We start from the raw sequence: 115343 nt of genomic DNA on the forward strand, positions 1-115343 counted from the left end.
TCGCGGATGCGATCACCTTCCAGGAGAACCTGGGTCTGGATGTGCTGGTGCATGGAGAATTCGAACGGACCGATATGGTGGAATTTTTCGGGGAAAAGCTGGACGGATACCTGTTTACCCGCAACGGCTGGGTTCAGTCGTATGGCTCCCGTTGTGTTAAGCCGCCTGTGATCTATGCCGATGTTGCCTTTATCGAACCAATGACCGTTAAGGAGAGCGTATATGCGCAGTCGCTGACGAAGCTCCCGGTAAAAGGGATGTTGACCGGACCGGTTACCATTCTGAACTGGTCCTTCGTGCGTGATGATCTGAGCCGTGAGGAGGTGGCAAACCAGATTGCGCTGGCCTTGCGCCATGAGGTGCAGGCACTGGAAAGCGCCGGTATAGAGATGATCCAGGTGGATGAGCCGGCGATACGCGAAGGGCTTCCGCTTAAAGCCGGGGATCATGAGCATTATCTGAATTGGGCAGTGAAGTCTTTCCGTATTGCCACCAACCTTGTAAAAGACACCACGCAGGTTCATACGCATATGTGCTATAGCGAATTTAATGATATGATTGCTTCTATTTCGGCAATGGATGCGGATGTTATATCGATTGAGACCTCACGCAGTCACGGGGAATTGATCGTGAGTTTCGAGGAGCGTGAATACGATAAAGGCATCGGTCTTGGCGTTTATGATATTCACAGTCCCCGCATTCCGGCGGTAGAGGAAATGTCAGCAAGTATTGACCGGGCGCTGCGTGCACTGAAGCCGGAGCAATTCTGGATTAACCCGGATTGCGGTCTTAAGACGCGAGGATGGGAGGAGACGGAGGGTGCACTGCGAAATATGGTGGAGGCTGCATCCATAGTCAGAGAGAAGACCAGGGCTGTCAAAATTTAAAAATCAGAGGTTGACCCGGATAATGTAATAAAATGATCTGTTCAGCAAGGTGGCGCTTGTCTGGACAGAGCCTTGCCCTCATTCATACTGAATGGAGGGTATTTGGCATGTTCTTTTATCAATGTTAAAAAAGCACTCCATTTGGCTTATTTCTAGTGCAACCTTCCAGCTTCTGGGAACGTTAATAAGAGAAGCCCGGAATAGCTCTACACAAACAAATAACAGGACATTCGGGAGCTGAGATTCATTACTAAAGAAGCGGAATTTATCACTACATTTATTGGAGGAATGAGCATGCGAAAATGGGGTCTGCATTACTTATGTTTACTGATTCTTGCGGTTATTTTGGCGGGGTGTGGCTCGGGGGACAGTAATTCGGCAGCGAACAATGCTAAAAGTTCAAGTATGGAACAGGCTCCGGCAGCCCAGACTGCATCGACTACGGATTCAACAGCTAATATGGCATCCACAGAGGAACTTGCGAAAGCTGGGGGTGGAGACGGGGATCCAGCAATTAAGAACTCGACGGTAGAAAATACATCGGATGGAACAAGCGGATTCACCGGCAGCGATGTTGTAGCAGGGCTGAACAAGAAACTGATCTACCACGCTAATCTGAACATGGAAGTGGAGGATTATGCCAAAGCGCAAACTGAAGTGCGTAATATGATTACCTTGGCAAATGGATATATTATTGAATTCACGGAAAATATGTCCGAATATGAACAGGGTGGAACGTTTATTTTGAAGGTGCCTGCTTCCGGATTCTCTTCTTTCCTGGGCAATCTGGAGAAGGTTAAGCATGAAACGCTCCAGCGCAGCATTCAAGGTCAAGATGTCTCGGAGGAGTACGTCGATCTTGAATCCCGGCTGAAAGCGAAGCAGCTTATGGAAAGCCAATATATCGAATTTATGAAAAAAGCGACAAAATCAAATGACCTGGTCGCTTTCGCCAACCAGCTTGGTGCCATCCAGGAGGAAATTGAGCAAATTAAAGGCAGAATGCGTTATATAGATCAGAATGTATCTTTCTCTACCGTGGAGCTTCGCTTGTATCAAACCGATGAGAGTTTTGCGTTGAAGAACAAGACTGAACAAGGCCCGCTGGGTGAACGGGCCTCAGCGGCTCTGCAAGGCAGCTTGAATGCCCTCTCCGTTATGTTCCAATGGATGGTTGTCATCTTGGCTGGAGCACTCCCGTTATTAATAGGTGGAGGCATTATTCTGGTCATCGTGCTGTGGTTCCGCAAAAAATGGGGGACGCCAAAAAGAAATCCGCGTCTGAATCCGAATCTGAATTCGAATCTGAATTTGAATCTGCCAAGCGATGTTGATAAGGATAGAGATGACGTTGAATCGGACGAAGAGAAGTAGTGAGAAAGCGTCGTCAAATCAGTTGATGGCGGTATTGACGACACGAACGAGGTCATAGGTACGATGTACAAAAGAAATCGCTCCTTTTAAAATGGTGGCTTCGACATTTCTATTTTACCAAAGGGCGATTTCTATTTGTGATTTTAAAGAAGATTTGGGAGGTAGGGTTTCCGCTGAAAGCAGCGGAGAGGACGGAACGATTGCGGAAAAGCGGTAGCGGTCGCCTTTGTCTCCGGATTTTTACCCCTTAGGTAAATTAATAAAATCTGGAGACAACAGCGATTGTAGCAACGGTCCGTTCGCGGAGCGTCCGCCCAGAACATCTACCTACATCCTACTCCAAAACAAAAGGTATCCCAGCAGCAAACTACATGACTTTTGGGACACCCCCTTTGTTGTACCTCTATAGCTCCTGCTGCAGATTAATGCTCAAGCATGCAGAAAAAGCACACGATACTCTCCGTAGCCTTCCTTTTCCAGATCCTCTTTCGGTACAAACCGCAGTGCTGCCGAATTAATGCAGTAGCGCAGGCCGTTTTCTCCGGGACCATCATTAAATACGTGCCCCAGATGCGAATCGGCACCTTTGCTGCGTACCTCGGTGCGGACCATCAAATGGCTGAGATCCGTCTTTTCCTTAAGGGAGTAATCCCGGATCGGACGGGTAAAGCTTGGCCAACCGCAATCGGAATCGAATTTGTCCCGGGAGCTGAATAACGGCTCACCGGAGACAATATCCACATAAATGCCTTCTCCATGGTGATCCCAGAAATCGTTGCGGAAAGGGGACTCCGTTGCGTTATTCTGCGTCACTTCAAATTGCAATGGAGTTAAGCGCTCCTTCAAGCTTGCGGGGTCCTCTTTGTGCGTCCAGTGGTTCTCAATAAAAGCATCCCGGCCTGAGCCCTTCCGGTAACGCTTGTAGTGTCCCGGGTTTTTATGATGGTAATCCTGATGATACTCCTCGGCAGGGTAGAACGTTGTTGCCGGAAGAATTGGGGTTACAACCGGCTTGGAGAAACGGCCGCTCTCCTGCAAGTTTGCTTTGGAGGCCTCCGCCTGCTGCCGCTGCTCCTCAGAATGGGTAAAGATCGCCGTTCCGTAAGAAGTGCCGCGGTCATAGAATTGCCCGCCTTCATCGGTTGGATCAATCTGCTGCCAGAACAGCTCCAGCAGCTTGCTGTAAGGAAATATCCCGGGATTGAAGGTGATCTGCACAGCTTCCACATGTCCCGTTGTCTCAGAGCAAACCTCTTCATAGGTTGGATTCTCCGTATGGCCGCCGGTGTACCCGGAGATTACCTCTATAATACCCGGCAATTCCTCGAACGGGGATACCATGCACCAGAAGCATCCGCCCGCAAATGTGGCTTTTTCCGTTTTGAATCCTATATTGTTCGTATGATTATTACTCATTAATATCCCTCCATCACATAATGCAATTAAATATATCACAATTAATTATAATTTAATTACAGTCTGCCTGCCAGCGCCAACAGGAAGGGGATAAACGTCCTTACTCCGGTGATCGGGAACGAAAGGCAAGTCCGGCGAGAGCCAGCACACCCACATAGACTAAAATAGCCGCGACAGCAGTCCCCGGCCGCTGGAAAATATTGCCGCCAAGGAAAGCAAACAGGGCAATTCCGGGTATTTTACCGATGCCCGACGCCGCGAGGTAGCTCCAGAAAGGCAGACCGGCTGCTCCGGCATAGGCGTTAACAGCAGTCTGTGGAATAAACGGAGCCAGCCTGGCCAGGATCACGGATGCGAAAGGCCGCTGTTCCACAGCAACCGCGAATTTATCCAATGCCGGCACGGAGGCCAAATAGGCTCTAGCTTTACCTTGAAATAAATATTTAACGCCGCCGAACATAATTGCAGCAGCAAGTGTGGTAGCCACCCAGCAAATAGCAGCACCGGCCAGACTTCCATAGGCATATCCGAACAAGCCGATGACGGCCTTGTAAGGCACGACCGGAAACAGAGCCAGCAAAGTTGCGGTGCCTATTAATAAAAAGAGATTATGATCATGCCTTATCCAGTCGAGAATGTCATATCTGTAGATAAAAGCGGCAATTATACTCGAAACATATAGAATTGCCAATAGCCATTTTCTCATCATTAATATGCCCTTTCCTTCACTCTTTCATTGACCTCATCATACTGAAAAAAAAGTAATAAATGAAGCAAAGATCATTTGTTGTTATAAGCTGTCAAGGTATAATAGCTACAAGAGACAAAAGAGGATGTACAGTTCTTCTATAGAGGGGGTTGCACCAATGAATGTTCCTGAGCGAAAAAGAGTAGCCATGGTCGGAATAGGCGATATTGCCCGGAAAGTATATCTGCCCCTGCTCTCCCGTCATGATCGTGCGGAGGTGGCCGGTGTACTAAGCCATTCACCAGCGACGGTAGAGGGTGCGGTGAACTCGTACCGTTTTCCCAAAGGGACAACTAATCTGGATGAACTTTTGTCCTGGGATATCGATGCCGTGTTTGTGCATAGTCCCACGCCAACTCATTATGATATCGTAACCAAATGCCTCAAGCATGGGGTATCGGTATATGTGGACAAGCCTCTCTCCTATGATTTGGAGGAATCCCGTCGGCTGGCGGAGCTTGCAAAGGACAGGGGTCTCCTGCTGGCCGTGGGCTTTAACCGTCGTTATGCACCCATGTATACAGCCGCTAAGGCTTGGCTGGAGAAGGCTGGCGGTATCCGTCAATGCAGCGCGGTTAAGCACCGGACGAAGCTGCAGTCAGGGAGCAGCCGTGAAACCATTCATGATGATCTGATCCATATGCTCGATCTGCTGCTCTGGCTTTGCGGTGGCGACTACGAATTGCTTCGCAGTAATCTTCAATCGGGTGAAGATGGACGCCTGCTGCAATCTTCCGGTATGCTGGGCTGGGATAATGGTGGCATTGGCATGTACAGCATGGTACGGGATGCCGGTGCCGATCTGGAGAAGCTGGAGCTGCATGGGAATGGCCGATCAGTAGAAGTAGCGGATATGGAAAAGGCAGTTCTCTATGAGAAGGGCGTTTTGCCGCGAAGCCAGAGCTTCGGAAGCTGGGATTCTGTGCTGGAGAGAAGAGGATTCAGCGGAGTTGTAAATCATTTTTTAAGCAATATAGACACACCTGAGCAATGCGGAGTTTCCGCTTCAGCAGTACTGCCCAGCCACGTTCTGGCCGCGCAGCTTACCGATTGACGGATGGCAGAAAGGAGAAGAACATGGAGGATTACCCTAAATCGAGGGAAGAGCAGATCATTGAAAGCTATAAGCGCGATGAAGATATGATGATTCTTGTCTTTGCCCAGTGGTGTGTGAATAACGGTCTTGACCCGCACGCCCTGTATTTGCTGGCTTACCCGGACCAGGAAGGAAATGAATCGCTCCGCAGGGCGCTTGCCCTGACGGTATCCGAGGAGGAAGCGGGATTCATTTCGGATGAGACCGTTCTGGGAGTGCTCTCACTTTTCGGCAATGATGACCTGGCTTTTGTAGTAACCGGGGCCATTGCGCAAAGAGAGCCGTCAGAGGGCATGGGGGATTGACACCAGGGATATAATAGTTATGGCAGATGAACTTTTTTTGGTAAACGATGTTCATCAGGGTTAAAATGTGGTAAAATTATATATACTAACTAATAGTAAGTTTCGCAAGTGAGAGGTGAGAACAATGGAAGAACATCAACTAACGATGTGTCCCAGATTCGAAACTGCCTTCTCTTTCTTAGGCAAACGATGGAATGGACTTATTATTCAGACATTGATGAGCGGACCGAAGCGGTTTAAGGATATTTCCGGTCTAATTCCTTCAATGAGCGATAAGATGCTGTCCGAGCGAATGAAGGACCTGGAAGGTGAAGGAATTCTGGTACGCCATGTGTACCCGGAGACTCCGGTACGTATTGAATATGAATTGACAGACAAAGGCCGTGCGCTGCAGCCTGTCATGCAGCAAATTCAGTCCTGGGCTGAGAGCTGGGTAAAGTAACCCCGTATCGAATGACCTGTTGATAGCCCTTTTTTCCCTGTGCAAGGGACAAAGGGCTTTTTCAAATTTTAAATAAATAGTTGCACGCAGTCATTGTTTATGTAATATAATAAAAAAACATTGATCAGATCACAATGGAAGCGCTTACGTATAGAATTTTGCTCAATTGCTCGTTGTAGAGTATAGGCTTAGCAAAACTATTAGGAGGCGAGGGAGATGAAGACCCCCCTGTTTTCCCGGGAAATCACGTACGGAAAAAAGGATGTTGCTGAGCTGGAGTCTGCTTCGATTAAGGTGCAGCTTATATATGATAAAGCTTTGTTCATGCTTCACAGCCATTTGCCTGATTCCTTATGGGATGCGTGGATCGGAGTGCCTTACAGTATCATTTCATCCCTTTATAAAGGGAACAGCGACAGCGGAACCCTTTTTCAAAAATGGATTCAAGGCCCTTCCGGCTGGAAATGCATCGGCTGTGAGCGGCATTGTCTGGAATCAACCGGGCTCACGCCGCAGAATAATCGGTCAGGTTCCGGTGGAACACGAGGCTTCCTTTCTCACAATGGAATCAGACAAAGCATGGTGCTTCAGGCAGTGATATGGTCAATGTACGAAAATACGGTACTTCTTCATCCTTTTCTGGGGGATGAGTCATTTTTTGATGGAGACGACCTGGATACAATTTCTGCCTATTTCGTGCCAACTTACCTGAGCGATGTCCGGTTATTGGAGCTCTCCAAGCCATGTAAAGAGTACAAAGATCATAACCTAACCATTTATCAGGAATGGATATCTGCACCTGACTAGTGCTTCAGCTTTGTTCAATAAAGAGATTTATTTTCAGTGATTATAATCACAAGTTAGGGTTCTATTTGGGGGTAAGGTGAAAAGGTAGAAGAAAACCTGAACCAACACCCCAAGGAGGAACCATGATGGCGACCAAACAACCTTTTTTTAATAGTGAAGCAATGGTAAGAGATATTGTACTGCAATTCCCTAAATCCGCTGATTATTTCAAAGCGAACAAAATTGATTTCTGCTGCGGCGGTGCCAAACCGCTGGGCGAAGCCGTTCAGGAGCGCGGTCTGAATAAAGAGGCTGTAATTAGTGATTTGTATAAGCTGCTGGAGGAATACCCGGTTCTTGAGGAAGACACGGTCTGGAACCATGCGCCGTCCGCGGAACTGATCGACCATATTGTAAATAAACATCACCGTTATCTCCGCGAAGAGCTGCCTCTGATCGGGCAAAATGTGACCAAAGTATTCCGGGTACATGGCGAGGACTCCCCTCATTTGGCAGAATTGTATACCCTGTTTAACACCCTCAAAGGAGAATTGCTTGAACATACGGCCAAGGAAGAAGTAAGTGAATTTCCCAAGATTCTTAGCTATGTTGAAAACCCAAGTGAATCCTCTTTGACAGAGCTTCGTGAAGCTCTTCATGAGCTTGAAGGAGAGCATGATGCGGCTGGCGATATTCTGAAGGAAATTCGCCGGGTTACTAATGATTTCACGCCTCCGGGACATGCCTGCACAACCTACCGTCTGACCTACGCCCGGCTTGAAGAGCTGGAAGGGATGACCTTTGAGCATGTGCATCTGGAGAATAACATCTTGTTCCCGAGATATCAGCAATAGACGGTGTTTAGTAAAAGTCCCTTCGGGGACTTTTTCCCTAAGGGACTTTTTTAATTACAATTTCATAAAAGCTGCATCTCTTCCGGCCTGATATATATTGAGAACGAGGCTTGTTTGCGTTATCCTGAAATGGACAAATGCAAAAGAAGGCGGTGCCGGGGATGCCCACAAAACTTCTGTGGCGTGTATTGCTAGGGTTGATCATAATTATGACAGCAGGCGGATGCTCCTCCATCTTCGGTGCCGATAACGGGGAAGATCATGAAGCATCCGGATTAAATGGTCCTGTGCTCTCGCTGCTCGTTGACGGCAGTGAGCGAACCGATAGCAGGGACAAGCAGCTAAGCGGTACTTACCGGAAGGGGATGACGGTTAAGGAATTGCTCAAAGCCAGTGGCGTTGTCGTGTTTGCCGAAGACGGCAAAAGTATTCTATCGGTAAGCGATGTGTCACTCGATCCCGGCATCGACTGGGAGCTCCGAGTGAACGGTAAAACGATTACCGGCACGGACTGGGACAACTCCTTGGATAAGGATTCACATCTAGTGATTACACCGAAGCTGAGATCCGGCGAAGCGTCACTTCAGTCCGTGATTTTGGTTGTGAACGGTGGAAGCGAACGGGCGGAATTGTCCCACTCCTATATCATTCCTTTTGCGGAGGATCTGACTGTAAGAAGTGTGCTAAAGAGCTGCGGAATGGTCCGGTTGTCCGAGGACAACAAGGCGGTGCTGTCCGTCAAGGACTATATCCCCCTTACCAGCGAATTGTGGATGCTGAAGGTAAATGAAAAGCAGCTGCTGGACAGCGGAATGGATATGAAGCTTCGGCCGCAGGATGAAGTGGAGCTTTCGCTCGTTTTACGTTAATAAAAGGATATATATACCAGATCACCGGAGGTTCTAGACGAAGGGGATCTGGCTATTTTTGTGCCTTGTTAATCTCTGAAACACGCCCAAATATTTATGTGAAATTCTTCACATTTGATGTGATTCTAATCACAATCTCTATTTAAATTTTAAACGTATAATTCCAATATAAAGAAGTGAGAGAGCAGAATTCAGACGCTTTAAGGAGGCACCTAACAATGATAACGAAGAGAGAAAAGTTAGTATTAGTCGGCAATGGTATGGCAGGCGTAGGTACGCTCGAGCAGATTTTGAAGCTGGGCGGTGCTTATGATATTACCGTTTTCGGAAGTGAGCCGCATCCCAACTACAACCGGATTATGTTGTCTTATGTCCTTGAGGGCAGCAAAACAGTGGATGATATTATACTGAATAGCCTTGATTGGTATAAGGAAAACAACATTACTTTGCACACAGGCACTACAGTAACACAAATAGATGAAGCAAAACAGCAGATCCTTACAGATAACGGTTTGGCTGTTTCTTACGATAAGGTGATTATTGCGACAGGCTCCAATTCTTTTATTCTGCCTGTCCCGGGCAGCGATAAGGAAGGCGTAGTAGGCTTCCGAGATATCGCCGATTGCGACGCCATGCTGGAAGCGGCCAAGCAATACAAGAAGGCTGCGGTCATTGGCGGCGGCTTGCTGGGTCTTGAAGCGGCAAAAGGTCTCGTCAATCTGGGTATGGATGTTACCGTTGTGCATTTAATGGAAGATTTGATGGAGCGCCAGCTTGACCGCAATGCCTCCTCCATGCTGCAGGCCGAACTGGAGCGTCAAGGCGTGAAATTCGCTATGGGCAAGCAAACGGTAGAATTGACAGGTTCTGAGCGGGTAAGCGGGCTGCGCTTTAGTGACGGAAGTGAGCTTGAGGCAGAGTTCGTGGTTATGGCTGTCGGAATTAAGCCGAATGTAGCCTTGGCTAAAGATAGCGGAATAACAGTAAATCGCGGAATCGTTGTTAACGATTATCTGCAAACCTCAATGAACAACGTGTACTCCGTTGGGGAGTGTTCCGAGCACCGGGGAGTGTGCTACGGGCTCGTTGCTCCGCTTTTTGAACAGGGAATGGTACTGGCTAAGCATCTGTGCGGCGTTGCAACGAAGCCATATGAAGGTTCAGTAGTCTCTACCAAGCTGAAAATTTCCGGTGTGGATGTATTCTCGGCCGGTGAATTTTTGGAAACCTCTGAACATACAGTAATCTCGGCCAAGGATGAGTGGAAGAAAACCTATAAGAAGATTTTGCTTAAAAATAACATTATTGTCGGTGCGGTCTTGTTCGGAGATGTTACGGAATCAGCCAATCTGCAGAAGCTTGTAAAGCAAGGCTCGGAAATGACGGATGAAATTTATGCAGAGGTCATGGGCACCAGCTGCTGCGGCGGCGGTGAAGCCAAGAAAGGGATGTCTGTTGAAGCCATGGCGGATGAGGAAATCGTCTGCGGCTGCAATGGCGTAACCAAGAAAGCGATTGTAGATGCCGTTACCGAGAATGGCTTTACAACGGTTGACGAGATTAAAGCTTGTACCGGGGCTACCCGTTCTTGCGGCGGATGTAAGCCGGTTGTAGAACAAATCCTGCAATTTGTACTGGGTGACAGCTTCCAGCAAAGCGCCAAGCAGGGCATTTGCAGCTGTACAACATTAAGCCGCGATGAGATTGTGGCTGAGATTACAGCGAAGGGTTTGAGAACTACCAAAGAGGTTATGAACGTGCTTGGCTGGAAACAAGAGGAAGGCTGCTCTAAATGCCGTCCGGCGGTGAACTATTATCTCGGCATGATTTATCCGGACACCCATGAGGATGAGAAGGAATCCCGTTTTGTAAACGAACGAATGAGCGCCAATATTCAAAAAGACGGCACATTCACAGTCGTTCCAAGGATGTATGGCGGGGTTACTACACCTGAAGATTTGATGAAAATCGCTGAGGTTTCCTTGAAATATGATGTTAAGGTTGTAAAAGTAACCGGAGGTCAACGTCTGGATCTGATCGGCGTGAAGAAAGAGGATGTGCCGAAAGTATGGGAAGAGCTGGACATGCCATCAGGTTATGCTTATGCCAAATCTCTTCGTACCGTTAAGACTTGTGTAGGCTCGCAGTTCTGCCGCTTCGGTACCCAGGATTCCATGGGTATGGGCGCTCTGATGGAACGCAAATACGAGCGGCTTGACTTCCCTGCCAAGTTCAAAATGGCTGTCAACGGCTGCCCGCGCAATTGTGCGGAATCCTGCACGAAGGATATCGGAATTGTCGGCAACGACGGAGGCTGGGAAGTGTTCATCGGCGGCAACGGCGGAATTAAGCCGCGTATCGCAGACTCTTTCTGCAAGGTGAAAACGGATGATGAGCTGATCGAAGTCTGCTCCGCAGTGATGCAATACTATCGTGAGACCGGCAACTATCTGGAAAGAACCTCGGAGTGGGTCGAACGTATGGGGCTTGAAAGCATTCAAAAAGCCATTTTGGATAATGAAGAGAACCGCAAAGAGCTGGCCGCCCGGATTGATTTTGCCCTGGCCCAGGTTACTGATCCTTGGAAAAAGATGCTGAACGATGACAGCACCCGCACTGCCCTGTTCGAGGATGCGCGGATTTAACTACCATGCTAACCCAAAAGGAGAGAGAACCATGCAATTAACAAAACAAGATTATGTTGTAGGTGCGATCCAGGATTTCCTGTTGCAGATCGGCCGTGTAGTTATTGCCGGAAATGTGGAGCTGGCGATATTCCGTACCTCAGACGATGCCATTTATGCTGTAGAAAACCGCAATCCTCATCCAAAGGGCGGTCCGCTTGCTGAAGGCATCGTATCCGGGCATTACCTTTACGATCCGCTTTATGATTGGAAAATCGACCTTCGCACCGGCGAGGTACAGGCGCCAGATCATGGAAAAGTGGCAACTTACCCGGTCACATTTGATGGACAAACGGTGAAAGTCAGCTTGTAATAGCAGATAGCTTGCCGCTAATATAAATAAGCAATTAATATAGAGAAACGACGGGGTGGAGTAAATGTTTACTCAGAGTGTAGAGAACATCGTAGAAGTAGCGGTAAGCAAACGCGACAAAATGAACGAAAGCATGCCAAGGTACTTTCTTGCAGCACTGCTGGCAGGGGCTTACGTAGGAATCGGAATTATTCTTATCTTTACACTGGGTGCACCGCTGGCCGCAGCCAAATCTCCTTTTCAGCCGCTTGTTATGGGGACATCCTTCGGGATCGCTCTGACACTTGTAGTGTTCGCCGGCTCGGAACTGTTTACCGGGAATAATATGTTTTTTACCGTAAGTACACTTGCGGGCAGAACCAGTGTATGGGATACACTTAAAAACTGGATTCTTGTGTTTATTGGAAATGTTGCTGGAGCTGTTATTCTGGCTCTACTAATCCGTGGAGCCGGATTGTTCAGTGCTGCTCCTCCTGAGCACTTGATCTTTGCCGCAGCAGCCAAAAAAATGAGTCTCCCGTTCTGGGAGCTGTTCTTCCGCGGCATCCTCTGTAACTGGCTGGTCTGCCTGGCCCTGTGGATGTCCGGACGGGCCAAAAGTGAAACGGCCAAGCTTGTTCTGATCTGGTGGTGTTTGTTCGCCTTTATCGCCAGCGGCTATGAGCACAGTGTGGCTAACATGACGCTGCTGAGCGTAGCTTTAATCCTTCCGAATCATCCAGAAACCATTACCTTGGCGGGCTGGATTCATAACATGATCCCGGTCACTTTAGGTAATATAATCGGCGGCGCAGTTTTTGTCGGTATGGCCTACTGGCTGATCTCCCCAGTACGTGGTATTCACAAGAACCGCATCTAGCTGCATACAAAAAAGCTTGGACAATGGATCCAAGCTTTTTTGTATTAATATTACTTCTCGTGGTTGAGGGACGCGATTGTAGTAAACATTCTTAAATAGACATCCTTAATATTAGGTTCGTTTACTTTAGTTCTTCTTCTATAAAAGGAATATATGATTTCTTGGATTCCATGAAGAAAAAGGGTACACCAGCAGTTTTATATGTATTGGCATATTTCTTATTGGCCGCTTCTGATAAATGATCCTTCATAATAATAATGGCATCAAATTCTGCTGAAAGCTTATTGCCCCCATCTAGCTTATCCAAGGTTATTGATGTGAATTTCACATGATCCTCTCTGATGACCGGAGCCTCACCGATAACACCAATTATCAAGCTTTTACCGGTGTATAGGGGTGTGTGTCAACCGTATCGGGAACGGAATTACAACCAGTTAAAATCACTATAACCAATAGTAAATAGGAAATTAATTTGTTCATAGTTACTCTTCCTCCAAGGGAAATTGAACGGGCCGGATGCCTATCCTTATAGGTCAAATGGTTGCCGCACTTCTATTTTACTAAATATAGGTGTCGGTGTGATGATTACGAGGTAATATTTTCCTGAATCCCTTAAAAAAAGACGCCCTCCAGGGCGCCTTTGACCACTCTATTTTTAATTGGAATAATAACTGGGCCATATATGTTTCGATTGAGGAGAATAGAGGGTAATGTGAAAAGGGAATTAAATGCGGCAGATTTCGTTCGGACACAATTCGCAATGGCAGATATCCTGCAGCATGCCCAGATCCTTGATGACAATCATACCGTTCTCATACTCAACAGCGTCCTTCTTGCGAAGATCGCTCAGCATCCGGTTCACACTTTCACGGGTTGCCCCAATCATGTTGGAAAGATCCGTATGCGTAATTTTTTTGTTGATCAGGATACTATCGTTGGTCTTCTCGCCGTAAGTGTTGCCTAACCGGATCAATGTAGAGCAGAGAGCGCCTGGTTTTCCGTACATCATCAAATCACGGAATTTAGTTTGTGTCAGACGGTGGTGAATGCCCATCCACTTCATGAAATCAATGGCAAAATCACAATGCTGGCAGATCAGAATCTCAAGATCCTTTTGCTCGATAACGCCAACTTCGCTTTCTTCGATCACTTCCGCAGTGAAGCTGTGTTTCGTGCTGAAGAATGGATCAGCTTGGCCTACCATGTCGCCGGCCTGATACATATAAAGAATGAGTTCCTTGCCTTCGTCTGTAGATTTGGTTAATTTCACACGTCCACGTTTGATATAAAACAATTTATCCGAATAGTCGCCTTCCCAGAACAGGTGTGATCCTTCCGGAACCATACGCTCTTTCATTGTGACCAGTAGTCTGTTAAAGTTCTGTTCGGAGAAACAGTTTGTATTTCCGTGGGCTTCGATAACATTGTAATGTTCCTTCATAATCGACATCCCCTTTATTCCCTCAGTTTTTCAATAAATTTTAAATTAATTATACCTTGGAATTCCTCTTTATGGGTAAAAAATTTGCGTAAAAAGTGTCGAATTTTTAACATTGTGATAATTTTCACTTCAAAAGTGTGAGATTTAATATGATTTTTCGGAAATCCGGTGTATATAGGGCTTAATATTGACGGTTCTACTGAGGCTATCCCCATTGCAATTAATTATGTGACATTTGTCACAATTACTTGATTTTTGATGTGACTGAGATCACCAGAAGGCAAAAACCGCTTCTTTTATACTTAAAGACAGGTTAAGGATAATTGAAGTGGAGGGATTCGTATGCTAAGCGAAAAAACTATCAACACGATCAAGTCTACTGTGCCTGTTTTAGAGGTGCATGGAACAGCAATTACCACGCAGTTTTATCAGATGCTATTCGCTAATCATCCGGAGCTTTTGAATATTTTCAACCACGCGAACCAAAAGCAGGGAAGACAGCAGGCGGCACTAGCAAACACGGTTTATGCCGCAGCAAAATATATTGACCGGTTAGAGGAAATTCTGCCAGTAGTAAAGCAGATTGCTCACAAGCACCGCAGTCTTGGCATCCAGGCCGAGCATTATCCGATTGTCGGGAAGTATCTCTTAGCAGCGATTAAAGAGGTACTTGGCGATGCAGCTACCGATGAGATTCTTGCGGCATGGGCTGAAGCTTATGGTATGATCGCGAATGCATTCATTAGTGTGGAAGAACAAATGTATGAACAAGCGGAAAAGCAAAGCGGCGGCTGGGCTAATTTCAGACCTTTCCGGGTGGAACGTAAGGTTCAGGAAAGTGATGTAATTACATCCTTTTATCTGGTTCCAGCGGATGGGCAAGCGATTTCTGCGTTTGAACCGGGGCAGTATATAAGTGTAAAGTTGAATATCCCTGGAGAAAGCTTTACGCATATCCGTCAATATAGTCTTTCTGATGCACCAGGTAAGCCATACTATCGTATTTCCGTGAAGCGGGAGGACGCCGTTGATGGGCGCCCGGCAGGAAAGGTATCTAATTATTTGCATGAGCAAGTGAAGGAAGACAGCACATTGTGGTTATCGGCACCTGCAGGAGAATTTGTGTTGGACAGACAGGATAAGCGACCAGCCATACTAATAAGTGGCGGAGTAGGACTAACGCCCATGGTTAGTATGCTGAACACACTGGCAGAGTCAGAGCCGGACCGACAGGTCATTCATGCCGCCCGGAATGGCCTGGCTCATGCACTGCGGAAAGAGGTTGAACTGGTTGCCCGTAAGAACCCGCAAGTCTCAGTCTTATGGTGCTACGAAGCACCAACGGCGGCAGACCAAGAGGCAAATATCTATCATAAAGAGGGCTTCATAGACTTGCCATGGCTGGCAAGCAAGTTGCCTTCAAAGGAGGCGGCATTTTACTTCTGCGGGCCTGTACCATTTATGAACGCAGTGAACAGCGCTTTGAGTAACTGGGACATCCCAGGAAGTGATATTCATTATGAATTCTTTGGCCCTGCTGCTGCTTTAGAGGGCTCGGCTTAAGCCAAAACGCATTACGTAGATCTTCATGAGAAGATAGAACAACAGGCCAAATACCCATGCTTTAGTTTATGTGAGAGAACCTAAATAAAGGTGCTCTCTTTTTTTGTCTTTGTGTGTATTAATGAAGCCTGATTACTTCAACAAGAATTTGAACCGCTGCTCCCTCGCGCCAATCCTTTTTCTGGTTGAATAGTGTATTAACGGCTCTGAACTGAGCCCGACAAGAACCGAGTTTGATAAAGGGCTGTTTTTTTGCCTATGTCTTTTTGCAGGAATGTAACAGTCTTCGTCTCATCATTGGAACGGTGAGTTCAGATACCCGAGTATAACTATTTATTTACTTGAATTATGTTTCTTACATAAAAAGGTTCCTGGTGAGAGCACTAGAAGGGAAAAACCACCATTTTTCATTATAATAAAAGGAAAATAGCCCATATTATGATTTAATGAAAGCGCTATGAAAATAAATCAAAAAAAATTTATAGTTTGTGAAAGATTTCACTATGCATATTGAAAAGGATGTGTTAAGATAAATCCGTAGAGAAAAACAACCTAAAAATTGATAGGAGGACGAGGGAGATGGCAGTTAAGAACGAAGTCGCCGCCCAAGTTACACAACCTACCGCTGAAGAATATATTCAAACGGTAGTTGACAAAGCTAAGAAAGCATTAGAAGAATTCATGTTGCTCGACCAGGAACAAGTGAACAAGATCGTCCAAGCCATGGCATTGGCCGGACTCGATAAACACATGTATCTAGCAAAGTTAGCTATTGAAGAAACAGGCCGTGGAGTATACGAAGACAAGATCATCAAGAACATCTTCGCTACTGAGTATATCTATAACAACATCAAAAATGACAAAACAGTAGGCATTATTGAAGACAATAAATATGACAACTTCCAAAAGATCGCAGAACCTGTCGGAATCGTTATGGGGATTACTCCAGTAACTAACCCTACATCAACTACAATGTTCAAAGCGTTGATTTCCATTAAGACACGAAATCCTATTATATTCGGTTTCCACCCTTCAGCGCAAGAATGCAGCCGTGAAGCTGCGAAAATTCTTGCTGAAGCTGCTGTGAAAGCGGGCGCTCCAGAGAACTGTATCCAGTGGATCGAAGCTCCAACTATGGACAAAACCAATGCTTTGATGAACAACCCTGATGTTGCGCTGATTTTGGCAACAGGTGGTTCTGCAATGGTAAAAGCGGCTTATAGCTGTGGTAAACCAGCACTTGGCGTTGGACCTGGTAACGTTCCTTGCTTCATTGAGAAGAGTGCTGATCTGGATCAAGCGGTAACTGACCTTATTCTTTCCAAATCCTTTGATAACGGTATGATTTGTGCATCGGAACAAGCAGTTATTATTGAAGAGCCAATCTTCGACCAAGTGAAGAAGAAAATGATCGCTAACGGTTGTTACTTCGTAAACAAAGAAGAAGCTGCCAAACTGACTTCCGGCGTAATGAATGTTGATAAATGCGCAGTAAACCCTGCCATTGTTGGACAATCGGCTACAAAAATCGCTGAAATGTGCGGTATTCAAGTTCCGGCTGGAACGAAAATTCTCGTCGCTGAAATCGAAGGCGTAGGCACCAAGTACCCGTTATCCGCAGAGAAGCTGAGCCCGGTACTTGCTTGCTACAAAGTGAAAAATGCTGATCAAGGGATTGCACGTGCAGCTGAAATCGTTGAATTCGGCGGCATGGGACACAGTTCCGCGATTCATTCCTATAATGAAGAAGTTATCCTTAAATTCTCGAACCGTCTACAAACTGGACGTATCATCGTGAACTCACCTTCTACACATGGTGCAATTGGCGATCTTTACAACACCAACATCCCTTCATTAACTCTGGGCTGTGGATCTTACGGACGCAACTCGGTTTCGCAAAACGTTACTGCCATTAACTTGATCAACGTGAAGAGGGTGAATCGTCGTACCGTGAACATGCAATGGTTTAAAGTACCTAACAAGATATACTTTGAAAAAGGATGTACTCAATACCTGGCTAAAATGCCTGATATTACTCGTGTAGCTATTATCACTGACCCTATGATGGTGAAACTGGGCTATGTTGAAAGAGTAGAGCACTATCTCCGTCAACGCCAATTGCCAGTAGCTATCGAAGTGTTCTCGGAAGTTGAACCAGATCCGTCGACAACTACAGTTGACAAAGGTACAGCAATGATGCAAAGATTCCAACCAGACTGCATTATCGCACTGGGCGGCGGTTCCCCAATGGATGCTGCCAAAGCTATGTGGTTGTTCTATGAATACCCAGACACTGACTTCAACAACTTGAAGCAAAAGTTCATGGATATCCGTAAACGGATTTACAAATACCCACGTTTGGGTCAAAAAGCTAAATTTGTAGCGATCCCTACAACTTCGGGTACAGGTTCAGAAGTAACTTCCTTTGCGGTTATCACTGACAAAACAACGGATGTTCACACAAAATATCCGCTGGCTGATTATGAATTAACTCCAGACGTAGCAATTGTGGATCCAGAGTTTGTATATTCCCTGCCTAAGGCTGCTGTAGCAGATACTGGTATGGACGTACTGACACATGCTATTGAAGCTTATGTTTCCGTAATGGCTAGTGATTATTCGGATGGTCTTGCCATTAAAGCAATCCAACTGGTAGTTCAATACCTTGAAAAATCGGCACTTGAAGCAGATCCGCTTGCCCGTGAGAAAATGCATAATGCATCCACACTTGCTGGTATGGCCTTTGCTAATGCATTCCTGGGTATTAACCACAGCTTGGCGCACAAATGGGGCGGTCAATATCACACGGCTCACGGTCGCACAAACGCGATTCTTATGCCGCACGTTATCCGCTACAATGCTAAGAAACCTACGAAGTTCGCTTCGTTCCCTAAATACTCGCACTTCGTTGCTGACGAGCGTTATGCTGAAATCGCGCGTATTCTGGGATTGCCTGCCCGCACAACTGAAGAAGGCGTAAACAGCCTGATCAACAAGATTCGCGAGATGAACAAGAACCTTGGCATTCCAGTGTCTTTCCAAGAACTGGGCTTTGATGCTAAAGATTTCGAATCCCGTGTAGATTACCTGGCTGACCGTGCATTTGAAGATCAATGTACAACTGCCAATCCGAAATTGCCTCTGGTTACTGAGCTTGCTGATGTTTACCGGAACGCGTTCTACGGAAAATTCGAAAACTAATATACGCATATTAAGTAAAATATTAAAGGTGAGAATGGACTGGATGAAAGTGACAAATATCACCGAAATGGTGATATTTGTCACAGTCTATTTTCAGAAAATAAACTAAAATGTTTATATAAACAACGGTCCCATTAATGAATAATTGATTGTGAAATTTATAACAATTATATTTTCGGGATCACGAGACACGGGATCAACCTTCAAGCCCGCGATCTCTACAAATACTATAAATATATAAATGGAGGGATTTAGCATGTCGGTGATTGAAAAAGATGTACAAGAGGTTAAGTCTGGATGGCGTTCTTTTGCAAAAGGCAAATGGTCCAAAAAAGTAAATGTTAATGATTTCATTGAGAAAAACATCAAGCCTTACCTTGGAAAAGAAGATTTCCTTGTTGGAGCTACCCACAACACAAATGAACTATGGAAACTCGTTTCCGAGATGACCAAACAAGAAATTGCCAATGGCGGCGTACTTGATGTGGATGTTAATACTGTATCCACAATTGTATCGCACAATCCTGGTTATATTGACAAAGACAAGGAACAAGTTGTCGGCGTTCAAACCGATGCGCCTTTCAAACGTTCCATTCAGCCTTTTGGCGGAATTAAAATGATGATTGATGCCTGCAACGCTTATGGATTTGAACTTCCGCAAGGCATTGTTGACATGTTCACGAACATTCGCAAAACGCATAACCAAGGCGTTTTTGATGCATATACAAACGAAATGAGAGCAGCCCGTAAATCCGGCGTTATTACCGGTCTTCCAGATGCTTACGGCCGTGGCCGTATTATCGGCGACTACCGTCGTGTCGCTCTTTACGGCGTAGACTTTCTCATTAAAGAAAAGAAACAAGATCTGTTGAATCTCGAAGTGGATTCCATGAGCGATCATGTAATTCGTCTTCGTGAAGAAATTTCCGAACAAATTCGCGCTTTGGGCGAACTGAAAAAAATGGCGCAAATGCATGGCTTTGATATCTCCAAGCCAGCCAACACTGCCAAAGAAGCTTTCCAATGGGTATATTTCGGTTACCTGGCAGCGATCAAAGAGCAAAACGGTGCGGCTATGTCCCTTGGACGCGTATCTTCATTCCTTGATATTTATGTACAACGTGACCTGGAAGAAGGCACGCTGAACGAAGAACAAGCGCAAGAGCTGGTTGACCATTTTGTCATGAAGCTGCGTATTGTTAAGTTCCTGCGTACTCCTGATTATAATGAATTGTTCAGTGGCGACCCTACCTGGGTTACAGAGTCCATTGGCGGTATGTCCGTAGACGGAACTACACGCGTTACTAAGAGCAGCTTCCGTTTCCTGCACACCCTTTACAACCTGGGTCCTGCACCGGAACCTAACCTGACTGTACTTTGGTCCGAGCAATTGCCGGAAGGCTTCAAGAAATATTGTGCCAAGGTTTCTATTGAAACCAGCTCCATTCAATACGAAAATGATGACTTGATGCGTCCGATCTACGGCGACGACTATGGTATTGCTTGCTGCGTATCCGCGATGCGTATTGGTAAGCAAATGCAATTCTTCGGAGCTCGTGCTAACCTGGCTAAAGCTTTGCTGTATGCTATCAACGGTGGTGTGGATGAAAAATCCGGTGCACAAGTTGGACCTGAAACGCCGCGCATCACTTCTGAAGTTCTGGAATACGACGAAGTAATGAAACGCTTCAAACCGATGATGGAATGGCTTGCGAAGCTGTACATGAACACTTTGAACGTTATCCACTACATGCATGATAAATATTCCTACGAGCGTATCGAAATGGCTCTGCATGATCGCGATATTCTTCGCACCATGGCTTGTGGTATTGCCGGTCTGTCTGTTGCAACAGACTCCCTGAGCGCCATTAAATATGCCAAAGTTAAACCAATCCGCAACGAGCAAGGCATTGCTATTGATTTCGAAATCGAAGGCGAATTCCCTTGCTACGGTAACAATGACGATGCTGTTGACAACATCGCTGTTGATCTGGTTGAATCGTTCATGACTATGATCCGTAAACACCACGCTTACCGTGACGCTTTGCCGACACAATCGGTATTGACAATTACTTCTAACGTGGTATACGGTAAGAAAACAGGTACTACTCCTGACGGACGTAAAAAAGGTGAACCGTTCGCACCGGGCGCTAACCCTATGCACGGCCGTGACAAGAAAGGTGCTTTGGCTTCCCTTAGCTCCGTAGCCAAATTGCCATATGAAGATAGCTTGGATGGGATCTCCAACACCTTCTCCATCGTACCTAAAGCACTGGGTAAAGAAGAAGAAGGACGTAAATCCAACCTTGTATCCATGCTTGACGGATACTTTAACAGCAAAGGTCACCATTTGAATGTTAACGTATTTGCCCGTGAACAATTGATGGATGCTATGGAACACCCAGAGAACTACCCACAATTGACAATCCGCGTATCCGGCTATGCTGTTAACTTCATCAAGCTGACCCGCGAACAACAATTGGATGTTATTAACCGTACTTTCCACGGTGCGATGTAATTAAAGAAGTCAAAGTTAATACTTTATATCTACATCTATATCTCAAACGGATACCGTCCTTGAAAAAGGGCGGTTCAATCCGTTTTTTAAGAGTATAAAGTGTGGAGGAAGGATGGCATCATATGGCTAATGGACACATACACTCCTTAGAAACCTTTGGGACCGTGGACGGACCTGGCATTCGTTTTGTTGTGTTCATGCAGGGCTGCCTGCTGAAATGCCAATACTGTCATAATCCGGACACTTGGGCATTAAATGAAGGCAAGCAAATGAGCTTGGAAGAAGTATTGGCCGAGATCGAGCCTTACTTGAACTACTACCGCACATCGGGTGGCGGTTTAACCGTTTCAGGTGGAGAACCCACACTGCAGGCACATTTTGTGAAACAGCTCTTCACTGAAGTGAAGAAGCGCTGGAATCTGCATACGACACTGGACACCAATGGGTATAACGAAGGCGACAAAATCAATGATTTATTGGATGTAACGGATCTAGTGATGCTGGATCTGAAACATATTGATGATGAAGCTCATATTAAGTTGACCGGCAAATCCAATGATCGTACCCTGAAGCTGGCCCGCTGGCTGTCAGACCACAATCGAAAGATGTGGATTCGTCACGTCTATGTTCCCGGTATTCATGACCGTGAAGAGGACTTGCTTAACCTTGGCCGTTTTATAGGGACATTAAATGGTGTAGAGAAAATTGAAATTTTACCTTATCATCAAATGGGGATTTATAAATGGGAAATGCTCGGCAAGCCTTATGAATTGGAGGGTGTTCCGTCTCCTCGTGAAGAGGAAGTAGATCGGGCATACCGTCTTATAGAAGAAGGACGTAAGCAGACAGCATTGGTATTATAAATCGCTTATCATATAAGGAGCCGTTCCTAAGGTAGTTTTCTACTGAGGAACGGCTTTTTGCTTATTTAAGAATCTGCTTGTGTTGAAGATGATCTCGCATACATAAGAGTATTTTATCCCTTTTGAAGATGAATCTTGACCTTACGATAACATAGGACGTTTTTTATAATGAGAAGTGTAAAGGAAATCAATATATAGGGAGGGTCACAAAAATGAAAAAAAGTTTGACTTTGCTTTTGTCCCTGATTTTCGTCACCACGGCTTTACTGACTGGTTGTGGAGGCAACAACAATAATACGCCCAATAACACCGCGGAAGGAACTGACACTCCGGCTGCAACAAATGCTGCTGTCACAGAAGAACCCGTGAGCAGCGAACCGTTCGAGATGACTATCCGCCATACTCAAGTAGGCGCGGATAAACAGAAACGTCTGGCCATTCTTGAGGATGTTGTAGGAAAAGTTCAAGCAGATGTACCGGGTTTGACGTTCAAGCTGGACGGAGTAGATTCCGATGTGAACCGTAAAGAAAAGCTGCGCGGTGAAATGGCGGCTGGAAATCCCCCTGAAATATTTGATCTTTTTGGTAGTCCAGACTCCAAGATATATGCTAAAGAGAGCAAATTGCTCGATTTGACTCCGATCCTTGAAGAACTGGGTATTAAAGATAAGTTTTCTAACCTTGATCCTTTTACGTATGAGGGCAAAATTTACGGATTGCCGATCGGCGGTTCCGGTGAAGGCTTTTTCTATAACAAAGAGTATTATACAAGCAAAGGCTGGAAAGCACCCACTACATTTGCTGAGTTAGAAAAACAACTAGCAGATATCAAAGCGGATGGAAAAGTGCCGTTGGCTGGAGCCTCGAAAGCTGGCTGGGTACCTCTGATGCTCGCTAATCACCTGTGGTCCCGTTATGCAGGTCCGGATGTAACTGCCAAGTTCTCAACGGGTGAAGCCAAATGGAGCGATGCTAATGTAGTTAAGGGCTTCTCGAAATATAAAGAATGGATAGATAAAGGATATTTCAAAAAAGGCGAGCTTGGCTTTGAGTATGCAGAATATACAACGCAGTTCACAAGCGCTGAAGCCATCCTAATGTATGACGGAACTTGGAAATCCTCAGTATTCAAAGCCGGTCAATCCGGCGAAGGCATGATTGGTAAAGTCGGATTCTTCAATATTCCTGCAGTTGAAGGTGGAGTGGGTGACCAAACGGCTCTGATGCGGGATGTAAACAATGGCTATGGCTTCTCTGCTTCTGTAGCAGATGATGAACGCCAGCTGGCGGCTGTTAAATCGTTTATCAAGAACCTATTCAATGAAGAAATGCAACTGCGCGGATTAGTAGAAGACGGTGTTCTACCCGCTATGAAGATTGACCAAAATGTGCTCAACGAAAATATTACAGATGACCTGATGAGTGAAATTGTAGCGGTACTTAATAATTCTAAGTCCTCATTCCCGGCTTTTGATTCACTTGTTCAGGCGGATGTTACAACTGAAATCAGTAACATTCAAATTCAAAGTCTGATCGGTGGCCAGACTACACCTGAGAAAATGGGCGCAGCCCTGCAAAAGGTACAGGAAGAAGCAAACGTAGCAGTGGAGTAAGGAGCGGTAAACTGAATGTACCCTGGCGATTGGTCCAGGGTGCATTTTTTAAAATATAAGACGCCCGTGCCGCTGCGCGGCACCACTGAGGAATGAAATATCGCGTTCGCGTTATTACAGGGCAGAAATGATTATATTCTTCCGCTGATGTCAGAGTAATTGGAGGCAGTCATGAATAAAGCACTTAGAAATCCTTTAGTTTTTACCCTTTTTGTTTTACCGGCACTATTTCTGTTTCTAATGTTTTTTATTTATCCCATATTTAGTTCCATATACTACAGCTTAACGAACTGGAATGGTGTTTCGGACACGGTTAAGTTTACAGGCCTGACTAATTTCAAAAAAGCGCTTGGAGATGAGCGGTTCTGGATTTCGGCAAAAAATAACGGCTGGTTCATCTTATTCTCCGTTTTTATACAGGTACCCTTAATTGTATTATTCTCCCTTTTGATTGCCAATGTGAAAAAGCTGAAGGGCTTGTATAAGACCGCGGTTTTTATGCCTGCAATTATGTCTACAGCAGTCATTGGTATTCTCTGGGGCTTTATTTATGAGCCAAACATCGGCCTAATCAATAAAGTAATCGGACTGATTGGTATAGAGCCTATCTACTGGCTGTCGGATGAGAGATTTGCTATGTTATCCATCCTGATCACGAATGCTTGGCAGTGGACCGGATTTTATATTGTAATGGTGTTAGCTGCAATTCTTTCGATTCCTGGGGAACTGGATGAAGCAGCGAAGATTGACGGCGCTACCGGGGTTCAGCGCGCCTTACGTATTACACTTCCACTCATCATGCCGATCATATCCGTGGTTGTTATGCTCTCTATTGCAGGGGCTATGAAAGCAGCAGATATTGTTATCGTCATGACGAAGGGCGGACCAGCGGGCTCTACCGAGGTTATGGCGACCTATATGATTAAATATGCGATCACCAACTTTAAATATGGCTACGGCAATGCGATCGCCGTTCTGATCTTTATGTTCACGCTGGTGGTTACGGCTTTTTATCAGCTGCTGGTTGCCCGGCGTAACGAAAGGATTGAGTACTGATGCTCCGTTCCCTGAAAAAGAGTATCCCACACGTTGTTCTATTATCGTACTTGCTCGTTATACTGTTTCCTTTCCTATTCGTGTTGTTCTCGTCAGTGAAGAAGGATAATAATGAAATTGCCTTAAATCCTTTTGGGATCCCCAAAGAATTCGTCTTTAATAATTATGTTGAGGCCTGGGTAAATGCCAAAATTAGCACTTATTTCTTCAACAGCTTGTATATCTCCATCTTCGCTTCTGTAGTAACCATCCTGCTGGGTGCTATGTTTGCGTTTGCGATCACCCGGATGCGGCAGGGCAAATGGAATGGCATACTCTTTTCCCTAGTGCTGGTAGGGATGCTTATTCCTAATAATGCGCTTATGCTGCCGATTTATACTATAGTTCGCAAGCTTGGGATCCTTAATACACACTGGGCTCTGATCATTCCCTATATTGCGAACGCGATTCCATTTACAATTATTATTTTGGCGGCATTTATGCGCTCTCTACCACGGGAAATAGAAGAAGCGGCGGTCATGGATGGCTTGAAGGCTCAAGGTATCTTTGCTAGAATTATTGTACCTCTAACGGTACCCGCAATGGTCACGGTGTTTATTGTTAATTTCCTGGGAAATTGGAATGAGTTTTTGCTGGCTAACTATTTTCTCTCCAACGATGAACTGCGCACACTTCCGGTGGGAATGGTCCAGTTCCGTGATCAGTATCAGATGAATTATGCGCAGATGTCTGCTGGTATCGTCTACAGTGTGGTACCCGTCATTATTATTTACGCGATTCTGCAGGAAAAGATTATCGAAGGCGTAACAGCTGGGAGCGTAAAAGGATAAGTTTCTTCACAGTCAGGAGAATTAGCCCATGAATTTGCGTTATAAACTGTTTACGGCATTTTTGGGCCTGATTATTATCCCGTTGTTTATTCTTGGCATGATTATGTTTTTTGTTACTTATAATTCAATTGAAAAGAAATACAGCCAGCAGTCGGAGTATTCACTTAAGGCGATTAGCTACAGTATTTCAAGCGTGTTTAAAGATATGAACAACGTGACAGACAACGGGATTGCTACTTCGGTATTTCATATGGCGCTTAGTGCAGAGGATCCTTCCAAGCAGGATTTGACCGATGCCGAGCAACTGAGCCTGAATGCCAGTCAACGCAATTTCCGCAGCCTACTCTACAATCACCCTTCGATCAGCTACGCTTTTCTGTACAATTTCAATGGAAAAGGAAGCTCGGAAATTGTATCGCTTTTTAATAAGGAAAATTTCCGTACCCTCCCCTATGATAAGTTCAAAGAAAGCGATCTGTATCATGAGGTAATGTCTCTGAACGGTGTGCCTAAATGGGTGGCTCCTCACGAAAATCCGGAACTGACCGGAACGGAGACTGTTTTTACGCAAATCCGACTTGTTAAGGAGCTCAGCTTCTTTCAGAACATTGGGATTCTGGTTGTACAGATAAAGAACTGGGAGTTCGAATCGATATTTCGCAACTTGAAAATTGGCGACAGTACTCAAAAGGTCTCTTTTATGCTTGTTAATGACAAGGGTATGATTTTATTCGATCCGGACAGAGAGCTGGACGGCCAAATGCTCCAATCATTCACGACGAAAGAAATCACCTATAAAAAGGGCTTTCAGAGCTTCAAAACGCAATTTGAAGGAGAACGAAGTATTGTCTCCATGTACCACCTGATGGATTATCCATGGAGCCTGGTATCTGTAACGTCATGGGATTCGTTGTCCCGGGAGGTTACGATTTTTGCCAGATGGTTTGTTTTTGTTATTTTTATCTGCTTTTTGGCAGCACTAATCTTTAATTTGTTCTTTATGAACCGGATTACCGGAGGAATTGCGGTTATTGTGCGTTTTATGCGCCGTGTGGAGGACGGGGATTTAATCAGTCGGGTAGAGGAAAAGGGAAATGATGAGCTAACCCTGCTGGCTAAAGGGTTTAATGACCTTATGGATAAGATTAATAACTTGTTTAATCGGATTCAATTGGAGCAGCGGCGTAAAAATCAAGCGGAAATGCGTGTGCTTCAAGCGCAGATCAAACCGCACTTTTTGTTCAATACTCTTGAATCAATCAATGTGTTGGCTGTACAAAACGAGGGGCGCAAGGTAAGTGAAATGGTATACAGACTCGCAAGTATTTTGCGGATCAGCATTCAGGACAGGGACGAAATCACGCTGGAGGAAGAAATAAAACATCTTCGCAATTATCTCGATATTCAGAAGTTCCGTTTTGAGGATTTGTTTGATTACGAAATTGAAATTCCAGAGGAACTAAATGGCTGCGGTATATTAAAGCTCACCCTTCAGCCGTTAGTGGAGAATAGTATTCAGCATGGCTTTGAGGGCATTGGTTACAAAGGCAAGCTGCTGATCAGAGGTTGGGAGGAGCAGGGTAACCTGATTCTGAGAATTGAGGATAACGGCATCGGGATGACTTCGTCACAGCTGTCCATATTTCAGTATATGGTAAGTGAAAATGCCCACAACACAGAACAGATTAAAGAGATCGAAGATCCTCACGGAAGCCGTGATCATCTGGAACGCAGGGGGCTGGGTGTCCGAAGTGTAGCTGATCGTATCCGTATTGAGTACGGCTTCAGATATGGAATATTCATATGCTCCAGCCAGGATAGTGGGACAATTATTCAGTGCGTCATACCTAAATACGGGCAGGGGGAAGATCACAATGCTAAAAGTATTATTGGTTGACGATGAGGCGCCTATACTCAATAACTTGAACAGAGTGCTGCCGTGGCAGGAAATGGGCATGACGGTTGCCGGAATGGCGCGCAGCGGCATGGAGGCTCTACGTATTGCTGATGAGGAGCGCCCTGATCTCGTGCTCTGCGATATTCGTATGCCTGTGATGGACGGATTAACGTTTGTCGGAAAGCTGCGTGAACTAGGCCTGAATAGCGAGGTACTGCTGCTCACAGGTTACCAGGAGTTTGATTACGCACGTGAGGCTATACGACTCGGTGTGAAGGAGTACATTTGCAAGCCGATTCATTACGAGGAGCTGGGGAACAAGATCAGGGAGATCGGAATCCAGATACGCAGCAGACAGTTCAAGGATAAATTGTATAACAGTATTCCGCTGTTTCAAGAGGTCTCCGCGGCTGAGTGTGATAACACCAAGAAATCAACGGAGCAACTAATGAATTCGGCTGTTCAATATATAACCGAGCATCTGAACTCGGATATAAGCATTGATGAAGTGGCCCATAAGCTGGGCATCAGCGGCAGCTATTTTTGTTTGCTGTTCAAGAATCGTTTTGCCATGACTTTTGTGGAATATGTGACGCTTCAACGAATGGAAGCAGCCAAATTCATGCTGGTCAATAGTGATAAAAGCATTACAACAATCGGCTCCGGTGTAGGCTACCAGGAACGGCGCTATTTCACAAAGGTGTTCCAAAAGCAAACCGGCATGTCGCCTAAGGAATACCGAGATTGTAAACGTGCAGAAGTACGCTGAGTAAAGCATACGGGAGAGACGATTATCCTGACGTTAGGATATCGCCTCTTTTTTTGTGCTCAGCTAGTAATTTTGTAAGCATTAATAATGATGAATACCCACTGTTTCAAAAATAACTCCAGAGTATTTTCCTGGTTTTGTTAGTAATTTTACATAAAATGAAACTTTATGGGGTTTATCGCGTCTAATACTGTGTTTGTTAAAAAGAGAAATGGCAAAATGACCTCCGCCTTTGAAGAGCGGCCGCGTTTTGCCGGGAATATAAGAGATGTAACGCCAGGAACCTTGCATTTTCTTATATTTACAATGGGAGCAGAAGGAGTCTTACAATGGATTTAAAGAAACTAACGTTAATTGCTGTATTTGCGGTAACACAGACCGCTGCGGCGTTGCCTGTTTTTGCTGAGGCTGCTGCCACGCCAACAACAAATGCTGTAACTGCCACACCAACTGCAAGTTCCAGCCCAGAGGCTTCTGCCTCACCAGACTCCACGCCGCCACCGGGCATTGGTGTGGATACACCTGGTTCTTCTCCACTGCCGAGTGAATCCCCGCTTCCAACCGCCACACCTGAACCAACAACTGCACCCACACCGGTTACTCCGTCTATTGTGAATACGGGTGCAATCCAGCTTGTGTTGATGATGAACAGCAACAAGATGTATGCGAATGGCACATTATATTTAGCCAATCAGCCAATGACCGTGAAAAATGGGGTTTCCAACATCTCCATCCGGGCAATCGCAGAACGGGTCGGTCTAAAGTATTTGTACGATTACAAAACGAAAGAAACCGTTATTATGAACGGAAGCAATATTTTACGTTTCAAGCTTAACAGCAAGATTTATACGGTTAATGGCAAGAAGGTGACGATGAGAGGACCCGCTTATACCTATAAGAATACGTTTATGGTACCTTTGACCTCGATTACTGCGGCATTGGGCATTCCCTATGTCTTAGATAATGTACAGAAGCGGGTAATCCTCTCCTTGTCTACAAAGCCCACAGCTTCTTTTAGTGTGCAGCCGACGGAGATTTTTGCAGGTCAAACAACTGTCAGCTATACTGCAAATAGCACCTCACCATCTGGTACAGCTATTGTAGATGAACGCTGGGAAGGCCGTCAGGAAGTGTTTCAGGAGCCTGGCAGTTATGTGGTTTCCTATTCCGTAATGGATGCTAATGGACAATGGAGCGCACCTTATTCGCAGACGATCACGGTTCTAAAGCCTAATGAAGCTCCTGTGGCTAATTTTATTACCGACAAGGATGTTTATAAGATAGGTGAAATGGTAACCTTTACGGACCTGAGTACAGATGATAGTACTACTCCATTGACCACAGAGTGGAACGGAAATGCTCTGGCTTATTTTTACCCCGGTCAAGTCACCATTTATCTGACGGTTACTGACAAACAAGGCCTGAACAGTACCGCGCAGAAAACAATTACGATTACGGATGAGGTCCTCTACAATCAGGATGATTTTAACAAACTCTTTATGCCTGTAGGGGCTGCTTATTCGATGGACGGAAGTAAGGTGCCGACATGGAACAAGGTGCAATATACCTCCACTTCTGAAGCGGTCACTCTGATCCGCAGCAATAGTCCGGAAGCCGTGTTTAGTGAAGGGATTTTATATCGGGAAACAGCTTTCGGAGACACGCGCTTCATGCTGCATCATAGAAATATGACGGGTAAAAATGTGAAGATGTACGTGATTGCCACGAATACGGGGATATGGCCGGCAGCTCTGACGTTCAAGAATTCCGGCATTGGCGGTCCTCTCGAAATTCCTACGGCTACGGGTAAGAAGTCTGTGGAAAATTACCTGGAAGCCCTGCGCATTGGTAAACCTTTCAGCAATATGATCTTGCAACCGGGTCAAAGCATGCCGATTCTTACGGAAATCAGCAATCTTACAATAAAGCCGGAGCAAGTTGTTTCACTGCTATCTGATGTATTCAGCGATTATGCTGTGCAATATGATATTGTGATGCTGGATGCCACCAAGGATCCACTGCAAAGCTTGCCGTATCTCAATTTTCTGGATCGGGACGGCGTGCATAACCGTGGCACTTATCCTAATGCAACCCGTCTGATTGATGTTCAGCAGGTATTGGGTACGGAGCCATCCAGATTACTGTTCGGCGACAAGACGGATGATCCGAATCTGACTGGCGTGGACGCATTAACCGGTGTGCAAGAATCGAATGCCGGGAACTTTGGTGTCGTCTACAAGATCAGGCTAAACCATGTAGCAGCCAATACGCTGATTACTTTTAATCCACGCGGCGGCAAGTACCAAGGTCCTATTATGGTTAATGGACAGATTGTTCAGGCTCCAAATACGGGTACTATTCAAGCTCCTAATCAGAGCAGTGTTGTATATCGAACGGGCGCATATGAAGAGTCTGTCGACATTGTATTCAGCACTGCCTCAGGTAACAATCTGCCGGTGAATCTGTTGTTTATGCCCCTCCCAGCCAGGAAGTAAAAGAACGCTGTTGAACTTATAGCCCTTATTCCAAGCCCGTGCTCACAGCGATAATGCTGTCTGCAGGGGCTTTTTTATTCAATTGGGAACTCCTGTCAGGCGGACACTAAGAGGGCAGAACTGACGCACAAGATTAAATATCGTTGATAGGCTTGAGGATTAGGGAATAATGGGAAAACTTTTTCGCAACCCCCTACTGAACATTGCAAAATCTCTATGAGATAATAGCGTGGGAACCTGTACGAGGGAGGCGAACATTATGCATGAGGAAGCAGAATTGTTATCTGGATGGGAAATACAAGAAAGAAGCATGTTTGAGCCTGCTTGAAAAACTGGAAGCCCGGGGGGAAATCGTCCTTCCTGCAAAGCGGCCGCCACAGGTGAATAGACGGCCTGACCATCATTTTGTGGAAAGTGATGTGCTCGAAGAGCGGGCGGAACAGTGTGGAAACGTTTCGAAATACGCCCCCATCGCCATCGAATCCGTTCAAGGCCGAGAAGGGATTCGTCTTTGGAATAGCTTCATCGAACGTTACCACATTCTGGGCTACAAGAGACCGTTTGGCGCGCATCAGAGGTTATGAACTCGATTTGCCTACAACCACATCGTTCATCTCAAAAAATGGCTTTTTCACCCGCAAGGGGCAGTTTAAGAAAAGTCGTGCGTCAGTTCTGATCATTAACCCTGACATTTGACAATATGGATGTAATAATACTACAATTTATAGTGCTTATGGTTTAGCCTTTTCGGTCGATTACAAAGTAACGTATCCCATTTTGTTGGATGACGACACGATTCGGAAAAAATTCAATGTCCTCTCGTACCCGACGACTTTTTTTATCAATTCTGAGGGAATTATCGGTGATATTTATTCGGGGGAAATGACTGAGAACCATATTTTTGTCCGGATCGGCAAGATGGCGGCAGCATCCAATTAGGCCGCCTTGCACAAGGCTTCGGCCGCGTTCCAATATACATATATAATGGGCTGTCAAAAAAGTCTTGGTAAAAGACTTTTTGACAGCCCATTTTTTAAAATATCAGAAAGTATAGAATTTGATACTTCCAAGGGATATTTCAACGGTAAACGCGCTTGTCCTAAAGGGACGGCGGAGCCGTTTATCCTTACGCCCTCAGGATACGAATTCTTATCTTTTTCTCAGGTTGATCTCATAAGAGACTCAGTTTTATTTTTTATGATAAAGGCATAAGGAACTTCGCATTTGAGAGGTGGTGGAGGAATCATGACCGTCACGCAAGAATGTGTCACGCTTTATATATTTCAGAAGGAGGGGATCACATATGCATCATAACGAAGAGGTTTCCAGACTGCACAGTATGCCATTAAATGAAACGGAGTCGGTGAAAGAAGAAGCCGAGTCCTCGGAGTACCGGACGTTAATGCACAAATGGTGGTTTGCCGCCGCCGCTTCGGTACCGACGATTCTCGTATCGTATCCGGAATGGTTTCCGGGAATCAGGGATTGGCTGCCTGCGGGAAGCGACAGCTTGTGGTGGGCGCGATTGCTTGTCGGGCTATTGGCCATTCCGGTCTTGTTTTGGAGCGGAGGTCAATTTTTCCAGGGAATGTGGGAAGGGCTGAAGCACCGTTCCGCCAACATGCACACCTTGATTGCCCTCGGAATCGGCGCCGCCTGGCTTTATTCGGCGGTAGCGCTCCTGCTGCCCGGGATATTCCCGGATCCGGAAATGGCGGAGGTCTATTATGACGTCACCACCGTCGTCACTGCCTTGGTCGTGCTTGGAATGGCATTGGAAGTCCGGGCCAAAGGGCGTTCCTCGGAGGCGATCAAGAGACTGATTGAACTTCAGCCGAAGAAAGCATCCGTCCTGCGAGGCGGGACAGAAATACAAGTGCCGATTGAGGAGGTTGCCGTTGGAGACATCGTCGTTGTTCGGCCGGGTGAAAAAATCGCGCTTGACGGCATTGTGTTCGAAGGCTCCTCTTCAGTGGATGAGTCGATGCTTACCGGCGAATCCCTGCCTGTCTTCAAAGAGTCGGATCACGAAGTATTCGGCGGGACGTTAAACAAAACGGGCAGCTTCAACTTCAAAGTGACCAAGGCACAGAAAGATACGGCTCTGGCAAACATTGTGGAAATGGTCAGGCAGGCGCAGGGATCCCGCATCCCGATCCAGCGCGTAGTGGACCAGGTTTCGTCGATTTTTACACCGGGCGTGATGATACTGGCCATACTGGGATTTATCTTGTGGTTCAATTTCGGTCCGCAGCCGCCGCTTATCTACGCGGTTATCGTCTCCGTTACGATCCTGATCATTGCCTGCCCGTGTGCGCTTGGATTGGCAACGCCTATGTCGTTGACGACCGGCATCGGAAAAGGAGCCGAAAGCGGCATTCTTATCCGTTCCGGCGAGGCCCTGCAAATTGCTGAAAAATTAAACACCATTGTCCTTGACAAGACGGGTACGATAACGGAAGGAAAACCTTCCTTGACCGACATCATTCCGGCAGGCAGCCTGGCCGAATCTGAAATCCTGCGGCTCGGCGCCTCTATCGAGCAGGGATCGGAACACCCTCTTGCCGGCGCGATTCTGGAGGGAGCGAAACAGCGGCAAATCCCCCTTGCAAAAGTGACCGGATTCAACGCGGTTGCAGGGCATGGCGTGGAAGGCTGGATCGAAGGGCACCGCGTATTGTTCGGGAACCTTAAATTCATGAAGCAGGAAGGAATCCATCTCGCCGGATTGCAGACGCATGCGAGCCGTTTGGCGGATGAGGGAAAAACACCGATGTATTTGGCGGCGGACGGCCAGGCGGCTGGGATTATTGCGGTGGCGGATACGGTAAAGCCGGATTCGGCGGAAGCGATTCGCCTGATGAAGAAAATGGGCATTGAGGTGGTTATGATTACGGGCGACAACGAGCGGACGGCCCGAGCCATCGCCAAACAGGTCGGCATTGATCGCGTGCTTGCCGATGTGCTGCCCCAGCATAAAGCGGAGCATGTCCAGAAGCTGCAAGATGAAGGCAAAAAGGTGGCGATGGTGGGAGACGGAATAAACGATGCTCCCGCGCTTACCCAAGCCGACGTAGGCATTGCCATCGGCACCGGAACCGACGTAGCGATAGAAGCCAGCGACATTACCTTAATGAAGGGAAATTTGAAAGGCGTCGTACACGCGATCCAAATCAGCCGTGCCACGATGAGAAATGTTTACCAGAACCTGTTCGGTGCTTTTATCTACAATGCGCTGGGCCTTCCGATCGCCATGGGTATCCTTTATCCGTTCTTTGGAGTGCTGCTGTCTCCGCTGATCGCCGCGGCCGCCATGGCTTTCAGTTCCGTAACCGTTGTGGCCAATGCGAACCGGCTTCGCAATTTTAAATTAAGGGAGGTTTAAAAAATGGATGTTTCCCAATGGATCGTGACGGCTTTGGGCTTGGTTTTAATAGCCGGGATTGCCTGGTTCTTCTGGGCACCCAAAAAAGGAGGAAGCCGGGCGGAAATCACCTCGTCCGGCTACCAGGAAGCGAGAATCCGAGTCAAAGGCGGATATACCCCCGACACCATTGTCGTGCAGAGCGGAAAACCGGTGCGCCTGGAATTTCTCAGAGACGAAAAAGCGGCTTGTTCGGAAATGGTCGTGTTTCCCGATTTTCAAAAGAGTTTGATGCTGCCGTACGGACAGAAAGTGACGGTTGATTTGTTTCCGAATCAAACGGGAAGTTATGCGTTTACCTGCCAGATGGGGATGTACAAGGGAACGATGGTTGTGCGGGATGCAGCGATCAAATCCTGATTTAAATCAAACAAGGAGAGGATTTACATGAAGTGAAGAGCTTTGATCACTTTTATTACGGCAGTGTCTTTACTGGTACCTTCCGCGGCATTTGGGGCAGCGCCGCCATTTACCGATATCTCCGGCCACGCTGCGGCTCCCTATGTGGAGTTTCTGCAAGGGAAAGGCTTCCTTTCCGGGGTTGGGAACGGCAAGTTCGTGCCGGATCAAGCGATCAACGTGGAGCATTTCAACCAGCTGCTGACGAGAACGACGGGAAAACCGTTCAACTTGACGATGACGCACAGGGTTGCGGTGTTCCAGAACGTCGTTGAAACCCTGGGATTAAAAAGCGAAGCCGATACTGTGACGGAGGAGCAGGCAGACACATTATTGGCCGGTTATAAGGATCGGGGTGATATTCCGGCAGCCGACGTGAAAGCAGTGGCTTACCTGGCCCAGAAAGAAATTCTTGTTCCGGCTCAAGAGAACGGCGTGCTCCGGCCCCATCAGGAAATCAGCAGGGCGGAAGCGGCAGTGCTCGTAGCAAAGCTGGCTCAGAAGAGTATGATTACTCTTAACGGCAGCGCGGAGACGGCGGATCCGCATCACCCCGCTCAAGATCAACCTAAAAGCGAAGTGCCGCAATCCACAATGACGATGGATCCGAACATGATGGATCCCAAGATGATGGATTCCAAAATGATGCAGGAGCAAATGTCCGCGATGATGAAAGATCATCAACAAATGATGGAGAAGTGCCCGATGACAGGGCAGATGGGCGAAATGGGTAAGCAAATGCCGGGAAATGCCCAGCCGCAGGATGCGGCGGCAGCTTACTACTACACCGGGGATGAAGGCGGCAGCATCACAAAGATTGATGCGGCAACTAACGCCGTCGTCGAAACGATAGCCGTTGAAGGCTCGGTCCATAACGTACAGGTCTCGCCGGACGGAAAAATATTGGGAGCTACCGTCGTCCCGGAAACGAAGGGCCATGGCAACGAGGAAGCGGAAGACCATGGAGCAGCCGGGGAAGCGGATGACGGCGCCGAAGCGATGAAAATGAACGGCATCGCGTTCTTTTACGATACGGCAACGAACCGGCTGATTAATAAAGTGGAAGTCGGCAGCCATCCCGCACATATTGTCTTTACCGGCGACGGCAAATATGCGTTAGTGTCAAATAACGAAGATGATACGGTAACGGTGATTGATGCGGCCACGTATAAAGTGAAGCAAACGATCCCTACCGGAGTCAAGCCGCACGGTTTTCGCGTCTTCAAGGACAGTAAATTTGCCTACGTAGCCAACATGGGCGAAGACACTGTCAGTGTACTGGATCTGGCGAATTTGAAACAAGTGAAAGAAATCAAAGTAGGCCAAACTCCGGTAACGACGGGCATTACGAGTGACGGAAAAATTATGGTGGCTGCCTTGAATGCGGAAAATGCCCTGGCTGTAGTAGATCTGGCTACGGATAAAGTAGAAAAGATACCGGTCGGTGAAGGACCCGCACAAGTGTATATCCAATCGGATGACAAATACGCTTTTGTAGCCAATCAGGGAACGGAAGAAAAGTCTTCGAACAGCGTTACAAAAATCGATTTGGCAACCAAACAAGTTGTGGCGGTCATTAATACAGGCAAAGGTGCCCATGGAGTCGTGACAAGCGAAGATAATAAGCTGGTTTATGTAACCAACATGTTTGAGGACACGGTTACGGTCATCGATAACGATCAGAATAAAGTGATAAAAACATTCCCTGTAGGAGATGTACCGAACGGAATCAGTTTTAAGGCGAAGAATTAAGCAGGTGCCATTCAAGCTTTGGTGCGGTCAGGCTGCCGTTTTTATATGGCGGCCTTGGCCGTTTTAGTGATCTTTCTCACACCTGTCAGTTCGGAATTTCTGTAAAATGGAGGTCAATCACACACGATTCCAACAGTTATGAGGTGAGCGGAATGAGTGCAAACATTCTAATCATAGATGATGATAAAACAATATCAACTATGATGCGCAGGGGCTTGACTTACGAGGGATATGATGTCAAGGTCGCCGACAGCGGAAAAGAAGGCCTCCACTGCGTACTGGATAAAGAGCCGGATTTAATTGTTTTGGATATCATGATGCCGGGTATTGACGGGCTGGAAGTATGCAGAAGGTTGAGAAAAGACGGCGGAATCCCTATTCTTATGGTGACCGGCAAGGATTCTATCGCCGATCGGGTACAGGGACTCGAGACGGGTGCGGATGACTATTTGGTCAAGCCGTTCGCCTTTGAAGAGCTGGTTGCGCGTATAAAAGCTCTGTTGCGAAGATCGGAAAATCGGAAGAAGGACGACGAACGGCTTGCTTATTCCGATTTGACCCTCGATCTTGCGACCCGCCAAGCAATTCGGGGAGAACGCGTAATCGAATTTTCCACAACCGAGTTCAACCTGCTTGCCTTTTTTATGACGCATCCCCAGAAGGTGCTTACGCGCGAACTTATCATGGAGAGGGTTTGGGGGTTTGATTTTCTGGGAGAGTCGAATGTGCTGGAAGTTTATGTTGGTTATTTGCGAAACAAGCTGGAGGGACAAGGGAAATCCCGCCTCATTCATACCGTCCGGGGCGCCGGATACGCTTTAAGGGAATAATGCGATGCCGATACGATTGCGTTTAACGCTATGGAGCTGTCTGATCTTCGGCTTTTTGTTGGCTGCCATCACAATTTCCATCTATCTTGTGCACAGCACCTCCAATTATAAGGAACAGGATCGCATTCTTTCCAAAATTTCCCTTCACATCCGGGGAGAGTTGGAAAAAGAGATAAAAGAAGGCGGATCATTGTCCGAGGCGCGATTTTCTTTAGAGAAATTTTCCTTGAACGGGGTCTACGTGCTGATTAATGATGCCTCCGGCAATTATATCGCAGCAAGTCTCAATCCGTTTCGTGCTCCTGACGCTCCGCTCCCCGATCTCCGTAAAATGAAGCGGAATTTGCACACGTTCACGGATCCGGAGTTTGGCCGTTTTCGTATGATGGTGACGCCCGTGTGGGATGCCGATCGTGTGGTCGGCTATATCCAGGCGGAAATTTCCTTAAAGCAAATCGATACCTCGCTGGCACGGCTGAAGTGGTTGATTTTCTTCGTAACCTGCACCGGTCTGTTTCTGGCCGCGGCCGGCAGCTGGTTTTTGGCCCGTAAAGCATTAAGCGGGGTTGAAATCATCAGCCAGACCGCACAAGCGATTGCCGTCTCCCAGGGCTTTGATCGGAGGGTCTTATACACGGGTGCCAAAGACGAATTAAGCCAGCTGGCGGAAACATTCAACGAAATGCTGGAAAGCCTTGAAAATGCGTTTGTCAGCCAAAGGCGTTTCATCGCTTACGCTTCCCATGAACTCAGGGCGCCGCTTACAACCATCCGCGGCAACTTGGATATCTTGCAAAGAATGAAAAATATTCCTCCCGAGGACCAGGTTGAAATTCTCGGTGACACCCGTAGGGAAGCCATTCGTATGTCGAAGCTGGTGGCGGATTTGTTGTCGCTTGCGCGCGCCGATGCCGGACAGGAGATCCGCATGCAGATCGTCGATCTGTCCAAACTGTTAAAAGAAGTGGAATCTGAGATTCAAGCCTGGGATAAAAAAGTAAGCATACAAGCCGAATGGGAACCTTCTGTCATGACCTGGGGAAACGAGGATCTGCTCAAGCAATTGCTGCTCATTTTGGCAGAGAACGCGGTTCGCTATACGCCGGAAGGAGGCCATATTATGCTTGCAGCGTATTTGGATTCAAGGCATTGCGGCATTCGTGCAGCCGACACCGGCATTGGAATCGATCCGCGGGATCTGCCTAATATTTTTGAGCGTTTTTACCGCAGCGAGTCGGCCAGGATGCATTCATCGGAAGGCTCGGGCCTCGGCCTGTCGATTGCGAAGTGGATTGTGGAACTCCATGGCGGCAATATTATCGTGACAAGCGTTCCAGGTGAGGGAAGCGATTTTCAAGTGAGACTGCCCAAGATCAAGGAATGATCCGGAGATGGAATTGTAATACCCGCCTGTTCATATAGAGCCCGCGGTCGGTTTGTCTCTCGCATCATCGTCACTTTGATCATATATACTTCTTAACCAGGCGGTTATACAGGCAAAGGCAGCTCAAATGGGCTGCTTTTTTCATGTTTTCACATAACCCCCCCGGGGGGATATAATGACCTTGGAAAAATAATCCGAAATATGGAGGTTATCATGAGCGAGATGAAGAATGAGCACCACCACGATCACGAGCATAAGTACAGAAAACAGATCATCAATCGACTGGCGCGAATCGAGGGGCATATGCGCTCCGTTAAGGAAATGGCAGTGAACGGGCGCGACTGCTCTGATATTCGATTACAAATCGCGGCTGTACGGAAAGCGTTGGACAACGCGGCCAAGCTGCTGCTCAAAGATCACCTGGAAAGCTGCGTCGTAGACGCCGTACACCGGGGGGATCAGGATAAGGTGCTGGCCGATTTGAATAAAGCGCTGGACAACTACATTCGTTAAGGAAGTGATTAGCGTGTCAGATACAGTCTCCGTTGGCGATACGAGCTATAAACAAAAAGTAAAGATAATATTGGCCTTAGCCGTGCCCGCTATGATCGAAAACCTCTTGCAGACGGTGGTGGGCTTTGTTGATACCTTGTTTGTCGCCAAGCTGGGATTGGTTGAAGTGGCCGCAGTCGGCGTAACTAATGCCATACTTGCGGTTTATCTTGCCGTGTTTATGGCGATGGGAGTAGGTGCGTCTTCCATGATCGCAAAAAGTGTAGGCGCCGGTGATTGGGAAAGAGCAAAGGCCATAGCCAGCCAATCCTCTTAGATTTCCGCTGGACTAGGAGTCATATTCGGCCTCATTACGCTCTTTTTTGCCGAGCCCTTATTGCGCATTATGGGAGCCGAACCGGACGTGCTGGCGGAAGGGGTTGTGTATTTCCGAATTGTCGCCATGCCGTCCATCTTCATTTCATTGATGGTCATCTTCGGAAGCATCTTGCGCGCTGCAGGAGATACAAAAACGCCGATGAAAGTCGGCATTTGGATCAACCTTATCCATATTATTTTGGATTATGTGCTGATCTTCGGTTTCCTTGGCGCAAATGGCTGGGGAATTGCCGGAGCGGCTTGGGCGACCGTTATTGTGAGGATGATCGGAACCGTAACGCTCTACCTGTATATCCGAAAGTCGAAGCTTTCATTTTCGTTATGGAGAGGGACGTCAAGCGAATTTACCTCACCGCTTTTGCGGCTTTCAGGTCCCGCGGCGGCGGAGCGCCTGATTATGCGGTTAGGTCAGGTGCTGTACTTTGGCCTGATCGTTCGAATCGGAACGGATGCATATGCGGCTCATACGATTGCGGGTAACATTTGGCGATCGGTCTGGTGCTGGCCGGCGCTTTGCAAGGTGCGGGAGACACAAAAAGTCCAATGTACAGTACAGCGCTGGGCATGTGGCTGATCCGGGTAGTCGGTGTTTATGTTTTGTCCATCCATTTTGAAATGGGAATAGCGGGTGTTTGGCTATCGATTGGAATCGACCTTATGGTTCGTGCCGTTTATCTATACTTGAGATTTAGTAAGAAAATGCGGCCGGATCGTCATGATTAATTTGCCGTCCGGAGTTGTCGGTCATGATGGAAGTACAAAAACAAACGATCCGGCTCGTATTTGCAATTCTTAACAAATTTTAAGGTTGCTATCATTTGCGTCTAATTTCCATTGCTTACAATAGGATCAAGCAAGAAAAAGGAGGAAGATTCACATGGCAGGTTACAAGAAGTTACTGTTAGGCACGGCCGTTATCGCAGCTATCGTCCTTATTGCATTGCAGAAGTGGGAGTGGCTTCTGTTTGGCGCCCTTCTTGCTTGTCCTCTCATGCATTTGTTCATGCACGGGGGACACGGGGGACACGGGGGACATGGAAGCCATCAGGGTCATGGCGCACAGAAGGAAGAGGGGCAGCGTACACCTCAAGACAGCGGTTCCCACTCCCACTCCGGGAGCCGGCATGGCGACAAGAGCTGCCATTAACCTGGGGTCCACCTTTTACATCCATTGAAGCCGATCGACATAGAGGAAGCGATACTTGAAATGAATTTGTTGGATCACAGCTTCCACCTATTCATTAACAGCGAAACGGGATCGGTGGAGGTTGTGTATAAGCGTCTCGACGGAACGTACGGACTGATCACCTCTTAGGGTGACTCTCCCCCGGAAGGAGGGACATATCTTGAATCGTGAAGCAACGGAAACAATCAAAAGACGGTATGACCGTATGGCCCCGATGTTCCACAAAATGGACGATAAAAGCATGAAAGATTTACGAAAAAACCTTCTTGCCGAAGTCAAAGGCAGCGTATTGGAGTTCGGGGTGGGAACCGGGGCAAACCTGCCTTATTACCGAAGGGATATCCGGCTTACAGGTATCGATTTTAGTCCAAACATGCTTCAATATGCCCGGGAAAAAGCGAAGTCGCTGGATTTTCCGGTAACCCTGCTCGAAATGGACGTCGAACAACTCGAGTTTCCCTTGGGTATGCAAGCGGGAAGGGCAGGTGCTCCTGCTTGAACATATGCGCAGTGAAAATCCGGTTATCGGCAGGATCATGGACTGGCTCAATCCGCTAACCGTCCGGTTCTCCGGCGCAAACATCAATCGCCGTACTTTGGACAACATCGGCAGGGCGGATTTTTTGGTAGCAAAGAATGAAAAATTGTTTTTCACCATCGTACGCCAACTGGAATTATGCCCGATTAAGCAAACAGAAGGCTCTTGAAAGACCGACAATGGAGGTGAGAGGGGTGGAGACGTTACACGTTCCCGGCAGGCTTCGAATTATCGAAGGGCAGGTGCGCGGTATCATCAGGCTGGTGGAGCAGGACGGAAATCGTACTGAAATTCTACACCAAATCACAGCTGTACGTGCTGCGTTGGAACAAGTCGGCTTTATTTTGTTGCAAAATCACATCGAGCAATGGTGGGATCATTCTGTCCAACAAGGACCAATGGACGGAAAAATGGATGAACTGATTTCCATATGGAAGCAATTCTCGAAAATCTAAATTTGAGTACTACGGAATCTGAAACTCTTATAAAACTCTAAGGTTGATCACAGCGTCGTCTTAGTTTCGGCTGGTAGTTTTATATCTGTAAGAACAAATGAGGAGAAGGAGGCAACAAAAATGGCGCAATTGCTGCAGCGTCCCAAAGTCGCGCAAAACATTACGGAATTGATCGGCGGCACCCCGCTCGTACGCCTGAACAAGATCAGCGATCGGACCGGTGTTGAAGTTTTGGGGAAACTGGAGTATTTCAATCCGCTTGGAAGCGTGAAAGATCGAATCGGTTTTGCCATGATTGAAGACGCGGAGGAGCGCGGACTCATCGATAAGGAAACCGTCATTATTGAACCGACAAGCGGCAATACGGGGATCGCGCTTGCCTTCGTTTGTGCCGCAAAAGGCTATCGTTGTCAGTTGATTATGCCCGAAACGATGAGCGTAGAACGCCGAAATCTGCTTAAAGCATTGGGTGCGGAGCTGGTTTTGACCGAAGGATCCAGAGGAATGAAAGGGGCCATTGAAAAAGCGAAAGAACTGGCGGATCAGACGCCGAAAGCTTATTTGCCCCAGCAATTCCAAAACCCGGCAAATCCTGAGATCCACCGCCAAACGACCGCAGAGGAAATCTGGGAGGACACGGGCGGACAAGTCGATATTCTCATCAGCGGGATCGGTACGGGAGGCACCATAACCGGGATAACGGAAGTGCTTAAGCAGAGAAAATCGTCATTTTATTCCATCGCTGTGGAACCCGCATCTTCCCCGGTCCTGTCGGGTGGAGCCGCCGGACCGCATAAAATACAGGGAATCGGGGCGGGGTTTGTGCCGGAGGTGTTGAATACCGCTATATTCAATGAGGTGATACAGGTTACCAACGAAGATGCTTTCGAGGCATCAAGGACAATTGCCAGACAAGAAGGGATATTGGTAGGTATCTCTTCCGGAGCAGCTTTGCATGCCGCTGCGGCAGCCGCAAGCCGTCCGGAATATAAAGGAAAAACGATGGTTGTCATATTGCCCGATACCGGAGAAAGATACCTTTCCACTGCCCTGTACCAGGAAGGTTGAAAGCTGGACTGCAAATGGATGTTAATGAAACGATGAGATGGAAGAGTTCAATGTGAACGGATCTTCCCCAAACCGCCCGGAAAGCTGCAGCCTACCTGTTGGAGCAGAAGATACTCGTACCATCGGAAGAGCAAGACCTGCTTCGTCCTAACCAAAACATAACCAGGGCGGAAGCGGCGCGGATCGTCGCTAGGCTGATGCAGAAAAATTTGCTGGCCGCAAGCACGAAATAAAAGGAGGAACTCTGTATGAAACATAAGGAGAAAGATCCGGTATGCGGAATGGCGATAAGCGTGCAAGATGACACTTTACGTTCCGTTTGGCAGGAAACAACTTACTATTTTTGCGCATCTGCCTGCAAGGAAAAATTTGATGCTGATCCTGAACAATATGCCCAGCCACGAGAATGCTGCGGCAAGCATCAACATCCGGGTCACCGCAACCATGGAGAGTGCAGTCACTAATCTATCAGGAATAATGAGAAGACTGCCGAATACTCGGCAGTCTTTAGATTTTTCAAAATCATTTTTAAAGGAGTAATCTCGCCTTTGAATAGTAATTTATGGTCAGCGCGAAAGGCGGAATCGGCGATTACCGGGGTTAAGACATGAATTGAACAAAAGAATATACCAGCACGGCAACGACGAAACAAATACCTAGCAGCATATAGATTATTTTCCTTCCATACATCAGCACCACCGCTTTCCAACAAAGTAATTGTATGATCAGGAGCAGCATCTTTATTATTATCGCCAATAAGAACGCAAAGGGTAGACGTAATCAAATAGTTGCGAAAAAAATCTGCGGCATTGCCAAATAAATCTGATACATTTTATTTTAACAATCTGTTGACATACTCATGGGGGGTACTGTATATTTAAGTTGTGAGGTGATAAATGCTAAATGAAAAATGAATCTGAGCTTCAGGACAACGATTGCTGCGACACCGTCGGCGAGCGAAAAAGCCATCACCCTGATAAAACGAAATCCAATTTGGTTTCCCGACTCAACCGGATTGAAGGCCAGATAAGAGGCATAAAAGGCCTCATTGAAAAGGATACTTATTGTGATGACGTATTGAATCAAATTGCGGCCGTGCAGTCAGCATTGAATGGTGTAGGCAAGCTTTTGCTCCAGGAACATATGAAAAGCTGCATTGTCGAAAGGATACAGTCCGGCGACCAAGAGGTCATTGATGAACTGTTGGTAACCGTAAATAAATTAATGAAATAGTGCAAATTAAAATTTGGAGGGATACATGATGCAAAGCGTAACATTGAAAGTAGAAGGCATGTCTTGCGGGCACTGTGTGAATTCGGTTGAAGGAGCGGTAAAAAACCTCGGTGCATCAGCGACAGTTGACCTTGCCAATAATTCTGTATCAGTAAATTATGACGAGTCTAAAGTTTCTCTTGAAGCCATCAAAGAGGCGATCGAAGATCAAGGCTACGACGTCGTTTGATTGATCCGGAGCCATCAGATCGGTGGCTCCCTTCTTTTACTTAGATTTATACCCTACAGAGGTATAAAAAACGAAGAGACAGGTGATGAAAATGAGTACAGGTGCAGCTAATGCTGAAAAAAACGAACAAACCACCTTGCAGATTACGGGGATGACCTGTGCGGCTTGCGCGAACCGGATTGAGAAGGGCTTGAAGAAAATGGAGGGTGTCAAGGACGCTAACGTTAATTTCGCCCTGGAAAGAGCCTCCGTTACGTATGATCCGGAAATCGCGAATGTTGCTAAAATGGAACAAAATATCGAAAAACTAGGCTACGGTACCGTTAAGGACTCCATCGATCTTCAAATTACCGGGATGACCTGTGCGGCCTGTGCAACAAGGATTGAAAAAGGCTTGAACAAAATGCCCGGCGTCACAAATGCAAATGTGAACCTGGCGTTGGAAACGGCGCGCGTGGAATATAATCCGGCAAGCGTGTCCCTGTCCGATATGCAAAAAAAGGTGGAGCAGCTCGGCTACAAAGCGATGCCGAAGGCAGAGGTGGCCGATCCTGGGAAACACCGCGAAAAAGAGATTGCCAGGCAGAAGCGGACATTACTGATCTCTGCGGTCTTGTCCTTCCCGCTGCTTTGGGCCATGTTCAGCCATTTCTCCTTTATGTCATGGCTTTGGGCTCCGGATATTTTCATAAATCCCTGGTTCCAGCTCGCGCTCGCCACGCCGGTCCAGTTCTATATCGGCCGCCAGTTTTATATCGGGTCTTATAAAGCGCTGCGCAACAAGAGTGCCAATATGGACGTTTTGATTGCATTGGGTACGTCGGCCGCTTATTTTTACAGTATCTATCTCACTTTGGAATGGGTGCGGATGGGAGCGGGCCCGATGGGCCCTGCGATGTACTATGAAGTAAGTTCGATCTTGATTACATTGGTTCTTTTGGGCAAGCTGTTTGAAATCCTTGCCAAAGGACGGACTTCGGAAGCGATCAAGAAGCTGATGGGCTTGCAGGCAAAAACGGCGCTCGTCGTTCGTAACGGGGAAGAAATGAGCATTCCTGTTGAAGAAGTAATCGCCGGCGATATCGTCCTGGTAAAGCCGGGCGAGAAGATTCCGGTCGATGGCGAGGTAGTGGAAGGATCGTCCGCCGTTGACGAATCGATGCTCACTGGTGAAAGCATTCCGGTTGATAAGCGGATCGGAGACAATGTGATCGGCGCTACCATCAACAAGAACGGGATGCTTCGCATTAAAGCGACCAAGGTCGGCAAAGAAACGGCGCTGGCGCAAATCATTAAAGTAGTGGAGGAAGCTCAGGGCTCCAAAGCGCCGATTCAACGCGTGGCGGATGTCATCTCCGGCATCTTCGTGCCGATTGTAGTCGGGATAGCTGTGGTGGTTTCTTTACTCTGGTACTTTTTGTTCTCGCCGGGTGAATTTGCAACGGCGCTTGAAATCGGGATTGCGATCCTCGTTATTGCTTGCCCTTGCGCATTGGGATTGGCTACACCGACATCGATTATGGCAGGCTCCGGCCGTGCCGCGGAACTCGGCGTGCTCTTTAAAGGCGGCGAACATCTGGAAGGAACGCATAAGATTAATGCGATCATTTTGGATAAGACCGGCACGGTAACGAAAGGAAAGCCCGAGCTTACGGATGTGGTAGATGAGACGGGTAATGAACAGACTTTCCTGAGATGGGTGGGGGCAGCAGAGAAAAACTCGGAGCACCCTCTCGCGGAAGCGATTGTTAACGGGATTAGGGAAAAAGGAATTGATTTGCCTGCTACGGAGGAATTCGAAGCCATTCCGGGTTTCGGGATCCGCGCAGTTGTGGAAGGCAAAGAAATTTTAGCCGGCACACGTAAGTTAATGGCGAAGTTCGATGTATCGGCAGAGCCGGCTTTCAAAAAAATGGAGGCACTCGAGCAGGATGGGAAAACAGCGATGCTGATCGCCATTGACCGTCAATATGCGGGTCTCGTTGCCGTGGCGGATACCATCAAAGAAACGTCCAAAGATGCAGTGGCCCGGCTGAAAAAGATGGGCATCGAAGTCATCATGATTACCGGGGATAATAAGCGCACCGCAGAAGCGATTGCCAAGCAGGTTGGGATCGATCATGTGCTGGCCGAAGTGCTGCCGGAAGGAAAAGCTGAGGAAGTCAAAAAGCTCCAGGCGGCGGGCAAAAAAGTCGCAATGGTCGGTGACGGCATCAACGACGCGCCCGCTCTTGCGATGGCGGATATCGGCATGGCTGTGGGGACCGGAACAGACGTCGCGATGGAGGCGGCGGATGTCACACTCATGCGCGGCGATTTAAACAGTATCCCTGACGCGATTTATATGAGCCGCAAGACGATGACGAACATTCGCCAAAACCTGTTCTGGGCGCTTGCTTACAATTCGATCGGCATTCCGATCGCGGCTATAGGACTTCTTGCACCCTGGGTGGCAGGTGCGGCTATGGCTTTAAGTTCGGTATCGGTTGTACTGAATGCGCTTCGTCTGCAGCGGGTACGGGTATAATATAGGCTGGGGAGGAAGCGGTCATTACCCCTACCGGCACCTCTTTCGGAACGGCGACGAATCTGGCCCCGATGTCCGCCCCTATGAGAAGGATTGCGCCCAGGAACGCACTCGCCCAGCAGCAAAGTATTGATAGGACATGCCAGCAGAAAGGAGCCGATCCACGCCACGGTCATGTAAGGCAGCACTTGCGCGAGAAGGTCCAGCTTTCTCCCCTCGACCGAACCGGACAGCCAGAACAGCACTTCCTGAATGGATCGCTCGTCTATCAGCAGGAGCGTATGCGTGAACGAGGAGGCCAGTGCCCCCAACGCCGCACCGGCTAATGTGATTTTTACGGGCGACATCCCGCTGCGTCCAAGAGATCCCAGTGCGTATACGGCAACACCCACATAAGAGGGTTCATTCATTGACGGGGCATTTTTTTTCGGGCATTATAAGGAGAGTGTTACACAAATGTATTGGGAGATGAGCGTATGCTGTCGACAGAACGAATTTTGGAGGTCATGTCGGGGCAGGGACTGCGAATCACCGACCAGCGCAAAACGCTTGCCAAGTTATTCGGAGAGAGCTCAGGATATTTGTCAGCTAAGGATGTATATGAGCATATGGGACGTAAATACAGCGGACTCAGCTTTGATACCGTATATCGCAACCTTAGGGTCATGGAAGAGCTGGGTGTCCTTGAACAGGTAGTATTTGAAGACGGAGTCAAGTTCAAAGGGAGCTGCAATGAGCATCACCATCACCATCATATGATTTGCCTCCAATGCCAGAAAACCTATCCGATTTCCTTCTGTCCGATGAATATGACGGAAACTCCGGACCAGTTCCGGGTAGTCAAGCATAAATTTGAGGTGTTCGGTTACTGCAGAGAATGTGAAGAAAACCGGGAAGAGACGGTTACGGCAGGATATGCCGGTGAGGGTCAATGAATAGGGGAATCGGGCGCAAAACGGTTCAGCTACCTATCAAGGTGTACCGCAAATACATTTCTCCGTTGAAGCCGGCTACATGCCGTTTTTATCCAACCTGTTCCGCCTATGCGCTGGAAGCGGTTGAAGTTCACGGTCCAGTCAAGGGCTCATGGCTTGCCGCCAAGCGGATATCAAGATGCCATCCTTTTCATCCGGGAGGACTTGATCCTGTACCGCCACTCAAAGAAAGATCTACTAAAGAGGGCTCTGCCCGTATCACTTGACATCACGGCTCCCCTTTGGGTATATTTTCAATAATAGCTATAATTCCGACGAACGGATGAGTAAATCGGGACGACCATTACAGAGAGCCGGCAGGAGCTGAAAGCCGGTATGGAGTCCTTGTTGAAGATGGTCCGGGAGGAACTGTTTTCGAGCAGAGGACCCGGCCATAGGGTCTATGTTAGAGAACGGCGTGTTCCAGCGTTAATGGGCAGTTCGCAAACGGACTGATGAAGCCTGATCTCTGTGAGGAGACAGGGAATTTTGGGTGGTAACGCGTGAGTTTACTCTCGCCCCATAAAGGGGGCGGGAGTTTTTTGTCTTTTAAAGAAGAAAGGATGACGAAAATGAGTGAGAAGAAAACCTTTTACCTGACTACACCTATCTATTACCCGAGTGACAAGCTGCATATAGGGCATGCGTATTCGACAGTTGCCGGTGATGCTATGGCCCGCTACAAGCGGTTACGCGGCTACGAGGTGCGATATTTGACAGGAACGGACGAGCACGGTCAAAAGATCGAACGCAAGGCAGAGGAAGCGGGCAAGACCCCTCAGCAGTTCGTAGACGATATTGTTGTTGGAATTAAGGAGCTATGGCGCAAGCTGGATATTTCTAACGATGACTTCATCCGCACAACGGAAGAACGCCATAAAAAAGTAGTGCAGGATATTTTTGACCGTCTGCTGAAGCAGGGCGATATTTACAAAGGTGAATATGAAGGCTGGTACAGCATTCCTGATGAAACCTTTTATACAGAAACTCAATTGGTCGATATCGTGCGTGATGAAAATGGGGTAATTACCGGCGGTAAAAGTCCGGATAGCGGCCATCCAGTCGAGCTTGTGAAGGAAGCAAGCTACTTTTTCCGGATGAGCAAGTATGCCGACCGCCTGCTGAAGTATTACGAGGATAATCCGGAATTTATTTTGCCGGAATCGCGCAAGAACGAAATGATCAACAATTTTATCAAGCCCGGTCTGGAAGATCTCGCGGTATCCCGGACAACTTTTGACTGGGGCGTTAAGGTAAAGGGCGACGAGAAGCATGTAGTCTACGTCTGGATTGATGCATTAACGAATTATATTACAGCTCTCGGCTATGGTTCTGAGGATCGCAGCCTGTATGACAACTTCTGGCCAGCGGATGTACATATTGTAGGGAAAGAAATCGTCCGCTTCCATACGATCTACTGGCCGATTATCCTGATGGCGCTGGGCGAGCCGCTTCCCAAGAAGGTATTTGCCCATGGCTGGCTATTGATGAAGGACGGAAAAATGTCCAAGTCGAAGGGCAATGTAGTAGATCCGGTAACCCTGATCGACCGTTATGGGCTCGATGCGCTTCGTTATTATTTGCTGCGGGAGGTGCCGTTTGGCTCGGACGGAACGTTCACGCCGGAAAGCTTCGTTGATCGGATCAACTATGATCTTGCGAACGACCTGGGAAATCTGCTGAACCGAACCGGCGCGATGGTGGAGAAGTATTTTGGCGGAGAATTGCCTGAGTATGCAGGAAAAGTGACGGCATTCGACGGCGAACTGGAAGCAGCGGCACAGAGCACTTATGCCAAAGTGGAAGAAGCTATGGAAAAAATGGAGTTCTCTGTGGCGTTGACGGCTATCGGAGCTTTCATCAGCAGGACGAACAAATACATTGATGAGACCCAGCCTTGGGTTCTGGCAAAGGATGAAAGCCGGATAGCTGAACTGGCCTCCGTCATGAGACATCTCGTGGAAGGCTTGCGGACAGCTTCGATCCTGCTGCAGCCGTTCTTGACCGGTGCACCGGCCAAGATTTGGGAACAGCTGGGTATCCAGCCGGGTGAATTGACAACATGGGATAGCGGCAGAACCTTCGGTTTGATTCCGGCAGGAACAAAACTGGTTAAAGGCAGCCCGATCTTCCCACGCCTGGATGTGGAGCAGGAGGTCGCCTATATCGCAGAAGCGATGGGTGGAGGCAAAGCCGCAGAACCCGTAACGACAACAACTACAACGGAAGCATTGAATCAACCGGCAGCAGCGGGGGCATCTGAGCCTGAAGAAGAGCATAAGGAAGAAATAGGCATCGATGATTTCGCCAAGGCTGAGCTGAGAGTAGCTCAAGTCATTTCGGCGGAAGCGGTGAAAAAAGCCGACAAGCTGCTGAAGCTGCAGCTGGATCTCGGCTATGAACAGCGCCAGGTTGTTTCCGGAATTGCCAAGTTCTACACACCTGAAGAACTGGTCGGGCGCAAAGTAATCTGTATTGTCAATCTGAAGCCGGTGAAGCTGCGCGGCGAGCTGTCCCAGGGCATGATCCTGGCGGCTTCCAAAGGCGATCAGCTTACCATTGCTACGGTTCCCGACAGTATGCCGAACGGAGCGATTGTAAAGTAATGTGTAACTCAGGAGAGCGGTCCAGTCTTATGACTGGGCTGTTTTTTTGCGGAATAGTTTCTTTGATCTTGTTGACTTATCGTAACGATTACTATTATAATTCAAATAGTAAAAATTACGATCTGAGGAGTCGATAGCTATTATGGGTTCGAACGTATTACGCAAGGGGCTGCTGATTTGTGCATTGATGCTGGTTCTTGTGCTCGCCGGGTGCGGGGCGAAGAGCAGCGGGAGTATTCAAGAAGGCAAGGTGAATGTTGTCACTACCTTTTATCCGATATATGAATTTGCTAAAGAAATTGGTGGCGAAGATATCAATGCCATTAATCTGCTACCTGTCGGGGTGGAGCCGCATGACTGGACACCGCGCAGCCAGGATATTGTGAACACATCGAAAGCGCAGTTATTTTTATATAATGGTGCAGGGCTGGAGGGCTGGGTACCGAATTTTCTGAAAGGGCTGGATAATGCCTCAGAGGTTCAGGCTGTAGAGGTCAGTCAAGGTGTCGATTATATAATGACGGACGAAGCGGAGCAAGATGAACACACTGATGGCGATAGCCTGCACACGGATCCGCATACCTGGGTTAGCCCGAAATCGGCGCTGATTATGGCAGAAAATATTAAAAACAGCTTGCTGAAGGTGGACCCTGAGCACAAAGAAGCTTATGAAGAGCGGTATAATACACTTGCAGAGCGTTTAAAGAAACTCGACCAAACCTTTGAGGAGGAGCTTGGTAAGATCCCGAATAAGGAAATCGTTGTTTCCCACGAGGCATTTTCTTACCTGAGCCGTGATTATGGCTTGACGCAGCATGCGATCATGGGATTGTCCCCGGATGCGGAGCCGCGCAGCCAGGATATTGTGGATCTAACGAATTTGGTGAAGGCTAAAGGCATCCGCTATATTTTCTTTGAAGAGCTGGTTTCCGATAAACTGGCCAAAACACTGGCTAGTGAAGCCGGAGTGTCGACACTGGTGCTTAATCCGGTGGAGGGACTGACGAAGGATCAGGAGAAAGCAAAGGATAATTATTTCACTTTGATGGAGAAAAATTTGCAAAATCTGATTCAGGCTTTACAATAAAAAGGAAAGTATCAAGAAAGGCGGTAATGACATGCAACCGGTATCCTTGGATTGCCATCAGCATATGATCGAAGTACAGGATCTTTCCTTCTCCTACGGCGAACAGAAGGTCATTTCCGGTCTGAATTATACCGTGAAGGAACGGGATTTTGTCGGTATTATCGGTTCGAACGGTGCCGGTAAGACCACGCTGCTCAAGATGATTGTCGGTTTGCTTCCTGCAACCAGCGGCGAAATCAGGCTGTTTGGACAGCCTGCCCGAAAGTTTAAAGACTGGGAGCGTATCGGTTACGTTCCGCAGAAGAACACTTTTAACCCTCTATTTCCAGCAACCGTGCGCGAAGTCGTCCAGTCCGGTCTATACAATAACAAAAATCTGATCCGCCGCGTGTCGCGTGCGCAGCAGCGGCAGTGTGATGATGCGCTTGAAGTCATGCGGATTCAGGATATTGCCGAAAAAAGAGTCGGTCAATTGTCCGGAGGCCAGCAGCAGCGTGTATTTTTGGCCCGAGCCCTCATAAACCACCCGGATCTGCTGATTCTGGACGAACCCACCGTTGGTATCGACGCCGAAACACAAGCCGGATTCTTTGATTTGATCACCCATATGCATGCCCATCACCACATGACTTTTCTCATGGTATCGCATGATATCGATATGATCCGGAACTACCTCGGCAAAGAACCTGTGCAGTGCAATGGTAAAATCAATTTCTACTCCCGTCACTCGCATGAGCTTCAGGATTGCGCCGAGGATAATTTACAGCACACCCTGTCCTGACTATCCTTCGCTCTTCTGTTTTTCAATTGGTTATGCTTTTGCTTTTGATCTTAATTTGGTTATCCATTGTACAACATAGGATGACCAGGCCTTTGATCTAATCTTTTTGATCTTAATACGTATGTAGATCCCGCCGATAGTCAAGCGTGTCCCGCCAGGGACGAAAGCGATCTTTACTCTAACCTAGTCCCAAATATCAGAAACCGTTCATCCCACGCTAGTTGCCCTTAGCGGGTGTCCAGAGGGTGCAACCCTTGGGGCCCTCCCTTTGAAGGGAGGGTTTGGGAGGGATGAAGTTTTTAAGGAGATAATTCATCTTGGAAATCCTGTTCAGCGATTTTTTTCAGAGGGCGCTTGCCGGCGGTCTGCTGATTGGCATTACAGCGCCGCTCATAGGCGTTTTTCTTGTGCTTAGACGCCTTTCGATGATTGGAGATACGCTTGCACACGTAACGATAGCCGGTGTGGCTCTCGGATTTTTGACCGGCTTTTACCCTTTGGGGGCGGGGCTGATCTTCGCTGTTGCGGCCTCTTTCGCGATTGAAAAGCTTCGTAAGGCGTATAAAAGCTATGCCGAGCTTTCGATTGCCATTATTATGTCGGGCGGTGTAGCGCTCGCTTCCCTTTTCTTTACGCTGGGCAAGGGCTACAATGCGGATGTAATGAGCTACCTGTTCGGCAGCATATATACGCTGGATAACACGGATCTGGTGGTAGTGGGGATAGTGACGATTGCGGTAGTTACGGTGGTCGTACTCTTCTTTAAAGAATTTTTTCTGCTTAGCTTTGAGGAGGACGCAGCCAGTGTCAGCGGACTGCCGGTGAAGCTGCTCAATATGCTCATCACGGTGCTGACAGCGCTCGTTATCAGTACTGCCATCAAAATTGTCGGTTCACTGCTTGTCTCGGCCTTGCTTACGATTCCAGTTGCGATCAGTCTGCTGCTCTCGCGAAGCTTCAAATCATCGGTAGTGCTGTCAGTTATTATTGCGGAGATTGCCGTTGTAGGCGGGCTGGTAGTGGCGGGGATCTGGAATTTGGCGCCTGGAGCAACGATTGTACTGCTGCTGATTGCTCTTTTGGCGATGACATTAATCGGTAAAAAGGGACTCCCTGCTTAAGACCCCGAAGTGACTCGAACTTAAAAAGGAGAGCTGCCACTTTGTCAAATATCAATGCAGGACTGGCATTTGCTGCCGGATTGGCGTCTTTTATTTCACCCTGCTGTCTGCCGCTTTATCCTTCTTATTTATCCTACATTACGGGATTGTCTGTTCAGGAGCTAAAAACCGGAGGAAACAAGAAAGAGATCCGTTTCCGGACGCTCAGTCATACCTTGGCGTTTATCCTTGGTTTTTCGGTGGTTTTCTATACACTTGGTTTTGGCGCAGGCCTGTTCGGGCAGTTCTTTAATGGTCAGCGTGATCTGATCCGCCAGTTGTCGGCAATACTTATCATTGTCATGGGATTATTTCTGCTCGGTATTTTCCAGCCGCAGTTTTTGCTGCGGGAACGCAAGCTAGATTTGAAATGGAAGCCGGCGGGCTACATAGGTTCCTTTATTTTTGGCATCGGATTCTCCGCGGGGTGGTCCCCCTGCATTGGACCGATTCTGACCGCGATCATCGCCCTTTCAGCGAGTGAGCCGGGCACCTGGTTTACACTCATTACGGCTTACAGCCTCGGGTTCGCTATTCCTTTCTTCGCTTTGGCGTTTTTCCTTGGGGGAGCAAGACGTATTCTTAAATATTCAGGACTGCTGATGAAGATTGGCGGTGTAATCATGGTTGTGATGGGAGTACTGCTGTTTACGGATCAAATGTTTAAAATTACGATATGGCTGCAGCAGATTACCCCGGATTGGTTGATTTTTTAAGAAAATGGACTTAAGTGAAGTAATCGATTCCTGCCTCCGGAAAATGTTCAAAAATCCGCTCTGTGATATATTCACGCAGGGCGGTTTGCTGTTCATCGGGCGGCATGAACCTCCGGGACTTGCCAAGGTGCGGCAGAAACATGTATCATTGTTAGAGCAAGGTTTGGCCGTCGCGCCATGCTTATTTTTAGAAAAGAGGTAAAATTTGATGCCAACACCCAGCATGGAGGATTATTTGGAGCGCATATACAAGCTCATAGACGAAAAAGGTTATGCGCGGGTCTCGGATATTGCCGAGGGACTGGAAGTACACCCCTCTTCTGTGACCAAGATGATCCAAAAACTGGATAAGGACGAATATCTCATCTATGAGAAATATCGTGGGCTTGTCCTAACCACCAAAGGAAAAAAGGTGGGGAAACGTCTTGTTGACCGTCATCAGCTGCTGGAGGAATTTCTGGAACTGATCGGGGTACAGCAGGAGAATATTTATAAAGATGTAGAAGGTATCGAGCATCATTTGAGCTGGGATTCCATTACACGGATCGAAACGCTGGTGGAATATTTCCGCCGGGACGAAGGACGTCTTCAGACTTTATATGATATCCACCATGAACTGGTGAGCGATTCTTGAAAGAATTGGAATGCGCTGAGCTAAAGCGCAACCTTTTCCCATGAATTACGTCAAAACGGATACCGTCCTTTTCAGGATGAGTTCCGTTTTTTTGTTTGCACAAATTTTTGAACCTGGGAGGAAATAATGAATTATCGTAAATGGATTGCCGGATTTCTGCTGATTGTTTTATGTTTACCGCTATTGGCTTCTGGCGCCCGCGCGGCTGCTGCTGTTATAACGATAGAGCTGGATGGAGTGACAGTAAAGGGTGATGTGGATCCCTATATTACTTCTAATGTCACAATGGTCCCTATAGGAGTTATCAGTCAGGGTCTCGGTGCCGACGTGAATTGGAATCAGAGCACCAGGACGGCGACGATCACCAAAGATAAGACCATTCTCAAGCTGATGAACGGAAAAAAAACGGCACTGGTTAACGGTGCTTCGGTAGCTCTGGACAATACCGTACAGAACAGGCAGGGGCGCATCATGGTTCCGCTGCGTTTTGTGGGAGAGCAGCTGGGGCTGCAGGTCGTATGGAACAAGGCAACGAAGCATATTTCCTTGTACTCCAGTGTTGAGCCACCGCAGGTGAGTGTTCCGACAGCGCCAACCGTGCCAACCAAACCAACCGTTCCAACACCAACAATACCGACCATACCCGGAAGTAAATCCGGTAAAGCCATGAAGGGCGCATGGGTATCCACCGTATTCAATCTGGACTGGCCGTCCGTGACTTCCGCGGGAAACGCTGACAAGCAGAAGGCGGAATTCGACAGCCTGCTGGACAAACTGAAATCCGTTGGCTTTAACGCTGTTTTCGTGCAGGTTAGGCCCTCCGGTGACAGTCTGTATCCATCGGAGCTTGTACCCTGGTCCAAAGTACTGACCGGCACACAGGGAAAGAACCCCGGTTATGACCCGCTGGATTACATGATCGGCGCAGCACACGAGCGGGGGATGCAGTTTCATGCCTGGTTCAACCCGTTTCGGGCAACAACAGATTCTTCTACAGCGTTTTTGGCAAGCAACCATGTGGCCAAGGCTCATCCCGAATGGATTGTGAACGCAGGAGGTAAACTTTATATTAATCCTGGAATTCCGGACGCTCGGCAGGATATCATCGATACGGTTATGGAAGTTGTAAAAGGCTACAATGTTGACGGTATACATCTGGATGATTATTTCTACCCTTCCGGTGTTGCATTCGCAGATGATGCTGCCTATAAAACCTATAATACAAGCGCCATCTCTTCCAAGGAGAATTGGCGTCGTAATAATATCAATGAGTTTGTCCGTCAACTGGGCGAAGAGATTCATGCCGTCAAGCCTGCTCTTGCCTATGGAATCAGCCCTTTCGGCGTATGGCGCAACAGCAAGACGGATAGTACCGGATCTGACACATCCGCAAGCATAACAGCATATGACAGCATGTATGCGGATGTCCGGACATGGATTGCAGAGGGCTGGATCGACTATGTCGCTCCGCAAATCTATTGGAGTCTTTCTTTTAATGCCGCACGCTATGACAAGCTGGTAGACTGGTGGGTCAACGAGGTCCGTAATACCGATGTGAAACTTTATATCGGACTCGCCTCCTACAAGGTAGGAGCTAAAGACCAGTCTGCGGAGTGGCAAAGCCCACAGCAAATGATTAATCAATTAAAATATAATGAGCAGTATGACGAGGTTGAAGGCAGCATTATGTTTAGAGCCAATGACATCACTGCGAGAGACCCATTCGGACTGGCGGGCTTACTGACCTTTTATTTTCAATCCTGAAGTTTAATTCGTTTCATAACCAGTCATTAATTATCCCCTGTGCTCATAGATAAGCAGTAGAATCTATGGGAACGGGGGATTTCTGCATGGAGATAAATGCTGTGTTCGAAGGCGGGGGCGTCAAAGGAATTTCATTGGCCGGTGCAGTCCAGGCAGCAGAACAAGCGGGCGCCACGTTCAGGAGAGTAGCAGGCACTTCTTCGGGTTCAATTGTAGCTGCACTGCTCGCCGCAGGTTTATCGGGAGAAGAGATGAGCGTCATTATTCGTGGCACATCCTTTTCTGCATTTTTGAAGCGGGCGCCTATTTTCAATACAGCTTATGTGGGCCCGGCACTGCGTGTGTTGCTTAAAAAAGGGCTCTATTCAGGCGAAGCACTGGAATCATGGGTGAGAGGTATTCTGCAGAAAAAAGGGATTGTTACTTTTCGCGACCTGCCCCCCGGGAAGCTGTCCATCATAGTCTCCGATATTACCAATGGCAGGATTGTAGTACTCCCGGACGATCTGAAGGATTACGGGATTACACCGGATCAGTTCGAAGTTGCCAAAGCCGTACGCATGAGCTGCAGTATTCCGTATTTCTTCGATCCCGTCATGCTGCGGCTGAGTGGAGAAGCGGCCAAGGGAAAGTCTTTTGCAGAACAATTTGTCTATACGGTAGATGGCGGCCTTCTGAGCAACTTTCCTATGTGGTTGTTTGATGACAAGGAGCAGGGAAAGGCGGGGGCGACTATGAAAGGGCTCGGAGTCCGTATTCCAACAGTGGGCTTTCAAATGATCGGTAAGACAGACCCGCAGCCCCACCGGATTACCGGTCCATTCACGATGCTGCAGGCTTTGGTCGGCACGATGCTGTCCGCACATGATGAACGGTATATCGAACAGGAGAAATTCGTCCGTACCGTAAAAATTCCCACACTCGGCATCGGCACCACCCAATTCGAAATCACGAAGCTTCAAAGCGATGCATTGTACGCCGCCGGGCTGAAGGCCGGGGAAGCCTTTTTCCGGGAGTGGAGACTCAAGTGAAATCCTGATCGTGGTTGGTTTAGCATTATCCCAAAAAAGGGCATCCCCACGGTTCACCAGGTGAACGGGAGGATGCCCTTAAAGGAATTAGTGATACTTGGGAAGCTGATCATCATTTTTCCCTTTGCTTCCTTCAATGACCTGGAAGGGATAGCTTTTACGCTTGCCGGACGAGGCATGGGTCTTGCGCAACCCGGCCACCTTGGCCATAGTTTTCTGTGAAGGCTTTACCTTAGTCCTTGATCTGCTGCCATTCTTCGCAAAACGGCGTGGCGGATATTTATAAAGCAGATAAAGCAGCACACCCAGTACCAGAGGAATTATCAAGCTGGTCAATGAACGGAGACCCGATGTCATCACTCCATTCACAAGACCGATTACCGCGAGCAGCACCGCGCTCCAAAAAATCAAAGCATGCCTGATCATAGGCCACTCATCCTTTCGCAGGGTCCAATATGCCTCCGGTCACACTTACTTCTGTATATCCTTTTGTTTCGATTGCAGCATCCAGTTCCCGCATGCGGTTAAAGGAAGCAATCGATACTTCTACCTGATCGTCTTTCGGCTCTTTCGTAGTCAAAAGCTGAAGCCATAAACCCGGATAACCAAGATACTTCAGGCCGGGAACATTCTTGACCGCATTAGTGCCCTTGAGAACCTCAAAGGAAACTCCGATAACGAGCGGCAGCAAAATAATCCGCTGCATGACACGCTCCCAAAGATTATCCCAGGGAACAACGGAGTAAATAATCACTCCCAGTACGATGGTCAACATCATAAAGCTGCTGCCGCACCGGTAATGCAAACGGCTGTATTTCTGCACATTTTGCACGGTAAGCTCTTCTCCCGCTTCAAATGCGCTGATGACCTTGTGCTCTGCACCATGATACTGGAACAACCGCTTCACAACTGGAGTCTGGGAGATCCCCCACAGGTAGACGAGCAGCAGAATCAGCTTAATAGCGCCTTCTACGAGGTTGTGTAAAACATAGTTGTCAAATGCATTCTTAAATAGAAAATCTTCTACAAATACAGGAACAAGGGTAAAAATAACTTTTCCCATGACAAAGGATAATATACCCATGACTGCCACGCCCAAAATCATTCCGAGGCTCCAGCTTTCATCTTTCTTATCCTTTTCCTTCTGTTTAGCCTGTTCCTCCGGTCCTGCTTCGTCCTCGGCATAGGCCTCCGCCGAATAATTCAAATGCTTGGAGCCCTTGGCACTGGAATCTATAATACTGACAAGGCCGCGAAGAAGCGGAATCTTGCGCAGTTTAAGGACCCAGCTCTTATCGCTCTTCGGCACCTCCAAAAATGTGATTTCCTGATTCTTCCGCCGTACGGCTGTTACGTTAACATGCTTGCCGCCGAACATAACGCCTTCTATTACGGCTTGGCCGCCGTAACTTGGAGTTTCCTGGGACAACCCATTCACCTTCCCGTAATTTATTATGATTTTATATATACTCCATTGTAACTAATTTTTAATGACATTACTAGTTGGATTGCCTTTTGCTGTACATACTAGGCTTTAAGGAGAGGCAGCGGAAGCGTTCCTAATAAATGAAGAAAGCAGGCGGACTTAAGGTGAATAAATCGCATCAGCAAAAGTCGGATCATACGAATCATTGGATTTTCGCAATAGAACTGGGACTTTTCGCAGGATTAATTTGGGGAGGGGCGCGCTGGCTGATGTATCTGATGAATTTTACCAAAGTCATCCCCGGTTTTTTGGGGGAGCCTTTTTTTAAACATTCATTTTTGCTCACCACTGCGGGCCAGATCACCGGTTATTTATTTTTTATCGTACTTTCTGTGATCGTATCCCTGCTGTATGTACTGATTCTGCGTAAGTTAAAAGGACCCTGGCCCGGCATGCTCTATGGGGTGTTGTGGTGGTCCGTTATATTTCTGGCCGGATCCCGGCTGTTCCTGTTGCAGCGGCCTTTCCGGCTGCCGTGGAATACGGTGATTAGTGAATTTTGTATTTTTTTACTCTGGGGATTGTTTATTGGCTATACGGCTGCCATTGAGTATACGGACGAAAGAAAGCGGGAGCAGCAGACAGGACTAGCCTGATACTCGAAAAAACTTCTCAAGGGCATGCCCCTATGTTAAAATACAATGTGGCTATTTCGAGAGGAGAATGAATATGGGAAACAATCGTGTCTCCAAGCTGCGCAAGGTTCTGCAGGCTCGCGGACTGGATGCGATGTTAATAACCAGCGGTATTAACCGCCGTTATCTGAGCGGATTTACCGGCTCATCCGGGTTTGTGCTTGTCACTGGTGACGAAAGTTATTTGCTGACTGACTTCAGGTACATGACTCAGGCTGCAGAACAGGCGACGGGGCTCAAAGTCATGGAGCACGGTCCAAAGTTCATTGATACTGTGCGTGAGCTTTTGCCTGCGGGCGGGAATGTTCGTGTTGGCTTCGAACAGGACGCTGTTACTTTCAGCGCCTACACAGCCTATGCGGAAGCCTTGAAGCCCGTTGAACTGGTGCCGGTCTCCAAAGCTGTGGAAGACCTGCGCATGTTCAAGGATGCTGAGGAACTTGCTGTTATGGGACGGGCTGCCGATCTCGCAGATGATACTTTCCGTCATATTCTGAATGTATTGAAGCCTGGTATGACCGAACGTGATGTGGATCTGGAAATGGAGTTTTACATGCGCACCCACGGTGCAACTTCTTCCTCGTTCGATACGATTGTGGCCTCCGGCGAACGGTCTGCCATGCCTCATGGCGTAGCAAGCAGCCGTGTGATTCAGGGCAACGAATTCGTGACCTTTGATTTCGGCGCTTTGCTTGACGGATACTGCTCGGATCTTACCCGGACAGTGGCGCTTGGAGCTCCGAATCCAAAGCTGAAAGAGATTTATGATATTGTGCTGGAAGCTCAGCTGCATGCGCTGGCACATATCAAGCCGGGAATGACAGGCAGGGAATGTGACGCCCTGGCACGGGATATTATTACCCGCTATGGCTACGGTGAGCAATTCGGGCACAGCACCGGTCACGGACTTGGCATGGAAGTGCATGAATGGCCGCGGCTGTCCAAGCTTAGCGATGATATTTTGCAGCCTGGTATGGTTGTGACCGTAGAGCCTGGTATTTATTTGCCGGGAATTGGCGGTGTGCGTATAGAAGACGACGTAGTGGTTACTGAGAGCGGAATCTCGCTGCTTACCCATTCGACCAAGGACTATACTGTACTGTAGCGCAAATTAATTATGTTTTCAGGAGGGGTTTGTAGTGATTTCAGTTAACGATTTCAAAACAGGATTAACCGTAGAGGTGGACGGAGATATTTTTACCGTTCTTGATTTCCAGCATGTAAAGCCGGGTAAAGGTGCGGCATTTGTTCGCTCCAAGCTGAAAAACCTGCGTAACGGCAACACTGTAGAGCGCACTTTCCGTGCAGGCGAAACTATTGGCCGTGCGATCATCGAGAACCGTGCCGTTCAATATTTGTATGCAAGTGCCCAGGAGCATGTCTTCATGGACAACGAGACTTACGATCAGTTTAGTCTGGACGCCAAGCAATTGGAATGGGAACTCAACTTCCTGAAAGAGAACATGACTGTAAACATCGTCAGCTATCAAGGTGAAATCCTCGGAATCAACCTGCCTACAAGCGTTGAGCTGAAGGTTGTCGAAACCGAGCCTGGAATTAAAGGGAATACAGCCCAAGGTGCAACTAAATTCGCAAAAGTCGAAACGGGTCTGAATGTGCAGGTTCCTCTCTTCATTAATGAGGAGGATGTTCTGCTTATCGATACACGCGAAGGCAAGTACATCTCCCGCGCGTAGTTACAAGACTTTATCATGTTATATTTCTATATTTAAATGGCCTCCCCGCTGCCTCGGCGGAGGCTTTTTGGGTTCTGATCTTGCAAGTATAAATGTTTAGTATGTATAATTATACAGGGTAAAATAAAGAGAAATTTTCTGAAAGCAATATCACAAGCTGCTATTTTCGTATTATACTGGTTTAAAGCGGGAAACCGAGAGCAATATTATACTACACAGACCGAAGTTAGGAGTGAGAAGGACTTTGTCACTTTATGTCATGAAATTCGGAGGCAGCTCCGTCGGCGACACTGAACGAATGAAGCGCGTCGCCAAACGCATCGCAGACAAACAGGATGAAGGGCACCGCTGCGTTGTGGTTGTATCCGCCATGGGGGATACTACGGATGAATTGATCGATCAGGCCAAGCTACTGAACGGGCAGCCTCCTGCACGTGAGATGGATATGCTGATGACGACGGGAGAACAAATCTCTGTCGCCCTCTTGTCCATCGCTCTTCACGGGATTGGCCGGAATGCTGTATCTTATACAGGCTGGCAGGCAGGCTTCCGCACGGACGAATCCCACGGACGTGCCCGTATTAACGAAATTGTACCCCGGCGTGTGCTGGAGTCTCTGGAGCGGGAACAAATCGTTATTGTTGCCGGATTTCAAGGGATGACACTGGACGGCGAGATAACAACACTGGGACGCGGGGGCTCCGATACAACGGCAGTCGCACTGGCTGCGGCAATCAAAGCCGATGTGTGTGAGATTTATACCGATGTTGACGGTATTTACTCTACCGACCCGCGTATTGTGAAGACAGCACGCAAGCTGGAGGAAATCTCCTATGACGAAATGCTGGAGCTCGCCAATCTGGGAGCCGCGGTATTGCATCCCCGTGCGGTTGAATATGCCAAACGTCATCAAGTGAAGCTGGTCGTTCGATCGAGCTTTAACCATAATGAAGGAACTGTAGTGAAGGAGGAAACAAGCATGGAGCAAGGTGTCATCGTAAGCGGTATAGCATATGACAAGAACGTGGCGAGAATCAGTATTTTGGGAGTACCCGATGTTCCGGGTGTGCTGGCACAAGTATTCGGCAAGCTGGCAGAAGAAGAGATTAACGTTGATATCATCGTCCAAAGCGGCGTACTGAATGATAAAGCCGATTTCTCTTTTACCTTAGGATTAAATGATGTGGAGCGGGCAAAGGAAATCATAATGCAGCTTCGGGGAGAGCTTCCTTTCCGTGAGGTTACATCCGAGAATAACCTGATCAAGGTTTCTATTGTCGGCGCTGGCATGGTTAGTCATCCCGGGGTTGCCGCCCAAATGTTCGACGTTCTCTCCAATGAGGGCGTGAGCATCAAAATGGTCAGCACCTCCGAGATCAAGGTATCCTGCGTCATTGAGGCTAGCAATCTGCAAAGCATTATTCAGGCACTGCACACGGCTTACAATCTCGATACTGCTGAGCAGGCGTTTGTGGGCGGGCCGCAGGATCGCCGTTAATCACTGCTGCAGAAATTGAACAGGGATGTCCATACAGCCGAAAGAGGCTGAGGGCATCCCTGTTTTTTGCATGAAAATAACTGCAACCTAACCCTGTCTCCTGAATCTCCCCACGATCTCAACGGTTTCGAGGACATTTACGAAGGATTTCGGATCGGTCTCAATAATGGTCTTCCTCAGCTCTGCCAGCTCGTACCGGGTGGTTACCGTCATGAGCATCGTATTGCCCTCGTGGCTGTATCCTCCCTCAGCATTGACCACGGTTACGCCATGGGGCAATAACTTCAGGCGGTTCAACATAAGCTCCCTTTCCTTTGTAACAATGAAGCACGTTAATTTCACATGGCGAATATGGATCATGTCGACCACTCTGCTTTTGACAAAGATACACAGCATGGCGTACAAGGCAGAATCCCAGCTTTTGAAGAAGCCCAGACTTAGAATAACAAGACCATCCAAGACAAACAGTACAGTCCCCATCGGAATATCACGCTTGCGTGTAATAATGGATCCCAGAATATCAAACCCGCCTGAAGAACCCCCGGCACGCAGAGAAAATCCGACCCCTCCGGCAATAATGACCCCGCCGAAGATACTGGCCAGAATGGGATCTTTGGTTACCTGAACTAACGGAATTATCGTCAGAAACCACGTAGTACAAACAACGGACAACATACTCAGACAAATGTACTTCTTCCCGACAACAACGAAGCCCCATATAAGAATCGGCAGGTTGATACCGAAATAAATCAGCGAAATATACCCCGGATTGGTCAAATAACCGATAACAGAGGCTGTTCCAGCCACCCCTCCGCTTAACAGCTGGTGAGGAATCAGGAACAATCGCAGCCCGCCCGCTACCAGTAATGCGGATAATATAATAATGGCTACCTCCCGCACTTGCCTCATTACTGTTCCCGTACTGATTGGTACACCGTAATTACGAATATGCATGACTGAAATCCCCTCTTTTTTCTTGTGCCTTAACGCGGGCACTATATAGGTTCCATAAAAATAAATTTATCATACCGATGATATTTTTTTATAGCGGTTATCACTATGATTTCTTTCACATCTTATTGTTCCCGGTAAGTCATTTCTTCCTGTCTAAAGTGGGACAGTCCTGCATATCCATGGATAACAGCCGGAATAACCAGAGTCGTGCTCAGTAATGAGATGGAAATGAATTTTCAAAGGAGTTGAGTGTGCTTGGACAAGTATGTAAGCTGGATGGCGATTCTACGGCTGCTGTCGGGCTGTGCGGAAATCACCGCCGCGCTTATTATGTTGCGATTAAATCAGGTAGATAAGGCATTGGCAGTCAATTCGGTCCTGGCCTTGGTGGGTCCGACTATTCTCATTACAACCTCAGCTATTGGTTTGACCGGTATGGCCCAAGAGCTGTCCTGGAGCAAGCTGGGCTGGGTTGGCATCGGTGTGGCGTGTCTCTTAATCGGCATTCTGAAAAAATGATAGATTATAGTGCATAAAAGACAAGTACAAGCATAAATATGGAATAAAGCAATTAAGTAGAGGACAACTTGGGGGTTCTTTGTATGGCTAACGATTGGCTTCTATTGTTTCCCGAAAAAGTAAGAGCAATGCTCCAGCGTCTACCGTTATCTCTGCTGACGGCTGTGGAGGAGATTCGTGTCCGGGAAGGGCGGCCCCTAGAAATAAATTATTCCGGGAAGTATCACTTTCTATGCGGGGATGGTGCTCTCACAAAACACCCGGAGGAGGCTTATAGGCCGGATCGCGAGGACAGTCACCGGCTGCTGGATCTGATCAGTAATCACTCCCTCTATACGATGGAAGAAGAGCTTCGCAAAGGTTTCATTACGATCCCCGGCGGTCACCGCATCGGACTAGCCGGACGGACCGTGCTCAGTGGTGGCGGTGTTGAGCATCTCCGGGATATCACAGGCTTCAATGTACGGATTGCACGTGAAGTGCAAGGCGCCGCAGACGGAATACTTCCGTATTTGCTGGATAAGGGCGGGCAGAGATTCATGCACACGCTGATCCTTTCACCGCCCCAGCATGGGAAAACAACCCTGCTCCGTGATCTTGCGAGGCAGATTTCTACCGGAGGGCAGGGGAAACCCGAGGGCCGCCGGCCCGGACTGAAGGTTGGTATCGTCGATGAGCGCTCCGAGATCGCCGGCAGCAGGCGCGGCATTCCAGCCTTTGACATTGGCCCGCGCACGGATGTTCTGGATGGCTGTCCCAAGGCGGAAGGCATGATGATGATGATTCGCTCCCTGTCTCCCGACGTACTGGTTGCGGATGAAATCGGACGTCCCGAGGATGCTGAGGCGGTAACTGAAGCGCTGCACGCAGGAATTACGGTGCTGGCTACGGCTCATGGCAAGGAAGTGTCCGAGCTGGTCCGCAGGCCGGGTCTGGGCGGACTGCTGGAGAACAAAATGTTCGAGCGATACGTAATCCTGCACCGGTCGGAAAGTGGTCTGTCCTTCCGTATTCTGGACAGCCAGAATCGGAGGCTGGTGGTTTCCCCGGAGCGAATAGGCGGTGATGCCTATGCTTAAGCTGTTTGGAGCAGTGATGATCGTGCTTGCAGGAACGCTGGCAGGCTTTCAACGCGCCCGGCAATACTCAGACAGGCCCAGACACATTCGCGGCTTGATCGCGGCTCTGCAGCGTCTGGAGACTGAAATCATGTACGGCTTCACACCTTTGCCGGAAGCTCTGCGGCGAATAGGGGTCCAGTCCAGAGAGCCGCTGCAATGTTTTTTTACCTCCGCAGCCGAGGAGATGAGTCCTCCTAATAACAGAAGTGCCCAGGATGCCATTCATAGGGCCATGGAGACTCATTGGAAGAACACGGCAATGAAGGCTTCGGAGAAGGAAATTATCCGTCAGCTGAGCTGCACGCTCGGGACAAGTGACAGGTCCAATCAGGCAACCCATATAGCGCTGGCATTGCAGCAATTGAAGCAGGAGGAAGTAGCAGCCAGGGACGATCAAGGCAAATATGAAAAAATGAGCAAAAGCCTGGGGCTGCTGCTTGGAGCATTGATTGTCATTTTGATCTTTTAGCGAGGTGCCAGGAATGAATATAGAAGTCAATGCGATCTTTCAAATTGCCGGCATCGGCATAATCATCGCCATGATTCACACGGTGCTGAAGCAGATGGGCAAAGAAGACATCGCCCACTGGGTTACTGTTATCGGTTTCGTCGTCGTACTGTTTATGGTAATCCGCATGCTGGACGGACTGCTTCAGGAAATCAAATCGATTTTCCTTTTTCAATAGGCGGGCTATGGAAATTATTCAAGTCGTTGGAATCGGGCTGATGTCGACCATTCTGATACTCGTTTTGAAGGAACAAAAACCGATGTTCGCTTTTTTACTGGCCACGGCTACAGGGATTCTGATCTTTTTGTTTTTGATAGGCAAGATCGGGATGATCCTTTCAACGCTGGAGCGGGTAGCGGAGTCCTCGGGGATGGAAATGATCTATCTGAAGACGGTTTTCAAAATTATCGGTATTTCCTATATCGCGGAATTCGGCGCACAGGTTGTGCGTGATGCGGGTCAGGAATCTATCGCCTCCAAAATAGAACTTGCCGGTAAAGTGCTCATTATGGTTCTGGCGGTACCCATTATCAGTATTATCATCGAAACGGTGATGAAACTGCTGCCCGCATAGTAAAAAACAGTACCCATCGTGAAACGGGAGGAGAAACCATGTTGGTCCGTACAATTTTTCGACCCCCCAAATTAATTATGGTGCTGCTTCTGTTCATCTGCTGCTTTCTCATCTCAGGGATCATGACAGGTACAGCCTCCGCCTCTTCACCCGGCACTTCCTCGGGTTCCCCGGTTGACGGGTGGGTAAAGGGGCAAATAGAGGACCTGCCAAAGGATGGCGTTGAGAAATACTGGGACCAGCTGATGAAGGACTACGGCGGTTTTTTTCCGGAAGGGGCCACCCCGTCGCTAATGGACATGCTGATTCCGGGGGAAGACGGGCTAAGTCTCCAAAGTGTGCTTTCCGGGCTTGGTTCTTACATGTGGCATGAGGTTCTGTATAACGGCAAGCTGCTCGTCACCATAGTCATGATCAGTGTGCTCAGCATGATACTGGAAACACTCCAGACCGCCTTTGAGCGGCAAAACGTCAGTAAAGTGGCTTATACACTCTGCTATATGGTGGTTCTGGTCATTGCCGTTAACAGCTTTAATATCGCTATAGGTTATGCGAAAGACGCTATCGACCGGATGATCGACTTCATGATGGCCATGATTCCGCTGCTGTTCGCACTGCTGGCCTCCATGGGCAATATCGTTACTGTTTCTGTAACCCATCCGCTCATTGTTTTTATGATTCATACGGTTGGCACTTTGATTCATACCGTCGTCTTCCCGCTTCTGTTTTTCTCGGCAGTGCTGCATCTCGTGAGCTCCATGTCCAACAAGTACAAGTTGACCCAACTTGCTAATCTGCTGCGCAACCTGGGAGCAGGCCTCCTTGGTGTTCTGCTGACTGTCTTTCTTGGAGTCATCTCCGTGAGAGGGATAACCAGCTCCGTGACAGACGGGGTAACGATCCGGGCTGCCAAGTATATCACGGGAAATTTTGTACCGGTAATCGGTAAAATGTTCGCGGATGCCACGGATACGGTCATCTCGGCGTCGCTGCTGGTCAAGAACGCAATCGGGCTGTCGGGTGTCATTATTATTTTGTTCCTGTGCGCTTTTCCGGCGATCAAAATACTGGTGCTTGCCCTTATCTATAATGTGGCAGCGGCAGTCATGCAGCCCTTGGGCGACACGCCGATTGTATCCTGCCTGCAGACCATCGGCAAAAGCATGATTTACGTATTTGCCGCTCTGGCGGCAGTATCGCTAATGTTCTTTCTGGCAGTCACGATTATGCTGACCGCCGGCAATGTCACCGTCATGATGAGGTGAGTTTGAGGGAGGGAGTTCATGACCTGGTTAGGCGGATGGCTTAGGGAAATCATTCTTGTTGTTCTGCTGGCCTCCTTCGTGGAAATGCTGCTCCCGAGCAAGTCGATGGAGCGTTATGCAAGACTGGTGCTTAGCCTGCTCGTTCTGCTAACGATGCTGAGCCCTATCGTATCTCTGCTGAAGGGGGATGCGGTCACGGAATTAAGTATGGCTATGGATCAACAGAAGCTGCAGAGCGGAGTCCTGACAAGCGCCGGACAAGGAGCCGATACGCTCGAAAAGATTCTGGCTGACGGACAGAGGCTGGCGCAGGGACGCCAGGAGCAAAGCCTCAAGCTGGCCGCCAGCGAGATTGCAGGACAAATGAAAGAGCAGATTTCGGCTGAAACGGGGGAAAGAGGCGTGCAGGTCACTGTAGCGCTGGCGATGAAACAAGCGGATACCCCCGGTGCGGAAGCCCATCCTGCCATCTCCTCGGTGATTGTCGCAATGCCTGTCATAAAAGGGCTAGATGGAACTAAAGATACTTCTTCGGAAGACGGCGGGGTAACCGGGGGAGGGACAGCAGCATCCGGGCCCATCGTTATTCCTCCTGTAAATTCGATTGAGATCAATATACAAAACAGTGAACCTGAGGATCAGGAGGGAACAGGCACTGCGGGAGCCTCAACGGCAGCAGGTACTGAAGCCGGGACAGAAGACGCTGAAGAGAGCGCGACTGCCGCAGAGGATGTAAAAGCTATTAAGGCACTGCTGGAACAAAAGTGGGGGCTTGAACCAGGGGTAATCCAGGTGCAAAGCAGCGCCGCCGGCGCCGCTAAGCTGTAATAAGGCTGCGGGAGATAACGGGCTTTGGAGGAGGGAAGTAAACATGGGCAATTGGCTTAAAAAGCTGGAACAGTGGGCGGGCGGCGGGTCCGGGAGTCCGAAGAGAAGCCATACGTTTCGCTGGCTGATTATTTTGGGTCTGATCGGAGCGGCAATTATGCTGTTCAATTCATTCGTCAATGTGAAGAAACTGGATACTGAGAATACAGGGCGGGAACCGCCGGTAAATCAATCCTCACAAGCTGCGCTGCAGCAGGGAGGGGATACACCGGTAACCAATTCGTTTGAGAGCATTGAACTGGCGATGGAGAACCGGACCAAGGAAATCCTGGAGAAAATCGTCGGGGTAGGCACTGTGGATATCATGGTGACGGTGGATTCTACGGAGGAAATTGTTGTTCAGAGGAATATGAATGACACTCAGCAGCAAAGTGAAGAAACCGACGCCAACGGCGGTAAGCGTCATACGACGCAGTATACAAGGGACGGTGAAATCGTCACCTATACCCAATCCGGGGATGAGACTCCTATTATTACAAAGCGGATCAAGCCGCAGGTGCGTGGTGTGCTGGTCGTAGCCAAAGGGGCAGAGAATAAAGTGGTCCGGGGGCTGATTGAACAAGCGGTGGAAAAAGGGCTGAATGTCCCGGTTTACCGTATATCCGTTGTTCCGCGCAAACAGGAATAGATTGAAGATCAAAGTAATACGAAATGATGTTGAATTTAGGCGCAAGCACAAAAAGGAGGAGTAGTAATGAACGGTAAAAGACAAACAATCTGGTTGGTATCCATGCTTAGCTTAATGGTGGTTCTCTCCGCATACTATCTGTTTACTGAGGACTCTGGCGTATCCGCTCCTAAGGAGACAGCAGGAAGCATACAGGTTGAAAGTACCGTCAATGATGCGGCCGGTGTTGCCTCCCCGTCAGTCGGAGATGAGGGTGTAGTTGTAAATGAAGTGATCACCAATGATGACTCAGCAGCCATTTCTGGTACTGTCACAGCCGACCCTGGGACTGCAGCTGCCGGTACAAGCGGGGACAGTAGTGCTGCGGATAGCGTGGTTGCAGATGATGCCGTGACCAAGGACCCGGCGGCCTCTGAGCAGGCGGCGGCTACAGAAAGTACGGAAGATCCGGCTAAGGATACGGCAGCCAATGAAGATACGACTTCGGCATCGGCAGACAAGACAACGCCTAAAGATGATGCAGCTATATTGGATGAAGTAGCATCCCAAAGCGTGTCTGCTTCAAGTATGTTCACGAACTACCTATACGAGCGTGAGCAAAAAAATCTGAAGGAATACAATGATCTGATCGCCCTGATTAACGATATGGACAAAACGCCGGCGGATAACGCTATCGCCCAGGAGCAGCTTAGCAAACTGGAGGAAAAAGAATCCAAAATTACTGGGATTGAAGAACAGCTCCAGAAGAAATACGGCGAAGCCATCGTTAAAGAGGAGGACGGCAACACCTATAAAGTTGTGGTGCTGAGTGAGAAACTGGATGTGAAGCAGGCGGTATCCATTGTGGATCTTGTGATGAAAGAGCTCAGTGTAACTCAGGACAAGGTCAGCGTACAATACGTTTCCGAGTAATAAACGCATTGAAAAAATAGAAGAATATGACGAAAGAGCTCGGGTTGCCCCGGGCTCTTTCCATTTCTAGCGTTTATGATATAATACATAAAGTTATCTTGTCCTCTAAGAAGAGTGGCTTCGAGAGAAGCTGAAGGAGTGAACTAAAGTATGTTCAAGTTAAGCGAAATTAAAGAATTGATTAAATTGCTGGACCAAACCTCCTCCGTACACGAGCTGGAAATTGAAAGCGAAGGCATGAAGCTGGCTATTCGCAAACCGGACCGGCCGGAAGCTGAGGGTACAGTTGTTCAGGCGACTCCTTATGTGCATCCCTTTACGCCTTCCCACCAGCCGCAGAGTCCGCAGCAAGTTCATCCTGTGAGTGAGGCTTCTGCCGCACCGCAACCGCCAGCTTCGCCTGCAGAGGGTCTATTACATAAGATTGTATCCCCGATGGTAGGTACGTTTTACAGTAGTGCATCTCCGGAGCTGCCATTGTTTGTCAAAGTTGGAGATCGTGTAACTGAGAAATCAACGGTATGCATTATTGAAGCGATGAAGCTCATGAATGAGCTGGAAGCCGAGATTAAAGGTGAGATCGTCTCCGTTCTGGCCGAGAATGGTCAGTTAGTGGAATACGGCCAGCCATTGTTTCTGGTGAAACCGGAATAAACCTACGCATAACTTTTGGGAGGAAACGCATGAACATTCAAAAAGTGCTGATCGCCAACCGCGGCGAAATAGCGGTCCGTATTATCAGGGCCTGCCGTGAACTTGGCATTTCCACTGTGGCGGTTTATTCGGAGCCTGACCGGGATTCATTGCATGTCCGGCTGGCGGATGAAGCATACTGCATCGGACCGACTTTGTCGAAGGATAGTTATCTGAACTTTACTAATATTATGAGTGTCGCCACCTTGACGGAATGTGATGCAATACATCCCGGCTATGGATTTTTGGCTGAAAATGCCGATTTTGCTGAGATTTGCGAATCGTGCAATATTATATTTATCGGTCCTTCCCCGGAAGCCATTACCCGCATGGGTGATAAAGCCGTAGCTAAGGAAACGATGAAGCTGGCCGGAGTTCCGATCATTCCCGGGTCCGATGGACTCGTTGGAGATGTGGAGGAAGCGGTTATGCTCGGCCGGGATATCGGGTATCCGATCATCGTTAAAGCTACCGCAGGCGGCGGCGGCAAGGGCATACGCATTGCAGAGGATGAGGAATCCCTGGTGAAGCAGATTACGGCTGCCCAACAGGAAGCTCAGAAGGCATTCGGAAATGCCGGTGTCTATCTGGAGAAATTCCTCACCGGCATGAAGCACGTCGAGATTCAGATTATTGCCGATAACCATGGCAATGTAGTTCATCTGGGGGAACGGGACTGCTCCGTGCAGCGCCGCCGTCAGAAGCTTGTAGAAGAAGCGCCTTGCTCTGTACTGACACCTGAAATCCGGGAAGCCATGGGTGAAGCGGCAGTGTGTGCAGCTTTGGCGGTGAATTATTCGGGTGCAGGCACATTGGAGTTTTTGCTGGGACCGGACGGACAGTTTTATTTCATGGAGATGAATACCCGTATTCAGGTTGAGCATCCGGTAACGGAAATGGTAACCGGCGTAGATTTAATCAAGGAAATGATCTCTGTGGCCGAAGGTAATCCGCTTTCCTTTGCCCAAGAGGATATTGTTATTAACGGCTGGTCCATTGAATGCCGTATTAATGCGGAAGATCCCGACCGAAACTTCATGCCTTCCCCGGGCAAAATAGGCTTTTATCTCCCGCCGGGCGGTGTGGGTGTCCGCATCGACAGTGCAGCTTATCCGGGCTATACGATTTCACCGTTCTATGATTCCATGATTGCCAAGCTGATCGTCTGGGCGCCTACCCGCCAGGAAGCGATTGCCAAGATGAAACGCGCCCTTGGAGAGTTTGCAGTGGAGGGGATACATACGACGATTCCGTTCCATCAGAAACTGTTGGAGCATCCTGTATTTCTGGATGGTAACTTTGATATTAAATTTCTGGAAGAGTACGAAATTTAGGACAGCTTCGCTTTGTTTGTCATAAAGTTCTTCAAATGATATAGTATGTTTAATAAGAGACGTGCTTTCGCTGCTCGAAATCATGAACAACTTTTTGTGGAAAGGTGTGAAGTCTAAGATGAGTACATTGCCGACAGAATACGAACGGACGGATATCGGTGAAATTCAGATCGCTCCTGAAGTGATCGAGATTATTGCAGGTCTTGCAACTGTAGAAGTTAAAGGCGTAGCCGGTATGAGCGGCGGATTCGCCGGAGGAATTGTAGAGCTTCTCGGACGTAAGAACCTGTCTAAGGGTGTTAAGGTTGAAGTGGGCCAGCGCGAGGCTGCAGTCGATGTATCCGTTATTATCGAGTACGGCAACCGGCTTCCGGAAGTAGCGGCGGAAATCCAGCGCAATGTTAAGCGTTCCATTGAGACAATGACAGGCTTGACCGTCGTGGAAGTGAATGTGCATATTCATGATGTTCAGTTTAGAAATGCAGAAAAGATCGATGATACGGACGCTTTTCTTCGTGTGAAGTAACAGTTTACATTCTTCATCAAACCCCCGACAGCAAAGTCGAGGGTTTACTCTAATTTAAGGAGGTTATGAGACTCTTGGCAAAAATTTTGGACAGGCTTTTGCTGTTTATATACAGCTTGAGTATCGGAATATTATCTGTTATCGCCATCCTTCTGTTAAGCGGCGTCATTCCTGAAGCTCTGGACATCCAGGATGGACCGGCCGTTTATATTGCTGCGATTATTACGGCTGTTGTTCTCTTTCTGCTCAGCATCCGTTTCTTCTATATTTCCCTTCGCCGCGACCGGGCTTCCATGCCTTCTGTAGACCAGCGTACGGAGTATGGGGATATTCAGATTTCGATGGAGACGATAGAGAATCTTAGTCTCAAAGCCGCCGGTAAAGTCAAAGGAATCAGAGACTTGAAATCGCGCATCCGCGTCTCTCAAGCAGGGCTTGAGATTATGATACGTGCTGTGGTGGACGGAGAGCACTCCCTGCCGCTGCTCACAACGGAAGTTCAACGTCAAGTACATGAATTTGTGCAGGAGACGACAGGAATTCCGGTAGCTGATGTGTCTGTATATATTGCTAACCTTACTCAGTCTCCAAGCTTCAAAAGTCGAGTGGAATAGAGGTGAGTTTCCCTAATGCCTTGGAAAGAAGTTTGGGAAAGTCACGGGGGTAGAATTGCCGGAGTGGCCTTCGGTATTATTCTTGGATTCATTTATTTGATTAGCGGTTTCTGGGATATGCTGTTCTTTGCACTGGTTGTGTTCATCGGATATACGCTCGGCAAAAGAAAAGACAACGCGCAAGCTCCACTGTTTCAGTGGCAGGAATTTGTGCAAAGGTTGTCAGGCCGCGGGCGTCCCTTCAAATGAACCGCGATAGTCTTTCTTCCGGAGCAGGATTTGCAGGTTTTCTTTGTCTTTGCCCCTGAAGAAAGACGGCCGCGGTTTTTTTGCGAGTTGAAGATGTTTAAAGCATTTGAAATGATGACTGTAGGACAAGCTAAGTGCAGGTGAGCCATTGTTTACAATAAAGTGATCTAACATTATTTAGGAGGAACAGATGAAAAGACGTATTGCAAGGGAAATTATAGTGCAAAGCCTGTATCAGATGGAAATGAACGATGTAGATAGCGCCGAAGCGGTAGAAATTCTGCTGGAGGAAGCTTCAGACCAAAATGAGGCGGAGCTGGTTATTACCGACGAGATTCAATTAAAGCATTATGTGGTGGAGCATGTGAATGGGATCTGGGAACATAAGGTTGCCATTGACGATATTCTTGAGCATTATTTGAAGGGCTGGCAAATGAGCCGTTTGTCGCGGGTGGACCGCCAGATTCTGCGCTTGGCCACCTTTGAAATGATCTTTGCCAATGATGTGCCTGCAAAAGTTGCCGTCAATGAGGCCATTGATTTGGCCAAGCATTTCGGCACGGAGGACTCTGGTAAGTTCGTCAACGGCGTACTGGGCAAAATGATCCAGGAGCTGGACACACTTAAAGAAAGCCATTCTTAATTCACTATATACAAAAGGGGAGAAGACTGTCATGACAGCAGCAATCATCAGCGGTAAACAAGTATCCGATGAAATTCGTATCGAAATTGCCCGGGAGGTTGCGCTTCTAACAGAACGCGGGGCACAGCCCGGACTTGCCGTAGTACTGGTAGGAGAAGACCCTGCATCACAGGTTTATGTGCGAAATAAGGAGAAGTCCTGTGTTAGTTTAGGCTTCTATTCCGAAGTGCACAGATTGTCTGCCTCAACTTCTCAGGAAGAACTGCTCGCTATGATTGAAGATTTGAACAGCCGCAATGAGATCGACGGAATTCTCGTCCAGCTGCCGCTGCCGAAGCATATCGATGAGAAGGCGGTTATCAACGCCATTGCCGTGGAGAAGGATGTGGACGGTTTCCATCCTGTGAATGTCGGCAATCTGGTAATCGGTGATGACAGTCTGCTTCCTTGCACTCCGGCAGGAGTTATCGAATTGATTAAGCGGACCGGGACAGGCCTGGTCGGCAAGCACGCCGTAGTAATCGGACGAAGCAACATTGTAGGTAAGCCGGTTTCCCTTCTTCTGCAACGGGAGAACGCTACAGTAACGATGTGCCATTCCCGCACGGCCAATATGGCTGAGCTGTGTTTGCAGGCAGATATTCTGGTTGTAGCCATTGGACGTGCCAACTTCATTGATGCTTCTTATGTCAAGCCGGGGGCAGTCGTTATTGACGTTGGAATGAACCGGCTTGATAACGGTAAGCTTGCGGGTGACGTTGATTACGACAGCGCCAAAGAAGTTGCGGGCTACATTACGCCTGTCCCAGGCGGAGTGGGTCCGATGACCATTACGATGCTTATGAGCAATACGCTGATCGCGGCGAAGCGCCGCCGTGGTCTGGAATAGGTTTGGCTTATGGCAGCTGAACGGCAGGTTTACTCCATCAAAGAACTAAACCGTTATATCCGTATGAAGCTGGACTCGGACTCTTTGCTGTCCGATGTATGGATTCGCGGGGAAATTTCGAATTTCACGCATCATGGCAGCGGACATATGTATTTTACCTTGAAGGATGAGAGCAGCCGCATTAAGGCGATTATGTTCTCTTCCCATAACCAGAGGCTTCCTTTTGTACCGAAGGAGGGAGCACGGGTCATTGCCAGAGGGAATGTGACGGTGTACGAACGGGATGGGCAATACCAGTTCTATGCAACGCATATGCAGCCTGACGGGATCGGCAGCCTCTATCTGGCCTATGAGCAATTGAAGAGCAAGCTGGAGCTGGAGGGGTTGTTTGCGGCAGAGCGCAAGCGCCCGCTGCCGCGTTTTCCGCGCTGTATAGGGGTCATTACCTCACCTACAGGAGCGGCGGTACGGGATATCATGATTACGCTGCAGCGGCGTTTTCCGCAAGTGGCGATTGTATTATATCCCGTGCTAGTCCAGGGCAAAGGCGCTGCGCCTTCCATAGTAAAGGCCATTAAGGAATTGAACAGCATGGGCGGAGCCGATGTACTTATCGTCGGCAGGGGCGGCGGCTCACTTGAGGAACTGTGGGCGTTCAACGAAGAAGCGGTCGCTCGGGCAATTGGAGCATCGGAGATTCCGGTTATCTCGGCCGTTGGCCACGAGACCGATTTCACGATCGCTGATTTTGTCGCCGATCTGCGTGCTGCTACACCCACAGCCGCAGCAGAGCTGGCTGTGCCGCACGCCGGCGAGCTGGCTTCGCAGCTGCTGCTGACGCAGCGCCGGCTGCGCCAGAGCCTGCAGCGGCGTGCTCAGCATGGACGAGAGCGTCTGTCGTCGCTGCAGCGCTCCCTGACGCTGGCAGGACCCCGCCGCTATCTGCTGCAGCATTCCCAGCGGCTGGACATGCTGCAGCATCGACTTAGTGTCGCAGCAGCAACAAGGATCGGCCGGGCGCGTGAGCGCCAGGCCGTTCTGCATCAAGTCCTGCAGCGCTTCACTCCGCGTGAGGGGGCGATACTAGCCCGGCGGCGCGCGGATGGTCTGCGCCGCGAGCTGATGGCGGCCATGCAGGTACGCCTGCAAGAGAAGCGTTCCCGCTATGTTGCGGAAATGCGCCACCTGGATGCGCTGAGCCCGCTTAAAGTGATGTCGAGAGGCTACAGCCTCGTCTACAACGAAGGTGAGCAGCATCTCATTAAATCGCTGAACGAGGTGCAAATCGGCGATCTTGTAGTGGTGAAGCTGAATGATGGACAACTCGACTGCCAAGTATGGGGGATGAAGGAGGATGCCAAAGGCGATGACGAAGGAAGCGGAACTGGATTTTGAGGGAGCAATGGACCGGCTGGAGGAAATCGTGCGTGAGCTTGAGCACGGCGACGTTCCTTTGGAGAAGGCTATCGATCTGTTTCAGCAGGGCATGAAGCTGTCGCAGTTATGCGGCAGCAAGCTGGAGCAGGTGGAGCGGAAGATTGAGATGATTACCCTGGAGGACGGAGAGCTTCGCAAGAAGCCTTTCGGCGCGCGGTTGGAAGTGGACAACGATGAGTCGCTATAGGCATGAGCTTCATAGCGGATCAGCAGAAGCAGCCGGCCGTAAGCCTCTCGCGGATTATATTGCAGAGATAACAGATCTCGTCACCATTGAATTAAAAGAGCTGTTCCCTGAACAATGGAACGTGCCTGCAAGCTTGCGGGAGGCGATGGGCTACTCGCTCATGGCTGGCGGCAAAAGACTCCGCCCGCTGCTTGTAATCGCGGCTTGCGAGGCACTGGGAGGATACCGGAAAGCAGCTCTTCCTGTTGCCGCAGCGATTGAGATGATCCATACCTATTCACTGATTCATGACGATTTGCCTGCGATGGATAATGATGATTACCGGCGCGGCAAGCTGACGAACCACAAAGTATTCGGGGAAGCGACGGCCATTCTTGCGGGGGACGCGCTTTTGACGCATGCTTTTTATAGTGTAGTACAAGCCTCACGCCGATATGGAATTCCTGCGGAGTGTACGCTCTCGATTGTGGAGGATTTGGCGGAAATGGCAGGTCCGCGCGGTATGGTGGGCGGTCAGGTTGCGGATATGGAAGGTGAGCAGGGGCTTACCGAGCTCGAACAGCTGCGCTATATTCATCTGCACAAAACAGCGGATCTGATCGTTTTTTCCTTACTTGCAGGTGGACGGATCGCCGGAGCGACAGAGGAGCAGCTTGAGGCTCTACGGATTTTTGGAACAAAGATTGGGCTTGCTTTTCAGGTTCAGGATGATATTCTTGATCTGATCGGAGACGAGAGCAAGCTGGGCAAAAAAACGGGAAGCGACCTCAAACAGCATAAGGTGACCTATCCGTTTTTTATTGGCCTTGACGCCTCACGCGAAGAGGTGGAGCGCTTGACAGAGACAGCTAAGAATGCTGTGATGGAAGGCGGTTTTCACGACTGCTCCCGTTTGCTGGAAATAGCCGGATATCTGATGAAACGCGACCACTAATGAGCTCCAAACCTATAATCAATAGATAATTTCAGAAGCGGCTGGATTTCGACAGCCGTTTCGTTTGTGTTATAATGAGATCTATATTTCAAACATCAAGGAAAGCGGGGAAAACACGTGCTGCTTCCACAAATAAATGATCCTGAGCAACTGAAATCACTGTCGGTCGGGGAACTGACTACTCTTGCGGATGAAATTCGCCGGTTTTTGATCGAGAAGCTGTCTGTGACCGGAGGCCATCTGGCATCGAATCTGGGAGTAGTGGAGCTCACGCTGGCCCTGCACTACTGTTATGACAGTCCCCGGGACAAAATGATATATGACGTTGGGCATCAGGCCTACGTTCACAAAATACTGACCGGCCGCAAGGACCGCTTCGACTCTCTGCGCAAGCAAGAAGGATTATGCGGTTTTGTGAAGCGTTCCGAAAGCTGTCATGATGTCTGGGAAGCCGGACACAGCAGTACTTCCCTTTCGGCTGCCATGGGTATGGCAATGGCCCGTGATTTGAAGGGTGAAGATAACAAGGTCATTGCTATTATCGGTGACGGTGCGCTTACGGGCGGAATGGCTTTTGAAGCTCTGAATCATATCGGTCATGAGAAGCGTAAGCTGATGGTGATTCTGAATGACAATGAGATGTCCATTGCTCCCAATGTAGGGGCGATGCACAATTATTTAAGCAAAATCCGTTCGGACCGCCATTATTTACGGGCTAAAGATGAAGTTGAGGGACTGCTCAAGAAAATCCCGGCGATCGGTGACCGTTTGGCAAAGACCGCGGAGCGGATGAAGGACAGTCTTAAATATATGATGGTTCCAGGTGTGCTGTTTGAAGAGCTGGGCTTTACATACCTTGGTCCTGTGGATGGTCACGATCTGGAGAAAATGATCGATACTTTCCATAAGGCAGATAATGTGGCTGGTCCTGTGCTTGTACATGTGCTCACGACCAAAGGCAAGGGCTATCAACCGGCAGAAGCCGATTCCTATAAGTGGCATGGCATTACACCCTACAAAATCGAATCCGGACAGGTGCTCAAAGCCGTAGGTAACCCGATGTATACGGATGTATTCGGTCAGACGCTGCTCGAGCTTGGCCATGAAGACAAAAGGATCGTAGCGGTTACACCAGCTATGCCGGGTGGTTCAGGCTTGTTTCCGTTCGCCAAGGAATTCCCGGACCGGATGATTGATGTCGGGATTGCAGAGCAGCATGCGGCTACACTTTGCGCTGCATTGGCAATGGAAGGCATGAAGCCTGTATTTGCGGTCTACTCGACATTTATGCAGCGGGCTTATGACCAGATTGTTCATGATATTTGCCGTCATAATGCCAACGTTATGTTCGCCATCGACCGGGCCGGGTATGTTGGTGCTGACGGGGAGACCCACCAGGGAGTGTATGATATCGCTTTTATGCGCCATATTCCAAATATGGTAATGATGATGCCAAAAGATGAGAATGAGCTCCGTCATATGATGAAGACAGCGCTTGAATATAACGAGGGACCCATCGCCTATCGTTATCCCCGTATCAACGGTACCGGCGTAGCCCTGGACAAGGAACTGCGAAGCTTGCCGATCGGATCCTGGGAGCGATTGCGTCCGGGTGATGAATACGCGGTAATGGCTTGCGGCCCCATGGTTCAGATTGCCGAGGAAGCCGCAGAGCTTCTGAAACGCGAGGGGATTCAGCTAAGTGTTGTTAACGCACGTTTCCTGAAGCCGCTCGACGATTCCATGCTGCTGGACATGGCCCGTGCCGGAACCAGTATGATTGTGATGGAGGAAGCGAGTCAGGCGGGAAGCCTGGGCAGCGCTGTGCTGGAATTCTTTGCGGAGCATGAGCAGTACGAAACCCGAGTGCATCTTATGGGAGTGCCGGATATATTTGTTGAACATGGTTCGATCAAGGAGCAGCGCCAGCAGACCGGACTTACCGTTGAATCGCTGTGCGGACGCATCAGATCCATGAAGGCTTTGAGTGCTTATTCATACGGCAAGACGACTTCATCATCATAAAGCGGATTGTGAAGCCGGTAAGCTGATTCCCAATAAAGTTTAACCATTCAGGAGATGACCATGGAACACCGTAAAGAACGGATAGATGTCCTGCTCGTGGAGCAGGGATATTATGAAAGCCGGGAGAAAGCCAAAGCGGCCATTATGGCCGGGCTTGTGTTGGCGGATGAAGAGCGGATCGAAAAGGCTGGAATGAAGGTGCCACGGAGCGCAACCTTGAAGGTAAAGGGTTCTGTGCACCCTTATGTCAGCCGCGGCGGACTTAAGCTTGAGAAAGCGCTCCATCATTTCGGAATAGACCTAGAGGGACGGAACATGCTCGATATAGGCGCTTCGACAGGCGGATTCACGGATTGCGCACTCCAGAACGGTGCGAGTTATGTGTACGCTATTGATGTGGGCTACAATCAGCTGGACTGGTCGCTGCGCAATGACGAGCGTGTGCGCGTAATGGAGCGCACAAACTTCCGTTATATGACACCCCCTGATTTGGAGGGACCTGCTCCGGATTTCGCCAGCATTGATGTTTCTTTCATTTCTTTAAGGATAATTTTACCACCCCTAAAGGCACTGCTGCAGAAACCGGCAGATATTGCTGCACTGATTAAGCCGCAGTTCGAAGCAGGCCGGGAAAAGGTGGGCAAATCCGGTGTGGTTCGTGAACCGGCGGTTCATAAGGAAGTGCTGATCAATGTGTTGTCGATGGCGGCTGAGCTTGGTTATATTTTTAAAGGTCTGACCTTCTCGCCGATTACGGGAGGAGAAGGCAATATTGAATTTCTTGTCCATTGGAGACTTGAGCCTCTTGAGGAACTGGAAGATGGCGGAGAGCTTCACCCGGTCACACAGCTGTCAGACATTACCCTCAGTGAAATTACCGCGCTTTCTGAGGCTGTTGTCAAAGAAGCATCCACTACCTTTAATGCGCATTCAACTCATGGAAACTCATCTCGCCGGTGAGTTTCTTTTGCTAATGGAAGAAGGATTTGGAAGAACTAGCGCGAATAAATCACCGAGGTGATTGTAATGACGGGAAATTCCGACAAGACGGTAATGATGCTGATTGGGGCAGCGCTGTCGATTTGGCTGATCTACCGGATATATATTTGGCTTCAGAGTTCCCCGCGTTCTTTCATGAAGGAAACTATTCCAATCAATAAAGAGATCCTTCCTCATCCGGCCTTGAGTATACTGGAGTCAGCCGGATATGAGGTTATCGGCGGCAAGCTGCGTGTTCCGCTGTCCTTCAATGCAGATGGAACGGCACTTTACAGCAGGTTATATATTGATTACATCGCTTCTGCGGATGATGGTACCCTTTATCTCGTAATGCTTGAAAGGCCCCGGAAGCAGCTGGAGTGGACAGGAAGTGGAATACGCGATACCCTGCTGCCCTATCTGCTGCTGTATCCGGAATGCGGTGGAGTATTGTACGTGAATGCTTTAACAGCGAAGGTTAGTCTTATTAAGCTCGGAAAAGACGACGGTGAATCAGATTAACCTTATTTTTTAATTACGGGAGGCAACAATGAAGGGACAAAGGCATATTAAAATTCGTGAGATTATTACTCACCATGATATTGAAACGCAGGACGAGCTGGTAGAAGAGCTTCGCAATGCCGGGTTTCAGGTTACTCAGGCCACAGTATCGCGTGATATTAAAGAGCTTCTTCTCATTAAGGTACCCATGGATGACGGCAGATATAAATATTCACTGCCGACAGACCAGCGCTACAATCCGACCCAAAAGCTGAAAAGGGTACTGGTGGACAACTTCGTGCAAATCGATTTTTCGGGTAACCTGGTGGTTATGAAATGCCTGCCGGGAACTGCAAATTCCGTTGCAGCCTTGATTGATAGTATCGATTGGCCGCAAATTATGGGTACGATCTCCGGTGACGACACCATTCTTATCATTTGCCGACAGCCGGAAGACAGCAAGAACGTAATTTCCCAAATTATGGGCTATATATCCTAAACTCCATTCATTTCATTTGTTTATCATCTTTCCGGAGGTGTTGTATACGTGTTAGAAACATTAGCCATCCGCAACCTTGCTGTTGTTGAGGCTGTGGATGTTTACTTTTATCCTGGTTTTCATGTATTGACGGGGGAGACTGGCGCCGGCAAATCCATAGTAATTGATGCGCTGGGACTCATTGCCGGAGGCCGCGGCTCTGCAGATTCTATTCGTTATGGTTGCGAGAAGGCAGAGATGGAAGCGCTTTTCAGTTTACCGGATAGTCATCCTGTATGGGACACGCTGGAGCGGCTCGGTATTCGTGCGCAAAAAGAAGAACATCTCATCATCCGCCGTGAGCTGACTGCACAGGGGAAAAGCACCTCCCGAGTAAACGGCCAAATGGTGAACCTCAGCATGCTGCGGGAAATTGGCGAACAGCTGGTCAATATTCATGGGCAGCATGAGCACCAGAATCTTTTGAAGGCGGAGAGGCATTTAGGGTTGCTTGATACATACGGAGAAGAAATCATAGGACCGCTTAAATCTGTATATCAGGAGAGGTATTCAGAGTTTGCCAAAGTGGAGAAGGAACTGCGTGAGCTGCAGGAATCCAGCCAAAAGGGCTATCAGATGCTTGATTTATACCGCTTTCAGCTGGAGGAGATATCTGCTGCCTCACTAAAAACGGGAGAGGATGCATTACTTTCAGAAGAAAGGGTCAAACTATCCCACAGCGAGAAAATGATGGAGTCGGTTTCCAGTGCGTATGAGCTTCTCTATGATCGGCAAGGGCTGGAGTCCATTGGAAATGTAATATCTAAGCTGGAAGATGCGGTCCGGTACGATGAAAAAGGATTGAAGCCTATATTGGAGCAATTGCAGTCCTCGTACTACCAGCTGGAGGATGCGGCGTTTCAGCTCCGCGATTACCGTGAAGATATAGAATTTAATCCGGAGCGTCTGGAGGACATAGAGAACCGTCTGGATCTGATATCGGGACTGCGGCGAAAATACGGGGACAGCATAGAGCAAATTCTGGAGTATTACGATCAAATTTACCGGGAGACCGACTTACTGGAAAATAAAGATGAATATCTGGAAAAATTAACTTTGAAGCGCGATGGGCTGCTGAGTGTATTGATGGAAGCGGCGAAAAGACTGAGTGAAGCCAGGCAGCAGTGTGCCGGAGATTTGGCCGGTCAGGTGGAGGGCGAGCTAAAGGATTTACAAATGGAACGGACATCACTTCAGGTGAAGCTGGAAACGCTGGAGGACCCGCGGGGCATCGAATATCAAGACCGGCGGATACGTCTTACCCGACAAGGGATAGACAGCGCAGAATTTATGATCTCCCCGAATCCGGGAGAACCTTTAAGGCCCCTTGGCAAAATCGCCTCGGGTGGAGAGCTTTCGCGGATTATGCTGGCAATGAAGAGCATTTTTGCCCGCCATGATGCTATCCCAGTGCTGATCTTTGATGAAGTGGATACGGGCGTGAGCGGACGTGCTGCCCAGTCCATTGCGGATAAGCTGTACAAGCTGTCCTCCACTTGCCAGGTGTTCTCTATAACCCATTTGCCGCAGGTGGCCTGTATGGCGGATCATCAGTACCTCATCCGTAAAAAGGTGGAAGACGGAAGAACTATGACCGAAGTGGAATCCTTGTCAGAAGACGGACGGGTTATGGAGCTGGCACGGATGCTCGGAGGCGTGGAAATCACCGAAAAAACGCTGCATCACGCTCAGGAAATGCTCAATTTGGCTGAGGCCAGCAAGGCGGCTGCAAGCTAGCCGGGACAATGATTGACAGTAATAAAAGCCTGGGGGCAAGGTTATCTTATAGGTACGCAATTGGCGACCACCTTTTTCGTCAAGCGAAAGAAGCTAAAGGGAGCGTGACAGCCATTGAAGCCTAACCTCAGGAAATTGATGCCAGGCCTTTTACTTGCCTTCTTTCTCAGTTTATCAGGTGTAACGGGAACGGTCCGAAGCTCGGCCTCCTCGCTGGGTATAGACACAAAAGCGGCAGGGATTTCAGCCACCGAGGAGAGTCCCAACCCGGAGTTAAAAGTAATCCCCGGAGGCCAGACCATTGGCGTGAAGGTAAAATCTGCGGGTGTCTTGATTGTCGGACATCATCTTGTTGAAGTATCCAAGCAATCCAAGGTTTCGCCCGGGGAGAACTGCGGATTACTGCCTGGGGATTTAATGATCTCCATTGATGGAGTGAAGCTGGATGAAGTGTCCAGAGTGGCTAAACTTGTAGAACACGCCGGTAAAACGGATGCTTACCTTTCCATCACTTATAAGCGTGGAGGAAAAGAGCGGATAGCCAAGCTCAAGCCGGCTTATGACCGCAATGATCATGTGTGGCGGCTTGGTTTGTATATACGTGATTCAGCAGCAGGTGTTGGGACTCTTACCTTTTATGCCCCGAATCAAAGCGTTTATGGAGCTCTCGGGCATGTGATTACAGATATGAACACAGGCACCCCGATTGTGGTGGGGAGCGGGCACATCATTCAATCCAGTGTAACCTCCATTTCTAAAAGCCAGGACGGTGATCCCGGTGAGAAGCGGGCCATTTTTCTGAAGGAAAGCCAGGTGCTTGGTAACGTAGAAAGTAATACGCAATTTGGTATCTTTGGCAAAATGACCCGAAATCCGGAACACAGTCTATACCAGGAGCCAATTCCTGTCGCCATGGGCAGCGAGGTAAAAGAAGGTCCGGCTCAAATTCTCACCGTGGTGGACGGGCAGCAGGTTGAGCGGTTTGATGTTCAGATCATTCACGTAGCCCGGCAGCAGCAGCCTGCAACCAAGGGCATGGTGCTTCGGATTACCGATTCCCGGCTCATTGATAAGACCGGAGGAATCGTTCAAGGAATGAGTGGAAGTCCCATTGTCCAGAACGGCAAGCTGATTGGTGCCGTTACCCACGTTTTTGTGAACGATCCGAAGTCCGGTTATGGCTGCTTTATCGAGTGGATGCTTAGAGACTCTGGCGTGCTTCATCAGCAGAATATGATTTCCCCACATCTTAAGGCGGTCTAGCCTTAAGATTTTTTGTCGAAGGGGAGCGAACAAAATCGAATCATGAAATAAAATATTCAATTATAATCTAACCCCGAAAAAAAATAAAGAAAAATAATTTTCGACAGAAGGAATTTAGATTTGCATGTCGAAATCGTAAAGGAGAGAAGAGACAATAAGGAGGAAGCAGCCAGTGCAGAATATTGAAGTGTTGTTGGCCGATGATAACAGGGAATTCACAAATTTGCTTGCCGAATACATTTCCGAGCAGGAAGATATGACCGTGACGGGTATAGCGTATAATGGGGAAGAAGTTCTTCATATGCTGAGCGGTGCCCGTAAAGTCCCGGATGTGCTGATCCTTGATATCATCATGCCGCATTTAGACGGACTTGGCGTTCTGGAACGCCTTCGTGACATGGATTTGAATCCAGCGCCTAAAATCATCATGCTGACCGCTTTCGGTCAGGAGAACATCACTCAAAGAGCTGTGCAGTTGGGAGCATCTTATTATATTCTGAAGCCCTTCGATATGGAGGTTCTGGCCAACCGTGTACGGCAACTGGTGGGAACCCCGGGCAGTGTCACTTCATCCTCCAACATGAATAACTATACCTCTATGAAATCAAACGTTGTGCCGCTCTCCAAGGGCAAGAACCTCGACGCTAATATTACGTCAATAATCCATGAGATAGGCGTTCCTGCGCATATCAAAGGGTATCAGTATTTGCGTGAAGCCATTACTATGGTTTACAACAATATCGAAATTCTTGGGGCTATAACCAAAACCCTCTACCCGGCCATTGCCGAGAAATTCAAGACAACGCCTTCACGTGTGGAACGAGCCATCCGGCATGCCATTGAGGTGGCTTGGACGAGAGGCAACATCGACAGCATTTCTCACCTGTTCGGCTACACCATTAATATCTCCAAATCCAAGCCAACCAACTCGGAATTTATTGCCATGGTAGCCGACAAGCTGCGGATTGAGCATAAGGTTTCTTGAAAGGGTTAGGGGCGTTGAGTGTAACGCGTTGCGGGTTATGGAGGCTGTTTACAGCCAGTATGTGAAAAATGATAAACTTGTTTTGAAGCCAATAAATTTTTCCCATCAAACCCAATAAACCTTTTTGGTTTATTGGGTTTGTTTTTGTAGGAAAACAAAACAACAAAATATGATTTAGAGCAGGATTATGTCTGTAGCTGTGCCTTAAGAATAGCTAGAGATATGTTTGCTCTATTACCAAATTAATTATATCTACATCCACGCATATAGATATGATGGCTAATCAGCAAACGGACATAACAAAGAACGTCTTGAACCCTATTTCGTACGCGAGGATGGCGGCGCTGTTGATCGATCAGTCCAACCGACGTCCACATGGGTAACGAAAAAGGAAGTCGAATTCAAGTATACGTAGCAACCGTTCAACGTGTCGACTTTTACAATGGGCCACGAGCGCCAGGGAATACCTTGGCGGTATTGTCCATCCGCTCCACGGCATGAAGTCCTTTTTGTGCTTAAAATCCCTTGCACAGCATGGGCTTATTAATATAAAATGCTTAATTATAAATGGACATGAAATACATCAAAAAGTAACCTCGATTATCTCATCTATTTTCTTCTAATTCGGACTCTTAATTTACACTCTCAAAAACTCATCTTATTATAGTGTTTCAAAATTTAGGGTAAATTAATGTTACAATTTACCCCACTTATGTTACAATTGAATAAACCTCACTTTGTTATAATTCCCTATTATATAGGGTATACAGACATTCTATTTTTTATACCTGTCGATTATGGATATTTTTTAGGGAAAGATTCTATTAACGTGTGTGCTATGTTTCGATAGGCTCCGCATATAACATCTTCTAGTATAAAACTAGGAGGTGCTATATATGAAAAGAAAGAATAAGGAGGGAAAAGACATGGGAGCAACTGCGCCTAAACTTTACGTGATTGGAAATCCTTCAAAAATTAAAACCACCAAGAAAAAAACTGATCCGTACAAGGCTGTCCCTTTCCACGGAATGAGCGAAAAAGATAGACGAGAAAGCATGGAATCAATGAGGGATGACGATTAAATATGTGGGGGATTTAATTTGGATGGATTAAAATTTTCAGACTATGATGAGTGGTCTGGTATTCAAAAACAAAACATATTTGAGGCATGGGTTCCTTTTGTTCCCGACAGGCCACTCGATTTTTTTGTACATAATGAGGGCAGTGAAAATGAAGGTTTTATAACTTCTATCATAAATGATACAAGTAAGCTCTCTACTCATAATGTAGTCATCCCACTTAAAAGAAGAAAAGTTGTTATTTTAACTTCTGATAAATTGTGCGCAGATATATATTATCCAGATGTTTTAGTAGCCAAGATTGTTACAATTAAAGACCATCATTGTACACAAGATTGGTATAAACTACTTCTTGCAGATAAACATTCTTTATTTGTTCGTCTTCCAAAAGAAATTACTGGGGAAGAAAGTTACATTAACATGGCTCAAGTAACCTCTATAGGAAAGAAACTGTTGATTCAGAAAAAATACATTCTACCCGCAGAAAGAATGCAACTAGTAGAAAGAAGACATAAAGAATGTATTGATTTAGGCGTCATTAAGAACGACACCGAAAGTGCTGCAAGCGAATAAGTAGAAATGTCACTTCTTTGACGGAGGTGGCTTTTTTGATTATATTGAAGTACAAAGTAATAAGCAGACAATTTATTATTCTTTTGGCAAAGAAACTTTTGTATAGGTACTCGTGTACTCCGAAAAGGATAAAACATGATACATTAAAATTAAAATGTCTTCTTAATGTGATGCTAATTTATGATAACCGCTAAAATATTCCCCCGAGTTATTAGCAACAATCCCTTTCACCTAATTACATTGTCATTGGAATCATATCAAAAATAAGATTAAAAATAGCAAAGCAAGAGTTAAAGTTAGAATTAAAAAAACAGATTCAGAAATCTGCTTTTCTAATAGCTCGTATATGTAATTAATATAGATTTTACAAGGGATGATCCGAGTAAACCTCAGGTTCTACTTCAGGAATGTTAATTTGTCTGCTTGATAAAACGCCTTCAATAATTTGTATAAAATCAAGAGAAGCCTTGGCCTGCACCGCCAATTCATAAATGTTCAATATTTGCTCGTCAGTTAACAGCTCAAGAGATGAGGGGCGCGGCGAAGGATGGAAATGATAATTCATTAGATCCCTCCATATGTAAATAAGTATATGTTTCATATACATCCTTTCCAAATGGTACCATTTAGGAGGCGTTATGTCTCCTGCCATTCATCCTGTGAATTTATCTTTACAAATGATGGATAATATGGGACAATGATTGATTTCGAAAAAAACGACCTACTTAGTTGGGTCTGTTGACAAAGTCTTCTTCTGGAGGGATATGAAAGCGGGTGTCCCAAAAGTAGTAAAAAAGAAACCTCTCTTTGAAAAATGGTAGTACCATCTACCATTTCAAAAAAGGAGATTTCATTGGAAAACCCGTTCAATTAGGCGTACATTGACTTCCGGAAGTAAACAAACGTATGGATGACAGAACAGAGAAAAAATACAAAATGGGTTAGGGAGAGAAATCCCTAACCCATTTTGTCAACAGCCCTTAGATAACGGGTTGTTTTTGTTTGCAGCTAAGTATTTTTTGATTCGCAGCTCATTGGATTCCGAGACGGTGGTAAACTGCGCTCCTTTATTAAAAGAAACAAGCTTCCGTTCGGAATCATATCCGTCAATATTATTGGTATTGACAACATTACTGCGGTCAAGACGTTCGAATCCCTTACTCCCATAAGCTGTGAAAAGATCGGAAAGTGTGGTGGGGAGAACAAATTCGCCTTCTTTCGTATGGACGAATATTGTATTCTTGTAATTAGAGAAATACAATATTTCTTCCTCGCTGATATCTCGGGAGGAACCGTCTTTTAGTAGAACACGCATGTTTTCCCCATCCTTGTTTATTACTTCCGCAATTCTTTTGGGGCTTCTGGGCTGTGCAAACCTATCTTCATAATGGAAATGAAGAAACGAGCGGATGCTTCAAGAACTGAAGAAGCGTGTTTAGCGAATGATTTTCTCATTATTATAACCTCCTATTCCAAGGAATAACTGTTAAAGACTGGGCGATATATGCCAGTCCGATTACAGCCGAACCGAACCAGAAATTTAAACCTACAAGTAGAATTGAAAATAGCTTCAGTCTAGGATACAATGTGCGTGGAATTTGAGCGTTCTTGTCCGGATTAGGGGCAAAGAGAATCATTATAACCAGACTGATAGCATTTATAATCCAACCCGTATTCCCCGTGATGCTAAAGAAATATGGAGTGAGGGAACATAACAAAATTGTAGCTATGTTACAAGCGGACGAAGTCTTTAGATGAAAGCCTCCAGAACATAGGCGTAGTATTGAAAAACTAACAATAAATAACATGGTCTCAGGTAAATTATTTAATAGAATTCCTATCAGTGCAGATCCTATAAACGCCAGTATTGTATTTAAAATGATATTCAAGGAATATTGCATAATTTCGATGGAGCAGGTTTGTTCCGGATTCACTCGTTTAATTGCGATTGAAATCTTGCTAGCCAAGAAGTTCAATACTCATCACCACGGTCCTTTTTGTTGGAAAGATATAAATATCCGAACAAGAGCAAGGCATAAAATAGTGGAATTAAAAAGAAGTGCTGATATAAATTTTCGAAAAAATACAACATCAACACAACAACAAAAGCTGAAGGAACAGTTAAAGCAAGCAGTATTTTTTCGTGTTTGCCGATAGCAATCTTCCCATCAGGTTTATCCGGGATGAAATCAAAGCCTTTCCGTTTATATCCAATATAATAACCGAGTAGATAGGCTGTCAGGGCCGAAAAGAATTGCAAAAGATAAGTTCCTACAGATATTCCGGAAATATGCAGTCCATATATCCTTGTTATGTTCATAATTAAATAAAGAGTGGATTGAATTAACATGTAGGCTTGATAAGCCATACCAGTCATTATTGCTGCATAGAATATATGAATTCGAAACAAAAGCCAAAAAAAGCAAAAGACCAGAATGTATTGTGAAAGCACATCAATTACAGCTAATCCATAGTTATGTCTGATGATGTAAGAGAAAAAGCCCATAATCAAACCTGCAAATATAATTTCTTTCGAATACAAATCAATCTTGAATATTTTGAAGGCGAGAAAAAATAATGCAGAACTTTCCAAAACCGAAAATACCATAAAAAGCAAAAAATCCAACATGCATACACTCCCGATGAAAACGATTAATTTACTCTTAATCTTGCAATTATTATACCTAAGGTAATAAAATACAACAATAGGAAATGACACTTTTCGCCAAATTTTTCTTGAAAATTGTATCGGAAGGGTTTTTTACCATGGATCAGCGTCCTGAAACAAATGAATACGGGGATTTTTATGCGAAGTATGTGGCTTTGGTGCCTGAGGATGGGGAACTGGTTGATTGGGCATCTGACGGACAATGATCGGATTATGTCTTACCGCCTCTTGCGTATAGCAAGGGGAGATGAGACCCCACTGGCCGGTTACAAGGAGAATGAGTACGTAAATGCCGGCAGGTTTTAGAGGTTCACTTTGAAAGAAATGCTGGTTCATTATAAAGCTGTACGGGAGCGGTATTTGAAATAACGGAATAGTGAGGCGTAATAGACTATTATAACAAAAAAGCATTCCCTCCAGATTAGCTGGTTGCGGAATGCTTTATTTGTGTATTTTATAGTGGTGGATTCTTGTGGCATTTCCGGCAAACGGGATAATAGGCTTCATTTCCGCCGATCTGGATTTGCTTGCCGCTGTATACAGGCTTGCCGTTTTCCACACGGAGGGCCATAGTTGCTTTGCGCTCGCAGAACCAGCAGATGGTTTTCATTTCTTCGATTTTATCAGCGTAAATCAACATATACTTGCTGCCTTCAAAAAGGTTGTTCTGAAAATCGTTTTTTAATCCGAAGGCCATTACCGGAATATTCAGCTCATCTACTATGCGGACCAACTGGAGAATGCAGTCCTTGCTCAGAAACTGGCACTCATCAATGAGCACACAGTGAGGCTTGGGCATGTTGCTGCTGACGATGCCGTATATATCCGTGTTCTCATCAATGGGGATTGCCTGCTTGCGCAGACCGATCCGTGAGGAGATAAAACCGACCCCGTCTCTGTTATCGATGGAAGGAGTAAAGATGAGCACCGACTTGCCCTGCTCTTCATAGTTATGGGCTACCTTGAGGATTTCAATGGATTTGCCGCTGTTCATAGCTCCGTATTTAAAAAACAACTGTGCCACTGTTCATCGGTCCTTTCCCTAATGACAAAATAATAGTTATCCGAAAAATGCGACCTTATTAGAGTATCATATTCCTGTCCCGCTAAGCCAGCGAAAACATACGGGGAAATGTTATAATGAAATTTATGAACAATTGCAGGAAGGAAGATTTGCATTGGAGGAGAAACTGAATCAATATCAAATACGCATGAACATACTTATGGCAGAGGAGAAGTTATCGCCGGAGGTGCAGGGCTTGCTCGAGGAATTGCTGGCAGATTTGACAGAAGCAGCCCGTAGTAACAAAGCTTTGCGAAGAGCCGCCCTGAAGGCGGGACAGTCTTCCATGATGTCCAGCCGTTTGCGGGATGCACTGCAGGAATAACATAAGAATCGCAAACGGAATAAGTAACATCTTCGGAGAGTGGGTCGTCCGGTCGGAGGAACGCATATGCGTCTTATTTTCTCTTTTCTAAAAAAATACCGTGTGGCCGCTGTTGCCGCGCTTGTGATGATGCTGATTGAGCTTGCTGTGGAGCTGTCTCAGCCCCTCCTGATCTCCAAAATCATTGACGAAGGTATAAAGGGCGGGGATTCCTCCGTCGTATGGCTGTGGGGCGGCATATTGGTAGCGAGCGCTGTAGTAGCGTTTGTAGCAGGAATTCTAAGTTCATTTTTTGCCTCGCATGCCAGTCAGAGCTTTGCGTTCGATCTCAGGGACAAGCTGTATGACAGGGTGCAATCCTTCTCGTATGAGGTTTTTAACCGTTTTGCCGCTTCTTCCCTGATTACACGGCTGACCGGTGATGTTTCGCAGCTGCAGGATACGATATTTATGAGCTTGCGCTTCATGACCCGGGTACCGCTTGTGGTGATGGGCAGTGTAATCATGGCGGTGGTTGTGCATGTAAAGCTCGGGCTGCTTCTGGCGGTTACGGTTCCTGTGTTGGCCGTATTTTTATACTGGATGATGAAAAAGGCCTCAGCCTTATTCCGTAATGTCCAAAGCCGGCTTGATGGGGTCAATGGAGTCATTCAGGAAAATCTTACGGGCATCCGGTTAATCCGCGTCTTTGTCCGGATGACTCATGAGATGGGGCGTTTCGCAGCATTTAGCGGCCATTTGATGAGAACCACGGTGTCCGCACTGCGGTTGACGGAAACGACGATGCCGTTCATTTTGCTGATTGTGAATGCAGGCATACTGGCGGTGCTGTGGTTTGGACGGCTTGAGATTTCTGCCGGCAAGGCTACGCTGGGTGAGACTGTTGCTGTAATCAACTACTCACTGCGTACGATTGGGGCGCTCTCGGCGTTATCCTGGATAGTGGTGACCTTCTCAAGAGCCCACGCTTCCTCTCAGCGGATAGGTGAAGTTTTCGCGGAGGGAGCGGAGCTGGCGGATGCCACGGTTAGTGTGAGTGCAGCAAAGTCAGCCAAGCCTGTTAATGAACAGCCGATTCAGGGCCGGGTTGAATTCGAAGGGGTCAGCTTCCGGTATCCAGGAAGTGATATTTCCGTACTTGAGAATATTACTTTTACAGCTTCCCCCGGTGAACGGATCGCGATTATGGGTGCAACCGGCTCGGGGAAATCTTCGCTTGTCGGACTTATTCCCCGTTTATATGAGGGAAATACCGGAGTGATCCGGATAGACGGAGCAGATACCCGTGATATGGACATTTCCAGACTTCGGCATGCGATTGGTTATGTCCCCCAGGAAGTGCTGCTCTTTACGGGATCGGTGCGTGAGAACATTGCCTGGGGGAATGAGCATGCAACCCGTAAGCAGATCGAACGGGCTGCAGCTGCGGCGCAAATTCACGGGACGGTTCAAGGACTGCCGGACGGATACGACACAAAGCTCGGGCAGCGGGGGGTTAACCTGTCTGGCGGTCAAAAGCAGCGTCTGACCATTGCCAGAGCTCTGGTGAGAAACCCGGCCATACTCATTCTTGATGACAGCACCAGTGCGCTTGATGCCGTAACAGAGGGGGCATTGCTGGAAGCTCTGAAAGAGATGTCCTGCACCACGTTTCTGATTACACAAAAGATCAGCTCCACGGCGTCTGCGGATTTGATTCTGCTGCTGGATGAAGGGCGATTGATCGCGAAAGGCTGCCATAAGGAGCTGATGGGAAGCTCCGCGCTGTACCGGACGATTTACAAATCACAGACAGGCGGGGAGGTCCAGCATGTTCAAAGCATTACTTGAGCCCTTTCGCCACCCGAGGCCGGCGTTTGAGCTGGGTGAAGGCAAGTTAGGGCTGGCCTCCGGCCGAAAGCCTAAAGCGAAGGCAAAGGCAAAGGATTGGTCCGGCACGCTGAAGCGGATCTGGAAATATCTTGCGAAGCGGAAAGCAAAGCTGAGTCTGGTGATGTTCATGGTGGTGCTTAGTTCCCTGTTGGCGCTGCTAGGCCCCTATCTGATCGGTGTGGCGGTGGATGAGTTTCTGGAAGGCACGGGTGGCAGAAGATGGGGAACCTTTTTAATAGGACTGGCCTTTGTGTACATCTTCTTTTCCCTGACTTCGTGGCTGCAAAATATATGGATGATCGAGATTGCCCAGGAGACCGTATACCGGATGCGCACCGATCTGTTCTCCCATCTGCATAGACTGCCCATTTCATTCTTTAACCGGCGGCAGCAGGGAGAGATTATGAGCCGGCTTACCAATGATATTGAGAATATCAGCTCTACCTTCAACAGTTCGGCGATTCAGATATTTTCAAGTATCCTGACGCTGCTGGGGACAGTTTCCGTAATGCTGTGGCTTAGTCCGCTTTTGACACTGCTTACGTTTATCGTGGTGCCCTTAATGGCTTTCGGGATGCGCTGGATTACGCGAAGAACCGGTCCGCTCTTTAAGGAACGGCAGCGGAATATGGGAGAGTTGAACGGTTATATTGAAGAGACGCTGTCGGGCCAGCGCATTATTAAAGCCTTTTCGCAGGAAGATCGGGTGATCAGCGGGTTCCGTGAACGGAACAACCGGATTATGCTGTCAGGCTATTGGGCGCAAGCTATTTCCGGCTTTATTCCCAAGCTTATGAACGGCCTGAATAATTTGAGCTTTGCGATTGTTGCCGGTGTCGGCGGCATTCTGGCCATTCGAGGATCGATTACGGTCGGGGTCATTATCGTGTTCGTCGAATACACCCGCCAGTTCACCCGCCCGTTAAATGATCTGGCGAACCAGTGGAACAGTCTGCTGTCGGCGATAGCCGGCGCGGAGAGAGTTTTTGAGGTGCTGGATGAAGAGACCGAGGCGAAGGATGAGGGTGCGGCTCTTACACTGGAAACCGTGAAGGGTGAGGTGGATTTCTCCCGGGTATCCTTTTCCTATGACGGAAACGGGGATACGCTTCATGATATTAGCTTTGTGGCGAAGCCCGGTGAGATGATTGCATTGGTCGGTCTAACAGGAGCAGGGAAAACGACGCTAATCGGCTTGCTATCGCGTTTTTATAATCCGAATGCGGGTTGGATTACTATTGATGGGCGTGATATTACCTCTATCCGGCGCGAAAGTCTGCGTGGACATATGGCGTTCGTACTGCAGGATTCTTTTTTGTTCAAAGGAAGTATCCGTAACAATATCCGCTACGGCAGGCTGGATGCTACGGATGAAGAGGTCGAAGAAGCGGCTAAACTGGCCAATGCCCACTCTTTTATTATGCGTATGCCGGATGGATATGAGCACATGCTGTCTACAGACGGAAGCGGCATTAGCCAGGGGCAGAAGCAGCTGCTGGCGATTGCAAGAGCGATTCTTGCCGACCCGGCCATGCTTATTCTGGATGAGGCCACAAGCAGCATCGACACCGTGACGGAAGTCAAAATTCAGGAGGGCTTGCAGGCGCTCATGAAGGGGCGGACCAGCTTCGTCATTGCCCACAGGCTGAATACGATCCGGGCGGCAGACCGGATTCTTGTTCTTCAAGGAGGGCGCCTGCTACAGCAAGGTTCGCATGAGGAACTGCTGCGGCAGGGAGGACTGTATAGCGAGCTGGTGGCGGGTCATTCGAGGCTGGCGGTGGAGTAAATCCCCAGATTTATACAACTGGAATTTTCCTGAAAAATGGCTCGTTTTGGCGGACAGAGGAGCCCTTATTTAGCTGAAAGCGGACTAAAGAAGGCGTTGAATCCACAATTAGCTGCACCTCAGTCCGCTTCTGTTCTCCTTTAGTACATCAGCCGATAATAGTTATCATGAACGAAACCGACATCGCAATTTGTTTATCTCGTAGGTTGAAATGGAAATCCTAAGAGTGAATGGCTCAAAGATTCCAATTCAGAGCTAACAAACAAAAAGGAGTCGGTTTACTAATGAGTATCGCCAAAAAGTATATTGGATTAGACGTATCCAAAGCCAAAATTGCTGTAGCCATCGCGGACGAGGGCCGAAGCGAACCCCGCTTCTGGGGGATTATCGAACATACCAGGGAACGTGTTCTAAGGCTTTTGCAGCAGTTGCAAGGTTCCGGAGAATCCAGAGCGGAACTGGAAGTCTGCTACGAAGCCGGGCCCACCGGGTACATGCTTCACCGCTGGCTGCTGGAATCCGGCATTTCCTGTACGGTTGTCGCTCCCTCCCTCATCCCTCAGCGGGCCGGCGACCGAATCAAGACCGACAAGCGGGATGCGCTGCGTTTGGCTCAGCTGTTTCGTGCCGGCGAGCTGACCGGTGTTTACATCCCATCCCCTGAGGAGGAAGCTCTCCGGGATCTCGTTCGAGCCCGGGAGGACGCAAAAGAAGATATGAACCGCCACAAGCAGCGCATGGGCAAGTTTCTGCTACGCTTGCAGCTCGCTCCCCCAAGCAAGGTCAAGGCATGGACCTTCGCCTACGAAGAGTGGCTGGACACCCTCCGCTTCGAGAGTCCCTGCCACCGTATGGTGTTTCAGGAATACCGGGAGAGCATTCGAGAAACGGCAGAACGACTCCGGCGTTACGAAAAAGAGATCGAGCTTCTCTCCCACACCCATGCGCAGGCGCCGCTTATTGAAGCGCTTCAGGCGCTGCGAGGGGTGGCTACACTCACCGCCACGACGCTGGTGTCGGAGATGGTCAGCGTGACGCGGTTTGCCAGCGCCCCCTCATTCATGAGTTACTGTGGTCTGGTGCCCAGCGAGCACTCCAGCGGCGTGAGCCGCAGTCAGGGGAAGCTGACCAAGGCCGGTAATGCGCATTTGCGACGGGTGCTGGTCGAAGCTGCCCACCATTACCGGCACTCGCCGGGAGTGCGCCGCAAACTGCGCGAGCGGATCACCGGACTGCCGCCGGAGGTGCAGCGGATGGCCTGGGAGGCACAGAACCGGTTGCACCGCAAATATATGAACATGCTGGGAAAAGGGAAGCACAAATCGAAGATCGTAGCCGCCATTGCCCGGGAGCTTGCCGGATTTGTATGGGCGATTGCCCGAGCTTTGGAGATGGACGACCGAAACCCCGTCCCGGAGTCCAAGCTTGCCGGGTAACCCTCTCCGTCCGTCTACTGCAATGTGACGCTGTATACCACTGAAAAATCACTCCCTAAAGGAAAGGAGATGAATGCCAGGAAGCCGGAGCATGACTTACCTTGGAGGCAGAATCGAGCAAGGTGAAGAGAAACGCCGCGGAAGCCCTTTGTGCCCGTTTGCTTGCGAACGATGGACGAAAATAGTTAGCGGCAGGCTCTTCAGATGGATTAATACCATGTGTAAACCCACGAATATCAGGATGCCGACCAGCGAATGATTTTTGCCTCCAAGCTAAGGACATGCTCCCTCCCTAATGTGTAAGGAAAGAAATCACACTCAGAGTCAACCCCTTTGGAAAAAGGGGGCTCTCTTTAAAAGACGTCTATTGATAGGTTTGTTTAAGTGCGCCAAAAACGGAGTTGCTACAGCGGCGCTTGACAGTTTCGTTCATATTAGGGCTATGCAGTCCGCCTAATGGCTCGAATCGGCTTACACCAGCATGCAACATTTTGTCAAGCACTGATTCTGGTGTTGATCCAAAAAAATAACAGCCTTCCTATCGGGAAGGCTGTTGACGTATTTAAGAAGTCGCTTCAGGCGGCGGTACCTGTTTAGGCTTCTTTTTCTCCTTAAAGCGGGGACCCACGTAGTTGCGCTTGCGGTCACGGGTAAGAATCCAGCCGCCTAGGAAGGTCATTCCTGCAGCGAAGAGGATGAGACCGCCGCCGAAATGGAGCCAGGCAAAGACCGGTGTTACTGTATCGTCGCCGTGCATGGATATATAATTGAAAATGTCGTCTTTCATCATGAGGAAGCCCTTCATGGCAAGCAAGCCGGGAATTACAAGAATAAGGATAGCGATGAAGCGTGAAATTAGCAGTTTCATAAGTTTCCCTACCCCTCTGAGCCCTTTTTATTCAACCCTATGATAACGCTTTGTTCTCAAAAAGTCCATTTGGCATATGACGTTTGTATGTTTTGTAATGTGGTCAAAAGGGAGTACAATATAGTACGTTAAGATGAACTTATCTGTAATGAACTGGAGGATACATATTCATGACAATTTCATGTGATGTGGCGGTGCTTGGCGGAGGAACCGGGGGATATGTGGCGGCGATCCGCGCCGCTCAGCTGGGGAAGTCAGTCGTCGTCATAGAAATGGATAAACTGGGGGGAACATGTCTGCATCGCGGATGCATTCCCAGCAAGTCGCTGCTGCGCAGTGCGGAGGTATACGCTGAAATTAGCGAAAGCGAGAGCTACGGGATCGAGACATCCGGCGTAAAGCTGGTTTTTCCGAAGGTGCAGCGTCGCAAGGAAGCGGTTGTTGAGCAGCTTCACCAGGGCGTGCAGTATTTGATGCGCAAAAACAAGATTCAAGTCATTAAAGGCAAGGGACGCGTAACCGGCCCTTCTATCTTCTCCCCGCGCAGCGGTGCGGTAGCCGTGGAGCTTGAGGACGGTGAGATGGAGACGGTGGTATCTAATCATCTGATCATTGCAACAGGATCACGTCCGCGCGTTCTTCCCGGTCTTGCACCGGATGGGAAAGCTATTCTTAGCAGTGAAGAGGCATTGGCTATGGAAGAGCTGCCTGTTTCCATGATTATTGTTGGCGGCGGGGTAATCGGCGTGGAATGGGCATCGATGCTCGCTGATTTCGGTGTCGAGGTTACGGTTGTGGAAGCCGCAGGACAATTGCTGCCGTTCGAGGATGCAGAGGTGGGTAAAGAGCTTCAGCGTCTTCTGAAGAAACGCGGTGTCAAGGTACTGACGGATACTTCCGTTGACAGCAGCACCTGCAAAGTGACGGAGAACGGAGTGACTATTGAAGCGCGTAAAGGAGAACAGAGCCAGACTCTGTCGGCGCAGAAGCTGCTGGTTTCCGTAGGAAGGCAGGCCAATGTCGATAATATAGGTCTGGAGAATACAGATATCCGCTTCGAGAAGGGCATTATATCCGTGAATTCGAATATGCAGACGAATGAGCCGCATATCTACGCTATCGGAGATTGTATAGGAGGCCTTCAACTGGCCCACGCAGCCAGTCATGAGGGTATCAGAGCCGTGAATCATCTGGCCGGAGAGACCCTTCATCCGTACCATACCCATCTGGTTCCCCGTTGTGTCTACAGCCGCCCGGAGGTGGCAAGTGTCGGCTATGCAGAGAAGGAAGCCAAGGCACTGGGTCATGATGTGGTGACAGGCAAATTCCCTTTTTCCGCTATCGGAAAAGCGATTGTATACGGCATGAAGGACGGGTTCGTCAAAGTAGTCGCGGATCGCAGCAGCGGAGATATTCTCGGTGTACAGATGATTGGACCTCATGTGACCGATCTAATCGGCGAGGCTGCACTTGCTCAGCTGCTGGACGCTACGCCATGGGAGATTGGGGAGGCGATTCACGCTCATCCTACACTTTCGGAGATTATCGGCGAGGCGATGCTGGCTGTGGATGGACGGGCTATCGGGATGTGATCAAATCGGCTTTTCTTTTTGGGAGTAAAGGGATTATAATAAACTCAAGCCAAGTCTTAGTACCAGGTTATAAGATCAGATCAGTATTGACTGAAATGCTCTGCCGGACCAAGGCTTGAGGCTTTATGAATAAGGAGGTACCTCTCAATATGGAATCCCAAGGTACTGTAGAAACGGTTAATAGGCATAAACAGCTGGGTCTGAGCGACGGACAGGTCATAGATATGTACAGATATATGCTGCTTGCGCGTAAATACGACGAGCGGAGTCTGCTGCTGCAGCGGGCAGGCAAAATCAATTTTCATGTCTCCGGCATCGGCCAGGAGGCTGCGCAGGTAGGAGCGGCATTTGCGCTCGACCGGCAAAACGATTATTTTTTACCCTATTACCGGGATTATGCCTTTGTGCTTACCGTCGGGATGACGACACGGGAGCTGATGCTGTCGGTGTTCGCCAAGGCGGAAGATCCGAACAGCGGCGGACGGCAAATGCCGGGACACTTCGGCAGCAAGCGTCTGCGTATAGTGACCGGATCAAGTCCGGTGACCACGCAGGTGCCGCATGCGGTAGGATTTGCGCTGGCCGCCAAGATGCAGAAGAAAAAGTTTGTTTCCTTTGTTACCTTTGGAGAAGGCTCCAGCAACCAGGGCGATTTCCACGAAGCCTGTAATTTCGCCGGTGTGAATAAGCTGCCGGTCATTATTATGTGCCAGAACAACCAGTATGCGATTTCTATCCCTGCGCACCGCCAGCTTGGCGGCAAGGTTAGCGACCGGGCGCTTGGCTACGGGTTTCCGGGTCTTCGCGTTGACGGGAATGATCCGCTGGAAGTCTATCGTGTGGTCAAGGAAGCACGTGAGCGGGCGTTGGCCGGTGAAGGTCCGACTTTGATTGAAGCGATGATGTATCGTCTGTCCCCGCATTCCACTTCGGATAATGATCTGGCCTACCGGACGAAGGAAGAGGTAGACGAGAATTGGAAGAAGGACGGCGTGGCAAGCTTCCGCAATTACTTGATCAACCTGGGACTGTGGAGCGATGAACAGGAACGGGATATGATTGCCGAGTGCAATCTTGAATTAAAAGAAGCTATCGAATACGCCGACAGTGCGCCGTTCCCGAAACCGGAAGATACGCTGCTGCATGTGTACAGCGAGTCAGAAGGAGGAGTGTAAACCATGGCTATTATGGAATATATCGATGCCATCCGGCTGGCGATGAAGGAAGAAATGGAGCGGGATGACTCCGTATTCGTGCTTGGAGAAGACGTGGGTGTCAAAGGCGGAGTGTTCACAACCACCAAAGGACTTCAGGACCAGTTCGGAGCAGAGCGCGTACTGGATACGCCGCTGGCGGAATCGGCAATAGCCGGTGTTGCCATCGGCGCTGCGATGTACGGAATGAAGCCGATTGCCGAAATGCAGTATTCTGATTTCATGCTGCCGGCAACGAACCAGATTATCAGTGAAGCGGCCAAAATCCGCTACCGCTCCAATAACGACTGGAATTGTCCGGTTGTCATCCGTGCGCCGATTGGTGGCGGTATTTTTGGCGGACTGTATCATTCCCAATGTCCGGAATCCATTTTCTTTGGTACGCCGGGACTGAAGATTGTTGCTCCTTATTCGGCTTATGATGCCAAAGGACTTCTGAAATCGGCGGTTCGTGATCCTGATCCCGTCTTGTTCTTCGAGAACAAGAAATGCTACAAGCTGATCAAGGAAGAGGTGCCGGAAGGAGATTACACGGTGCCTATCGGAGAAGCGAACCTGCTGCGTCAAGGAAGCGATATAACGGTTATAGGTTACAGTTTGCCGCTGCATTTTGCGATGCAGGCCGCGGAAGAGCTGGAGCGCGAGGAAGGCATTACAGCGCATATTCTTGATTTGCGCACGCTCCAGCCGCTTGATCGGGAAGCGATTATTGTTGCGGCACGCCAGACCGGGAAGGTGCTGATCGTACATGAGGATAACAAGACCGGAGGCATAGGCGGGGAGGTAGCGGCTATTATTGCCGAGCATTGCCTGTTCGAGCTGGATGCGCCGATTTTCCGTCTCTGTGGTCCCGATGTGCCTGCAATGCCTATTAGTCCGCCGATGGAGAAGTTTTTCATGCTGAGCAAGGATAAGGTGAAGGCGGAAATGCTCCGGTTGGCTCAATACTAGGACGTTATCGTATAACTTTTTGAGGAGTGAATTTATGTCTGACAACCAAAAGCTGATCGATGTGACCATGCCGCAGCTGGCCGAGTCGCTTGTATCGGCAACAATCGGCAAATGGCTGAAAAAGCCGGGTGATCAGGTAGAACAGTATGAGCCGCTTTGTGAGGTCATAACAGATAAGGTAAATGCCGAGCTGCCTTCGACAATCGATGGTGTTATGGGTGAATTATTGGCTGAGGAAGGCCAGACGGTGAGTGTCGGTGAGGTGATCTGCCGGATTGCTGTACCTGAGGTTTCCTCGAATGCAACGGGTACAGGAGAAACACCAGTGCCCTCTAGCCATTCATCAGGAAGAGAGCACCAAGCAGCAACGCAAGGTGCTGCTGTATCTGCAACTGGTGAAGTCTCTGCCGTTAGTGAAAACGCGCCGATGCGCTCCCGTTATTCTCCGGCTGTGCAAAGTCTTGCGGCTGAGCACAGAATTGATCTTACCGCTGTAGCTGGAACAGGGAATGGCGGTCGTATTACCCGCAAAGATGTTCTGGCATTTCTTGCTGCCGGTGGATCAGCTGCGGCGGCAGTCGCTTCAGCTGGCGTATCCGCTCCGGCAAGGCAGACTGCTGCTTCTGCTACTCCTGTGCAGGCTTTTGAGACTGTACAGACGGAGCTGGAGGAGCCTGTTCGTCAGTCGGGGCTGCATCTGAGTGAATCACCACGAATACCAACCATTGAGGTGGAAGGCGGCCGGGGCAGCAGCTCGGAGTATTTAATCGATGTAACGCCGATCCGCAACACAATAGCCTCCCGCATGCGCCAGAGCGTCACGGAGATTCCGCATGCCTGGACCATGATTGAAGTGGATGTCACAAATCTTGTAATACTCCGTAACAAGCTTAAGGATGAGTTCAAGCGGAAAGAAGGCATTAATCTTACCTATCTGGCATTTCTGATGAAGGCTGTGGTTAGTGCGATTAAGGATTATCCGATCATAAACTCCGTCTGGGCCGTAGACAAAATAATCGTCAAACGCGATATCAATATTACTCTCGCGGTCGGTACAGAGGATTCTGTGATGGTGCCAGTTATCAAGAAGGCCGATCAGAAGAACGTCGCCGGTCTTGCCCGTGAAATCGACGAGCTTGCGCTCAAGACGCGTGAGGGCAAGCTGCGTCTGGAAGATATGCAGGGCGGTACGTTTACTGTCAACAATACAGGCTCATTCGGCTCTATACTTTCTTACCCTATTATTAACTACCCGCAGGCAGCGATTCTTACCTTTGAATCCATAGTGAAGAAGCCTGTAGTTATTAATGATATGATTGCTGTGCGTTCCATGGCTAACATCTGTCTGTCCCTGGATCACCGGATACTGGACGGCGTTATTTGCGGACGTTTCCTGCAGCGGGTAAAGGATAATGTGGAAGGATACACGCCGGAGACGAAGCTTTACTAAGTCTGGAAAGCGCAGGTTATAGCACATATGGGAAAAGGGGATGTCGAGGCATGAGCATCACGAATGCACGCAAGCTGGCCATTTCGTACACGCCTATGATGGAGTACGGCAGTGCCTGGAAGCTGCAAAAAGAAGCAGTAAAAGCTATTGATGCCGGTGACCAGCCGGAACAGCTTATTCTTTTGCAGCACCCTCCTACGTATACTATCGGTTCACAGAACCATCCCGAGCATCTCCTCCTGGGCGGCGAGCAGTTGAAAGAACGGGGTATCGCCTTGTTTGAAATCGACCGGGGAGGAGATATTACATATCATGGACCGGGTCAGCTAGTGGGTTATCCTCTTCTGCTTATTGGGGAAAACGGGAAAGTGAATCTGCACGGATATCTGCGTAACCTTGAACAGGTTATCATTGATTATCTGGGTTCCTATGGCATTGTTGGTGATCGCAAACCGGAATACACGGGTGTATGGGTAGGCGATGAGAAAATCTGCGCGATCGGTGTCAAGTTCAACAAAAGCCGGTCCCGCAGAGGATTTATCACCAGCCATGGGTTCGCATTTAATATCAGTGCGGGAATATCACAGATGGGCTTCCAGGGCATCATTCCCTGCGGTATTACGCAGTATGGTGTCACTTCATTGGAGGAATGCCTGGGGGTTAGCCTTGAAATTGAAAAGGTTGCCCGTCAGCTGGTGCCTTACTTCCTGAACCGGTTTTCATATGAGGAGTTTGAACAAGAGTCAGGAAATGCCGAATAGCAGCCGGAAAGGTCCGGCTGCTATAATTAGCTTGCAAAGATGTGACGATTACCCTGCAAGGAAGGGCTCGATAACGACCATCAAGGTAGAGGCGATCATGGCGATCAGCATCACGTAGATGAAAATGCGGAACCATTTTTGACGTTGCATGAGTGACTCCTTTAGAATTAGTTTAAGTTAAGAACATAAAGCTTGTTACCCAGTAGATCTATTGTAACGTATCCGTGAAAGAGAGGGAAGTCCATTGACAGCACAAGACCGATTGATTCAGGAGTTTATGGAGCTTGTCCGTATTGACAGCGAGACGGGAAATGAACGGCAAATTGCCGATGTCCTGAAGAAGAAATTCAGCGACCTTGGACTGGAAGTTGTTGAAGATGACTCCCAGGAAAGAACGGGACATGGCGCCGGTAATTTGTTCATCACTTGGCCCGCAGAGAATGGCGGAGAGGCACTGAAGCTGCTCTTCACCTGCCATATGGATACCGTTGTTCCAGGTAAAGGCATTAAGCCTGCGCTTGGAGAAGACGGCTGGATTACCAGTGACGGCAGTACTATTCTTGGGGCTGACGACAAAGCCGGGCTGGCCGCGTTATTCGAAGCTATCCGTGTTATTCAGGAGCAGAAGCTTCCGCACGGACAAATTCAATTTGTCATCACAGTAGGTGAAGAAGCGGGGCTGTTAGGGGCACGTTCAATGAATCCGAATCTTTTGGATGCCGATATGGGCTATGCCTTGGATTCAAACGGTGAGATTGGTGCGATCGCTGTGGCTGCGCCTACACAGGCGAAGGTGACCATGCAAATCTTTGGCAAATCGGCTCATGCAGGTGTTAATCCGGAGGATGGCATCAGTGCCATTCAAGTGGCCAGCAAGGCGATTGCGGCCATGAAGCTGGGACGCATTGACAGTGAGACAACGGCCAACATTGGCAAATTCGCGGGCGGCGGCCCTACGAATATCGTTTGTGACCACGTACAACTGGACGCGGAAGCACGCAGTATTGTTCAGGAGAAGGTTGACAAGCAAGTGGCGCAAATGCGTGAAGCACTGGAGACTACTGTTCGTGAATATGGCGCGGAGTGTGAGTTCCGCAGTGAAATTATCTATCCGGCATTCAGCTTCAATGAGAATGACCCTGTGGTCCAGCTTGCCAATCGGGCGATTTCGTCCATTGGGCTCACGCCGCGCCTGTTCCATTCCGGCGGAGGCAGTGATGCGAATGTGTTCAATGGCTTGAAGGTTTCGACGGTGAACCTGGCTATCGGTTACGAGCATATTCACACAACCAAGGAACGGATCAAAGCCGGGGATATCGTTAAGGCGGCTGAAATGGTTGTGGCTATCATCAAAGAGAGCGTCAAAGGCTAAATTTATTAGGTGCACACAGAGGAGCTTTCCCCGGATCGGTCGATCCCGGCGGAGGGCTCCTTGTATTTTTTCAGGCAGGATAGATCACTATGTAGTGACAGAACGTAGGCGAGTGGCATATCCCGTCCATATTGCTGTATCCACTGAGCCAGCACGGCTTTAATCTGATTCGGTGTGCCCGCCATTATAAAAGCGGAGGAGCTTGTACGGCTGAAGATGTCATTCATGGACGGTTCCTTCTTTCCAGTTAAGTTTGTTATAATACACCGTATGCAGAACTGAGCCAAAGGAGACCTGATGAAAATGAAAAAATACGAACTGAAGCCTAACCCGGCCCTGGATGAAGAAACTTTGTCTTCGAAGCCTATTTTTGACGGGAAAATCATTACACTCCAGGTGGACACGGTGCGTCTGCCGGATGGCAACACGGCTACCCGTGAGGTGGTGAAGCACCCGGGAGCGGTGGCAGTACTCGCCTTGAACAACAATAAAATGCTTGTTGTGGAGCAGTATCGCCAGCCTATGCACCGCACCGAGGTGGAGATTCCGGCAGGCAAGCTGGACCCGGGGGAAGACCCTTTGTATGCTGCAGGACGCGAGCTGCAGGAGGAGACAGGTTTTCATAGCGGAGAGCTTTTTCTTCTGAAGTCGTTCTATACTTCTCCCGGATTTGCTGACGAAATCATTCATTTATATGTGACAGAGAATGCCGAGCCCGGAGAAATGGCGCTGGATGAGGATGAGTTCCTGGAGGTTGCTGAGCTGACGCTGGAAGAAGCCTACGAATATATAGAGAGCGGGCGCATCGCTGACGCAAAGACGATGATGGCGGTGTACGCATGGCATCTTTACACCTTGACGGGACAATGGCACTAGAACCGGAACTTAAGGCCTGCTATTGTGACCTGCATGTTCATATTGGCAAAACATCGGACGGTCATTCGGTTAAAATCAGCGGAAGCCGCGACCTGACCTTTGCGGGTATTGCCAAAGAGGCGGCGCAGCGCAAGGGGATGGAGCTGGTGGGTATCATAGACAGCCATTCACCTCCAGTTCAGCGCGATATTATGGATTGTCTGGATTCCGGAGAAATGACCTCTGCGAAAGGCGGCGGCATTGCTTACCGGGGAACAACCATTGTGCTGGGGGCGGAGATTGAGATCCGTGAACCGGGACGGAAGGAATGCCATGTCCTGGCTTTTATGCCGGATCTGGAGACGATGCAGGACTTCAGCAGCTGGATGAGCCGCCATATGCGGAATATTAACTTAAGCTCCCAGCGCTTGTACGCTCCGGCACGGGTGCTGCAGGATGAGATTTACGGGAGAGGCGGGCTGCTGATTCCTGCCCATATTTTCACTCCCCATAAGGGCTTGTATGGCTGCAGCGCGGAGCAAATGGCCGATATTTTTGACCTGGATCGCATTGCGGCCGTTGAACTTGGGCTGAGTGCGGATTCAGAAATGGCCGGGTATATCAGCGAACTTGACCGGTATACCTTCCTGACCAACTCCGATGCGCATTCCCTGGGGAAAATCGGCCGTGAATATAACGTTATGGAGCTTGCGGAACCTTCCTTTGCGGAGCTGAGGTTGGCGCTGGAACGTAAAGAGGGGCGCGGGGTAACGGGCAACTTTGGACTGAATCCCCGGCTCGGCAAGTACCACCGGACTTACTGCAGCGGCTGCGGGAGCATCATCGATGAAACTTTCGCCACTTCAGAGCGCTGTCCTTATTGCGGCAGCCCGAAGCTGGTGCAAGGCGTGCTGGACCGGATTCTGCATATCGCCGACCGCGAAGAGCCGGTAGTGCCTGCTCACCGTCCTACGTACCACTATCAGGTGCCGCTTGATTTCATACCGGGCCTTGGAAAAGCTAAGATGAATATTCTCTTGGAGGCTTTTGGCAGCGAAATGAATATTATACACAAGGCCGGTGAACAGGAGATTGCAGCGGTCGCTGGAGCAGATTTGGCCGCCAAAATCGTCGCCGCCCGCTCCGGTGTTCTTGAGCTGTCTGCAGGGGGCGGCGGGACCTACGGCAAAGTAGTTCAGGCAAGGGGCAGACTAAAGGACAAGTCATAGAATGGGGCGTTTCTTCATATGGTGTAACATATGACCGGAAAGGAGAACGTCCAAGGTGCGAAACATCCGACTGATGGTAAAGGAACAGACGCCTTTGTATATTTTTGTCGCCGTTTTATTCTTGGTAGGGGTTATCTTCGGGGCCCTCATTGTCAGCGCGATGACGCTGGATCAGCAGCAGGATTTGGGGGAGTACCTGGGTAATTTTTTTATTACGGTGGATCAACAGGGGCTGCCTGCCGATCCGGAATCGTTCTGGAGCATCGCCGGTCTCCATCTTAAATGGATTGGCCTGATCTGGATTCTTGGGCTCTCTGTAATCGGGCTGCCAGGCATTCTTATTCTTGATTTTCTCAAAGGCGTGCTGATCGGGTTCACAGTCGGTACTCTGATCGCCCAATATTCCTGGCACGGGTTGTTGTTTGCACTGGTTTCGGTCGCCCCGCATAATTTGGTCCTGATTCCAGTGCTTTTGGTTAGCAGTGCGGCTGCGATTGCCTTCTCTTTGCACATGATCCGCAGCCGGGTACTGGGCCAGCGCCGGAATTCGGTAACCCGCCCTTTTGCCATGTATACGGTGTTGTCGCTCTCCATGGCGGTGCTGATTTTGGGTGTTTCCAGTTTTGAAACCTGGGTAACACCGGCTATGATGCGCTGGGTAACGCCTTCACTTATACAAGCTGTTACGGACTCCGCCGCATTGTAAAAGCGTTTGACTTCTCAAAGTAACTCCCCCTATAATGAAAGAAGTGGTTTGAGCCCGGTGCGGTAATTTTCCAAGGGGGAGGCAGACAATGGAAGCCCGGATAGATAAAATCAAGCAGCAGCTACAATCCCATGGATATAAGCTTACACCTCAACGGGAAGCTACCGTAAGGGTGCTCCTGGAGAACGAGGAGGATCATCTCAGCGCCGAGGACGTATTCATGCTCGTGAAAGAGAAAGCTCCCGAAATCGGTCTGGCCACCGTATATCGTACCCTGGAATTGCTTAGTGAGCTTCATGTTGTGGAGAAGATCAACTTTGGCGACGGGGTGGCCCGTTATGATTTGCGTACGGACACAGCGAAACATCATCACCATCATCTGATCTGTGTGCAATGCGGCAGTATGGACGAAATCCGTGAGGATTGGCTCGGTCCGCTGGAAGAAAAGCTGGAGATCGAATTCAATTTTACGGTGATTGATCACAGGCTCGATTTTCACGGGATATGTCACCGCTGCAAGGACAAGAATAATTCGGACGGGAAGCGTCCTGAGTAATATTTATAAATAAGAAATTTTTATAGATAAGGAATTAGTTCAAAAGCTCTCCCCGGCAAGGCTGCCGGAGAGGGCTTTTTAAAATTTATATAGATTGAACTGAGGAGATATAAGGTTTGGGTGAAAGTAACGGAGGGGGATTTTTGGAACTGGAGGAGCGTTAGCGACCGCCTTTGTCTCCGGATTTCATCCGCGAACGCGGTAAAATTAAAGAAATTCTTACGACAACAGCGGCCGGAAGTCCAAACATTCACCGTAGTTACGACCACACTCCGAATGAAAAAATTTTCAGTACTATCTATTTAGATAGTCCGGGGAAGAAAGATACATAAGAAATCACTTAGCGGCATAAGGTGAAGGACCGGGTTTGTCCCGGTCTTTCGAAGCCAGTTTTGCTAAAGCAAAACTTAAGGAGGAACAAGATGATTATCTCTATACCCAAATCCGTGCGCCGGCTGTACCTGATGATCATGTTTGTGGCGCTGAGCTATTTGCTCTATTATGTAATGAGTATTCTTCAAGGCTGGATTAACCCGATTAACAACTACGGAATACCGGAGGGGTCAGCAGTGCGGGCATTCCATAATGATCACCGGAGCAGCGATGAGATGAATCCGGAGGAGCGTTTACGTTTTTATTATTGGTACGGTGAGTAAGAAGTCATAGTAAGCAGGAAAAAGGATGAAGAATGTCGAATGGAAATCAGGGTAGTCCACTCTGAAGTGCTGTGCCTGAGTCACAATGACCGGCGGCGTAAGACAGGAGCGTGAATTGATGAAGGCATACTTGGAGCCCTTTATGCTTTATCTGTCCAGGGATAAAGGCTTGTCCCGGAACACGTTGGAATCTTACGGACGGGATATATCGCAGTTTCTGGAGTTCGCCTTGGAGCGGGGCGCAGAATCGCCGGAGGCGATTAAGAAGTCTCATGTTACGCTCTATCTCGGCGGTCTCCGTCAAGCAGGACGGGCCGCGGCAACGGTTAACCGGAATACGGTATCGATCCGTTCCTTTTTTCATTATTTGCTGAAAGAACGGCTGATCGGACAGGACCCTTCGCTCGATATGGAATCGATGAAACCGGAAAAGAAGCCACCGATGGTGCTTACCGTGCAAGAGGTGGAGAGACTGCTTGCCGCACCGGACGGTAATACGGCCCAAGGCATGCGGGACAAGGCCATGCTGGAGCTGCTCTATGCTACCGGAATCCGGGTATCTGAACTGATTTCACTCAATGTGGATGATGTCCATACCGGGATGAAGTATGCCCGGTGCTCCGGGGCTTCAGGCAAGGAAAGAGTGGTTCCGATAGGGAACATTGCGGCAGAGTGCGCGGCAGTTTATGTAGCAGATATGCGGGATAAGCTGCTTAGGCAGGACGAACTGGAGCCGGCACTGTTCCTGAACAGTCTGGGCGGACGTCTAACCCGGCAAGGCTTTTGGAAAATCATTAAGAAATACGCCAGGGAAGCCGAGATCGGGCAGGATATCACCCCTCATACGCTGCGGCATTCCTTCGCTGCCCATTTGCTTGAAGGTGGTGCAGACCTGCGCTCTGTGCAGCACATGTTGGGACATGCCGATATTTCGACAACCCAGATTTACAGCGGAATCGCACGCAGGAACATGAAGGAAGTATATGAGAGTCATCACCCAAGGGCTCGGTAAATGAACCTGTGGGGACGCTTTATTTTAGCGTGAATTCAGGGGCTTGCAGTGTAGCTTTATGTTAAAATTAGAAGTTTTCCTGGAATAGGGGAGAGCATAACGCTTTCAAAGGGTACTATAAGGATATTGGAAACGGATACCGTAGTCTATGTGGACTGGCAAGCCGTTTCTTCTTGTTGGACAGATGAAATTAATATGCATTTAATGAAGGAGTGGAGACTGCGATGTCCTCTTTTAATCGGATTTGCTTTATTGTTTTGGACAGTGTGGGTATCGGAGAAGCGCCGGATGCTGCAGGCTTCGGGGATACGGGATCTCATACACTGGGCCATATACTGGAACGGGTTCCCGGACTTACGCTGCCCAACCTGCAGCGGCTGGGACTTGCAAATATCGAGCCGCTGCCACCGCTTGCGCCTGTGACGTCGCCGACCGGGTATTATGGCAAGATGAAGGAGGTTTCCGTAGGCAAGGATACAATGACTGGCCATTGGGAGCTGATGGGGCTGAAGATTGAGGTTCCTTTCAATACCTATCCCGACGGTTTTCCGGCAGAGCTGATTGAGAAGTTCGAAGCAGCGACAGACCGCAAAGTGATCGGCAACAAACCGGCTTCCGGCACGGAGATTCTCGTTGAATACGGCGAGGAGCAAATGAAGACAGGGGCATGGATTGTGTATACCTCCGCTGATAGCGTATTCCAATTGGCTGCGCATGAGGACATCATTCCGCTGGAAGAGCTGTACAGCGCCTGCAAAATAGCCCGTGAACTGACGATGGCTCCCGAGTTCTCTGTAGGCCGTGTTATTGCGCGTCCATATGTGGGTGAACCGGGCAATTTCAAACGCACGCCGAACCGTCACGATTATGCGGTGAAACCGCCGGAGGCAACGGTGATGAACGCTCTGGCGGATATCGGCAAGGATGTGATCGCTGTAGGCAAGATCAATGATATTTTCACGGGTGAAGGAGTTACGGCTAGCTACCCCACCAAGAGCAACGAGCATGGTATAGAGATTACGATTGAGCAGCTTCGTCAACCTTTCAATGGATTACTCTTTACGAACCTGGTTGATTTCGACTCCCTGTATGGTCATCGCCGTGATCCGCAAGGCTATGGACGCGCACTGGAAGTGTTCGACGAGGCCCTGCCAGAAATTATCGAGACGCTGGGCGATAAGGATTTGCTCATTATCTCAGCCGACCATGGCAATGATCCAGTACATAGCGGTACGGATCATACGCGTGAATATGTGCCTCTGCTCGTATATAGCCCAGGCCTGCACCATCCGGACAGCCTCGATGTCAGAGAGACGTTCTCCGATGTGGCGGCAACGATAGCCGATAACTTCGGGGCCAAAGCGCCGCAGTACGGGACAAGCTTTTTGGGAGAATTGAAATAGACTTAGGAGGAACTTGACCATGAACGGAATTAGCAAAAGCACGATAGAGGAAGCAGCCGCTTATATTAAGGGTAAAAGTCCGGAAGCGCCGGAGATTGGTCTGATTCTCGGCTCCGGTCTTGGCGTTCTGGCCGATCTGATTACGGATGGGATCAGCATTCCTTACCATGAGATTCCGCATTTTCCGGTATCCACGGTAGAAGGACATGAAGGTGAGCTGCTGATAGGCAAGATCGAAGGACGTCGTGTCGTGATGATGAAGGGCCGTTTTCATATGTATGAGGGCTATGGTCCAGAGACAACGGCCTTCCCGGTACGGGTCATGAAAGAGCTCGGGGTTACTAGTTTGCTTGTAACCAATGCTGCTGGCGGTGTGAACACAAATTTCACTCCAGGCGATCTAATGCTGATTATCGACCAGTTGAATCTGACCGGCCGTAATCCGTTAACCGGACCCAATGATAATAAGCTTGGCGTGCGATTCCCCGATATGTCATCGGCTTACAGCCGCCGCCTGATTGAGATTGCCAAAGAAACGGCTGCTGCACAGGATTATGAGTTCAAGGAAGGCGTATATGCGGGGCTGCTCGGTCCTACCTACGAAACTCCGGCAGAGATCGTTATGTTGCGCCGTCTAGGTGCGGATGCGGTAGGCATGTCGACGGTATCGGAGACGATAGTTGCCCGCCATGCCGGTATTGAGGTGCTAGGTATTTCCTGTATTACAAATATGGCGGCCGGCATTCTGGATCAGCCTTTGGATCACAGCGAGGTCATGGAGACGGCTGAACGGGTGCGGGAGCGCTTTTTGAAGCTGGTATTGGCTTTTATTCCAAAGCTTTAGCAGCTAATAATCTATTTGAGATCGGGAGGATAATGATATGACACAAATTGCAAATACTGCTGCTTACGGCGTACAAGTCAAAGAAGCGGCTGAATATGTAAAATCTAAACTGGGAGCTTACTCCCCAAGCATCGGTTTGATTCTGGGTTCCGGCCTTGGCGACCTGGGTGATCAAATTGAGAATGCAGTGTATCTGCCATACGAAGAAATTCCGCATTTTCCGCGTTCTACGGTTGTTGGCCATGCCGGCCGCTTTGTGATCGGGAAGCTGGAAGGCAAGGACGTTATTATTATGCAGGGCCGTTTTCACTTCTATGAAGGCTACGCTATGCGCAAGGTCGTTCTTCCGGTATACGTGCTGGCCAAGCTCGGCATCACAACCCTAGTAATTACAAACGCCGGCGGCGGCATGAACAAAGCCTTCAAGGCAGGGGATCTGATGCTGATTACCGACCATTTAAATATGACCGGCGACAACCCGCTGATCGGCCCCAATGATCCGGAGCTTGGCGTACGATTCCCTGATATGTCCCGCGCTTATGATCCGGAATATATTGCGCTTGCGAAAAAGCTTGCTACGGAAGTTAAAGGTCCGGAAGGAGAAACGCTTCAGCTCCAGGAAGGCGTATATGCCGGTATCAGCGGACCGACTTATGAAACTCCGGCTGAGCTCAAAATGCTCGCTTACCTCGGCGGCGATGCTGTAGGCATGTCCACCGTTCCTGAGGTGATTGCAGCCAGCCACAGCAAACTGCGTGTGCTCGGCATCACCTGCATTACCGATATGGCTATTGGAGATGAGCTTGAGCCGTTGACTCATGAGCAGGTGGTTAAGGTGGCAAACCTGACCAAACCGAAATTCATCGGACTGGTTCGTGCGTTCGTGCGCGAAGTCCAGGTTTAATTATGAGAGCAGTCGATATTATCCAGAAAAAAAGAGACGGCGGAGAGCTGACCCGCGAGGAGATCTCATTTTTGATTCAAGGCTACAGCCATGGTGAAATTCCGGATTACCAGCTTTCAGCATGGGCCATGGCTGTATACTTCCAAGGAATGAACGCACGGGAAACCGGTGATTTGACGCTGGAAATGGCCATGTCCGGTGATCAGGTGGATCTCAGTCCGATTGCAGGAATCAAGGTAGACAAACACTCTACCGGGGGCGTGGGCGATAAAACCACGGTTGTGCTGGCTCCGCTCGTGGCAGCAGCCGGTGTGCCTGTGGCCAAAATGTCCGGACGAGGGCTCGGGCATACCGGCGGGACCATCGATAAGCTGGAATCCATCACAGGCTTCTCCGTGGAGATGGACCGTGAGCGCTTTTTTGCCCAGGTTGGCGAGATCGGCGCAGCGGTGATCGGCCAATCCGGCAACATTACGCCTGCCGATAAGAAGCTGTACGCGCTGCGTGATGTAACGGCGACTGTGGAATCCATTCCGCTGATCGCAAGCTCCGTGATGAGCAAGAAAATTGCCGCAGGAGCAGACGCTATCGTACTGGATGTCAAAACCGGCAGCGGCGCTTTTATGAAAACACTGGACAAGTCGATTGCACTGGCACAGGCGATGGTGGATATCGGGACTCATCTGGGACGCAATACCGTAGCGGTGATCAGTGATATGGACCAGCCGCTGGGATTCGGCATCGGCAACGCCCTTGAAGTCAAGGAGGGCATTGAGACGCTGAAGGGTCATGGACCGAAGGATTTGGAGGAGGTCTGCCTTATTCTTGGCAGCCACATGCTCGTGCTTGGCGGCAAGGCCAAGGATGAAGCGGAAGCCCGGTCCATCCTGAAGGCTCATATCGAGGACGGCTCCGCATTGGAGAAATTCAAGCAAATGGTTGGAGCGCAGGGCGGAGATGTATCACAGATTGAGTCACCTGAAACACTGCCCACGGCCTTTACCTTCATCGAAGTGAAGGCAGCGGTCAGTGGTTATGTAGAAGGCATTCAGGCTGAAGAGATCGGTATTGCGGCGATGCTGCTCGGGGCAGGCCGTGAAACGAAGGAATCCGTCATAGATCTTGCCGTAGGCATTCATTTGTCCAAAAAAGTCGGGGATGCCGTCGAGCAAGGCGAGACGCTTGCCGTTCTGCATGTGAACGAAGCCAGTGAAAGCAAGCTTAATGAGGCTAAGAGCAAGGTTCTGGAGGCTTACCGCATTTTCTCCGAACCGGTTGTTGCGCAGCCGCTGATTTATGCGCTCGTTACGAAAGACGGCGTCACCCGGTATTAGTTATTTTCCATTAAGTAAAGGTTCTGAACCTATAAAAGCACCTCACAATCGTTACAACGATTAGTGTAGGTGCCTTTTTCTTTTGACTTAAATTAGTGTGTTGTTTGCATCACGAACCTGGTAACTGGCTCCGGGATGGTTAATCGCTTTGGTATAGGTTATGCCTGATAAGATATTTCTAACAAAGTAAGATTCCGCTTGACACGATAAAGATATATTACGTTGATCTCCTTTGCCATTAAAGTAGTTGCTGTATATTCTGTAGTTCTGAGTTCGATTCCACATAGTTAGTGTAGACTGGGTAAATACGTTGCCGTACAGCACTAAACTACAACCTGCGGCTGCTGTTATACCACTTTTGGAGTTGAACTTATTATTCCGTACAATATCTCCAACCATAGTATCCCATCCATCCTCCCAATCAATGTCACAGGCGGGCATACGTTTTCCGTTCCTTGAGAAGGTATTGCCTTCTAATAACCAGCTTTGTCCACCACACATTGCAAGACCGGAACTGAAGTTATCCTCGAAAATACAATTCCGAATGTAGCAGTCGATAGGCATTCCGCTAGTTCTCAAGAAAGCAACAGCCTTGAAGTCGCTATCCTCACTAGTTGGGGCAGCCTCTTGATAAATAACTATTTTAGCGTATTTTGCTTTAACCGGCTTCGCGTAGTTGTAGAATTGCAGGTTGTACATTTGAGATTCTAGAAACAGATGATTCACATCATAAAAGAAAATGCTATATAGTCTTGACCGTAACAAATTATAACCAAAATACCCTTGAGAATAGGCTAACATGTAGTAATCACCTAGTCCATTGATGTCCAAATCGTTAATGCTTCTAAAAGTATTGCTTGTTATCGTATTATCATTGACGCCTTTTGAATCTATACTTCCTGCTTCGAAATTACTTTTGCTAACATTCCTATCGAGCGTTCCTGTTTTTCTCAATCTAAGTGAGGTAGACATATTAAATCCGGGTGATTTGCTTAGCGTGCAATTTTCCAAACCGGATTTATACGCTTCTTTTACTTCAACGGATACACAAGCCTCATTGGAAG

118 protein-coding genes, 5 pseudogenes and 1 other annotated feature (2 of these 124 running past the window's edge) are annotated in these 115343 nt (G+C 48.4%); of the genes and pseudogenes, 104 read left to right on the forward strand and 19 right to left on the reverse strand.

Translation table 11 applies throughout. The annotated features are described in order from the left end of the window. Together metE and PaeBR_RS09810 are read left to right on the forward strand one after the other, a co-directional pair. Nucleotides 1-887, forward strand: the final stretch of a protein-coding gene (gene metE, locus PaeBR_RS09805) for a 5-methyltetrahydropteroyltriglutamate--homocysteine S-methyltransferase (RefSeq protein ID WP_410514631.1). It extends 1414 nt beyond the left edge of the window; only the last 887 of its 2301 coding nucleotides appear in the window; its start codon lies beyond the left edge, outside the window; it ends in the stop codon at nt 885-887. Between the two features lie 294 nt (nt 888-1181). Continuing rightward, nucleotides 1182-2261: a DUF4349 domain-containing protein gene (locus PaeBR_RS09810; RefSeq protein ID WP_410514632.1), complete on the forward strand. Its 1080-nt coding sequence runs from the start codon at nt 1182-1184 to the stop codon at nt 2259-2261. 429 nt (nt 2262-2690) lie between these two features. Here the strand turns inward: PaeBR_RS09810 and msrA are convergent, their stop codons facing one another. Next, nucleotides 2691-3677, reverse strand: a complete 987-nt coding sequence (gene msrA / locus PaeBR_RS09815) for a peptide-methionine (S)-S-oxide reductase MsrA (protein ID WP_410514633.1) — start codon at nt 3675-3677, stop codon at nt 2691-2693. A 100-nt stretch (nt 3678-3777) separates the two neighbouring features. Further along, complete coding sequence (locus PaeBR_RS09820; protein WP_410514634.1) at nt 3778-4383, reverse strand: TVP38/TMEM64 family protein; 606 nt, start codon at nt 4381-4383, stop codon at nt 3778-3780. A 160-nt stretch (nt 4384-4543) separates the two neighbouring features. Between PaeBR_RS09820 and PaeBR_RS09825 the strand changes: the two genes are divergently transcribed. The 9 genes from PaeBR_RS09825 to PaeBR_RS09865 all read left to right on the forward strand — a co-directional run bounded on the left by PaeBR_RS09825 (nt 4544) and on the right by PaeBR_RS09865 (nt 12633). Beyond that, nucleotides 4544-5479 carry a Gfo/Idh/MocA family protein gene (locus PaeBR_RS09825; RefSeq protein ID WP_410514635.1) on the forward strand — a complete coding sequence of 312 codons (936 nt, stop codon included), beginning with the start codon at nt 4544-4546 and terminating at the stop codon, nt 5477-5479. Nucleotides 5480-5502: 23 nt separating this feature from the next. Further along, nucleotides 5503-5826 carry a hypothetical protein gene (locus PaeBR_RS09830; RefSeq protein ID WP_410515138.1) on the forward strand — a complete coding sequence of 108 codons (324 nt, stop codon included), beginning with the start codon at nt 5503-5505 and terminating at the stop codon, nt 5824-5826. 124 nt (nt 5827-5950) lie between these two features. Continuing rightward, a complete protein-coding gene (locus PaeBR_RS09835) occupies nt 5951-6268 on the forward strand; it encodes a winged helix-turn-helix transcriptional regulator (protein ID WP_410514636.1) in 318 nt (105 codons plus the stop codon). A 216-nt stretch (nt 6269-6484) separates the two neighbouring features. Next, entirely contained in the window at nt 6485-7075 is a 591-nt protein-coding gene (locus PaeBR_RS09840) for a hypothetical protein (RefSeq protein ID WP_410514637.1), read from the forward strand. Nucleotides 7076-7200: 125 nt separating this feature from the next. After that, nucleotides 7201-7908 carry an iron-sulfur cluster repair di-iron protein gene (ric, locus tag PaeBR_RS09845; protein WP_410514638.1) on the forward strand — a complete coding sequence of 236 codons (708 nt, stop codon included), beginning with the start codon at nt 7201-7203 and terminating at the stop codon, nt 7906-7908. A 161-nt stretch (nt 7909-8069) separates the two neighbouring features. Next, a complete protein-coding gene (locus PaeBR_RS09850) occupies nt 8070-8777 on the forward strand; it encodes a hypothetical protein (RefSeq protein ID WP_410514639.1) in 708 nt (235 codons plus the stop codon). Between the two features lie 218 nt (nt 8778-8995). Beyond that, nucleotides 8996-11422, forward strand: coding sequence for a nitrite reductase large subunit NirB (gene nirB, locus PaeBR_RS09855; RefSeq protein ID WP_410514640.1), 2427 nt, complete (start codon nt 8996-8998; stop codon nt 11420-11422). A 31-nt stretch (nt 11423-11453) separates the two neighbouring features. Then, on the forward strand, nt 11454-11774 hold the full coding sequence (gene nirD / locus PaeBR_RS09860; protein WP_410514641.1) for a nitrite reductase small subunit NirD: 321 nt from the start codon (nt 11454-11456) through the stop codon (nt 11772-11774). 64 nt (nt 11775-11838) lie between these two features. Further along, a complete protein-coding gene (locus PaeBR_RS09865; RefSeq protein WP_410514642.1) occupies nt 11839-12633 on the forward strand; it encodes a formate/nitrite transporter family protein in 795 nt (264 codons plus the stop codon). Between the two features lie 121 nt (nt 12634-12754). Here PaeBR_RS09865 and PaeBR_RS09870 read toward each other — a convergent pair whose 3' ends face one another. Together PaeBR_RS09870 and PaeBR_RS09875 are read right to left on the reverse strand one after the other, a co-directional pair. Further along, nucleotides 12755-13009, reverse strand: coding sequence for a hypothetical protein (locus PaeBR_RS09870; RefSeq protein ID WP_410514643.1), 255 nt, complete (start codon nt 13007-13009; stop codon nt 12755-12757). Nucleotides 13010-13357: 348 nt separating this feature from the next. Then, nucleotides 13358-14074, reverse strand: a complete 717-nt coding sequence (locus PaeBR_RS09875) for a Crp/Fnr family transcriptional regulator (protein ID WP_410514644.1) — start codon at nt 14072-14074, stop codon at nt 13358-13360. A gap of 342 nt (nt 14075-14416) precedes the next feature. On the opposite strand from PaeBR_RS09875, the gene hmpA reads away from it, so the two are divergent. From hmpA to PaeBR_RS10015, 28 genes and pseudogenes are all read left to right on the forward strand, one after another. Beyond that, a complete protein-coding gene (gene hmpA / locus PaeBR_RS09880; protein ID WP_410514645.1) occupies nt 14417-15637 on the forward strand; it encodes an NO-inducible flavohemoprotein in 1221 nt (406 codons plus the stop codon). 579 nt (nt 15638-16216) lie between these two features. Further along, complete coding sequence (gene adhE / locus PaeBR_RS09885; RefSeq protein WP_410514646.1) at nt 16217-18838, forward strand: bifunctional acetaldehyde-CoA/alcohol dehydrogenase; 2622 nt, start codon at nt 16217-16219, stop codon at nt 18836-18838. Between the two features lie 256 nt (nt 18839-19094). Beyond that, nucleotides 19095-21356: a formate C-acetyltransferase gene (gene pflB, locus PaeBR_RS09890; RefSeq protein ID WP_410514647.1), complete on the forward strand. Its 2262-nt coding sequence runs from the start codon at nt 19095-19097 to the stop codon at nt 21354-21356. A gap of 122 nt (nt 21357-21478) precedes the next feature. Continuing rightward, the gene (gene pflA, locus PaeBR_RS09895) at nt 21479-22219 is read left to right on the forward strand and encodes a pyruvate formate-lyase-activating protein (protein WP_410514648.1); all 741 of its coding nucleotides are present in this window, start codon (nt 21479-21481) and stop codon (nt 22217-22219) included. A gap of 212 nt (nt 22220-22431) precedes the next feature. Continuing rightward, the gene (locus PaeBR_RS09900) at nt 22432-23832 is read left to right on the forward strand and encodes an extracellular solute-binding protein (RefSeq protein ID WP_410514649.1); all 1401 of its coding nucleotides are present in this window, start codon (nt 22432-22434) and stop codon (nt 23830-23832) included. A 171-nt stretch (nt 23833-24003) separates the two neighbouring features. Continuing rightward, nucleotides 24004-24888, forward strand: a complete 885-nt coding sequence (locus tag PaeBR_RS09905) for a carbohydrate ABC transporter permease (RefSeq protein ID WP_410514650.1) — start codon at nt 24004-24006, stop codon at nt 24886-24888. After that, nucleotides 24888-25718 (forward strand): carbohydrate ABC transporter permease, encoded by an 831-nt coding sequence (locus tag PaeBR_RS09910; protein ID WP_410514651.1) that lies wholly within the window; start codon nt 24888-24890, stop codon nt 25716-25718. Before PaeBR_RS09905 ends, PaeBR_RS09910 begins: the two co-directional genes overlap by 1 nt. Nucleotides 25719-25746: 28 nt before the next feature. Further along, the gene (locus PaeBR_RS09915; protein WP_410514652.1) at nt 25747-27615 is read left to right on the forward strand and encodes a sensor histidine kinase; all 1869 of its coding nucleotides are present in this window, start codon (nt 25747-25749) and stop codon (nt 27613-27615) included. Then, complete coding sequence (locus tag PaeBR_RS09920; RefSeq protein ID WP_410514653.1) at nt 27593-28384, forward strand: response regulator; 792 nt, start codon at nt 27593-27595, stop codon at nt 28382-28384. The genes PaeBR_RS09915 and PaeBR_RS09920 overlap by 23 nt, the downstream gene beginning before the upstream one ends. Nucleotides 28385-28713: 329 nt before the next feature. Continuing rightward, complete coding sequence (locus PaeBR_RS09925; protein ID WP_410514654.1) at nt 28714-30879, forward strand: stalk domain-containing protein; 2166 nt, start codon at nt 28714-28716, stop codon at nt 30877-30879. A 263-nt stretch (nt 30880-31142) separates the two neighbouring features. Next, nucleotides 31143-31463: a hypothetical protein gene (locus PaeBR_RS09930; RefSeq protein WP_410514655.1), complete on the forward strand. Its 321-nt coding sequence runs from the start codon at nt 31143-31145 to the stop codon at nt 31461-31463. A 719-nt stretch (nt 31464-32182) separates the two neighbouring features. Then, entirely contained in the window at nt 32183-34264 is a 2082-nt protein-coding gene (locus PaeBR_RS09935; RefSeq protein WP_410514656.1) for a copper-translocating P-type ATPase, read from the forward strand. 3 nt (nt 34265-34267) lie between these two features. Next, nucleotides 34268-34663: a cupredoxin domain-containing protein gene (locus PaeBR_RS09940; protein ID WP_410514657.1), complete on the forward strand. Its 396-nt coding sequence runs from the start codon at nt 34268-34270 to the stop codon at nt 34661-34663. Between the two features lie 63 nt (nt 34664-34726). Further along, a pseudogene (locus PaeBR_RS09945) lies at nt 34727-35167 on the forward strand (S-layer homology domain-containing protein); the annotation flags it as partial. 252 nt (nt 35168-35419) lie between these two features. After that, nucleotides 35420-36454 carry a cytochrome D1 domain-containing protein gene (locus PaeBR_RS09950; protein ID WP_410515139.1) on the forward strand — a complete coding sequence of 345 codons (1035 nt, stop codon included), beginning with the start codon at nt 35420-35422 and terminating at the stop codon, nt 36452-36454. A gap of 152 nt (nt 36455-36606) precedes the next feature. After that, nucleotides 36607-37284, forward strand: a complete 678-nt coding sequence (locus tag PaeBR_RS09955; protein WP_410514658.1) for a response regulator transcription factor — start codon at nt 36607-36609, stop codon at nt 37282-37284. Nucleotides 37285-37288: 4 nt separating this feature from the next. Further along, nucleotides 37289-38668 (forward strand): sensor histidine kinase, encoded by a 1380-nt coding sequence (locus tag PaeBR_RS09960; RefSeq protein WP_410514659.1) that lies wholly within the window; start codon nt 37289-37291, stop codon nt 38666-38668. A 201-nt stretch (nt 38669-38869) separates the two neighbouring features. After that, nucleotides 38870-39181: a metal-sensing transcriptional repressor gene (locus PaeBR_RS09965; protein WP_410514660.1), complete on the forward strand. Its 312-nt coding sequence runs from the start codon at nt 38870-38872 to the stop codon at nt 39179-39181. A 91-nt stretch (nt 39182-39272) separates the two neighbouring features. Continuing rightward, nucleotides 39273-40133, forward strand: a pseudogene (locus PaeBR_RS09970) (MATE family efflux transporter). Further along, nucleotides 40103-40282, forward strand: coding sequence for a hypothetical protein (locus PaeBR_RS09975; protein WP_410514661.1), 180 nt, complete (start codon nt 40103-40105; stop codon nt 40280-40282). Before PaeBR_RS09970 ends, PaeBR_RS09975 begins: the two are co-directional and overlap by 31 nt. A 154-nt stretch (nt 40283-40436) precedes the next feature. Continuing rightward, nucleotides 40437-40706, forward strand: a complete 270-nt coding sequence (locus PaeBR_RS09980) for a DUF2933 domain-containing protein (RefSeq protein WP_410514662.1) — start codon at nt 40437-40439, stop codon at nt 40704-40706. A gap of 24 nt (nt 40707-40730) precedes the next feature. Then, nucleotides 40731-40874 (forward strand): annotated as a pseudogene (locus tag PaeBR_RS09985) (sigma 54 modulation/S30EA ribosomal C-terminal domain-containing protein); the annotation flags it as partial. 31 nt (nt 40875-40905) lie between these two features. After that, nucleotides 40906-41244 carry a class I SAM-dependent methyltransferase gene (locus tag PaeBR_RS09990; protein ID WP_410514663.1) on the forward strand — a complete coding sequence of 113 codons (339 nt, stop codon included), beginning with the start codon at nt 40906-40908 and terminating at the stop codon, nt 41242-41244. Next, the gene (locus PaeBR_RS09995; RefSeq protein WP_410514664.1) at nt 41231-41452 is read left to right on the forward strand and encodes a hypothetical protein; all 222 of its coding nucleotides are present in this window, start codon (nt 41231-41233) and stop codon (nt 41450-41452) included. Before PaeBR_RS09990 ends, PaeBR_RS09995 begins: the two co-directional genes overlap by 14 nt. Nucleotides 41453-41477: 25 nt before the next feature. After that, complete coding sequence (locus PaeBR_RS10000) at nt 41478-41738, forward strand: metal-sensitive transcriptional regulator (protein WP_410514665.1); 261 nt, start codon at nt 41478-41480, stop codon at nt 41736-41738. Nucleotides 41739-41858: 120 nt separating this feature from the next. Continuing rightward, nucleotides 41859-42806: a cysteine synthase A gene (gene cysK / locus PaeBR_RS10005; protein WP_410514666.1), complete on the forward strand. Its 948-nt coding sequence runs from the start codon at nt 41859-41861 to the stop codon at nt 42804-42806. A 71-nt stretch (nt 42807-42877) separates the two neighbouring features. Continuing rightward, nucleotides 42878-43039: pseudogene (locus tag PaeBR_RS10010) on the forward strand (S-layer homology domain-containing protein); the annotation flags it as partial. Nucleotides 43040-43054: 15 nt separating this feature from the next. Beyond that, nucleotides 43055-43270 (forward strand): YHS domain-containing protein, encoded by a 216-nt coding sequence (locus tag PaeBR_RS10015; RefSeq protein ID WP_410514667.1) that lies wholly within the window; start codon nt 43055-43057, stop codon nt 43268-43270. Here PaeBR_RS10015 and PaeBR_RS10020 read toward each other — a convergent pair. After that, nucleotides 43267-43590 carry a hypothetical protein gene (locus PaeBR_RS10020; RefSeq protein ID WP_410514668.1) on the reverse strand — a complete coding sequence of 108 codons (324 nt, stop codon included), beginning with the start codon at nt 43588-43590 and terminating at the stop codon, nt 43267-43269. The two genes, PaeBR_RS10015 and PaeBR_RS10020, sit on opposite strands and share 4 nt — an antisense overlap. A gap of 119 nt (nt 43591-43709) precedes the next feature. On the opposite strand from PaeBR_RS10020, the gene PaeBR_RS10025 reads away from it, so the two are divergent. The 3 genes from PaeBR_RS10025 to PaeBR_RS10035 all read left to right on the forward strand — a co-directional run bounded on the left by PaeBR_RS10025 (nt 43710) and on the right by PaeBR_RS10035 (nt 46795). After that, nucleotides 43710-44039: a metal-sensitive transcriptional regulator gene (locus PaeBR_RS10025; RefSeq protein ID WP_410514669.1), complete on the forward strand. Its 330-nt coding sequence runs from the start codon at nt 43710-43712 to the stop codon at nt 44037-44039. 28 nt (nt 44040-44067) lie between these two features. Next, the gene (copZ, locus tag PaeBR_RS10030) at nt 44068-44268 is read left to right on the forward strand and encodes a copper chaperone CopZ (protein ID WP_410514670.1); all 201 of its coding nucleotides are present in this window, start codon (nt 44068-44070) and stop codon (nt 44266-44268) included. Nucleotides 44269-44359: 91 nt separating this feature from the next. After that, nucleotides 44360-46795: a heavy metal translocating P-type ATPase gene (locus tag PaeBR_RS10035; RefSeq protein ID WP_410515140.1), complete on the forward strand. Its 2436-nt coding sequence runs from the start codon at nt 44360-44362 to the stop codon at nt 46793-46795. Here the strand turns inward: PaeBR_RS10035 and PaeBR_RS10040 are convergent. Continuing rightward, nucleotides 46731-47184 (reverse strand): annotated as a pseudogene (locus PaeBR_RS10040) (iron chelate uptake ABC transporter family permease subunit); the annotation flags it as partial. The gene PaeBR_RS10035 and the pseudogene PaeBR_RS10040 sit on opposite strands and share 65 nt — an antisense overlap. Nucleotides 47185-47271: 87 nt before the next feature. Here PaeBR_RS10040 and PaeBR_RS10045 point away from each other — a divergent pair. From PaeBR_RS10045 to PaeBR_RS10075, 7 genes are all read left to right on the forward strand, one after another. Continuing rightward, a complete protein-coding gene (locus tag PaeBR_RS10045; protein WP_410514671.1) occupies nt 47272-47730 on the forward strand; it encodes a Fur family transcriptional regulator in 459 nt (152 codons plus the stop codon). Then, nucleotides 47727-47996: a membrane protein insertion efficiency factor YidD gene (gene yidD / locus PaeBR_RS10050; protein ID WP_410514672.1), complete on the forward strand. Its 270-nt coding sequence runs from the start codon at nt 47727-47729 to the stop codon at nt 47994-47996. The genes PaeBR_RS10045 and yidD overlap by 4 nt, the downstream gene beginning before the upstream one ends. A 39-nt stretch (nt 47997-48035) precedes the next feature. Continuing rightward, nucleotides 48036-48295: a binding site (T-box leader), on the forward strand. Nucleotides 48296-48341: 46 nt separating this feature from the next. Then, entirely contained in the window at nt 48342-50375 is a 2034-nt protein-coding gene (gene metG / locus PaeBR_RS10055; protein WP_410514673.1) for a methionine--tRNA ligase, read from the forward strand. 142 nt (nt 50376-50517) lie between these two features. Then, on the forward strand, nt 50518-51462 hold the full coding sequence (locus PaeBR_RS10060) for a metal ABC transporter substrate-binding protein (protein ID WP_410514674.1): 945 nt from the start codon (nt 50518-50520) through the stop codon (nt 51460-51462). 31 nt (nt 51463-51493) lie between these two features. Next, on the forward strand, nt 51494-52243 hold the full coding sequence (locus tag PaeBR_RS10065) for a metal ABC transporter ATP-binding protein (protein ID WP_410514675.1): 750 nt from the start codon (nt 51494-51496) through the stop codon (nt 52241-52243). Nucleotides 52244-52560: 317 nt separating this feature from the next. Further along, nucleotides 52561-53364 (forward strand): metal ABC transporter permease, encoded by an 804-nt coding sequence (locus tag PaeBR_RS10070; protein ID WP_410514676.1) that lies wholly within the window; start codon nt 52561-52563, stop codon nt 53362-53364. 41 nt (nt 53365-53405) lie between these two features. Then, the gene (locus PaeBR_RS10075) at nt 53406-54119 is read left to right on the forward strand and encodes a cytochrome c biogenesis CcdA family protein (protein ID WP_410514677.1); all 714 of its coding nucleotides are present in this window, start codon (nt 53406-53408) and stop codon (nt 54117-54119) included. A gap of 10 nt (nt 54120-54129) precedes the next feature. Here PaeBR_RS10075 and PaeBR_RS10080 read toward each other — a convergent pair whose 3' ends face one another. Continuing rightward, nucleotides 54130-54261: a hypothetical protein gene (locus PaeBR_RS10080; RefSeq protein WP_410515307.1), complete on the reverse strand. Its 132-nt coding sequence runs from the start codon at nt 54259-54261 to the stop codon at nt 54130-54132. Between the two features lie 66 nt (nt 54262-54327). Here PaeBR_RS10080 and mntR point away from each other — a divergent pair, with 66 nt between their 5' ends. From mntR to PaeBR_RS10095, 3 genes are all read left to right on the forward strand, one after another. Continuing rightward, complete coding sequence (gene mntR, locus PaeBR_RS10085; RefSeq protein WP_410514678.1) at nt 54328-54753, forward strand: transcriptional regulator MntR; 426 nt, start codon at nt 54328-54330, stop codon at nt 54751-54753. 126 nt (nt 54754-54879) lie between these two features. Next, the gene (locus PaeBR_RS10090; protein ID WP_410514679.1) at nt 54880-56517 is read left to right on the forward strand and encodes a family 10 glycosylhydrolase; all 1638 of its coding nucleotides are present in this window, start codon (nt 54880-54882) and stop codon (nt 56515-56517) included. A gap of 86 nt (nt 56518-56603) precedes the next feature. After that, nucleotides 56604-57548, forward strand: coding sequence for a patatin-like phospholipase family protein (locus tag PaeBR_RS10095; RefSeq protein ID WP_410514680.1), 945 nt, complete (start codon nt 56604-56606; stop codon nt 57546-57548). A gap of 87 nt (nt 57549-57635) precedes the next feature. On the opposite strand, the gene PaeBR_RS10100 is transcribed toward PaeBR_RS10095, so the two are convergent. Both PaeBR_RS10100 and PaeBR_RS10105 read right to left on the reverse strand, forming a co-directional pair. Beyond that, entirely contained in the window at nt 57636-57974 is a 339-nt protein-coding gene (locus PaeBR_RS10100) for a hypothetical protein (protein ID WP_410514681.1), read from the reverse strand. A 7-nt stretch (nt 57975-57981) separates the two neighbouring features. Beyond that, complete coding sequence (locus tag PaeBR_RS10105; RefSeq protein WP_410515141.1) at nt 57982-58926, reverse strand: DUF1385 domain-containing protein; 945 nt, start codon at nt 58924-58926, stop codon at nt 57982-57984. 188 nt (nt 58927-59114) lie between these two features. Here PaeBR_RS10105 and PaeBR_RS10110 point away from each other — a divergent pair, with 188 nt between their 5' ends. The 4 genes from PaeBR_RS10110 (at nt 59115) to PaeBR_RS10125 (ending at nt 62864) form a co-directional block, all read left to right on the forward strand. Continuing rightward, the gene (locus PaeBR_RS10110) at nt 59115-59630 is read left to right on the forward strand and encodes a YqhR family membrane protein (protein WP_410514682.1); all 516 of its coding nucleotides are present in this window, start codon (nt 59115-59117) and stop codon (nt 59628-59630) included. Nucleotides 59631-59703: 73 nt separating this feature from the next. Further along, the gene (locus tag PaeBR_RS10115) at nt 59704-60774 is read left to right on the forward strand and encodes a M24 family metallopeptidase (RefSeq protein WP_410514683.1); all 1071 of its coding nucleotides are present in this window, start codon (nt 59704-59706) and stop codon (nt 60772-60774) included. A 34-nt stretch (nt 60775-60808) separates the two neighbouring features. Then, a complete protein-coding gene (efp, locus tag PaeBR_RS10120) occupies nt 60809-61366 on the forward strand; it encodes an elongation factor P (RefSeq protein WP_410514684.1) in 558 nt (185 codons plus the stop codon). Nucleotides 61367-61610: 244 nt separating this feature from the next. Further along, entirely contained in the window at nt 61611-62864 is a 1254-nt protein-coding gene (locus PaeBR_RS10125) for an aspartate kinase (RefSeq protein WP_410514685.1), read from the forward strand. Nucleotides 62865-62951: 87 nt separating this feature from the next. Here the strand turns inward: PaeBR_RS10125 and PaeBR_RS10130 are convergent, their stop codons facing one another. Continuing rightward, the gene (locus tag PaeBR_RS10130) at nt 62952-63818 is read right to left on the reverse strand and encodes a YitT family protein (protein ID WP_410514686.1); all 867 of its coding nucleotides are present in this window, start codon (nt 63816-63818) and stop codon (nt 62952-62954) included. Between the two features lie 249 nt (nt 63819-64067). Between PaeBR_RS10130 and PaeBR_RS10135 the strand changes: the two genes are divergently transcribed. From PaeBR_RS10135 to PaeBR_RS10270, 28 genes are all read left to right on the forward strand, one after another. Further along, entirely contained in the window at nt 64068-64337 is a 270-nt protein-coding gene (locus PaeBR_RS10135; RefSeq protein WP_410514687.1) for a YqhV family protein, read from the forward strand. Between the two features lie 83 nt (nt 64338-64420). Then, nucleotides 64421-65416 (forward strand): stage III sporulation protein AA, encoded by a 996-nt coding sequence (gene spoIIIAA / locus PaeBR_RS10140; RefSeq protein WP_410514688.1) that lies wholly within the window; start codon nt 64421-64423, stop codon nt 65414-65416. After that, the gene (spoIIIAB, locus tag PaeBR_RS10145; RefSeq protein WP_410514689.1) at nt 65409-65927 is read left to right on the forward strand and encodes a stage III sporulation protein SpoIIIAB; all 519 of its coding nucleotides are present in this window, start codon (nt 65409-65411) and stop codon (nt 65925-65927) included. Before spoIIIAA ends, spoIIIAB begins: the two co-directional genes overlap by 8 nt. Nucleotides 65928-65940: 13 nt before the next feature. Continuing rightward, nucleotides 65941-66144: a stage III sporulation protein AC gene (gene spoIIIAC, locus PaeBR_RS10150; RefSeq protein ID WP_410514690.1), complete on the forward strand. Its 204-nt coding sequence runs from the start codon at nt 65941-65943 to the stop codon at nt 66142-66144. Nucleotides 66145-66151: 7 nt separating this feature from the next. Next, the gene (spoIIIAD, locus tag PaeBR_RS10155; protein ID WP_410514691.1) at nt 66152-66541 is read left to right on the forward strand and encodes a stage III sporulation protein AD; all 390 of its coding nucleotides are present in this window, start codon (nt 66152-66154) and stop codon (nt 66539-66541) included. Between the two features lie 77 nt (nt 66542-66618). After that, on the forward strand, nt 66619-67806 hold the full coding sequence (gene spoIIIAE / locus PaeBR_RS10160; protein WP_410515142.1) for a stage III sporulation protein AE: 1188 nt from the start codon (nt 66619-66621) through the stop codon (nt 67804-67806). A gap of 18 nt (nt 67807-67824) precedes the next feature. Further along, the gene (gene spoIIIAF / locus PaeBR_RS10165) at nt 67825-68634 is read left to right on the forward strand and encodes a stage III sporulation protein AF (RefSeq protein ID WP_410514692.1); all 810 of its coding nucleotides are present in this window, start codon (nt 67825-67827) and stop codon (nt 68632-68634) included. A gap of 43 nt (nt 68635-68677) precedes the next feature. Further along, the gene (gene spoIIIAG, locus PaeBR_RS10170; protein WP_410514693.1) at nt 68678-69322 is read left to right on the forward strand and encodes a stage III sporulation protein AG; all 645 of its coding nucleotides are present in this window, start codon (nt 68678-68680) and stop codon (nt 69320-69322) included. A 66-nt stretch (nt 69323-69388) separates the two neighbouring features. Then, nucleotides 69389-70234 (forward strand): SpoIIIAH-like family protein, encoded by an 846-nt coding sequence (locus PaeBR_RS10175; protein ID WP_410514694.1) that lies wholly within the window; start codon nt 69389-69391, stop codon nt 70232-70234. Between the two features lie 150 nt (nt 70235-70384). Next, a complete protein-coding gene (gene accB / locus PaeBR_RS10180; RefSeq protein WP_410514695.1) occupies nt 70385-70888 on the forward strand; it encodes an acetyl-CoA carboxylase biotin carboxyl carrier protein in 504 nt (167 codons plus the stop codon). 29 nt (nt 70889-70917) lie between these two features. After that, a complete protein-coding gene (accC, locus tag PaeBR_RS10185) occupies nt 70918-72261 on the forward strand; it encodes an acetyl-CoA carboxylase biotin carboxylase subunit (protein WP_410514696.1) in 1344 nt (447 codons plus the stop codon). 118 nt (nt 72262-72379) lie between these two features. Next, the gene (locus tag PaeBR_RS10190) at nt 72380-72787 is read left to right on the forward strand and encodes an Asp23/Gls24 family envelope stress response protein (RefSeq protein WP_410515143.1); all 408 of its coding nucleotides are present in this window, start codon (nt 72380-72382) and stop codon (nt 72785-72787) included. Between the two features lie 74 nt (nt 72788-72861). Further along, on the forward strand, nt 72862-73401 hold the full coding sequence (amaP, locus tag PaeBR_RS10195; RefSeq protein ID WP_410514697.1) for an alkaline shock response membrane anchor protein AmaP: 540 nt from the start codon (nt 72862-72864) through the stop codon (nt 73399-73401). Nucleotides 73402-73416: 15 nt separating this feature from the next. Beyond that, entirely contained in the window at nt 73417-73650 is a 234-nt protein-coding gene (locus PaeBR_RS10200) for a DUF2273 domain-containing protein (RefSeq protein ID WP_410514698.1), read from the forward strand. Between the two features lie 190 nt (nt 73651-73840). Then, nucleotides 73841-74293: a transcription antitermination factor NusB gene (gene nusB / locus PaeBR_RS10205; RefSeq protein WP_410514699.1), complete on the forward strand. Its 453-nt coding sequence runs from the start codon at nt 73841-73843 to the stop codon at nt 74291-74293. A 31-nt stretch (nt 74294-74324) separates the two neighbouring features. Further along, nucleotides 74325-75182 carry a bifunctional methylenetetrahydrofolate dehydrogenase/methenyltetrahydrofolate cyclohydrolase FolD gene (gene folD, locus PaeBR_RS10210; RefSeq protein WP_410514700.1) on the forward strand — a complete coding sequence of 286 codons (858 nt, stop codon included), beginning with the start codon at nt 74325-74327 and terminating at the stop codon, nt 75180-75182. Nucleotides 75183-75191: 9 nt separating this feature from the next. After that, nucleotides 75192-76577 (forward strand): exodeoxyribonuclease VII large subunit, encoded by a 1386-nt coding sequence (gene xseA, locus PaeBR_RS10215; RefSeq protein ID WP_410514701.1) that lies wholly within the window; start codon nt 75192-75194, stop codon nt 76575-76577. Then, entirely contained in the window at nt 76549-76806 is a 258-nt protein-coding gene (xseB, locus tag PaeBR_RS10220; RefSeq protein WP_410514702.1) for an exodeoxyribonuclease VII small subunit, read from the forward strand. The genes xseA and xseB overlap by 29 nt, the downstream gene beginning before the upstream one ends. Continuing rightward, nucleotides 76793-77740: a polyprenyl synthetase family protein gene (locus PaeBR_RS10225; protein WP_410514703.1), complete on the forward strand. Its 948-nt coding sequence runs from the start codon at nt 76793-76795 to the stop codon at nt 77738-77740. Before xseB ends, PaeBR_RS10225 begins: the two co-directional genes overlap by 14 nt. A 117-nt stretch (nt 77741-77857) precedes the next feature. Then, a complete protein-coding gene (dxs, locus tag PaeBR_RS10230; RefSeq protein WP_410514704.1) occupies nt 77858-79765 on the forward strand; it encodes a 1-deoxy-D-xylulose-5-phosphate synthase in 1908 nt (635 codons plus the stop codon). A gap of 60 nt (nt 79766-79825) precedes the next feature. After that, the gene (locus PaeBR_RS10235; protein ID WP_410514705.1) at nt 79826-80725 is read left to right on the forward strand and encodes a TlyA family RNA methyltransferase; all 900 of its coding nucleotides are present in this window, start codon (nt 79826-79828) and stop codon (nt 80723-80725) included. Between the two features lie 66 nt (nt 80726-80791). Further along, nucleotides 80792-81265: a hypothetical protein gene (locus tag PaeBR_RS10240; protein ID WP_410514706.1), complete on the forward strand. Its 474-nt coding sequence runs from the start codon at nt 80792-80794 to the stop codon at nt 81263-81265. Between the two features lie 28 nt (nt 81266-81293). Beyond that, complete coding sequence (gene ahrC / locus PaeBR_RS10245; protein ID WP_410514707.1) at nt 81294-81743, forward strand: transcriptional regulator AhrC/ArgR; 450 nt, start codon at nt 81294-81296, stop codon at nt 81741-81743. Between the two features lie 48 nt (nt 81744-81791). Beyond that, complete coding sequence (gene recN / locus PaeBR_RS10250; protein ID WP_410514708.1) at nt 81792-83519, forward strand: DNA repair protein RecN; 1728 nt, start codon at nt 81792-81794, stop codon at nt 83517-83519. A 138-nt stretch (nt 83520-83657) separates the two neighbouring features. Then, entirely contained in the window at nt 83658-84782 is a 1125-nt protein-coding gene (gene spoIVB / locus PaeBR_RS10255) for a SpoIVB peptidase (protein ID WP_410515144.1), read from the forward strand. A gap of 172 nt (nt 84783-84954) precedes the next feature. Then, nucleotides 84955-85767 carry a sporulation transcription factor Spo0A gene (gene spo0A, locus PaeBR_RS10260; RefSeq protein ID WP_410514709.1) on the forward strand — a complete coding sequence of 271 codons (813 nt, stop codon included), beginning with the start codon at nt 84955-84957 and terminating at the stop codon, nt 85765-85767. Nucleotides 85768-86663: 896 nt separating this feature from the next. Beyond that, nucleotides 86664-86849, forward strand: coding sequence for a hypothetical protein (locus PaeBR_RS10265; protein WP_410514710.1), 186 nt, complete (start codon nt 86664-86666; stop codon nt 86847-86849). A gap of 18 nt (nt 86850-86867) precedes the next feature. Next, entirely contained in the window at nt 86868-87419 is a 552-nt protein-coding gene (locus tag PaeBR_RS10270; protein WP_410514711.1) for a PemK-like protein, read from the forward strand. 364 nt (nt 87420-87783) lie between these two features. On the opposite strand, the gene PaeBR_RS10275 is transcribed toward PaeBR_RS10270, so the two are convergent. The 5 genes from PaeBR_RS10275 to PaeBR_RS10295 all read right to left on the reverse strand — a co-directional run bounded on the left by PaeBR_RS10275 (nt 87784) and on the right by PaeBR_RS10295 (nt 91111). Then, nucleotides 87784-87984 (reverse strand): hypothetical protein, encoded by a 201-nt coding sequence (locus PaeBR_RS10275; protein WP_410514712.1) that lies wholly within the window; start codon nt 87982-87984, stop codon nt 87784-87786. A 405-nt stretch (nt 87985-88389) separates the two neighbouring features. Then, complete coding sequence (locus tag PaeBR_RS10280; protein WP_410514713.1) at nt 88390-88734, reverse strand: LytTR family DNA-binding domain-containing protein; 345 nt, start codon at nt 88732-88734, stop codon at nt 88390-88392. Between the two features lie 142 nt (nt 88735-88876). Beyond that, nucleotides 88877-89353, reverse strand: a complete 477-nt coding sequence (locus tag PaeBR_RS10285) for an accessory gene regulator B family protein (protein ID WP_410515145.1) — start codon at nt 89351-89353, stop codon at nt 88877-88879. Nucleotides 89354-89391: 38 nt separating this feature from the next. Then, a complete protein-coding gene (locus PaeBR_RS10290) occupies nt 89392-90048 on the reverse strand; it encodes a hypothetical protein (protein WP_410514714.1) in 657 nt (218 codons plus the stop codon). Between the two features lie 493 nt (nt 90049-90541). Next, complete coding sequence (locus PaeBR_RS10295) at nt 90542-91111, reverse strand: thymidine kinase (RefSeq protein WP_410514715.1); 570 nt, start codon at nt 91109-91111, stop codon at nt 90542-90544. 154 nt (nt 91112-91265) lie between these two features. Here PaeBR_RS10295 and PaeBR_RS10300 point away from each other — a divergent pair, with 154 nt between their 5' ends. The 4 genes from PaeBR_RS10300 to PaeBR_RS10315 all read left to right on the forward strand — a co-directional run bounded on the left by PaeBR_RS10300 (nt 91266) and on the right by PaeBR_RS10315 (nt 96572). Further along, nucleotides 91266-91475: a hypothetical protein gene (locus PaeBR_RS10300; RefSeq protein WP_410514716.1), complete on the forward strand. Its 210-nt coding sequence runs from the start codon at nt 91266-91268 to the stop codon at nt 91473-91475. Nucleotides 91476-91541: 66 nt separating this feature from the next. Next, the gene (locus PaeBR_RS10305; RefSeq protein ID WP_410514717.1) at nt 91542-93305 is read left to right on the forward strand and encodes an ABC transporter ATP-binding protein; all 1764 of its coding nucleotides are present in this window, start codon (nt 91542-91544) and stop codon (nt 93303-93305) included. Further along, nucleotides 93286-95136, forward strand: coding sequence for an ABC transporter ATP-binding protein (locus PaeBR_RS10310; RefSeq protein ID WP_410514718.1), 1851 nt, complete (start codon nt 93286-93288; stop codon nt 95134-95136). The genes PaeBR_RS10305 and PaeBR_RS10310 overlap by 20 nt, the downstream gene beginning before the upstream one ends. 284 nt (nt 95137-95420) lie before the next feature. Next, a complete protein-coding gene (locus PaeBR_RS10315; protein ID WP_410512566.1) occupies nt 95421-96572 on the forward strand; it encodes an IS110 family transposase in 1152 nt (383 codons plus the stop codon). Between the two features lie 562 nt (nt 96573-97134). On the opposite strand, the gene PaeBR_RS10320 is transcribed toward PaeBR_RS10315, so the two are convergent. Then, nucleotides 97135-97440, reverse strand: a complete 306-nt coding sequence (locus PaeBR_RS10320; protein ID WP_410514719.1) for a DUF2627 domain-containing protein — start codon at nt 97438-97440, stop codon at nt 97135-97137. Between the two features lie 170 nt (nt 97441-97610). On the opposite strand from PaeBR_RS10320, the gene lpdA reads away from it, so the two are divergent. The 5 genes from lpdA to lipB all read left to right on the forward strand — a co-directional run bounded on the left by lpdA (nt 97611) and on the right by lipB (nt 103408). Continuing rightward, the gene (gene lpdA / locus PaeBR_RS10325; protein ID WP_410514720.1) at nt 97611-99032 is read left to right on the forward strand and encodes a dihydrolipoyl dehydrogenase; all 1422 of its coding nucleotides are present in this window, start codon (nt 97611-97613) and stop codon (nt 99030-99032) included. Nucleotides 99033-99181: 149 nt separating this feature from the next. After that, nucleotides 99182-100207 (forward strand): thiamine pyrophosphate-dependent dehydrogenase E1 component subunit alpha, encoded by a 1026-nt coding sequence (locus PaeBR_RS10330; RefSeq protein WP_410514721.1) that lies wholly within the window; start codon nt 99182-99184, stop codon nt 100205-100207. A gap of 3 nt (nt 100208-100210) precedes the next feature. Beyond that, nucleotides 100211-101197 (forward strand): alpha-ketoacid dehydrogenase subunit beta, encoded by a 987-nt coding sequence (locus PaeBR_RS10335; protein WP_410514722.1) that lies wholly within the window; start codon nt 100211-100213, stop codon nt 101195-101197. Between the two features lie 34 nt (nt 101198-101231). Then, nucleotides 101232-102647, forward strand: a complete 1416-nt coding sequence (locus PaeBR_RS10340) for a dihydrolipoamide acetyltransferase family protein (RefSeq protein WP_410514723.1) — start codon at nt 101232-101234, stop codon at nt 102645-102647. A gap of 50 nt (nt 102648-102697) precedes the next feature. Further along, nucleotides 102698-103408, forward strand: a complete 711-nt coding sequence (gene lipB / locus PaeBR_RS10345) for a lipoyl(octanoyl) transferase LipB (RefSeq protein WP_410514724.1) — start codon at nt 102698-102700, stop codon at nt 103406-103408. A 48-nt stretch (nt 103409-103456) separates the two neighbouring features. On the opposite strand, the gene prli42 is transcribed toward lipB, so the two are convergent. After that, nucleotides 103457-103558, reverse strand: a complete 102-nt coding sequence (gene prli42 / locus PaeBR_RS10350) for a stressosome-associated protein Prli42 (protein ID WP_410514725.1) — start codon at nt 103556-103558, stop codon at nt 103457-103459. 94 nt (nt 103559-103652) lie between these two features. On the opposite strand from prli42, the gene PaeBR_RS10355 reads away from it, so the two are divergent. After that, entirely contained in the window at nt 103653-104780 is a 1128-nt protein-coding gene (locus PaeBR_RS10355) for a tripeptidase T (RefSeq protein ID WP_410514726.1), read from the forward strand. A gap of 5 nt (nt 104781-104785) precedes the next feature. On the opposite strand, the gene PaeBR_RS10360 is transcribed toward PaeBR_RS10355, so the two are convergent. After that, complete coding sequence (locus tag PaeBR_RS10360) at nt 104786-105007, reverse strand: hypothetical protein (RefSeq protein ID WP_410514727.1); 222 nt, start codon at nt 105005-105007, stop codon at nt 104786-104788. A gap of 76 nt (nt 105008-105083) precedes the next feature. Here PaeBR_RS10360 and PaeBR_RS10365 point away from each other — a divergent pair, with 76 nt between their 5' ends. From PaeBR_RS10365 to PaeBR_RS10410, 10 genes are all read left to right on the forward strand, one after another. Next, nucleotides 105084-105656, forward strand: coding sequence for an NUDIX domain-containing protein (locus PaeBR_RS10365; RefSeq protein ID WP_410514728.1), 573 nt, complete (start codon nt 105084-105086; stop codon nt 105654-105656). Continuing rightward, the gene (locus PaeBR_RS10370; protein ID WP_410514729.1) at nt 105620-106864 is read left to right on the forward strand and encodes an endonuclease Q family protein; all 1245 of its coding nucleotides are present in this window, start codon (nt 105620-105622) and stop codon (nt 106862-106864) included. Before PaeBR_RS10365 ends, PaeBR_RS10370 begins: the two co-directional genes overlap by 37 nt. 55 nt (nt 106865-106919) lie before the next feature. Then, on the forward strand, nt 106920-107570 hold the full coding sequence (spoIIM, locus tag PaeBR_RS10375; protein WP_410514730.1) for a stage II sporulation protein M: 651 nt from the start codon (nt 106920-106922) through the stop codon (nt 107568-107570). A gap of 88 nt (nt 107571-107658) precedes the next feature. Further along, a complete protein-coding gene (locus PaeBR_RS10380) occupies nt 107659-108126 on the forward strand; it encodes a Fur family transcriptional regulator (RefSeq protein WP_410514731.1) in 468 nt (155 codons plus the stop codon). Between the two features lie 422 nt (nt 108127-108548). Beyond that, nucleotides 108549-108782, forward strand: a complete 234-nt coding sequence (locus PaeBR_RS10385; protein ID WP_410514732.1) for a DUF4227 family protein — start codon at nt 108549-108551, stop codon at nt 108780-108782. Nucleotides 108783-108900: 118 nt separating this feature from the next. After that, nucleotides 108901-109794, forward strand: a complete 894-nt coding sequence (xerD, locus tag PaeBR_RS10390) for a site-specific tyrosine recombinase XerD (RefSeq protein ID WP_410514733.1) — start codon at nt 108901-108903, stop codon at nt 109792-109794. Between the two features lie 224 nt (nt 109795-110018). After that, entirely contained in the window at nt 110019-111197 is a 1179-nt protein-coding gene (gene deoB / locus PaeBR_RS10395) for a phosphopentomutase (RefSeq protein WP_410514734.1), read from the forward strand. Between the two features lie 19 nt (nt 111198-111216). Then, a complete protein-coding gene (locus tag PaeBR_RS10400) occupies nt 111217-112041 on the forward strand; it encodes a purine-nucleoside phosphorylase (RefSeq protein WP_410514735.1) in 825 nt (274 codons plus the stop codon). Nucleotides 112042-112078: 37 nt separating this feature from the next. Further along, nucleotides 112079-112945, forward strand: a complete 867-nt coding sequence (locus PaeBR_RS10405; RefSeq protein ID WP_410514736.1) for a purine-nucleoside phosphorylase — start codon at nt 112079-112081, stop codon at nt 112943-112945. A gap of 2 nt (nt 112946-112947) precedes the next feature. Further along, nucleotides 112948-114279: a pyrimidine-nucleoside phosphorylase gene (locus tag PaeBR_RS10410; protein ID WP_410514737.1), complete on the forward strand. Its 1332-nt coding sequence runs from the start codon at nt 112948-112950 to the stop codon at nt 114277-114279. 87 nt (nt 114280-114366) lie between these two features. Here PaeBR_RS10410 and PaeBR_RS10415 read toward each other — a convergent pair whose 3' ends face one another. Beyond that, nucleotides 114367-115343: the end of an Ig-like domain-containing protein gene (locus tag PaeBR_RS10415; RefSeq protein ID WP_410514738.1), read on the reverse strand. It continues 2173 nt past the right edge of the window; only the last 977 of its 3150 coding nucleotides appear in the window; its start codon lies off the right edge, out of view; it ends in the stop codon at nt 114367-114369.

Origin of the sequence: Paenibacillus sp. BR2-3, from assembly GCF_046529485.1 — a bacterium.
Taxonomy (GTDB): Bacteria; Bacillota; Bacilli; order Paenibacillales; family Paenibacillaceae; genus Paenibacillus_AQ.

Bases quoted from the DNA above. Each gene is read 5' to 3' on its own strand.
- PaeBR_RS10225 (WP_410514703.1), top strand. From the start codon at position 76,793: ATGAGTCGCTATAGGCATGAGCTTCATAGCGGATCAGCAGAAGCAGCC.
- PaeBR_RS10105 (WP_410515141.1), bottom strand. From the start codon at position 58,926: ATGTTCGGCGGCAAGCATGTTAACGTAACAGCCGTACGGCGGAAGAAT.
- mntR (WP_410514678.1), top strand. From the start codon at position 54,328: ATGCCAACACCCAGCATGGAGGATTATTTGGAGCGCATATACAAGCTC.
- PaeBR_RS10370 (WP_410514729.1), top strand. From the start codon at position 105,620: ATGGCATCTTTACACCTTGACGGGACAATGGCACTAGAACCGGAACTT.
- PaeBR_RS09910 (WP_410514651.1), top strand. From the start codon at position 24,888: ATGCTCCGTTCCCTGAAAAAGAGTATCCCACACGTTGTTCTATTATCG.
- lpdA (WP_410514720.1), top strand. From the start codon at position 97,611: ATGACAATTTCATGTGATGTGGCGGTGCTTGGCGGAGGAACCGGGGGA.
- xseA (WP_410514701.1), top strand. From the start codon at position 75,192: ATGGCAGCTGAACGGCAGGTTTACTCCATCAAAGAACTAAACCGTTAT.
- PaeBR_RS10385 (WP_410514732.1), top strand. From the start codon at position 108,549: ATGATTATCTCTATACCCAAATCCGTGCGCCGGCTGTACCTGATGATC.
- PaeBR_RS10400 (WP_410514735.1), top strand. From the start codon at position 111,217: ATGAACGGAATTAGCAAAAGCACGATAGAGGAAGCAGCCGCTTATATT.
- cysK (WP_410514666.1), top strand. From the start codon at position 41,859: ATGGCGCAATTGCTGCAGCGTCCCAAAGTCGCGCAAAACATTACGGAA.
- PaeBR_RS10310 (WP_410514718.1), top strand. From the start codon at position 93,286: ATGTTCAAAGCATTACTTGAGCCCTTTCGCCACCCGAGGCCGGCGTTT.
- PaeBR_RS10175 (WP_410514694.1), top strand. From the start codon at position 69,389: ATGAACGGTAAAAGACAAACAATCTGGTTGGTATCCATGCTTAGCTTA.
- spoIIIAD (WP_410514691.1), top strand. From the start codon at position 66,152: ATGGAAATTATTCAAGTCGTTGGAATCGGGCTGATGTCGACCATTCTG.
- PaeBR_RS10090 (WP_410514679.1), top strand. From the start codon at position 54,880: ATGAATTATCGTAAATGGATTGCCGGATTTCTGCTGATTGTTTTATGT.
- PaeBR_RS10330 (WP_410514721.1), top strand. From the start codon at position 99,182: ATGGAATCCCAAGGTACTGTAGAAACGGTTAATAGGCATAAACAGCTG.
- PaeBR_RS10240 (WP_410514706.1), top strand. From the start codon at position 80,792: ATGACGGGAAATTCCGACAAGACGGTAATGATGCTGATTGGGGCAGCG.
- yidD (WP_410514672.1), top strand. From the start codon at position 47,727: ATGAATAGGGGAATCGGGCGCAAAACGGTTCAGCTACCTATCAAGGTG.
- PaeBR_RS09820 (WP_410514634.1), bottom strand. From the start codon at position 4,383: ATGAGAAAATGGCTATTGGCAATTCTATATGTTTCGAGTATAATTGCC.
- accB (WP_410514695.1), top strand. From the start codon at position 70,385: ATGTTCAAGTTAAGCGAAATTAAAGAATTGATTAAATTGCTGGACCAA.
- hmpA (WP_410514645.1), top strand. From the start codon at position 14,417: ATGCTAAGCGAAAAAACTATCAACACGATCAAGTCTACTGTGCCTGTT.
- PaeBR_RS09930 (WP_410514655.1), top strand. From the start codon at position 31,143: ATGAGGAAGCAGAATTGTTATCTGGATGGGAAATACAAGAAAGAAGCA.
- PaeBR_RS10110 (WP_410514682.1), top strand. From the start codon at position 59,115: ATGAAGAAAGCAGGCGGACTTAAGGTGAATAAATCGCATCAGCAAAAG.
- PaeBR_RS09980 (WP_410514662.1), top strand. From the start codon at position 40,437: ATGGCAGGTTACAAGAAGTTACTGTTAGGCACGGCCGTTATCGCAGCT.
- PaeBR_RS10315 (WP_410512566.1), top strand. From the start codon at position 95,421: ATGAGTATCGCCAAAAAGTATATTGGATTAGACGTATCCAAAGCCAAA.
- ric (WP_410514638.1), top strand. From the start codon at position 7,201: ATGGCGACCAAACAACCTTTTTTTAATAGTGAAGCAATGGTAAGAGAT.
- PaeBR_RS09835 (WP_410514636.1), top strand. From the start codon at position 5,951: ATGGAAGAACATCAACTAACGATGTGTCCCAGATTCGAAACTGCCTTC.
- pflA (WP_410514648.1), top strand. From the start codon at position 21,479: ATGGCTAATGGACACATACACTCCTTAGAAACCTTTGGGACCGTGGAC.
- PaeBR_RS10095 (WP_410514680.1), top strand. From the start codon at position 56,604: ATGGAGATAAATGCTGTGTTCGAAGGCGGGGGCGTCAAAGGAATTTCA.
- prli42 (WP_410514725.1), bottom strand. From the start codon at position 103,558: ATGCAACGTCAAAAATGGTTCCGCATTTTCATCTACGTGATGCTGATC.
- PaeBR_RS10340 (WP_410514723.1), top strand. From the start codon at position 101,232: ATGTCTGACAACCAAAAGCTGATCGATGTGACCATGCCGCAGCTGGCC.
- PaeBR_RS09935 (WP_410514656.1), top strand. From the start codon at position 32,183: ATGCATCATAACGAAGAGGTTTCCAGACTGCACAGTATGCCATTAAAT.
- nirB (WP_410514640.1), top strand. From the start codon at position 8,996: ATGATAACGAAGAGAGAAAAGTTAGTATTAGTCGGCAATGGTATGGCA.
- copZ (WP_410514670.1), top strand. From the start codon at position 44,068: ATGCAAAGCGTAACATTGAAAGTAGAAGGCATGTCTTGCGGGCACTGT.
- PaeBR_RS09905 (WP_410514650.1), top strand. From the start codon at position 24,004: ATGAATAAAGCACTTAGAAATCCTTTAGTTTTTACCCTTTTTGTTTTA.
- spoIIIAA (WP_410514688.1), top strand. From the start codon at position 64,421: ATGGCTAACGATTGGCTTCTATTGTTTCCCGAAAAAGTAAGAGCAATG.
- deoB (WP_410514734.1), top strand. From the start codon at position 110,019: ATGTCCTCTTTTAATCGGATTTGCTTTATTGTTTTGGACAGTGTGGGT.
- PaeBR_RS10035 (WP_410515140.1), top strand. From the start codon at position 44,360: ATGAGTACAGGTGCAGCTAATGCTGAAAAAAACGAACAAACCACCTTG.
- PaeBR_RS09825 (WP_410514635.1), top strand. From the start codon at position 4,544: ATGAATGTTCCTGAGCGAAAAAGAGTAGCCATGGTCGGAATAGGCGAT.
- PaeBR_RS09965 (WP_410514660.1), top strand. From the start codon at position 38,870: ATGGAGGTTATCATGAGCGAGATGAAGAATGAGCACCACCACGATCAC.
- PaeBR_RS10360 (WP_410514727.1), bottom strand. From the start codon at position 105,007: ATGAATGACATCTTCAGCCGTACAAGCTCCTCCGCTTTTATAATGGCG.
- PaeBR_RS10100 (WP_410514681.1), bottom strand. From the start codon at position 57,974: ATGATCAGGCATGCTTTGATTTTTTGGAGCGCGGTGCTGCTCGCGGTA.
- PaeBR_RS09925 (WP_410514654.1), top strand. From the start codon at position 28,714: ATGGATTTAAAGAAACTAACGTTAATTGCTGTATTTGCGGTAACACAG.
- PaeBR_RS09875 (WP_410514644.1), bottom strand. From the start codon at position 14,074: ATGAAGGAACATTACAATGTTATCGAAGCCCACGGAAATACAAACTGT.
- PaeBR_RS09950 (WP_410515139.1), top strand. From the start codon at position 35,420: ATGGGCGAAATGGGTAAGCAAATGCCGGGAAATGCCCAGCCGCAGGAT.
- nirD (WP_410514641.1), top strand. From the start codon at position 11,454: ATGCAATTAACAAAACAAGATTATGTTGTAGGTGCGATCCAGGATTTC.
- PaeBR_RS10115 (WP_410514683.1), top strand. From the start codon at position 59,704: ATGGGAAACAATCGTGTCTCCAAGCTGCGCAAGGTTCTGCAGGCTCGC.
- PaeBR_RS10290 (WP_410514714.1), bottom strand. From the start codon at position 90,048: ATGTTGGATTTTTTGCTTTTTATGGTATTTTCGGTTTTGGAAAGTTCT.
- PaeBR_RS09830 (WP_410515138.1), top strand. From the start codon at position 5,503: ATGGAGGATTACCCTAAATCGAGGGAAGAGCAGATCATTGAAAGCTAT.
- PaeBR_RS09900 (WP_410514649.1), top strand. From the start codon at position 22,432: ATGAAAAAAAGTTTGACTTTGCTTTTGTCCCTGATTTTCGTCACCACG.
- PaeBR_RS10060 (WP_410514674.1), top strand. From the start codon at position 50,518: ATGGGTTCGAACGTATTACGCAAGGGGCTGCTGATTTGTGCATTGATG.
- PaeBR_RS09915 (WP_410514652.1), top strand. From the start codon at position 25,747: ATGAATTTGCGTTATAAACTGTTTACGGCATTTTTGGGCCTGATTATT.
- PaeBR_RS10305 (WP_410514717.1), top strand. From the start codon at position 91,542: ATGCGTCTTATTTTCTCTTTTCTAAAAAAATACCGTGTGGCCGCTGTT.
- PaeBR_RS10275 (WP_410514712.1), bottom strand. From the start codon at position 87,984: ATGAATTATCATTTCCATCCTTCGCCGCGCCCCTCATCTCTTGAGCTG.
- PaeBR_RS10380 (WP_410514731.1), top strand. From the start codon at position 107,659: ATGGAAGCCCGGATAGATAAAATCAAGCAGCAGCTACAATCCCATGGA.
- xseB (WP_410514702.1), top strand. From the start codon at position 76,549: ATGACGAAGGAAGCGGAACTGGATTTTGAGGGAGCAATGGACCGGCTG.
- PaeBR_RS10015 (WP_410514667.1), top strand. From the start codon at position 43,055: ATGAAACATAAGGAGAAAGATCCGGTATGCGGAATGGCGATAAGCGTG.
- adhE (WP_410514646.1), top strand. From the start codon at position 16,217: ATGGCAGTTAAGAACGAAGTCGCCGCCCAAGTTACACAACCTACCGCT.
- nusB (WP_410514699.1), top strand. From the start codon at position 73,841: ATGAAAAGACGTATTGCAAGGGAAATTATAGTGCAAAGCCTGTATCAG.
- PaeBR_RS10280 (WP_410514713.1), bottom strand. From the start codon at position 88,734: ATGCGTGTTCTACTAAAAGACGGTTCCTCCCGAGATATCAGCGAGGAA.
- folD (WP_410514700.1), top strand. From the start codon at position 74,325: ATGACAGCAGCAATCATCAGCGGTAAACAAGTATCCGATGAAATTCGT.
- metG (WP_410514673.1), top strand. From the start codon at position 48,342: ATGAGTGAGAAGAAAACCTTTTACCTGACTACACCTATCTATTACCCG.
- PaeBR_RS09975 (WP_410514661.1), top strand. From the start codon at position 40,103: ATGTACAGTACAGCGCTGGGCATGTGGCTGATCCGGGTAGTCGGTGTT.
- PaeBR_RS09920 (WP_410514653.1), top strand. From the start codon at position 27,593: ATGCTAAAAGTATTATTGGTTGACGATGAGGCGCCTATACTCAATAAC.
- spoIIIAG (WP_410514693.1), top strand. From the start codon at position 68,678: ATGGGCAATTGGCTTAAAAAGCTGGAACAGTGGGCGGGCGGCGGGTCC.
- PaeBR_RS10045 (WP_410514671.1), top strand. From the start codon at position 47,272: ATGCTGTCGACAGAACGAATTTTGGAGGTCATGTCGGGGCAGGGACTG.
- PaeBR_RS10335 (WP_410514722.1), top strand. From the start codon at position 100,211: ATGGCTATTATGGAATATATCGATGCCATCCGGCTGGCGATGAAGGAA.
- spoIIIAE (WP_410515142.1), top strand. From the start codon at position 66,619: ATGGTGCTGCTTCTGTTCATCTGCTGCTTTCTCATCTCAGGGATCATG.
- PaeBR_RS10200 (WP_410514698.1), top strand. From the start codon at position 73,417: ATGCCTTGGAAAGAAGTTTGGGAAAGTCACGGGGGTAGAATTGCCGGA.
- PaeBR_RS09940 (WP_410514657.1), top strand. From the start codon at position 34,268: ATGGATGTTTCCCAATGGATCGTGACGGCTTTGGGCTTGGTTTTAATA.
- PaeBR_RS09955 (WP_410514658.1), top strand. From the start codon at position 36,607: ATGAGTGCAAACATTCTAATCATAGATGATGATAAAACAATATCAACT.
- PaeBR_RS10190 (WP_410515143.1), top strand. From the start codon at position 72,380: ATGAGTACATTGCCGACAGAATACGAACGGACGGATATCGGTGAAATT.
- PaeBR_RS10080 (WP_410515307.1), bottom strand. From the start codon at position 54,261: ATGTTTCTGCCGCACCTTGGCAAGTCCCGGAGGTTCATGCCGCCCGAT.
- PaeBR_RS09960 (WP_410514659.1), top strand. From the start codon at position 37,289: ATGCCGATACGATTGCGTTTAACGCTATGGAGCTGTCTGATCTTCGGC.
- PaeBR_RS10065 (WP_410514675.1), top strand. From the start codon at position 51,494: ATGCAACCGGTATCCTTGGATTGCCATCAGCATATGATCGAAGTACAG.
- PaeBR_RS10025 (WP_410514669.1), top strand. From the start codon at position 43,710: ATGAAAAATGAATCTGAGCTTCAGGACAACGATTGCTGCGACACCGTC.
- xerD (WP_410514733.1), top strand. From the start codon at position 108,901: ATGAAGGCATACTTGGAGCCCTTTATGCTTTATCTGTCCAGGGATAAA.
- PaeBR_RS10235 (WP_410514705.1), top strand. From the start codon at position 79,826: ATGGAACACCGTAAAGAACGGATAGATGTCCTGCTCGTGGAGCAGGGA.
- PaeBR_RS10365 (WP_410514728.1), top strand. From the start codon at position 105,084: ATGAAAAAATACGAACTGAAGCCTAACCCGGCCCTGGATGAAGAAACT.
- PaeBR_RS09840 (WP_410514637.1), top strand. From the start codon at position 6,485: ATGAAGACCCCCCTGTTTTCCCGGGAAATCACGTACGGAAAAAAGGAT.
- PaeBR_RS10410 (WP_410514737.1), top strand. From the start codon at position 112,948: ATGAGAGCAGTCGATATTATCCAGAAAAAAAGAGACGGCGGAGAGCTG.
- PaeBR_RS09810 (WP_410514632.1), top strand. From the start codon at position 1,182: ATGCGAAAATGGGGTCTGCATTACTTATGTTTACTGATTCTTGCGGTT.
- spoIIIAB (WP_410514689.1), top strand. From the start codon at position 65,409: ATGCTTAAGCTGTTTGGAGCAGTGATGATCGTGCTTGCAGGAACGCTG.
- lipB (WP_410514724.1), top strand. From the start codon at position 102,698: ATGAGCATCACGAATGCACGCAAGCTGGCCATTTCGTACACGCCTATG.
- PaeBR_RS09865 (WP_410514642.1), top strand. From the start codon at position 11,839: ATGTTTACTCAGAGTGTAGAGAACATCGTAGAAGTAGCGGTAAGCAAA.
- PaeBR_RS10265 (WP_410514710.1), top strand. From the start codon at position 86,664: ATGAAAAGAAAGAATAAGGAGGGAAAAGACATGGGAGCAACTGCGCCT.
- accC (WP_410514696.1), top strand. From the start codon at position 70,918: ATGAACATTCAAAAAGTGCTGATCGCCAACCGCGGCGAAATAGCGGTC.
- spoIVB (WP_410515144.1), top strand. From the start codon at position 83,658: ATGCCAGGCCTTTTACTTGCCTTCTTTCTCAGTTTATCAGGTGTAACG.
- ahrC (WP_410514707.1), top strand. From the start codon at position 81,294: ATGAAGGGACAAAGGCATATTAAAATTCGTGAGATTATTACTCACCAT.
- msrA (WP_410514633.1), bottom strand. From the start codon at position 3,677: ATGAGTAATAATCATACGAACAATATAGGATTCAAAACGGAAAAAGCC.
- spoIIIAC (WP_410514690.1), top strand. From the start codon at position 65,941: ATGAATATAGAAGTCAATGCGATCTTTCAAATTGCCGGCATCGGCATA.
- PaeBR_RS10130 (WP_410514686.1), bottom strand. From the start codon at position 63,818: ATGCATATTCGTAATTACGGTGTACCAATCAGTACGGGAACAGTAATG.
- PaeBR_RS10320 (WP_410514719.1), bottom strand. From the start codon at position 97,440: ATGAAACTGCTAATTTCACGCTTCATCGCTATCCTTATTCTTGTAATT.
- spoIIIAF (WP_410514692.1), top strand. From the start codon at position 67,825: ATGACCTGGTTAGGCGGATGGCTTAGGGAAATCATTCTTGTTGTTCTG.
- pflB (WP_410514647.1), top strand. From the start codon at position 19,095: ATGTCGGTGATTGAAAAAGATGTACAAGAGGTTAAGTCTGGATGGCGT.
- PaeBR_RS09850 (WP_410514639.1), top strand. From the start codon at position 8,070: ATGCCCACAAAACTTCTGTGGCGTGTATTGCTAGGGTTGATCATAATT.
- PaeBR_RS10405 (WP_410514736.1), top strand. From the start codon at position 112,079: ATGACACAAATTGCAAATACTGCTGCTTACGGCGTACAAGTCAAAGAA.